Annotated in this window: 117 protein-coding genes, 3 rRNA genes and 3 pseudogenes (2 of these 123 cut by a window edge); 10 read left to right on the top strand and 113 right to left on the bottom strand. The window is 29.1% G+C overall.

The genetic code is table 11. From position 1 onward, the window contains the following. The 14 genes from AXY43_RS23815 to AXY43_RS23750 all read right to left on the bottom strand — a co-directional run. Positions 1-130: the beginning of an ABC transporter substrate-binding protein gene (locus tag AXY43_RS23815; RefSeq protein WP_011969091.1), read on the bottom strand. The gene continues 1,034 nt to the left of window position 1, outside the view; only the first 130 of its 1,164 coding nucleotides appear in the window; it begins with the start codon at positions 128-130; the stop codon falls past the left edge of the window. Positions 131-411: 281 nt separating this feature from the next. Next, positions 412-1,125, bottom strand: coding sequence for an ABC transporter ATP-binding protein (locus AXY43_RS23810; protein ID WP_011969090.1), 714 nt, complete (start codon positions 1,123-1,125; stop codon positions 412-414). Beyond that, a complete protein-coding gene (locus tag AXY43_RS23805; protein WP_017212967.1) occupies positions 1,118-1,888 on the bottom strand; it encodes an ABC transporter ATP-binding protein in 771 nt (256 codons plus the stop codon). Before AXY43_RS23805 ends, AXY43_RS23810 begins: the two co-directional genes overlap by 8 nt. Further along, positions 1,888-2,946 (bottom strand): branched-chain amino acid ABC transporter permease, encoded by a 1,059-nt coding sequence (locus tag AXY43_RS23800; protein ID WP_011969088.1) that lies wholly within the window; start codon positions 2,944-2,946, stop codon positions 1,888-1,890. The genes AXY43_RS23805 and AXY43_RS23800 overlap by 1 nt, the downstream gene beginning before the upstream one ends. 2 nt (positions 2,947-2,948) lie before the next feature. Further along, positions 2,949-3,851, bottom strand: coding sequence for a branched-chain amino acid ABC transporter permease (locus tag AXY43_RS23795; protein WP_011969087.1), 903 nt, complete (start codon positions 3,849-3,851; stop codon positions 2,949-2,951). A gap of 14 nt (positions 3,852-3,865) precedes the next feature. Beyond that, positions 3,866-5,032 carry an ABC transporter substrate-binding protein gene (locus AXY43_RS23790; RefSeq protein ID WP_039768388.1) on the bottom strand — a complete coding sequence of 389 codons (1,167 nt, stop codon included), beginning with the start codon at positions 5,030-5,032 and terminating at the stop codon, positions 3,866-3,868. A 586-nt stretch (positions 5,033-5,618) separates the two neighbouring features. After that, on the bottom strand, positions 5,619-6,236 hold the full coding sequence (locus AXY43_RS23785) for a tetratricopeptide repeat protein (protein ID WP_243099104.1): 618 nt from the start codon (positions 6,234-6,236) through the stop codon (positions 5,619-5,621). Positions 6,237-6,955: 719 nt separating this feature from the next. Continuing rightward, positions 6,956-8,356, bottom strand: a complete 1,401-nt coding sequence (locus AXY43_RS23780; RefSeq protein ID WP_011969084.1) for an MATE family efflux transporter — start codon at positions 8,354-8,356, stop codon at positions 6,956-6,958. Between the two features lie 312 nt (positions 8,357-8,668). Beyond that, positions 8,669-9,367, bottom strand: a complete 699-nt coding sequence (gpmA, locus tag AXY43_RS23775) for a 2,3-diphosphoglycerate-dependent phosphoglycerate mutase (protein ID WP_077870052.1) — start codon at positions 9,365-9,367, stop codon at positions 8,669-8,671. A 315-nt stretch (positions 9,368-9,682) separates the two neighbouring features. Then, a 5S ribosomal RNA gene (rrf, locus tag AXY43_RS23770) occupies positions 9,683-9,799 on the bottom strand. Between the two features lie 251 nt (positions 9,800-10,050). Continuing rightward, positions 10,051-12,964, bottom strand: a 23S ribosomal RNA gene (locus AXY43_RS23765). A 508-nt stretch (positions 12,965-13,472) separates the two neighbouring features. Then, positions 13,473-14,984 (bottom strand): 16S ribosomal RNA (locus AXY43_RS23760). Together the 16S, 23S and 5S rRNA genes form the textbook arrangement of a ribosomal RNA operon. Before the next feature lie 724 nt (positions 14,985-15,708). Next, complete coding sequence (locus tag AXY43_RS23755) at positions 15,709-16,128, bottom strand: hypothetical protein (protein ID WP_105412284.1); 420 nt, start codon at positions 16,126-16,128, stop codon at positions 15,709-15,711. Positions 16,129-16,243: 115 nt separating this feature from the next. After that, the gene (locus tag AXY43_RS23750; RefSeq protein WP_039771999.1) at positions 16,244-16,543 is read right to left on the bottom strand and encodes a hypothetical protein; all 300 of its coding nucleotides are present in this window, start codon (positions 16,541-16,543) and stop codon (positions 16,244-16,246) included. Positions 16,544-16,833: 290 nt separating this feature from the next. Here AXY43_RS23750 and AXY43_RS23745 point away from each other — a divergent pair, with 290 nt between their 5' ends. After that, the gene (locus tag AXY43_RS23745) at positions 16,834-17,247 is read left to right on the top strand and encodes a DUF1284 domain-containing protein (protein ID WP_105412283.1); all 414 of its coding nucleotides are present in this window, start codon (positions 16,834-16,836) and stop codon (positions 17,245-17,247) included. Between the two features lie 152 nt (positions 17,248-17,399). On the opposite strand, the gene trpA is transcribed toward AXY43_RS23745, so the two are convergent. The 7 genes from trpA to trpE all read right to left on the bottom strand — a co-directional run bounded on the left by trpA (position 17,400) and on the right by trpE (position 24,007). After that, entirely contained in the window at positions 17,400-18,176 is a 777-nt protein-coding gene (trpA, locus tag AXY43_RS23740) for a tryptophan synthase subunit alpha (protein ID WP_039770482.1), read from the bottom strand. After that, on the bottom strand, positions 18,176-19,351 hold the full coding sequence (gene trpB, locus AXY43_RS23735; RefSeq protein WP_017208946.1) for a tryptophan synthase subunit beta: 1,176 nt from the start codon (positions 19,349-19,351) through the stop codon (positions 18,176-18,178). Before trpB ends, trpA begins: the two co-directional genes overlap by 1 nt. Before the next feature lie 21 nt (positions 19,352-19,372). After that, on the bottom strand, positions 19,373-20,062 hold the full coding sequence (locus tag AXY43_RS23730; protein WP_105412282.1) for a phosphoribosylanthranilate isomerase: 690 nt from the start codon (positions 20,060-20,062) through the stop codon (positions 19,373-19,375). 42 nt (positions 20,063-20,104) lie between these two features. After that, complete coding sequence (trpC, locus tag AXY43_RS23725) at positions 20,105-20,908, bottom strand: indole-3-glycerol phosphate synthase TrpC (protein WP_105412281.1); 804 nt, start codon at positions 20,906-20,908, stop codon at positions 20,105-20,107. 24 nt (positions 20,909-20,932) lie between these two features. Continuing rightward, the gene (gene trpD, locus AXY43_RS23720) at positions 20,933-21,949 is read right to left on the bottom strand and encodes an anthranilate phosphoribosyltransferase (RefSeq protein ID WP_206608165.1); all 1,017 of its coding nucleotides are present in this window, start codon (positions 21,947-21,949) and stop codon (positions 20,933-20,935) included. 82 nt (positions 21,950-22,031) lie between these two features. Next, positions 22,032-22,619 carry an anthranilate synthase component II gene (locus tag AXY43_RS23715; protein WP_105412279.1) on the bottom strand — a complete coding sequence of 196 codons (588 nt, stop codon included), beginning with the start codon at positions 22,617-22,619 and terminating at the stop codon, positions 22,032-22,034. Continuing rightward, positions 22,616-24,007 carry an anthranilate synthase component I gene (gene trpE, locus AXY43_RS23710; RefSeq protein WP_105412278.1) on the bottom strand — a complete coding sequence of 464 codons (1,392 nt, stop codon included), beginning with the start codon at positions 24,005-24,007 and terminating at the stop codon, positions 22,616-22,618. Before trpE ends, AXY43_RS23715 begins: the two co-directional genes overlap by 4 nt. A gap of 739 nt (positions 24,008-24,746) precedes the next feature. Here trpE and AXY43_RS23705 point away from each other — a divergent pair. After that, entirely contained in the window at positions 24,747-24,932 is a 186-nt protein-coding gene (locus AXY43_RS23705; protein WP_017208941.1) for a hypothetical protein, read from the top strand. Between the two features lie 74 nt (positions 24,933-25,006). Here AXY43_RS23705 and AXY43_RS23700 read toward each other — a convergent pair whose 3' ends face one another. Beyond that, positions 25,007-25,435 (bottom strand): RrF2 family transcriptional regulator, encoded by a 429-nt coding sequence (locus AXY43_RS23700; protein WP_026015636.1) that lies wholly within the window; start codon positions 25,433-25,435, stop codon positions 25,007-25,009. 323 nt (positions 25,436-25,758) lie between these two features. On the opposite strand from AXY43_RS23700, the gene AXY43_RS23695 reads away from it, so the two are divergent. Beyond that, positions 25,759-26,868 (top strand): DEAD/DEAH box helicase, encoded by a 1,110-nt coding sequence (locus AXY43_RS23695; RefSeq protein ID WP_039770495.1) that lies wholly within the window; start codon positions 25,759-25,761, stop codon positions 26,866-26,868. 214 nt (positions 26,869-27,082) lie between these two features. Here AXY43_RS23695 and AXY43_RS23690 read toward each other — a convergent pair whose 3' ends face one another. Beyond that, complete coding sequence (locus AXY43_RS23690; protein WP_039770497.1) at positions 27,083-27,775, bottom strand: cyclic nucleotide-binding domain-containing protein; 693 nt, start codon at positions 27,773-27,775, stop codon at positions 27,083-27,085. A 172-nt stretch (positions 27,776-27,947) separates the two neighbouring features. Here AXY43_RS23690 and AXY43_RS23685 point away from each other — a divergent pair, with 172 nt between their 5' ends. Both AXY43_RS23685 and AXY43_RS23680 read left to right on the top strand, forming a co-directional pair. Further along, complete coding sequence (locus AXY43_RS23685; RefSeq protein WP_105412277.1) at positions 27,948-28,370, top strand: DMT family transporter; 423 nt, start codon at positions 27,948-27,950, stop codon at positions 28,368-28,370. Positions 28,371-28,391: 21 nt separating this feature from the next. After that, positions 28,392-28,853, top strand: a complete 462-nt coding sequence (locus tag AXY43_RS23680; RefSeq protein WP_011969068.1) for a DMT family transporter — start codon at positions 28,392-28,394, stop codon at positions 28,851-28,853. Between the two features lie 93 nt (positions 28,854-28,946). Here the strand turns inward: AXY43_RS23680 and AXY43_RS23675 are convergent, their stop codons facing one another. The 7 genes from AXY43_RS23675 to AXY43_RS23650 all read right to left on the bottom strand — a co-directional run bounded on the left by AXY43_RS23675 (position 28,947) and on the right by AXY43_RS23650 (position 36,066). Continuing rightward, positions 28,947-29,726: a M48 family metallopeptidase gene (locus tag AXY43_RS23675; RefSeq protein WP_105412276.1), complete on the bottom strand. Its 780-nt coding sequence runs from the start codon at positions 29,724-29,726 to the stop codon at positions 28,947-28,949. 81 nt (positions 29,727-29,807) lie between these two features. Continuing rightward, positions 29,808-31,844: a GTP-binding protein gene (locus tag AXY43_RS23670; protein ID WP_105412275.1), complete on the bottom strand. Its 2,037-nt coding sequence runs from the start codon at positions 31,842-31,844 to the stop codon at positions 29,808-29,810. Between the two features lie 282 nt (positions 31,845-32,126). After that, positions 32,127-32,828, bottom strand: coding sequence for a lysophospholipid acyltransferase family protein (locus AXY43_RS23665; RefSeq protein WP_011969065.1), 702 nt, complete (start codon positions 32,826-32,828; stop codon positions 32,127-32,129). 266 nt (positions 32,829-33,094) lie between these two features. Continuing rightward, positions 33,095-34,021 (bottom strand): ribonuclease Z, encoded by a 927-nt coding sequence (locus AXY43_RS23660; protein WP_105412274.1) that lies wholly within the window; start codon positions 34,019-34,021, stop codon positions 33,095-33,097. 69 nt (positions 34,022-34,090) lie between these two features. Continuing rightward, complete coding sequence (gene yaaA / locus AXY43_RS23655) at positions 34,091-34,873, bottom strand: peroxide stress protein YaaA (protein WP_023974684.1); 783 nt, start codon at positions 34,871-34,873, stop codon at positions 34,091-34,093. 133 nt (positions 34,874-35,006) lie between these two features. Continuing rightward, the gene (locus tag AXY43_RS28195) at positions 35,007-35,162 is read right to left on the bottom strand and encodes a hypothetical protein (RefSeq protein WP_011969062.1); all 156 of its coding nucleotides are present in this window, start codon (positions 35,160-35,162) and stop codon (positions 35,007-35,009) included. A gap of 307 nt (positions 35,163-35,469) precedes the next feature. Continuing rightward, the gene (locus AXY43_RS23650) at positions 35,470-36,066 is read right to left on the bottom strand and encodes an FMN-dependent NADH-azoreductase (RefSeq protein ID WP_077830667.1); all 597 of its coding nucleotides are present in this window, start codon (positions 36,064-36,066) and stop codon (positions 35,470-35,472) included. Between the two features lie 363 nt (positions 36,067-36,429). On the opposite strand from AXY43_RS23650, the gene AXY43_RS23645 reads away from it, so the two are divergent. Next, positions 36,430-36,918, top strand: a complete 489-nt coding sequence (locus tag AXY43_RS23645; RefSeq protein WP_011969060.1) for an RNA polymerase sigma factor — start codon at positions 36,430-36,432, stop codon at positions 36,916-36,918. Then, positions 36,911-38,314, top strand: coding sequence for a hypothetical protein (locus AXY43_RS23640; RefSeq protein WP_105412273.1), 1,404 nt, complete (start codon positions 36,911-36,913; stop codon positions 38,312-38,314). Before AXY43_RS23645 ends, AXY43_RS23640 begins: the two co-directional genes overlap by 8 nt. Before the next feature lie 103 nt (positions 38,315-38,417). Here the strand turns inward: AXY43_RS23640 and AXY43_RS28190 are convergent, their stop codons facing one another. Together AXY43_RS28190 and AXY43_RS28185 are read right to left on the bottom strand one after the other, a co-directional pair. After that, positions 38,418-39,044: a hypothetical protein gene (locus tag AXY43_RS28190; RefSeq protein WP_243099103.1), complete on the bottom strand. Its 627-nt coding sequence runs from the start codon at positions 39,042-39,044 to the stop codon at positions 38,418-38,420. Then, positions 38,993-39,649, bottom strand: coding sequence for a hypothetical protein (locus tag AXY43_RS28185; protein ID WP_243099102.1), 657 nt, complete (start codon positions 39,647-39,649; stop codon positions 38,993-38,995). The genes AXY43_RS28190 and AXY43_RS28185 overlap by 52 nt, the downstream gene beginning before the upstream one ends. A gap of 491 nt (positions 39,650-40,140) precedes the next feature. On the opposite strand from AXY43_RS28185, the gene AXY43_RS23630 reads away from it, so the two are divergent. Then, entirely contained in the window at positions 40,141-40,443 is a 303-nt protein-coding gene (locus AXY43_RS23630) for a hypothetical protein (protein WP_017208926.1), read from the top strand. A 174-nt stretch (positions 40,444-40,617) separates the two neighbouring features. Here AXY43_RS23630 and AXY43_RS23625 read toward each other — a convergent pair whose 3' ends face one another. From AXY43_RS23625 to AXY43_RS28170, 28 genes and pseudogenes are all read right to left on the bottom strand, one after another. Beyond that, the gene (locus tag AXY43_RS23625; RefSeq protein ID WP_077868100.1) at positions 40,618-42,132 is read right to left on the bottom strand and encodes a sensor histidine kinase; all 1,515 of its coding nucleotides are present in this window, start codon (positions 42,130-42,132) and stop codon (positions 40,618-40,620) included. Positions 42,133-42,134: 2 nt separating this feature from the next. Further along, positions 42,135-42,812 carry a response regulator gene (locus tag AXY43_RS23620; protein WP_017208924.1) on the bottom strand — a complete coding sequence of 226 codons (678 nt, stop codon included), beginning with the start codon at positions 42,810-42,812 and terminating at the stop codon, positions 42,135-42,137. A 148-nt stretch (positions 42,813-42,960) separates the two neighbouring features. Next, positions 42,961-43,467 carry an NUDIX hydrolase gene (locus AXY43_RS23615; protein ID WP_041895770.1) on the bottom strand — a complete coding sequence of 169 codons (507 nt, stop codon included), beginning with the start codon at positions 43,465-43,467 and terminating at the stop codon, positions 42,961-42,963. 255 nt (positions 43,468-43,722) lie between these two features. Then, entirely contained in the window at positions 43,723-44,946 is a 1,224-nt protein-coding gene (locus AXY43_RS23610; protein ID WP_105412272.1) for a macrolide family glycosyltransferase, read from the bottom strand. A gap of 158 nt (positions 44,947-45,104) precedes the next feature. Continuing rightward, positions 45,105-45,557, bottom strand: a complete 453-nt coding sequence (locus tag AXY43_RS23605; protein ID WP_105412271.1) for a hypothetical protein — start codon at positions 45,555-45,557, stop codon at positions 45,105-45,107. Positions 45,558-45,738: 181 nt separating this feature from the next. Continuing rightward, a complete protein-coding gene (gene galU, locus AXY43_RS23600) occupies positions 45,739-46,629 on the bottom strand; it encodes a UTP--glucose-1-phosphate uridylyltransferase GalU (RefSeq protein ID WP_039770524.1) in 891 nt (296 codons plus the stop codon). Further along, positions 46,626-48,377, bottom strand: coding sequence for a glycosyltransferase family 39 protein (locus tag AXY43_RS23595; RefSeq protein ID WP_105412270.1), 1,752 nt, complete (start codon positions 48,375-48,377; stop codon positions 46,626-46,628). Before AXY43_RS23595 ends, galU begins: the two co-directional genes overlap by 4 nt. Before the next feature lie 294 nt (positions 48,378-48,671). Continuing rightward, positions 48,672-50,891 carry a glycosyltransferase family 39 protein gene (locus AXY43_RS23590; RefSeq protein ID WP_105412269.1) on the bottom strand — a complete coding sequence of 740 codons (2,220 nt, stop codon included), beginning with the start codon at positions 50,889-50,891 and terminating at the stop codon, positions 48,672-48,674. Between the two features lie 13 nt (positions 50,892-50,904). Beyond that, positions 50,905-51,891, bottom strand: coding sequence for a glycosyltransferase family 2 protein (locus AXY43_RS23585; protein WP_105412268.1), 987 nt, complete (start codon positions 51,889-51,891; stop codon positions 50,905-50,907). Positions 51,892-52,196: 305 nt separating this feature from the next. Continuing rightward, positions 52,197-52,589 (bottom strand): annotated as a pseudogene (locus AXY43_RS28180) (methyl-accepting chemotaxis protein); the annotation flags it as partial. Between the two features lie 32 nt (positions 52,590-52,621). Then, positions 52,622-53,446, bottom strand: a complete 825-nt coding sequence (locus AXY43_RS23580; RefSeq protein ID WP_242986102.1) for an MCP four helix bundle domain-containing protein — start codon at positions 53,444-53,446, stop codon at positions 52,622-52,624. Positions 53,447-53,868: 422 nt separating this feature from the next. Continuing rightward, entirely contained in the window at positions 53,869-55,035 is a 1,167-nt protein-coding gene (locus AXY43_RS23575) for an iron-containing alcohol dehydrogenase (RefSeq protein ID WP_023974698.1), read from the bottom strand. Between the two features lie 475 nt (positions 55,036-55,510). Next, positions 55,511-56,458 carry a metallophosphoesterase gene (locus AXY43_RS23570; RefSeq protein ID WP_242986104.1) on the bottom strand — a complete coding sequence of 316 codons (948 nt, stop codon included), beginning with the start codon at positions 56,456-56,458 and terminating at the stop codon, positions 55,511-55,513. Positions 56,459-56,846: 388 nt separating this feature from the next. Next, positions 56,847-57,458, bottom strand: a complete 612-nt coding sequence (locus AXY43_RS23565; RefSeq protein WP_105412267.1) for a histidine phosphatase family protein — start codon at positions 57,456-57,458, stop codon at positions 56,847-56,849. Positions 57,459-57,483: 25 nt separating this feature from the next. Then, complete coding sequence (locus tag AXY43_RS23560; RefSeq protein ID WP_105412266.1) at positions 57,484-58,494, bottom strand: type II toxin-antitoxin system antitoxin SocA domain-containing protein; 1,011 nt, start codon at positions 58,492-58,494, stop codon at positions 57,484-57,486. 38 nt (positions 58,495-58,532) lie between these two features. After that, a complete protein-coding gene (locus AXY43_RS23555) occupies positions 58,533-58,934 on the bottom strand; it encodes a hypothetical protein (protein ID WP_023974700.1) in 402 nt (133 codons plus the stop codon). A 183-nt stretch (positions 58,935-59,117) separates the two neighbouring features. Next, positions 59,118-59,726, bottom strand: a complete 609-nt coding sequence (locus AXY43_RS23550; RefSeq protein ID WP_026015633.1) for a thioester domain-containing protein — start codon at positions 59,724-59,726, stop codon at positions 59,118-59,120. A 212-nt stretch (positions 59,727-59,938) separates the two neighbouring features. Continuing rightward, positions 59,939-61,231: a uracil permease gene (gene uraA / locus AXY43_RS23545; protein ID WP_173709560.1), complete on the bottom strand. Its 1,293-nt coding sequence runs from the start codon at positions 61,229-61,231 to the stop codon at positions 59,939-59,941. A 353-nt stretch (positions 61,232-61,584) separates the two neighbouring features. Then, positions 61,585-61,812 carry a hypothetical protein gene (locus tag AXY43_RS23540; protein WP_011969038.1) on the bottom strand — a complete coding sequence of 76 codons (228 nt, stop codon included), beginning with the start codon at positions 61,810-61,812 and terminating at the stop codon, positions 61,585-61,587. Positions 61,813-62,220: 408 nt separating this feature from the next. Further along, positions 62,221-62,628: a bacteriohemerythrin gene (locus tag AXY43_RS23535; RefSeq protein WP_011969037.1), complete on the bottom strand. Its 408-nt coding sequence runs from the start codon at positions 62,626-62,628 to the stop codon at positions 62,221-62,223. A gap of 884 nt (positions 62,629-63,512) precedes the next feature. Beyond that, positions 63,513-63,629: pseudogene (locus tag AXY43_RS23530) on the bottom strand (sporulation initiation factor Spo0A C-terminal domain-containing protein); the annotation flags it as partial. 202 nt (positions 63,630-63,831) lie between these two features. Continuing rightward, the gene (locus AXY43_RS28175) at positions 63,832-64,230 is read right to left on the bottom strand and encodes a hypothetical protein (protein ID WP_242986106.1); all 399 of its coding nucleotides are present in this window, start codon (positions 64,228-64,230) and stop codon (positions 63,832-63,834) included. Between the two features lie 103 nt (positions 64,231-64,333). Further along, the gene (locus AXY43_RS23520) at positions 64,334-65,080 is read right to left on the bottom strand and encodes an N-acetylmuramoyl-L-alanine amidase (RefSeq protein WP_105412265.1); all 747 of its coding nucleotides are present in this window, start codon (positions 65,078-65,080) and stop codon (positions 64,334-64,336) included. Positions 65,081-65,091: 11 nt separating this feature from the next. Further along, positions 65,092-65,346, bottom strand: a complete 255-nt coding sequence (locus AXY43_RS23515) for a phage holin family protein (protein WP_105412264.1) — start codon at positions 65,344-65,346, stop codon at positions 65,092-65,094. Position 65,347: 1 nt separating this feature from the next. Next, a complete protein-coding gene (locus tag AXY43_RS23510) occupies positions 65,348-65,668 on the bottom strand; it encodes a hypothetical protein (RefSeq protein WP_105412263.1) in 321 nt (106 codons plus the stop codon). Positions 65,669-65,862: 194 nt separating this feature from the next. After that, positions 65,863-66,102, bottom strand: coding sequence for a hypothetical protein (locus AXY43_RS23505; protein ID WP_105412262.1), 240 nt, complete (start codon positions 66,100-66,102; stop codon positions 65,863-65,865). A gap of 40 nt (positions 66,103-66,142) precedes the next feature. Next, complete coding sequence (locus tag AXY43_RS23500) at positions 66,143-66,988, bottom strand: DUF6236 family protein (RefSeq protein ID WP_105412261.1); 846 nt, start codon at positions 66,986-66,988, stop codon at positions 66,143-66,145. Between the two features lie 101 nt (positions 66,989-67,089). Next, positions 67,090-67,257, bottom strand: a complete 168-nt coding sequence (locus AXY43_RS28170) for a hypothetical protein (protein WP_181246055.1) — start codon at positions 67,255-67,257, stop codon at positions 67,090-67,092. A gap of 59 nt (positions 67,258-67,316) precedes the next feature. On the opposite strand from AXY43_RS28170, the gene AXY43_RS28165 reads away from it, so the two are divergent. Next, on the top strand, positions 67,317-67,799 hold the full coding sequence (locus AXY43_RS28165) for a hypothetical protein (RefSeq protein ID WP_242986107.1): 483 nt from the start codon (positions 67,317-67,319) through the stop codon (positions 67,797-67,799). On the opposite strand, the gene AXY43_RS28160 is transcribed toward AXY43_RS28165, so the two are convergent. The 38 genes from AXY43_RS28160 to AXY43_RS23330 form a co-directional block, all read right to left on the bottom strand. Further along, positions 67,766-67,915 (bottom strand): hypothetical protein, encoded by a 150-nt coding sequence (locus AXY43_RS28160; protein ID WP_181246056.1) that lies wholly within the window; start codon positions 67,913-67,915, stop codon positions 67,766-67,768. The genes AXY43_RS28165 and AXY43_RS28160 overlap by 34 nt on opposite strands. Positions 67,916-68,031: 116 nt before the next feature. Then, on the bottom strand, positions 68,032-68,976 hold the full coding sequence (locus tag AXY43_RS23490; RefSeq protein ID WP_105412259.1) for a hypothetical protein: 945 nt from the start codon (positions 68,974-68,976) through the stop codon (positions 68,032-68,034). A 66-nt stretch (positions 68,977-69,042) separates the two neighbouring features. Beyond that, positions 69,043-69,210, bottom strand: coding sequence for a hypothetical protein (locus AXY43_RS28155; RefSeq protein WP_181246057.1), 168 nt, complete (start codon positions 69,208-69,210; stop codon positions 69,043-69,045). 177 nt (positions 69,211-69,387) lie between these two features. Beyond that, positions 69,388-69,741 carry a hypothetical protein gene (locus AXY43_RS23485; protein ID WP_105412258.1) on the bottom strand — a complete coding sequence of 118 codons (354 nt, stop codon included), beginning with the start codon at positions 69,739-69,741 and terminating at the stop codon, positions 69,388-69,390. Positions 69,742-69,783: 42 nt separating this feature from the next. Further along, the gene (locus tag AXY43_RS23480) at positions 69,784-71,760 is read right to left on the bottom strand and encodes a hypothetical protein (protein ID WP_105412257.1); all 1,977 of its coding nucleotides are present in this window, start codon (positions 71,758-71,760) and stop codon (positions 69,784-69,786) included. Between the two features lie 77 nt (positions 71,761-71,837). Continuing rightward, positions 71,838-72,083 carry a hypothetical protein gene (locus AXY43_RS23475; RefSeq protein WP_105412256.1) on the bottom strand — a complete coding sequence of 82 codons (246 nt, stop codon included), beginning with the start codon at positions 72,081-72,083 and terminating at the stop codon, positions 71,838-71,840. A 14-nt stretch (positions 72,084-72,097) separates the two neighbouring features. Continuing rightward, the gene (locus AXY43_RS23470; protein ID WP_105412255.1) at positions 72,098-73,810 is read right to left on the bottom strand and encodes a phage tail spike protein; all 1,713 of its coding nucleotides are present in this window, start codon (positions 73,808-73,810) and stop codon (positions 72,098-72,100) included. Further along, positions 73,811-74,512, bottom strand: coding sequence for a phage tail family protein (locus tag AXY43_RS23465; protein ID WP_105412254.1), 702 nt, complete (start codon positions 74,510-74,512; stop codon positions 73,811-73,813). 1 nt (position 74,513) lies between these two features. Further along, the gene (locus AXY43_RS23460; protein ID WP_105412253.1) at positions 74,514-77,780 is read right to left on the bottom strand and encodes a phage tail tape measure protein; all 3,267 of its coding nucleotides are present in this window, start codon (positions 77,778-77,780) and stop codon (positions 74,514-74,516) included. Between the two features lie 17 nt (positions 77,781-77,797). Then, complete coding sequence (locus tag AXY43_RS23455) at positions 77,798-78,001, bottom strand: hypothetical protein (RefSeq protein WP_105412252.1); 204 nt, start codon at positions 77,999-78,001, stop codon at positions 77,798-77,800. 26 nt (positions 78,002-78,027) lie between these two features. Further along, entirely contained in the window at positions 78,028-78,372 is a 345-nt protein-coding gene (locus AXY43_RS23450; protein WP_105412251.1) for an RNA polymerase subunit sigma, read from the bottom strand. A 68-nt stretch (positions 78,373-78,440) separates the two neighbouring features. Further along, positions 78,441-79,019 carry a major tail protein gene (locus tag AXY43_RS23445; RefSeq protein WP_105412250.1) on the bottom strand — a complete coding sequence of 193 codons (579 nt, stop codon included), beginning with the start codon at positions 79,017-79,019 and terminating at the stop codon, positions 78,441-78,443. A 24-nt stretch (positions 79,020-79,043) separates the two neighbouring features. After that, positions 79,044-79,400 (bottom strand): prohead protease, encoded by a 357-nt coding sequence (locus tag AXY43_RS23440; protein WP_105412249.1) that lies wholly within the window; start codon positions 79,398-79,400, stop codon positions 79,044-79,046. 10 nt (positions 79,401-79,410) lie between these two features. Continuing rightward, positions 79,411-79,764, bottom strand: a complete 354-nt coding sequence (locus AXY43_RS23435) for an HK97-gp10 family putative phage morphogenesis protein (RefSeq protein ID WP_105412248.1) — start codon at positions 79,762-79,764, stop codon at positions 79,411-79,413. A 4-nt stretch (positions 79,765-79,768) separates the two neighbouring features. Further along, on the bottom strand, positions 79,769-80,101 hold the full coding sequence (locus AXY43_RS23430) for a phage head closure protein (protein WP_242986109.1): 333 nt from the start codon (positions 80,099-80,101) through the stop codon (positions 79,769-79,771). 17 nt (positions 80,102-80,118) lie between these two features. Continuing rightward, the gene (locus AXY43_RS23425) at positions 80,119-80,406 is read right to left on the bottom strand and encodes a head-tail connector protein (protein WP_105412246.1); all 288 of its coding nucleotides are present in this window, start codon (positions 80,404-80,406) and stop codon (positions 80,119-80,121) included. A gap of 50 nt (positions 80,407-80,456) precedes the next feature. Then, positions 80,457-81,617, bottom strand: a complete 1,161-nt coding sequence (locus AXY43_RS23420) for a phage major capsid protein (RefSeq protein WP_105412245.1) — start codon at positions 81,615-81,617, stop codon at positions 80,457-80,459. Positions 81,618-81,646: 29 nt separating this feature from the next. Continuing rightward, positions 81,647-82,231 carry an HK97 family phage prohead protease gene (locus AXY43_RS23415; protein ID WP_105412244.1) on the bottom strand — a complete coding sequence of 195 codons (585 nt, stop codon included), beginning with the start codon at positions 82,229-82,231 and terminating at the stop codon, positions 81,647-81,649. A 217-nt stretch (positions 82,232-82,448) separates the two neighbouring features. Continuing rightward, positions 82,449-83,720 (bottom strand): phage portal protein, encoded by a 1,272-nt coding sequence (locus AXY43_RS23410; protein WP_105412243.1) that lies wholly within the window; start codon positions 83,718-83,720, stop codon positions 82,449-82,451. Between the two features lie 23 nt (positions 83,721-83,743). Continuing rightward, positions 83,744-85,432: a terminase TerL endonuclease subunit gene (locus AXY43_RS23405; protein WP_181246059.1), complete on the bottom strand. Its 1,689-nt coding sequence runs from the start codon at positions 85,430-85,432 to the stop codon at positions 83,744-83,746. Continuing rightward, positions 85,429-85,890 (bottom strand): phage terminase small subunit P27 family, encoded by a 462-nt coding sequence (locus AXY43_RS23400; protein WP_105412242.1) that lies wholly within the window; start codon positions 85,888-85,890, stop codon positions 85,429-85,431. The genes AXY43_RS23405 and AXY43_RS23400 overlap by 4 nt, the downstream gene beginning before the upstream one ends. Positions 85,891-86,048: 158 nt before the next feature. Continuing rightward, on the bottom strand, positions 86,049-86,516 hold the full coding sequence (locus AXY43_RS23395) for a hypothetical protein (RefSeq protein ID WP_105412241.1): 468 nt from the start codon (positions 86,514-86,516) through the stop codon (positions 86,049-86,051). A 51-nt stretch (positions 86,517-86,567) separates the two neighbouring features. Then, the gene (locus tag AXY43_RS23390) at positions 86,568-87,191 is read right to left on the bottom strand and encodes a hypothetical protein (RefSeq protein ID WP_105412240.1); all 624 of its coding nucleotides are present in this window, start codon (positions 87,189-87,191) and stop codon (positions 86,568-86,570) included. Between the two features lie 85 nt (positions 87,192-87,276). Beyond that, positions 87,277-87,936: a hypothetical protein gene (locus tag AXY43_RS23385; RefSeq protein WP_105412239.1), complete on the bottom strand. Its 660-nt coding sequence runs from the start codon at positions 87,934-87,936 to the stop codon at positions 87,277-87,279. Positions 87,937-88,042: 106 nt separating this feature from the next. Further along, a complete protein-coding gene (locus tag AXY43_RS28150) occupies positions 88,043-88,219 on the bottom strand; it encodes a hypothetical protein (RefSeq protein WP_181246060.1) in 177 nt (58 codons plus the stop codon). 77 nt (positions 88,220-88,296) lie between these two features. Next, positions 88,297-88,656, bottom strand: coding sequence for a GIY-YIG nuclease family protein (locus AXY43_RS23380; protein WP_181246061.1), 360 nt, complete (start codon positions 88,654-88,656; stop codon positions 88,297-88,299). Beyond that, on the bottom strand, positions 88,649-88,816 hold the full coding sequence (locus AXY43_RS28145; RefSeq protein ID WP_181246062.1) for a hypothetical protein: 168 nt from the start codon (positions 88,814-88,816) through the stop codon (positions 88,649-88,651). Before AXY43_RS28145 ends, AXY43_RS23380 begins: the two co-directional genes overlap by 8 nt. Continuing rightward, positions 88,809-89,096 carry a hypothetical protein gene (locus AXY43_RS23375; protein WP_105412237.1) on the bottom strand — a complete coding sequence of 96 codons (288 nt, stop codon included), beginning with the start codon at positions 89,094-89,096 and terminating at the stop codon, positions 88,809-88,811. The genes AXY43_RS28145 and AXY43_RS23375 overlap by 8 nt, the downstream gene beginning before the upstream one ends. Continuing rightward, positions 89,096-89,671: a GIY-YIG nuclease family protein gene (locus AXY43_RS23370; RefSeq protein WP_105412236.1), complete on the bottom strand. Its 576-nt coding sequence runs from the start codon at positions 89,669-89,671 to the stop codon at positions 89,096-89,098. The genes AXY43_RS23375 and AXY43_RS23370 overlap by 1 nt, the downstream gene beginning before the upstream one ends. Positions 89,672-89,994: 323 nt before the next feature. After that, positions 89,995-90,531 carry a hypothetical protein gene (locus tag AXY43_RS23365; protein WP_105412235.1) on the bottom strand — a complete coding sequence of 179 codons (537 nt, stop codon included), beginning with the start codon at positions 90,529-90,531 and terminating at the stop codon, positions 89,995-89,997. A gap of 22 nt (positions 90,532-90,553) precedes the next feature. Beyond that, the gene (locus tag AXY43_RS23360; RefSeq protein ID WP_105412234.1) at positions 90,554-90,832 is read right to left on the bottom strand and encodes a hypothetical protein; all 279 of its coding nucleotides are present in this window, start codon (positions 90,830-90,832) and stop codon (positions 90,554-90,556) included. Between the two features lie 458 nt (positions 90,833-91,290). Beyond that, positions 91,291-94,269 carry a hypothetical protein gene (locus AXY43_RS23355; RefSeq protein WP_105412233.1) on the bottom strand — a complete coding sequence of 993 codons (2,979 nt, stop codon included), beginning with the start codon at positions 94,267-94,269 and terminating at the stop codon, positions 91,291-91,293. A 340-nt stretch (positions 94,270-94,609) separates the two neighbouring features. Then, on the bottom strand, positions 94,610-95,728 hold the full coding sequence (locus AXY43_RS23350) for a hypothetical protein (protein ID WP_105412232.1): 1,119 nt from the start codon (positions 95,726-95,728) through the stop codon (positions 94,610-94,612). Between the two features lie 127 nt (positions 95,729-95,855). Continuing rightward, a complete protein-coding gene (locus tag AXY43_RS28140) occupies positions 95,856-96,029 on the bottom strand; it encodes a hypothetical protein (RefSeq protein ID WP_181246063.1) in 174 nt (57 codons plus the stop codon). A 21-nt stretch (positions 96,030-96,050) separates the two neighbouring features. Continuing rightward, positions 96,051-97,238, bottom strand: a complete 1,188-nt coding sequence (locus AXY43_RS23345) for a DUF3102 domain-containing protein (RefSeq protein WP_105412231.1) — start codon at positions 97,236-97,238, stop codon at positions 96,051-96,053. A 96-nt stretch (positions 97,239-97,334) separates the two neighbouring features. Further along, entirely contained in the window at positions 97,335-98,003 is a 669-nt protein-coding gene (locus AXY43_RS23340; RefSeq protein WP_105412230.1) for a hypothetical protein, read from the bottom strand. Between the two features lie 420 nt (positions 98,004-98,423). After that, a complete protein-coding gene (locus tag AXY43_RS23335) occupies positions 98,424-99,221 on the bottom strand; it encodes a helix-turn-helix domain-containing protein (protein ID WP_105412229.1) in 798 nt (265 codons plus the stop codon). Positions 99,222-99,352: 131 nt separating this feature from the next. Beyond that, on the bottom strand, positions 99,353-99,760 hold the full coding sequence (locus AXY43_RS23330) for a hypothetical protein (RefSeq protein WP_105412228.1): 408 nt from the start codon (positions 99,758-99,760) through the stop codon (positions 99,353-99,355). A 181-nt stretch (positions 99,761-99,941) separates the two neighbouring features. On the opposite strand from AXY43_RS23330, the gene AXY43_RS23325 reads away from it, so the two are divergent. Continuing rightward, a complete protein-coding gene (locus tag AXY43_RS23325) occupies positions 99,942-100,097 on the top strand; it encodes a toxin-antitoxin system protein (RefSeq protein WP_206608164.1) in 156 nt (51 codons plus the stop codon). Positions 100,098-100,151: 54 nt separating this feature from the next. Here the strand turns inward: AXY43_RS23325 and AXY43_RS23320 are convergent, their stop codons facing one another. The 15 genes and pseudogenes from AXY43_RS23320 to xseA all read right to left on the bottom strand — a co-directional run. Continuing rightward, positions 100,152-100,346, bottom strand: coding sequence for a hypothetical protein (locus tag AXY43_RS23320; RefSeq protein WP_105412227.1), 195 nt, complete (start codon positions 100,344-100,346; stop codon positions 100,152-100,154). Between the two features lie 125 nt (positions 100,347-100,471). Further along, positions 100,472-101,137 carry a hypothetical protein gene (locus AXY43_RS23315; RefSeq protein WP_105412226.1) on the bottom strand — a complete coding sequence of 222 codons (666 nt, stop codon included), beginning with the start codon at positions 101,135-101,137 and terminating at the stop codon, positions 100,472-100,474. 223 nt (positions 101,138-101,360) lie between these two features. Next, entirely contained in the window at positions 101,361-101,711 is a 351-nt protein-coding gene (locus tag AXY43_RS23310) for a DUF3102 domain-containing protein (RefSeq protein WP_278337351.1), read from the bottom strand. Between the two features lie 1,357 nt (positions 101,712-103,068). Next, positions 103,069-103,305 carry a hypothetical protein gene (locus AXY43_RS23305; protein ID WP_105412224.1) on the bottom strand — a complete coding sequence of 79 codons (237 nt, stop codon included), beginning with the start codon at positions 103,303-103,305 and terminating at the stop codon, positions 103,069-103,071. 15 nt (positions 103,306-103,320) lie between these two features. Next, positions 103,321-104,337: a tyrosine-type recombinase/integrase gene (locus tag AXY43_RS23300; protein WP_105412223.1), complete on the bottom strand. Its 1,017-nt coding sequence runs from the start codon at positions 104,335-104,337 to the stop codon at positions 103,321-103,323. 173 nt (positions 104,338-104,510) lie between these two features. Beyond that, a pseudogene (spo0A, locus tag AXY43_RS23295) lies at positions 104,511-105,331 on the bottom strand (sporulation transcription factor Spo0A). A 607-nt stretch (positions 105,332-105,938) separates the two neighbouring features. Then, the gene (gene spoIVB, locus AXY43_RS23290) at positions 105,939-107,129 is read right to left on the bottom strand and encodes a SpoIVB peptidase (RefSeq protein ID WP_017208905.1); all 1,191 of its coding nucleotides are present in this window, start codon (positions 107,127-107,129) and stop codon (positions 105,939-105,941) included. A 228-nt stretch (positions 107,130-107,357) separates the two neighbouring features. Beyond that, complete coding sequence (recN, locus tag AXY43_RS23285) at positions 107,358-109,046, bottom strand: DNA repair protein RecN (protein ID WP_105412222.1); 1,689 nt, start codon at positions 109,044-109,046, stop codon at positions 107,358-107,360. A 19-nt stretch (positions 109,047-109,065) separates the two neighbouring features. Next, positions 109,066-109,518 (bottom strand): arginine repressor, encoded by a 453-nt coding sequence (locus AXY43_RS23280; protein WP_011969033.1) that lies wholly within the window; start codon positions 109,516-109,518, stop codon positions 109,066-109,068. Beyond that, entirely contained in the window at positions 109,515-110,369 is an 855-nt protein-coding gene (locus tag AXY43_RS23275; protein WP_011969032.1) for an NAD(+)/NADH kinase, read from the bottom strand. Before AXY43_RS23275 ends, AXY43_RS23280 begins: the two co-directional genes overlap by 4 nt. Positions 110,370-110,385: 16 nt before the next feature. Beyond that, complete coding sequence (locus AXY43_RS23270; RefSeq protein WP_023974707.1) at positions 110,386-111,195, bottom strand: TlyA family RNA methyltransferase; 810 nt, start codon at positions 111,193-111,195, stop codon at positions 110,386-110,388. A 12-nt stretch (positions 111,196-111,207) separates the two neighbouring features. Beyond that, positions 111,208-113,064: a 1-deoxy-D-xylulose-5-phosphate synthase gene (gene dxs / locus AXY43_RS23265; RefSeq protein WP_039770546.1), complete on the bottom strand. Its 1,857-nt coding sequence runs from the start codon at positions 113,062-113,064 to the stop codon at positions 111,208-111,210. A 17-nt stretch (positions 113,065-113,081) separates the two neighbouring features. Next, positions 113,082-113,951 (bottom strand): polyprenyl synthetase family protein, encoded by an 870-nt coding sequence (locus tag AXY43_RS23260; protein WP_077868090.1) that lies wholly within the window; start codon positions 113,949-113,951, stop codon positions 113,082-113,084. After that, positions 113,938-114,162: an exodeoxyribonuclease VII small subunit gene (locus AXY43_RS23255; protein ID WP_011969028.1), complete on the bottom strand. Its 225-nt coding sequence runs from the start codon at positions 114,160-114,162 to the stop codon at positions 113,938-113,940. The genes AXY43_RS23260 and AXY43_RS23255 overlap by 14 nt, the downstream gene beginning before the upstream one ends. Positions 114,163-114,174: 12 nt before the next feature. Further along, on the bottom strand, positions 114,175-115,343 hold the 3' portion of the coding sequence (xseA, locus tag AXY43_RS23250; RefSeq protein ID WP_105412221.1) for an exodeoxyribonuclease VII large subunit. It continues 31 nt past the right edge of the window; 1,169 of the gene's 1,200 nt are visible here — the last part of the coding sequence; its start codon lies beyond the right edge, outside the window; it ends in the stop codon at positions 114,175-114,177.

Raw genomic sequence — 115,343 nt, 5'->3', positions numbered from 1 at the left:
GTTCAAACACACCTATTTTTATTACATCACTATCCTCATTGGCTTTTGTGCCTGATTTTGAATTACAACCTCCTAAAGTAAAAGAAGTCATCATAGCTATAACCAAAAGCAATGAAATTTTTCTTTTCATATATATATCCCCCTAATATCTAAGTATTAATTTAATCTTATTGACGTATAAAATAAGAGCAACAAAATAGTAACTCAAAAAATTCTAATATCCCAGCATTTATTTCTTATAATATACATCTCTTAGTTCAATTAAAATTATCTTTTTCTAAAAACTTATATTTTAATTTAATGTATTGTAATAATAAAGGCAAAATAAATTCCTTAAATAAAAAAATAACAAGTCAGTATTTTTCTATTTTCTGACTTGCTATTTCTCCTCTAAATACGAAAATTCTCATATTACAAAGCTTCACCAAGATAAGCTTTTTTAATTTCATCATTAGAAAGTAATTCTTGCCCTGAGCCACTTAGTGTTATTCTTCCAGTTTCCATAATATAGCCAATATCAGCTATTTTTAAAGCTGCATTTGCATTTTGCTCAATTAGTAGAACTGTCATGCCTTCTTCATTAATTTTCTTTATAATTCCAAATAATTCTTTTACGATTATTGGTGCAAGTCCTAAAGAAGGCTCATCCATCATTATTAACTTTGGTCTTGACATAAGTGCTCTTCCTATTGCAAGCATTTGTTGCTCACCTCCTGAAAGAGTTCCCGATAATTGCCAAGTTCTCTCCTTAAGTCTTGGAAAAAGTGAATATACCTTTTCCAAGTCTTCTTGAATACCTGATTTATCCTTTCTTGTATAAGCACCTATTTTTAAATTTTCCAGTACTGTAAGATCTGAAAAGACTTTTCTTCCTTCTGGAACTAATGCTATTCCTTTTTTCACCATAAGTTCTGTATTAAGCTTAGTTAAATCAGTTCCATCATCCAAATTTATAGTTCCACTCTTTGGTTTAACAAGACCTACTATAGATTTTAATGTAGTACTTTTTCCTGCTCCGTTAGCACCAACTAAAGTTACGATCTTCCCCTCTGGTACCTCTAAGCTTATTCCCTTTAACGCTTCAATTCCACCATAGGCGACTACTAAATTATCAATTTTAATCATCTTCAGCTACCCCCAAATATGCATCTATAACCTTTTTATCGTTTTGTATTTCAGAAGGTGTACCTTCAGCTATAGTAATTCCATATTCAAAAACCTGTATTCTATCTGATAACCCCATAACCATATTCATATGATGCTCTATCATAAATATAGTTAAATCAAATTTATCCTTAATTTCTCTAACAAAATCTGTAAGTTCATCAGTTTCTGTAGGATTCATTCCTGCTGCTGGTTCATCAAGAAGAAGAAGCTTCGGATTAGTAGCAAGCGCTCTTGCTATTTCAAGTTTTCTCTGCATACCGTATGGAAGAGAACTTGCTTTCTCATTTTTTAACTTTTCAAGACCTACTTCTTTTAAAAGCTCTAAAGATTTCTCAACCATTTCTTTTTCTTCTCTTTTATATCTAGGAAGCTTTAACATCGCTTCAATGCAGTTTGACTTAATATGAACATGATTTCCTATTAAAACATTGTCAAGTACACTCAAATCTTTAAAAAGTCTTATGTTTTGAAATGTTCTTGCTATACCAGTTTGAGTTATTTTATCTTGTCTCATTCCAGTAATATTAGTATCATTAAAGATTATTTTTCCCCTTGTAGGAGTATACACATTAGTGATCATATTAAAGGCTGTAGTTTTACCAGCCCCATTAGGTCCAATTAAGGAAATTATTTCTCCTTGATTAATTTGAAGGTTAAAGTCTTTTACAGCCGTAAGTCCTCCAAACTGCATAGTCGCATTTTGTACGTTTAATAATGCCATTACTTGTCCCCTCCTTCTTCTAGAGGTTTGTTATTAGAATATTTAAATATTGATTTCCACGAAAATTCTTTTGTACCCATTATTCCATGTCTAAAGAATAATACTATTATCATAAGCAAAATTGAGAAAATAACCATTCTAAGTCCTGGTATCCCTGAAAAACTAAAGATTCCTAAATCAAATTGCTTTTCCATATCCAAAAATCTTAAAGCTTCTCCAAGTATTGTTACGATGAAAGCTGATATAACTGTTCCTGTAACGCTTCCCATTCCTCCAATAACTATTATAAGGAGTATATTGAACGTAAGGCTGAACTTAAACATATTAGGATCAATTGTTCCCATTAAGTTCCCAAGTAATCCACCTCCAACTCCGGCAAAAAAAGCACCAATAGCGAATCCTATTACTTTGTGTTTGAATAAACTTATCCCCATACTTTCAGCTGCAATCTCATCTTCTCTAATTGATTTTAGAGCTCTTCCATATGAACTATTTATAAGCGACAGCAATATTATTATTGTCACAATTGCTACTCCAAAGCTCCAATATAGGTTTGTCATATGAGGAATACCACGAAGACCCAAAGCTCCATTGGTTAGACCTTGTATATTAGTAATAACTATTCTTATAATTTCTGCAAATCCTAAAGTAACAATAGCCAAATAGTCACCCTTAAGCCTTAAAGCCGGAGCACCTATTAAAACTGCTATAAATGCGGATAAAAGACCAGCTATTAACAATGCTACAATAAACGGTACCGATATATGATTAAAAGGCGCCATTAATGGTTCCATAAAGAAATTTTGATTTTTAACTTTTTCACTCATTGTAAGCAATGCAGTTGTATAAGCACCTACTGCTACAAAGCCTGCATGTCCTAATGAAAACAATCCTGTAAATCCATTTATTAGATTTAAGCTTAATCCAAGAACTGTATATATTGCACATAAATTTAAAATTCTAATTTTATAAGAGTCTAAGCTATTATTTGCAACAAATAAGAGTAAAAATACAATTGCAATAAGAGCTATATTTAAAAATTTATTTTTATTGTTCATTTTTACACCTTCTCTGTTAAATTTTTGCCCATTATTCCTGTAGGCTTAAATAGCAATATTACGATTAATAGTATAAATGCTAAAGCATCCCTATACCCTGTAAGTCCAGGGAAAAATCCAATTAACATAATTTCAGCTAGTCCAAGTATAAAACCACCAATAACTGCTCCCTTAATATCTCCTATACCACCAATTACAGCGGCTATAAAACATTTAAGACCTGGCATCATTCCCATAAGTGCAACTATTTGTGGATATTTCACACACCACATCATAGAACCTACTGCAGCTAATCCCGATCCAATAGCGAAAGTAAATGATATTGTCTTATTTACATTTATCCCCATAAGTCTTGCAGTTTCAACATCTTTTGAAGCTGCTCTCATTGCCATACCAATATTCGTATTATTAACTAAGTGTAATAAAACAAATAGTATTACTATTGTAACAACTGGAATTATAAAAGTAAGTCTTTGAATTGAAATTCCACCTATAACTATTACATCTGTAAATAGCTTCACATCTGGAAATGCTTTAGGTCTTCCTCCAAATAAAACAACCGCTAAATTTTCAAGTAAGAAGGATACACCAATAGCTGAAATCAAAGCTGAAATCTTAGGTGCATTTCTTAACGGTCTATAAGCAGTGAATTCAATTCCCATTCCAAGGAATGCTGTTATAACCACTGCGATTATAAAAGCAAAGTACCAAGGTAGTCCAAATGTTGCAACTCCGAAAAATCCGAAATATGCAGCCATCATAAATATATCTCCATGCGCAAAATTTATAAGTTTTAATATTCCATAGACCATAGTATATCCTATGGCTATAAGTGCGTATAAACTTCCTAGTGAGATACCATTTGCTAAATTTTGCATAAATGTGCTTAAATTCATTAAAGTCATATTTTCACCCCTAATTAATTTTCTTCAGGTTTTATTGTATCAAGATAAGTAAATTTACCATCTTTAACTATCTTTAAAACTGCATCTTTTACTGCATTGTTATTTTGATCTATAGTTATTACTCCTGCAGCACCAGGAAAATTCTTGGTTTTTGCAATTTCATCTCTAATCTTTACTGGATCTATCGAATTAGCTCTCTTAATTGCATCTAAAATTACTAGATATGCATCATATGATAAAGCTGAAACCGCTGCTGGTTCTTTATTATATTCTTTTCTATATTCATCAAGAAAGACTTTTGATTCGTTAGTTATAGGAGTCTCACTTGCAAAAAAAGTAGAAAATACTGTTCCATCAACATCTTCTTTACCTATATCTAAAAATTCTGGAGTTTCCCAAGTATCTCCTCCAATTATTGGAGTAGTTATTCCAAGCTGTCTTGCTTGTTTTATTATCATAGCTCCTTCTGTAAAATTACCTGGAGCAAAAATCACATCTGGATTACTGCTCTTTATATTTGTTAGTTGAGCTGTAAAATCCTGATCACCTGTATTATAGTTAGCTTTAGCTATAATTGCATCTTTATCTCCTGTAATCTTTATAAATTCATCAGTAAAGAACTTACAAATTCCAACTGAGTAATCACTTGAAACCTCTTGAAGTAAAGCTACTTTTTTAGCTTGCAATTTATTTGCTGCATATTTTGCCATAACAGTTCCTTGAAAAGGATCTATAAAACAAACTCTAAAGTAATAATCATTACCAGCTGTTACAAGAGGATTTGTAGCTGAGGCTGCAACTGCTGGAACCTTGGCATCTTGTACAACATCTCCTGCCGCCATAGAATTTCCACTTCCCCAGCTTCCTATAATTGCATTAACTTGTTCCTGCTCCACAAGATTAGATGCTGCACTAGCCGCTTCAACTTTGTCTGATTTATTATCTGCAAAAACCAGTTCAACTTTTTTACCATTAACTGTTGGATAGAGCTTGTTCGCAAGTTTTACGCCTTCTACTTCTAGCTGTCCCCCAGCTGCGTTAGCACCAGTCATTGGCTCAAATACACCAATTTTTATAACATCGCTGTCTATATTTGCTTTAGTATTTGATTTTGAACATCCCGCCAGCGTAAATGTAGTTGTCATAGCCAGCGCCAAAATCAAAGAAATTTTTTTCTTCATAAAATAAGCCCCCTAGTATTAGTTTTATTTTCTCAAGGTGTACTCTGCAAAAAAATAATAATTTGATAATAAGATTTACAAAAAACATAGAAAATAATTAACCAGCTATTCATTGTTTAAATATTACTATTCTTTTTAATATTTCTATTGAAATTGTTTATATAAAGTAATCCTTAAAGTATAAATTTATTAATTTATTAATTTATTCCGACGATTATTAACAAATTATATATTATCCTATATCCGCCCATCTGTCAACCCACGAAAGACATTTGTATTCTCTACAAATATAAATATTAGAACTATATTATCAAAAAACGTTCGTTGTGTAGAAATGTTATGATAGTTTTTACAAGTTAATTTATAAATTTATATATATCAGTTATGTATTTCCTAGTCTCTATCTCTTTTAATTAATTCTAGAAAGATATTTTCACTTTACTTTTCAGAATATGCTTAATTGATTTATATACAGTATTTTAACGTTGTTTACCTTTGGCTTATTAAACCTTATAAAAATACAAAAAAGCTTAATGTTACTAAAATATAACATTAAGCTTTTTTATCTATACAATTTTCTTATAGACTAAAATCCTGCCGGCTCTGATTTAGCACCAGCTTCATGCATTTCTTTGATTGCTTCTACATACATGCTTTTATCTTCTACAATCTTAGCAGCTTGCTCATAGCAATATAATGCTTTATTTAAATCTTCAAGATGATAATAACATGCAGCTAATCTATTGATTAAATCAGGATTTTTCCTGTTTATTTTTAGTGCCATTTTATAATATCTTACCGCACTTTTATAGTTCATACTATATTTATCTCTCTCATTAAATTCTACTATATTTTCTTTACTTAAATATATATTTCCTATACACTCATAAGTTGCACAGATTAATAATTTATGATCTTCCTTTTCATTTTTTGAGATGTTCTTTTCGCCTTTTCTAAGATGATCTAATGCATTTTCTATGTTTCCTAATTCTGCATACGAAAGTCCCATATATATGTGGGTTAATGAATCATCAGAGTCTTTACAATATACATTAAATGCTTCAATCGCATCTTCATTTTTCCCTAACTTTCTACATACTAGACCTTTTATAAAATATGAATAATAATTTTCTTTATTAAATTCAGCTGCTTTTTCTGTGAAATATAATGCCTTATCTAGCTTTCCTTTTTTAAAATCTCCCATTGCAAGATCATTTAAAACAAGTGATAATTGCTTTTCACTTGTTATAGTTCCACCTTTAACATTTATCCTATTCTCTTCTAAAAAACTTTTTATTTTGTCTGTATATTTTGATTATCTTCCATTTTGTTCCTCACTTTTTATCTTTATTTTAATAACAAATGCCAAAAATGTTAATATTAATTCTAGCATTTTTATTTTCATATATATTTATATATTATTTTTCATTTTATTACAATAAATACTTTATTAAATTTTTAATTTATATCCACTTTATAAAAATGTATGTTTATCTTAATATAATTATCAAAATATATTAAGTATTTTTAATTCATTGTAACTAAAGTCCTCCACTTTCCCCCATAATTATTACGATTATATCCTTATGCCACTTTATCACTGATTCTCCATCCATAATCTCACTCCCGATCTTCTAATTATATCATTTATATAAAACTCATTTTATATTCTCAGTATATATATTACAAATTTTATATATTCAGTATTTTACATTCAAATATTTGTAAAATTCTTTCAACAATATTATATAAATTCAATATTCAATTTCAAATTACTCTATTAGATGTATCGATTTAAACACAATTAAAATAATCAAAAAATGTAATAAGGAATGAACTAAGATTATTGGTGTTAAATAATCCTATTTCATTCCTTATCACATAAATCATACGACAATACAAAGTTACTATATAAACTAACTTTTACTTACTTATATAATTGCATGCATCTATATCTGATTCATACAAACAGCTTTTCTTTTTTGAGTATTCTATATCTATTCTCCTGATGCTAATATAGTATGCACTTATAAGTGGAATACATGCTCCAAGCCATGCTAATGGATTAGCCATACACACGCCTAAAAAACCTAACGGTCGTGATAATATAATTGCAGCGAACGTCCTCATCAACAATTCCATAATTCCTGCTACTGTTGGAATAAAACTTTGCCCTAATCCTTGAAGCGTATATCTATATATAAACAGTAGTGAAAGTAAAAAATAATTTAATCCGTTTGAAGTTAAATATATTTGTGACAACCTAATAACTTCTTTTTGATCATATCCAACAAAAATTCCTGTAAGAAAATAACCTGCAAAAGTATTTATAAGGCCCACTATAATACTAAATGCTACTGATATAAAAACGCATTTCTTTACGCCTTCTTTAATTCTATCAATTTTTTCCGCACCAAAATTTTGTGCTGTGTATGTGGCCATTGTTATACCAAATGACATCATCGGTTGAGTAGCGAGAGTATCTATTTTCTGAGCGGCAGTATATGCAGCTACAGAAGTAGCCCCAAGGCTATTTAATGCAAATTGTAATATAATAGCACCAATTGCTATTATAGATGCCTGAAATCCCATTGGTAGAGAAATTTTAATGTGTTCTAAAAAAGTTTCTTTGGATAACTTTAAGTCACTCTTCTTTAACTTAAGTATGGGCAAATTTCTCTTTATGTACCACATACACAATAACGCCGATACTCCCTGTGCTATAACAGTTGCACAAGCTGCTCCAGTTACTCCCATCTTGAATATTAATATAAATGCAAATTCTAAAATTATATTTAAAATACACGCTACCACTAAGTATATTAATGGCGTTTTGCTATCTCCCAAGGCTCTAATAATATTTGAAAAAAAATTAAAAAACATCGATGCTATTATTCCAATAAATATTACTACTACAAAATTATATGCATCATCAATAATTTCTACAGGTGTATTCATTAGTTCTAATATAGGTCTAGCTAGAATCGTACTTATAGTTGTAAGAATTATAGTTATTATCATGCTAATAACTATGCCTGTGAAGTAACTTTTCTTAACCCCTTCCTTATCATCTGCACCAAATTTTTGCGCAGTAATGATTGAAAGTCCCGATGTTAAACCTTGAGCAAACCCTAAAATTAAAAACATTATGCTTCCTGTACATCCTACCGCTGCTAAAGCATTTACGCCTATTGTACGGCCAACAATAAATGTATCTGCTATATTGTAAAATTGTTGAAATATATTTCCTATTAATAAAGGAATAGTAAACAGCAATATCAATTTTGCCGGATTTCCTTTTGTTAAATTTCTAGTTATTATCATTTAATGTCTCCCCCTTAAAGATATTAGTAAAAATTAATTTATATTAGTCAAACATTTAATACGATATCACAAAAATATCCTATTTCAATTCTGAACTCCACAACTATGTAATTATACGCTTTATATTAATAGAAATATATAAACAAAAAATACAAAATTTTATATTTAATTTGAATAAAATCACAAAAACAGTAAATCTATATAATTTAAAATTTTAAAAGATTTACTGTTTTTGCAATAAATTATATTTCTTTGTTATAATTATTGTAATTTTTTCTTAAATTCAGATTTTACACCAACTTATCCTATCACTTATTCCTTATCTGATAGGTAATAATGAGTAATTGGCTTTAACTTTTCATCCAATTCATATACTAAAGGTATTCCTGTTGGAATATTCAAATTAGCTACATTATCAGCTGGAATGTCGTCTAAATATTTAACTAAAGCTCTTAATGTATTTCCATGAGCAGATATTATCACTCTTTTACCTTCTTTCAAATCTTCAGCTATATTTCCTCTCCATTCCTCTAACACACGTCTTTCAGTATCAGCAAGGTTTTCTGTTAAAGGTATTTGTTCTTCATTTAAATCCTTGTACTTATATTCATTCCCAGGGTATCTGGTATCCTCTTTAGTCAATTCTGGAGGTTTTACATTTACAAATCTTCTCCATTTATGAACTTGCTCTCCTCCATATTTTTTAGCAGTTTCTGCTTTATTTAATCCTTGTAAAGCTCCATAATGTCTCTCGTTTAGTCTCCATGATTTAAAAACAGGAATCCATGCCAAATCCATCTCATATAATATTATCCATAATGTTCTTATCGCTCTTTTTAGAACTGATGTATAAGCTACATCAAATACAAAACCATTTTTCTTAAGTATTTTTCCTGCTCTTCTTGCTTCCTTTAATCCATTCTCTGACAAATCCACATCTGTCCATCCCGTAAATCTATTTTCTAAGTTCCAAAGACTTTCTCCATGCCTTACTAGTACTAATTTAATCATAATCTCACCTTCTAAAGTAATTTATCACAATCACAATTTAATGATAATTAGAAAATTCTTAAACAGTCTCAGATAATGAAATCTAAATATAAAAAATTGTGCATAGAAATAAATTTCAATATATATGCTTATCTCTATTAATACCAGTATAGTCGTGTCCCAAAAATTAGTTACACGTTGTATAAGTAGTTATTGCAAATCCTTAAATCTGAATTTTTATATTTAAGGATTCTTTAATTATTATTTTAAATCAAAAAACTTTATAATAAAAAATATGCTCAGATGATAAGTTATCATCTGAGCATATTTTTTATTACCTCGCAATGTCCTACTCTGCCACACAGTCTCCCATGCAGTACCATCGGCGCTATAGACCTTAACTTTCCTGTTCGGAATGGGAAGGAGTGTTACCTCTATGCCATCATCACGAGATTAAGTGAGTTCCCAAATCTATAATTTGGTTTAACGAACTTATGCAAATCGCTTTTGGGATTTGTATTCCTTATTTGTGTAAATTAGCACTCAGCAAACGAATATGAGTCGAGTTTCCTTTGAAAAAAGACTCTTAATTTACGCTTATACTACATTTACATAAATCTACTACTGTAATTATTCCTTTGAAAAAACCTTGCTCTTTCAAAATTGCACATAGTTTCTTTAATATATATTACAACTTGATTATATTGGTCAAGCCCTCGACCTATTAGTATCAGTCAGCTAAATATGTTACCATACTTACACCTCTGACCTATCAACCTTGTAGTCTTCAAGGGGTCTTACTAGCTTATGCTATGGGAAATCTCATCTTGAGGTGGGCTTCACACTTAGATGCTTTCAGCGTTTATCCCTTCCCGACTTAGCTACCCAGCTATGCTTCTGGCGAAACAACTGGTACACCATAGGTCAGTCCATCCCGGTCCTCTCGTACTAAGGACAGCTCCTCTCAAATTTCCTACGCCCGCGACGGATAGGGACCGAACTGTCTCACGACGTTCTGAACCCAGCTCGCGTGCCGCTTTAATGGGCGAACAGCCCAACCCTTGGGACCTACTTCAGCCCCAGGATGCGACGAGCCGACATCGAGGTGCCAAACCTCCCCGTCGATGTGAACTCTTGGGGGAGATCAGCCTGTTATCCCCGAGGTAGCTTTTATCCGTTGAGCGATGGCCCTCCCACGAGGTACCACCGGATCACTAAGCCCGACTTTCGTCCCTGCTCCACTTGTAGGTGTCGCAGTCAGGCTCCCTTCTGCCTTTACACTCTTCGAACGATTTCCGACCGTTCTGAGGGAACCTTTGGGCGCCTCCGTTACATTTTAGGAGGCGACCGCCCCAGTCAAACTGCCCACCTAACAATGTCCTGTCACCAGTTTCATGGCATCCAGTTAGAACTTCAATACTATCAGGGTGGTATCCCAACAACGACTCCACCAAGGCTGACGCCCTAGTTTCCCAGTCTCCCACCTATCCTGTACAGACAATACCGAAATTCAATGCTAAGCTACAGTAAAGCTCTACGGGGTCTTTCCGTCCAATCGCGGGTAGCGAGCATCTTCACTCGCACTACAACTTCGCCGGATTTGCAGTTGAGACAGTGCACAAGTCATTACGCCATTCGTGCGGGTCAGAACTTACCTGACAAGGAATTTCGCTACCTTAGGACCGTTATAGTTACGGCCGCCGTTTACTGGGGCTTAAGTTCACACCTTCGCGATATTTCACTAAGTGTTCCCCTTAACCTTCCAGCACCGGGCAGGCGTCAGCCCCTATACATCAGCTTTCGCTTTAGCAGAGACCTGTGTTTTTGTTAAACAGTTGCTTGTGCCTATTCTCTGCGGCCTGATTTCTCAGGCACCCCTTCTCCCGAAGTTACGGGGTCAATTTGCCTAGTTCCTTAACTGCAATTCTTCCGTCGGCCTTAGGATTCTCTCCTCATCTACCTGTGTCGGTTTGCGGTACGGGCACTACTTCTCTTTCTAGATGCTTTTCTTGGAAGCATGGAATCAGATACTTCGGTTCCGTAGAACCTTCCCCATCACGCCTCAGAATTGTTGGAACGGATTTGCCAATCCCAACTCCCTAAACGCTTAGACTAGCATCCAATAGCTAGCACATCCTATCCTTCTCCGTCACACCATCGATAATAACGATTATAGTGGTATTGGAATATCAACCAATTGTCCATCGACTACGCCTTTCGGCCTCGCCTTAGGTCCCGACTAACCCTGAGAAGACAAACTTTACTCAGGAAACCTTAGATATTCGGCCTGTAGGATTCTCGCCTACATCTCGCTACTAATGCCAACATTCTCACTCGTAATCAGTCCACCGCTCCTTACGGTACGACTTCAGCCCGATTACGACGCTCCTCTACCGCTCACGTTATACACGTGAACCCGTAGCTTCGGTGGTAAGTTTGAGCCCCGGACATTTTCGGCGCAGGATCTCTTGACTAGTGAGCTATTACGCACTCTTTTAATGAGTGGCTGCTTCTAAGCCAACATCCTAGTTGTCTTAGAAATCCCACATCCTTTTCCACTTAACTTACACTTTGGGACCTTAGCTGACGATCTGGGCTGTTTCCCTTTTGACCATGGAACTTATCTTTCATAGTCTGACTGCCGGACTGATAGTATGTGGCATTCGGAGTTTGATAAGGTTCGGTAAGCGCTATGCCCCCTAGCCTATTCAGTGCTCTACCTCCACTACTCACATTTTCCGACGCTAGCCCTAAAGCTATTTCGAGGAGAACCAGCTATATCCGAGTTCGATTGGAATTTCTCCGCTATCCACAGCTCATCCCATGCTTTTTCAACAGCAACGTGGTTCGGTCCTCCACGAGGTTTTACCCTCGCTTCAACCTGGCCATGGATAGGTCACCCGGTTTCGGGTCTACAGCATGCAACTAGTCGCCCTATTAAGACTCGGTTTCCCTTCGGCTCCGTACCTTAAGTACTTAACCTCGCTACATACCGTAACTCGTTGGCTCGTTCTACAAAAAGCACATCATCACACACATAAGGTGCTCTGATCGGTTGTAGGCACATGGTTTCAGGTTCTATTTCACTCCCCTCCCGGGGTTCTTTTCACCTTTCCCTCACGGTACTGCTTCACTATCGGTCATCAGGTAGTATTTAGCCTTGGGAGGTGGTCCTCCCTGCTTCCCACAAGGTTTCACGTGTCTCGTGGTACTCTGGTGCAGAACTGATTATCATAGTTTTCACTTACGGGACTATTACCCACTGTGGTCCAACTTTCCAGTTGTGTTCAATTAACTATGATTTCTCGTTATGTTCTGTCCGCAACCCCAGAGATAAATCTCTGGTTTGGGCTCTTTCCTTTTCGCTCGCCGCTACTAAGAAAATCGATTTTTCTTTCTCTTCCTCTCAGGTACTTAGATGTTTCAGTTCCCTGGGTATACCTTCATAAAGCTATGTATTCACTTTATGATACATGGGGTTTCCCATGTGAGTTTCCTCATTCGGAAATCTTCGGATCTCTGACTATGTGCGTCTACCCGAAGCTTATCGCAGCTTATCGCGTCCTTCATCGGCTCCTGATGCCAAGGCATTCACCATGCGCCCTTTGTAGCTTGACCTTTGGTTCGCTCGCTTATTAGCACCAATAACTTCGTCAGCTGCGTCTTTTACTCACTCACGTACATGAAGTACGCTCGCTTCCTAAAACTCTAGCCTCCTCGTTCTTGTCACTACTAAGCTTCGCTTTTGGTAAATTAATATATTTTATTCAAATATTTTTAATTTACTTAATCATTTCACAAAGAATATTTATTCTTGGCTTTGTTGTATTTTATATACATTAAATCTATGTGCAATTTTCAAAGAACATCTTGCTTGCTTATTATCGTCAATTGCTTCGTCAGCTACAAATTTTACTCGTTTACGTACGTGAAGTACGCTTCATTTCATAAAATTTTCGCTTCCTCGCACTTATCGCTACTAAGCTACGCTTTTTTGAAAGACTTAGTCTTTCAAAATTGAACAGAACAAATACTTAAGTAACTTTTGAGCAAGTATTTTATATTTTGATACATAATAATGTATCTGTACTAGCCAAACATCATGTTGGTCTAGATTTCTCCATAGAAAGGAGGTGATCCAGCCGCAGGTTCTCCTACGGCTACCTTGTTACGACTTCACCCCAATCGCTGACCCTACCTTAGGTCGCTGCCCCGCTTGCGCGTTAGCTCACGAACTTTGGGTATTGCCAACTCTCATGGTGTGACGGGCGGTGTGTACAAGGCCCGGGAACGTATTCACCGCGACATTCTGATTCGCGATTACTAGCAACTCCAGCTTCATGTAGGCGAGTTTCAGCCTACAATCCGAACTGAGACTGGTTTTAAAGTTTGGCTCCACCTCACGGTTTAGCATCTCTCTGTACCAGCCATTGTAGCACGTGTGTAGCCCTAGACATAAGGGGCATGATGATTTGACGTCATCCCCACCTTCCTCCCGGTTAACCCGGGCAGTCTCGCTAGAGTGCTCAACTAAATGGTAGCAACTAACAATAAGGGTTGCGCTCGTTGCGGGACTTAACCCAACATCTCACGACACGAGCTGACGACAACCATGCACCACCTGTCTTCCTGCCCCGAAGGGCTTCCCCGATTAAGGGTAATTCAGGAGATGTCAAGTCTAGGTAAGGTTCTTCGCGTTGCTTCGAATTAAACCACATGCTCCGCTGCTTGTGCGGGCCCCCGTCAATTCCTTTGAGTTTTAATCTTGCGACCGTACTCCCCAGGCGGAATACTTAATGCGTTAGCGGCGGCACAGAGGTCATGACAACCCCTACACCTAGTATTCATCGTTTACGGCGTGGACTACCAGGGTATCTAATCCTGTTTGCTCCCCACGCTTTCGAGCCTCAGTGTCAGTTACAGTCCAGAAAGTCGCCTTCGCCACTGGTATTCTTCCTAATCTCTACGCATTTCACCGCTACACTAGGAATTCTACTTTCCTCTCCTGCACTCTAGATATCCAGTTTGGAATGCAGCACCCAGGTTAAGCCCGAGTATTTCACATCCCACTTAAATATCCACCTACGCTCCCTTTACGCCCAGTAAATCCGGACAACGCTTGCCACCTACGTATTACCGCGGCTGCTGGCACGTAGTTAGCCGTGGCTTCCTCCTCAGGTACCGTCATTATCGTCCCTGAAGACAGAGCTTTACAATCCGAAGACCGTCATCACTCACGCGGCGTTGCTGCATCAGGGTTTCCCCCATTGTGCAATATTCCCCACTGCTGCCTCCCGTAGGAGTCTGGGCCGTGTCTCAGTCCCAATGTGGCCGATCACCCTCTCAGGTCGGCTACGCATCGTCGCCTTGGTGAGCCGTTACCTCACCAACTAGCTAATGCGACGCGGGTCCATCTCATAGCGGATTACTCCTTTAATTGCTATGCCATGCGGCACTACAATCTTATGCGGTATTAATCTTCCTTTCGAAAGGCTATTCCCCTCTATGAGGCAGGTTACCCACGTGTTACTCACCCGTCCGCCGCTAATCCACTCCCGAAGGAGCTTCATCGCTCGACTTGCATGTGTTAAGCACGCCGCCAGCGTTCGTCCTGAGCCAGGATCAAACTCTCAATAAAAAGTTTAATCTTAGCTTACTCAAATAAAGAATTGCTGGTTTACTTAAATGTATTTATGTTATTCTGTTCAATTTTCAAAGACCAATTTTCTTTCCAAAGCCTGTTGTTACAAGGCTTTACAAGTTTCTGTCGTTTCTGACAGCTTACTCAGTATATCATCGCTTTCAGACTTTGTCAACAACCTTTTTTAAAACTTTTCAAACATTTTTTCAAACACTTTATCAGCTTTAAGTTATTGAATTTCGTGCTTTCAGCGACGAATTACATCATACCATTACTATTTATTCTCGTCAATAACTTTTCCATCTTTTTCATCTTAAATTTATGATAGTTTTGTAAGATATAGTTGTTTTTAATAACTTTATCTTTTACTACATATTTTCTCTTTACACTATTACTATAACCATTGGCTTTAAATTTATACTATAAAATTAAATTATTTTTATAATTCTTAAAAATTCTATATTTATCTGATTATAGTACTTAGTTATGCATTAGTATCAGTCGCTTTGCATAATAATGACTTTTCTTTAACTTTGCATTATAAATTTCTCGTATATCTTAGTAATCCAAACTTATTGTATACAATAACCTAAAAATAGAATACTCTACAGATTACCTCTAATTGTATTCTATTTTTTATTAACACATAAAAGATAATAAAAATTATAGAAAAAATAAGTTTCCATGAAATATGAAAACCTACTTGTTCTTAAAAAATATTTTAATTATTATTCCTTGGTATAAATCCTTTTATAATTAATGTTGACCAATCACTATTAGGATTTTCAATCCACTCACATTGGATATCAAGAAACTTAAGCCACGCATTAAGTCCATGACTTTTTTTACTGACATTTGGTGACTTTCTTCCGTGTATTTCTTTTATATCTTCTAATAATTTAACTTGTTCATCTTTTCCTAATTCTTTATTAAACAATTGCTTTAATATTTCTAAACTCTCACTATAAGCTACAGCATCACCTATATACAATTCATCCGCATATACTTGTCTTTCCTTATTTAATAAATCACTTATTTCATTAATTTCATCTTTATTTGATAAATATTGTTTAACCCTTCTTAAGGCTTCAATATCATTATCTAATTTGTTTATGGTTTTTTCTAAACTTTCAAATCTCATTTATTCTTCTCGCTTTACATTTTATATTTTAATCATCAATTACTTAATGAAAATTAATTTATTATAACATTAATATTTATATTTTATCTATATAATTTAAATAATCTCTAATAATTTATAATTTCAAATTAATTTTATCATAAAGATTAACTAAGTATTCAACATTCACACTGTTATCAATTAGTTTATCAATTCTATTTCTAGCAATTCCTAATGTATCCCTTGCCTCTCTTAAATCTTTATCCTTTACGCAATTATTTGCATATGTTAATAGATAATCTATTTTTAGAACATCTTCAGCTAAATCTTCCCTATCAGCATTTACTAGTTCCACTAATAAGGAATAAACTTTAGGAGATGTTGTATTTTTAGTATCTTTTAATATATCTGTATTTCTGCTAGTCTTTTTTGTCATAAACTTAAACACCTCATTTCCTCAAAATTATAACATTATTAATTACAATTTACTATTTATATTCAATACACCTTAATAAAACTATTTTTTAACTGATGTATTATTATATTTTGCTCCTATAAAAAAATCATATCCAGATATTTTATAGACTTCTTTATCATAAACTTTATTTTCAACATAAACTATTTCATAAATCAATCATGCGAATAGTCAACCTTACAATTCCATAAGGTTGACAAACTATTTTTATATGCTATATACTGGAAGAAAAATTAGATGGAGTTATAAAAATGTTATTACTTAGACCACATCATATAAATTGCTTATTTTTTTATCAAGGATTAGGATATAGTAAGAATTTTACAATAGGCATGGATAAATTGGTAACTTTAATTAAGGAAAATCCTTATTCTAAAGTTATGTTCATTGTAGGATGTGATATCCTATGTAATAATTGTCCTAATAGACAAGTTAATAATTGCTGCATCACTCAAAATAAAGTTAATGAATTAGATTATAATACTTTACGAGCATACAATATCAAAGAAAATAAATTATATACGTTTCATGAAATTATAGATACTATTTACAAAAATTTTAGTGAAGCTAAATTTAATAAAATATGTAGCTCATGTAACTGGTACAAAAAAGGAATATGTACGCAAAGTATAATTAGCTGTCAAATTGAAAAATGGGACTTATAAAGCAAATATCCTATTTATACTTTTCACTACTTCAGCCAGTTTAACATAAAAATATGAAATCCACTTTATCTTTACGATAAGGTGGATTTAACTGAAAATATCATAATAATAAATATGATATTTTTTATAGCTCATATTAAATATAATTTATATTATTTAAGACCATCACTTAAATCTTTCACGAAGTTTATTACTGCTTCTTTGCCTTCTGCCATTCTCTTCACTATTGCACTACCTACAATTACCCCATCACAATAGTCTTTAACTTCTTTTACTACTTCTTTTGACGAAATTCCAAAACCGATGCACATTGGTATATCTACGTTCTTTCTAACTTCTTCTAAATATTCATGAGTGCCAGAATCCAAAGTTTTTCTTTCCCCTGTAGTTCCATTTGTAGATACGCAATATACAAAACCTTTTGCCCCTTTTGTTATTGCTGCTATTCTATCTTTTGAAGTTCTAGCCACTAGAGGAATTAAGTATATGCCATTATCTTCACAAATTTTATCAAGATCTCCCCTCTCCTCTAGAGGGACGTCTGGAACTATAAGCCCATCTACACCGCTTTTTGCCGCTATTTTTAGGAAATTTTCTACTCCAGTAAAGTATACAACATTGAAATACACCATTAATACAATCGGAACTTCTGATTTTCCCCTTATTAATTCTACACATCTAAATACGTCTTTTACTTTTGTTCCATTTTGAAGCGCTTTAGTATATGCATTTTGTATTACTGGGCCATCAGCAAGAGGATCTCTAAAAGGCACTCCAATTTCAACTATAGTTGCTCCTTCTTTTTCTAAAGACACTATCAAATCAGCTGTTTCTTCAACCGTGAAATCTGCCCCACATGTTACAAAAGGTATTAAGGCTTTTCTATTTTCTTCTTTTACTTTATTAAATGATAAATCTATTCTATTCATTATTTTTCACCTAGATATGCAAGCACAGCATCCATATCTTTATCTCCTCTCCCTGAAATATTTACAATTATGATTTTATCGCTGCTAAGTGTTTGTGCTAATTTTTTAGCATATGCTACAGCATGAGATGATTCAAGGGCTGGTACTATCCCTTCTATTCTTGTTAAATACATAAATCCATCTCTTACAGCTTCTTCATCTGTTATGCTTTCATATTCAGCTCTATTAGTTTCAGCTAAATATGCATGTTCAGGTCCAACTCCTGGATAATCAAGACCAGCTGATATTGAATATGCTTCAAGCACTCCACCATCATTATCCTGAAGTACATAACTCAACATTCCATGTAAGATTCCTTTTTCCTTCTTTGTAATGGTTGCTGCATGTTCTCCAGTTTCAATACCTTTACCTGCAGCTTCAACTCCAATAAGATTAACTTCCTTGTCGTGAATAAATGGATAAAATATTCCTATTGCATTGCTTCCTCCACCAACTGGAGCTAAGATATAATCCGGTAGCCTTCCTTCAAGCTCTAATATTTGCTTTCTAGCTTCATCACCTATTACTCTTTGGAAATTTCTAACCATAGTTGGATATGGGTGAGGACCAGCAGCTGTTCCTAAAACGTAGTATGTATCTTCTACATTTGAGGCCCAATATCTAATTGCTTCAGTTACTGCATCATTTAATGTTCTTACTCCATTTAATACTGGAACAACTTCAGCACCCAAAAGTTCCATCTTCTTAACATTCATAGCTTGTCTCTTTATGTCTTCTTCTCCCATAAATATCTTACATTCCAAGCCAAACTTTGCTGCTACTGTAGCTGTTGCAACACCATGTTGTCCAGCACCTGTTTCTGCTATAACTTTCTTCTTTCCCATTCTTTTAGCTAAGAGTACTTGTCCTAAAGCATTATTAATTTTATGAGCACCAGTATGATTTAAATCTTCTCTCTTTAAATAAATTTTTGCCCCACCTAGATCTTTTGTCATATTTTCAGCATAATAAAGTGGACTTGGTCTTCCTGTATAATAGTTTAAATAATACATGTACTCATCCATAAATTCTTTATCATCTATCACCTTATTGTAAGCATCTTCAAGTTCGATAAGTGCATTCATTACAGTTTCAGGAACATATTGCCCCCCAAATTCGTTAAATCTACCTTTCATTACTTTTCCGCCTTTCTTGATTCAATTAATATTAATTGCTCTCACTTCTTCAATTAAACTTCTCATCTTTTCAAAAGATTTTGTTCTAGTTCCATCTTCATTTGTTATTTCTACCCCTGATGAAACATCAATTCCATAAGGACTTACTTTCACTATTCTTTCAGCTACATTTTCTGGTGTTATACCACCTGCCAAAAAGAAACTGCAGGTATTGTTAGTTAGATTACAATTATTTTCCTTGTTAGAATCTACTTTTAATAATTCGCATATATCTTCTAATGGAAAAGTTTCTCCACTACCTGGTTTATCCCCATCAATAAGGATATTATCAATTAAATCTCTATACTTATGATTTGCATATTTTCTTATATTTTCAGCATCGCTTATTGATAATGCTTTCCATATACTTACTGATTTCTCCACTCTTGCCTTTAACGATGATATAAAGTTTTCATCTTCTTTTCCATGAAGCTGAATAATATTTAAAGGTAGTATGTTAATTACATCTAGAATTTCATCTATAGAATTATCTTTAAATACTCCAACGATTTTTATTTGTTTATCTAAATTATTAGATAACTGTTTAGCTTCTCTTGCTGTTACCTGTCTTTTACTTTTTGTAAAAACAAATCCCATATATTCTGGCTTTAATATATTTAAATATTTAATCTCATTCTTATTAGTTATCCCACAAATTTTAACTTGTATCATATCAAATCCTCACATAATCTAATATTATTTTAGATTTATAAATTAATTATTATTTCTAAATTCTTTATATTTAGCTTTAAATTCAGAATCATTTATTTTTCTCATAAATAATTCTCCAATTAAAACTCCATCTACTCCATATTCCTTAATTACATTCAAATCTTCTATACTCATGATTCCACTTTCAGCTATTATTATCTTCTCTTTTGGAATACACCGAATTAATTCTTTAGTTATATCTAACGAAACATTGAAATTTTTTAAATCTCTATTATTAACTCCAATAATTTCGCAATCATATTTAAGTGCTAAATCTAGTTCTGCCTCATTATGAATTTCTACTAATGGTTCTAAATTAAATCTCTTTGCTTCTTTGTAAAATTCCCCCAACCTTTCACCTAAAACACTAGCAATAAGCAAGATTCCATTCGCGCCCAAAACTTTCGACTCATAAATCTGGTAGAAGTCAATTATAAAATCTTTACGCAATATTGGAGTATGCGAAATTTTTCTAATTTCTTTTAAATAATCATCACATCCTAAAAAGAAATCTTCTTCAGTTAGAATCGAAAATACATCTATTCCAATATACGTATAATAGTTTAATATTTCTTTTATATTAAAGTCCTCTACAATAACGCCTTTAGATGGTGATGCCTTTTTAAATTCTCCTATTACTGATAACCCATCTTTTCTTAATGCCTTTATAAAAGGGTTTCTAAAACTTGCTTCTACTTCATTTTCAACTCTACATAATGCTTGTTTTTCTAATTCTTTCATAGGAATTTCTTTTTTTCTCTTATCTACCCTTATTTTTTTCATTTCAATAATATCATCCAAAATCAAAAACATTGCCCCCTTTATTATTATTTAAACTATCACTTGCAAACTAGAAAGTTCCTCATACTTTTTATAAGCTGCTCTCGAATCAATGAGCTCTGATGCTTTTTTAATACCATCTTCTAGGGAATCAACTAAGTTCGCTACGTATAACGCTGCCCCCGAGTTCAAAACTACAATATCTCTTTTAGGACCTCTTTCCCCCTTAAGAATTTTAATTATTATTTCTGCGTTTTCTTTTGCTTCTCCACCCTTAATATCATCTAAAGTAGCTTTCTTAAAACCTAGCTTTTCTGGATCTAGTTTGTAATTTTTAATTTTTCCATCTTTAACTTCACATATACTTGTTGATGTAGTAATCGTAATTTCATCTAACCCATCATCACCATGAACAATCATTGCTCTCTTTAATCCCAGATTTAGCAATACTTCCCCAATATCCTTTAGTAAGGCTCCATCATATACTCCCATTAGTTGCCCAGTAATTGGTGCTGGATTTGCTAATGGCCCTAGTAAATTAAAAATTGTTCTTATTCCAAGTTCCTTTCTTTCTTTTGATACATTCTTCATAGCACCATTGTATTTTGGTGCAAATAGAAATGCCATTCCATTTTCCTCAATGATTTTTTTACTTTGAATTTCATCAAAATCAATATTTATTCCAAGTTCAACTAGTACATCTGCACAACCACTTTTACTCGAAACTGCGCGATTCCCATGTTTTGCAACCTTAGCACCACCACTTGCCGCAACTATTGCTACTGCTGTAGATATATTAAAAGTTTTTGAACCATCTCCTCCTGTACCGCAGGTATCAATCAAATGTTCTGTGTTTTCTATTTCAACTTTTACCCCATTATCTCTAATTGCTTTAACTGCGCCCAATATTTGCCTTGGAGTTTCCCCATTTACTCTAAGTCCAACTAAGAAACCTCCAATTTGTGCCGAAGTTGCTTCCCCTTTCATAATCTGATTAATTACACCTCTTACTTCATCTTCAGTTAATTCTTTCCTTAAAGCCAACTTCTTGATTGCATCATTTATGATCATTTTAATGCCCCCTTAAAATTTATAAAATTGCTTATTTCAGCGCTTTCACATTTAATATTACATTCTTTAATATTTAATTTTAATCACCTAATGTGTCCCCACAAATATTAATCACAAAATTTCCAATAATATGTTTACCTTTTGCTGTATATATTGATTCCGGGTGGAATTGAAGTCCAAAAACTTTGTATTCCTTATGCTTAAGTGCCATTATATAGTTGCCTTCAACAGTTAAAGCTAGTACTTCAAGACAGCTCGGAAGTGAACTATTCTCAACTATAAGCGAATGATATCTCATAACCTCTAATTTTCTTGGTATTCCTTCAAATATATCCTTTCCTTTTACTTGAACTTTTGATGTTTTGCCATGAAAAATTTCGCTTGCTCTAATTACTTTTCCTCCATAAGCTTCTGCAATGCTTTGATGTCCAAGACATATACCCAAGATAGGAATCTTATTTCCTAATTCTTTTACAACATCTATCGATATACCTGCATTCTCTGGAATGCCTGGCCCTGGGGATATTACTATACCTTTTGGATTTAGTTTTCTCAACTTCTCTACAGTTATTTCATCATTTCTAAAAACCACTGTTTCTGCAAATTCACTTAAGTATTGATATAAGTTAAATGTAAATGAATCATAATTATCTATTAAAGCAATCATCTTAAAGCCTCCTTTAAAGCCATTAGTTTACTTTGAACTTCTTCAAATTCTTTTTCTGGAACTGAATCATATACTATTCCAGCTCCTGCCTGAAGATAAGCTGTTTTATCTTTTAATATTAACGTCCTTATAGAAATTGCTGTATCCATATTTCCTCCATAAGAAAAATATCCAACGGCCCCTGAATAAATTCCTCTTTTAAAATCTTCAAGATCTTCTATGATCTCCATTGCTCTGATTTTAGGAGCACCGGATACTGTTCCTGCTGGAAGGCATGCTGCTAATGCATCAAATCCATCCAAATCATCTTTTATATTCCCAACAACCTTAGTAGTAATATGCATAACATGCGAAAATCTCTCAATTTTCATAAAATCGCTCACATTAACTGTTCCTATCTTGCTTACTTTACCTATATCATTTCTTCCTAGATCAACAAGCATAATATGTTCTGCAAGCTCTTTTTTATCTTCAATCAACTCTTTCTCAAGTGCATTATCAATTTCTGGAGTTTCGCCTCTTTTTCTAGTTCCAGCTATAGGATTTGTGATAACTTTACCTCCTCTCACCGATACTAAACTTTCTGGTGATGATCCTATAACTTGATAGCTATCATAATCTATTAGGTACATATACGGTGAAGGGTTCTCTTCTCTAAGCTTTCTATATATCTCAAAATGGCTTTTTTCAGTTTCACAAGTCATTCTCTGTGATAATACAACTTGGAATATATCGCCTGCCAATATATGTTCTTTTGCTTTTCTAACTTTTTCTTCAAAATCTTCTTTGGATGTATGAAATCTGAAAGAAACATCTTTCTTTCCTTTCGATGGCTCTGTTAGTATCGGCTTATAAAGCAGACTATTTATATATTCATATTGTGATTCGATTATTTCATCATACTCTCGAGCATCGTTTTTTAATATGTTGTCTATAATATAAACTTTATGAGTAAAATGATCGTAGCAAATATACCTGTTATAAAAATTAAATCTTATTATAGGAAGCTTTAAATCATCTTTGTTATTAAAATTAAGTTTTTTCTCATAAAACTGTATGGAATCATATCCCATATATCCTATAGCCCCGCCTTTAAATGAAAAAATATTGGTGCTATTATCAAACTTTAATCTACTTTCTTTTTTGAGTTCATCTATTTCTTCTTTTCCATCCCCGCAAATTTCTTTATAAGGATTTTCTCCCAAAAATGAATACCTACCGAAATAATTTTCTTTACTTCCACTTTCGAAAATAAATTTTCTTTTACCTTTGAATCCACCAAAAATTTTAATAGGAGTAATTTCATCTCCTCTAAATTCACTTATTAATGAAAATATATATTCATCCTTCTTTTTTTGATTAAAAGTTTCCTTTGAAATATTAATCATGATTCTCCCCCCAATTTTCGTTAAATTATATAAAAAAAGCCACTTCATCCCGAATATTGGGACGAAGTGACTCGTTATGCCACCCAAAATCAAATACAATTTAAACGGTATTTCTCATAGCCACTTTAATCTTTAAATAATAGTTAAATTTAATATGGCAAATAGTAAATACTTTTACTTCTAACTCTATATTTAATAGAATTAAAAGTATTTTATAAGAACAAATAACATATTAAACTTATTAAACTTATTAAAAATAAAAAAACATCCCGTCCTAAATAGGACGAAATGTATAAATTTCGCTATGCCACCTAATGTATATATGCTATCAGATACTATTATGAAATTCAGTCAAACGCAAAATTTCCTAATTATATCCTGTCATTTTAACGGCTGACTCCCCGTACATTCCTACTCTTAAAATTTCAAAATGTCACCTCAAAGACCCATTCAATAATATCTTCAGTACTCGACTCTCACCAAACATCGAACTCTCTTTACACTAAGTTTTATTATCTACTATTCTTATCAAAGGTTTTAATTTATTGAAATTATAATAACATAGTCTTAAGAATAATACAAGCCCTTTTAACATAGATAATTTATCTATAATATTAACTAAAAACATTATAGAAATATATAATTCACAATAAATATTTAAATTGAATATACTACCTTAGTAATTAATTATCCATTACTATTTCTAAATTATTTATATTTCAATGAAAGGAGTTTTCATATGGAAACAGCATATGATTTATTTAAAAAATTACTTGTAGTTATGGCCGATATAGATAGAATTTTAGATGAAAAATCTAAGGTAATTGACTCTAAACGTATAGAAATCTTAGATAAAAAAATAGATTCTTTGGAATTAGAAATGTTTGAATTAAAAAACAAATTAAAAAGCATTAAGCTAAAATAAAATAAGCCTACAGTAATGGTAGGCAGTACATATTTAGTAGCAGTAAATATATATTTACTGCTACTAAATCATGATTAAATATAATACATATCTTCTCTATTGTATTTTTTATAATCGTTAACCAAATCCTCTAAAGTTATAGAATTGAAAAAATTAATTATTTTATTATTTATAACATTCCACAAATTTTCGCTCATAAAATTTTCTATTTCATTTTCATCATTCTCTATATCAATTAGAAGTAAATCACCTTCTAGAACATTTAATATATCTCCAATTGTAAATTCTCTAGAACTTTTAGCCAAAAAGTAGCCTCCTTGAGCTCCTTTCTTAGCATTTATAATGCCTCCTTTTCTTAAAGAAGAAAATATTTGTTCCAAATATCTCTCAGATATTCCTTGTCTTTCAGAAATACTTTTTACAGTAACCATCTCTGAAACCGAGAATATACAAATATCAATTAATGCTCTTAATCCATATCTACCTTTTGTTGAAATCTTCATAAAATCACCGTATCTTGCCTTTCTTCTATATTTAATTATATTAAGACACATTTAGAAAATCAACTATTAAAAGTTTTGTTTTACATACGATTTTCTTCAAATCTTTCTTTATAAATATATAAAATACTATCTTTTTCCCATAATTGTAAATACATTTTATTCTTCCTATTATAATTTAACACATTTTATTATTTTGTAAAACTCTTTTATATAGTAGATTGACTTTTAATGCTAGATAATTATATTATAAAGAATAGTGTCTAACATAAAAAGAAATACTTAAATTGATACTTTATTTGTAAATTATGAAAGGTATGAAAATAATGAATTTTAAACAATTAGGTCTTAGTGACGATTTAATCAAAATACTAAATAAATCAGGGATTGCTGATCCCACACCAATACAGAAGCAAAGTATCCCCAAAATAAGAGATGGTAAAGACGTCATTGCAGAAGCAGCTACAGGAACTGGGAAAACCCTTGCATTTTTACTTCCTCTTTTAGAAAATATAAATTCAAAATCTAATGAAATTCAGGCTCTCATATTGACTCCAACTCGAGAGCTTGCAATACAAATAACTAATGAAGCTAACAAACTCAAAGAATTTAATGATATCAATATATTACCTGTTTACGGAGGTAAAGATATTGCTTCGCAGTTAAAAAAACTAAATAATAATATTCACTTAATTATTGCAACTCCAGGCAGACTATTAGATCATCTAGAAAGAAAAACTATCGACTTAAGTAAGTTAAAAACTTTTATCTTAGATGAAGCAGATCAAATGTTACTAATGGGATTTAAAAACGAAGTTGAATCGATTATAAGTAAGATGCCTAGAAAAAAACAACTTCTTTGCTTTTCAGCTACAATTGACTCTTCTGTAAAAAAACTAGCTTATAGATATATGAAAGATCCTATTGAGGTATTCATAAAACAAGATGATATAGCTCTAGATGCTATAGAACAAGATATTGTTGAAACTACTGATAGAAAAAAACGAGATGCTTTATGCAAAGTTCTAGATGAAGATAATCCATTTATGGCTATTATATTTTGTAGAACAAAAAGAAGAGTTGATGAACTTGAAGTAGTCCTGCATACTCGTAAATATAATTGCGAAAAATTACATAGTGACATCCCCCAAAATAAAAGAGAGAGGATAATGAAATCTTTTAGAAATGCAGAAATTCAATACTTAATTGCTACCGATGTTGCCGCAAGAGGATTGGATATAAATGGAATAACACATATTTATAATTACGATATTCCTGAAAGCGTGGAAAGTTATATACATCGTATTGGTAGAACTGGAAGAGCTGGTGAAAGCGGCTATACATGCATGTTTATAGATCCAAAGAACATAAAAGACGTCAACGAAATTGAGGATGCAATTGGATTTAAAATAAGAAGACGAAATGTAGAAATATAAAATTCAGACCACTAGCAGTTTTGAAAATACTAAATCAAAATTCTGTATGAATAAAAGTCCTCTACTAAAAATAATTTTAAACTTAGTGGAGGACATTTTTTAATACCATTCTTAAATATATAATTCAATTCATATTTATCTAAATAAGCCTTTGCATCAATCTATGCTAATTATATATCTGGTGGATCCTAAAATAAGTAAATACAACAATCTGTTATTTATATAAATCTCCTGCTAAATACAATAATTTATCATAATCCTGAATAAAATATTCCTTATTATCTCTTTTCAAAATCCCTTCTAAGCAAAGCTTATTCAATGTTCTACTTAAATGCCTATAACTTGTTCCTAGCAATTCTGCTATTTCAATATAATTTTCTCTAAATACAATTTTTCTAGTATTTGAATTTTCAATTTCAGAGAATGCTATTATATAACTAGCAAGCCTATTTTCAAGTGGATATAATAAGTTTATTGAAGTATTAGTACTGCTATTTGTTAATTTCTCACTCAAATAGCTACATAAATTCACCAAAAACTTACAATCATTTATTAGAATTTTTCTTACAATATCAAATCTAATTCCTATACAGTAAGTGTCCTTAATTGCTTGAACACTGCAATCTGTTGGATTATTTCTCACAAATTCAGCATCTCCAATTATTGTAATCGGACTATAAAATGATATTAATAATGATTTACCATTTTCTAGATGCTTAGATACTTTAGCTTTTCCCTCAACTAAAAAATACATATTTTCTAAAATCTCTTCTTCCCTACAGATATATTCATTTTTATTAAACATATATAGTTCCATATATCTTCCCATATCTTCTGAAAATAGGTTTTCTAATTTATTTTTATTTATATATTCTGAAATCCTAATATTATCTTCTATCTTTATCAATGAAGTCAACTCCTAATAAATATTGAATAAAAAAATTAATTTTAAACATGACATTTGTCCTATATAAATCTCATTATAGTAATTTACAATATAAAGAGCAACTTTCCTATCAAAATAACTCTTAAAACTATTTATAAACAAAATAATAAATTTATTTAAGGAGATAGCACTTATGTATAATATTTTATCATTACTAATAGGCGTACTTATAACTATTATGATTGCTTTCAACGCTAAATTATCTGACGGACTTGGCAACTATTCTTCTTTAATTGTAATTCACTTTGTAGGATTAATAATTGTTATAGGAATAGTCATCTTTAAAAAGATTAAAATTACTTTTAAGAATAATTTACCATTATGTCTTTATATTGCTGGGGCTATTAGTGTTTTCACCGTTATGTTTAATAACTTAAGCTATGCAGCTCTTGGAGTTTCTCTTCCTGTTGCATTAGGACTTCTAGGCCAACTATTAACTTCATTAGCTTTTGATCACTATGGATTCTTAGATGTGCCAAAGTCTAATTTTAATAAGAAAAAATTTATAGGCCTCTTAGTTATAACAGCTGGAATCTTTATCATGTCATTTTTTTAAAAGAAAGGAGCAATTATTAATATGTTTTTTGTTTTAATTTCGATAGCAGCTGGCGCTATTGTAGTAATTTCAAGAATTCTAAATACTAGACTTTCTGAGAAGGTAGGGTTAGTACAATCAAGCTTTTTTAATTATATTACTGGTTTAGTTGCATCAATATTATTATTTATTATTATAAAAGATAAATTTTTACTTGAACAATTTCGCACTCTTCCACTTTATGCTTATTTAGGTGGTCTATTAGGAGTAATTGTTGTCATCTTATCTAGTGTTATAACGCCAAAGATGACCTCATTTTATGCCACTTTATTAATATTTATTGGACAACTTTTTACTGGAATCATTTTGGATTGTGTGATACAAAATACTATTCCATTAGCCAAAATCATCGGGGGACTTTTAGTTGTCTTAGGTTTAGCGTACAATTTGCATATAGATGCATCTACACAAGAACTTACAGAATTAGATGAAAATATTATATAGGCTAATCTACAAATATGTAATTATAAAAAGAGGTAACATACAAAAACAAAGTGTTACCTCAAAATCCACATATTATATTTTACAGTGTTTATCCTATAAATACATATTTAATCCATTTAATTTAAGCCATTCATGTTTTTCTTTATAATCCGGCATTATTTCATGAACTCTATTCCAGAAATCCTTTGAATGATTCCTGTGGTCCATATGGCACATTTCGTGTACAACAATATAATCCAAAACATCAGGTCTTGCCATACTACATCTCCAATTAAATAGAATAACATTTTTCCATGTGCAGCTTGCCCATCTTCTTTTTTGTTCCTTAACTCTTATACCTGTAACCTTGTCTCTAAAATTCTTTGAATAATAACCTATTCTTTGTGTAACAATCTCCAAAGTTTCTTTTCTATACCACTTTTCAAATGCTGCCCTTAATTTTTCTATTTCCATTGTATTTGTGTGTATTATAAAACATTTCTCCTCATTACTGATATCTATATCTCCTAATAGCTCTTTACCATTTCTATATACATTATTAAAATTTCCACTAAGTTGAATAGATATGTTCTTTATTTTTTCATCAAAAATTAATTTAAAAGAATACTCTTTTCCTAAATATATAAATGTGCTTTTTGATGTAAAATCTCTCTTAGTCTTTTTTGAATTTCTTTGAATCATTTCTTTCTGCTTTTCAAAAATCCAATCTGACCTTTTTCTCACAACTAACATAATATAATCTTTGCTAGTTTTTAAAGGAGCACTAACAACAACTTTTCCACTTTCTTCAATTTTAATACATATAGTTTTTCTTTTCCTCCGAATTAACTCAAATTCTATAATCTTCTTTTCAAACTCCAATTTATATTTCATTTTATCTCCAAATTATTAAATTTGCATTATAATTATTAAAATGAGTAATTACCTAAATGCAAATTTACTATAGTAACTTATTTATGCATCAAATTCAATATGCATTTCCTCATCAGCTCTATCCCATGTGACCAAATAGCCTTGACCATGCGAACAAAATACTGATGTTGACGTATATTCAATATCAGCGTTTTTATTGTATGCTTTAGTTTCTATTACTTCTTCACTATTATGGCATAAATCATATCCATCATATATTAAGTTTATGCTGCCTTTCCCTCTTGTAAAAGCTATAACTTCCATACTGTAATCCATAAATGTTGATACTGGTCCCCTCCCATTTATTATCACTTTATTTTCTAGCATTTCTATAGGTTCAAAAGTTCCACTTAGTTTTTGAATATCTGCTAAAATTCTTCCAACATGTTCATTAGAGGCTTCTATTACAAATTTATAATATGGTTCCAATAGTATATTATAAGCTTTCTCTAATCCTTGCCTTAATGCCCTAAATGTTGCCTCCCTAAAATCTCCCCCACAAGTATGCTTATTATGTGCTCTTCCAGTTAATAGTGTTAACTTTATATCTGTTATAGACGATCCTGTTAATATACCATGATGCTCTCTCTCAAAAATATGCGTTCTAATTAAATTCTGATTTCCTTGAGTCAAATCATCGTCATGACATTTATTTTCAAAAACAATTCCACTATTCCTTGGCAATGGTTCAAGTTTAAGATGCACTTCTGCGTAGTGTCTTAATGGTTCAAAGTGTCCACGACCTATAGATGCTTCTGCTATAGTCTCCTTATAAATAATTTGACACTTACCGAAATCAACTATTAAACTAAACCTTTCTTTAACTAACTCCTTCAATACCTCTAGCTGAATTTTCCCCATTACATGCACATGGATTTCTTGAAGAATTTCATTCCATGTAACATTTAGTGATGGGTCTTCTGATTCTAGCACCTTGAAATACCTTAAAACTTCACGAGCATTGCAATTTTTATCAAAAATCACTTTAGACATTAAGGTTGGAGTCATTTCGTATTGTGTTTTTTCTTTTAGATCCCCAATACCATCTCCTGCTACTGCCTTTGAAATACCTGTCACAGCAAATAAATCTCCAGCTTCTACAACATCTACTGCTTTAAATTTTTTCCCATTATATATTCTTATACTGCTTATTTTTTCAGTAATTTCGTTAGAATTATTTTGTACATGATCTAATTCTTTTACGAATTGACCACCATAGCTTACTTCCTCTCTAACCTTTAACTTTCCTTTTAAAGCTTTAATAAAAGTTACACGATTTCCATTTTCATCATGACGAATTTTATATACACGCCCAGAAAATTTTTCATTACTTTTATACTCTGTATATGTTAATTTATCAATAATATTTAGAAATTCTATTATTCCATCATCTTGAAGTGCAGATCCCCCAAAACATGGAAATACTTTGTTTTCTTTTATGAGTGATATAAACGTTTTTATCCAAAGATCATAATCATAGTTTCCTTCAATATATTTTTCTAAAAGTCCATCATTATGCTCACTTATAAATTCTATTAAATACTCATTTAAATTGAACTCATCAAATTTGTTTATATCATCTATTTCTTTTTTGCTGTCATAAATAAAATTATTATCTATATAACACGCATCACTCGATAAATCTCTTTTTATTTCTCTTATAACTCTATCTTTATCTGCTCCAGTTCTGTCTAATTTATTAATGAAAAATATAGTCGGAATCTTATATTTTCTTAATAAATTCCACACTGTCTTTGTATGACCCTGTACTCCTTCAACTCCGCTTATAATGATTATCGCATAATCCATAATTTCTATAGACCTTTCCATCTCTGCACTAAAATCAATATGTCCTGGAGTGTCAATTAAGTAATACGTAGAACCATTAAGTTCAAAAGTCCCTTGATCAGAAAATACAGTTATTCCTCTTTCTTTTTCTATATTATGACTATCTAAAAATGAGTCTTTATGATCTACTCTTCCTCTATTTGCTATACTTTTGGTATGATAAAGCACTTGTTCTGAAAATGTGGTCTTCCCTGCATCAACATGTGCTAAAATCCCTATTGTCTTTTTCATCAAATCATCCTTATAGTTTATTTATAAAATAATTATTTATCTTTAATCTTCTACTAGTATTTACTTAAAGTATATCACATAAATTATTTGGAAGTAATATAAAACAAATGCACAATATTCAACTAAGTAATCTCAAAGAAAAAACATAATTTAAATTTTATCTATAATTATCATAATAATTATTATATAAAATAAATTTCTTCTTCCCGTAAAATTATTTACTGAAAATTGTGCATTAGTATTAATACAAATAATTTAGTTCTAAAAATTATTAACTATTCTTTATTTTAAGTTATCTATAATTGTATTTCTTATATTCTCTGCTAAATTATACTCTTCTTCTTTAGATAAATTTTTAGTATCAATAGTTTTCCCAAATACCACTTTTATTTTTGTAGGTTTAAATTTCCTAGTATCTTCAAATGCTCTAGAAGCCCTATCTATACTTACTGGCACTATCATAGCTTGAGATTTAGTTGCTAATTTCAAACTTCCTTTTTTGAATTGCCCTACTTTTCCTTCTTTATTTCTAGTTCCCTCTGGAAATATAACCATTGAACTTCCATTCTTAATATTTTCAATTGCTTCATTTATTGATGCAATGGCAGCTCTTGTATTACTTCTGTCTAAAGGTACACATTTACTCTTTTTCAACCAGTAACCTAATATTGGAGTTTTTAGCAATTCCCTTTTAGCAATAAATCCCATCTTCTTATTCACAGTATAAAGCAATATTATTATATCTAATATACTTGAATGATTACCTACAAACACGCATTGCTCTTCAGGTATATTTTCCGTGCCCGTCACATCTAATTCTATTCCTATTATTTTTAAAGTGAATTTACTCCAAAGATATGCAGTTTTTCTTACATACTCCTCAGCAGATTCATCACCCTGAGTTCTCAAAATAAATGTATGCTTAACTCCTTTTATCCTTACCCACAGCATATAAAAAACATAACATATTTTTTTTAAAAACATTTCTTGATTTCTCCTTTTTCTTTCGTCTCCAATTATTATATAATTTCTACCATATTATACTCTTTTTTTATTACATTGGCTATTTATATATGTAAAAATTATATAATTTCATTTTTTAAATTCACAACTAACTCAAATTCATGTTAATCTTCTTACTATCAAGTATAACATCAAAACCATATACACATTTAGATTAATGTACTCAAATACTAAAAGTAAAAAAACATAAAACTAATATTCATAATCGGTTTTATGTTTCTCCTGGATTAATCTTCATTAAAATTTAAAGTTGTTTTATACCTATCAAAGCCAATTATAGTTTTATCGAAAACTTCATTTGCATTATTTAAGTATTCTTCCGGCTCGTTCATGGCCGTTCCAAAATGAGTTAATAAAAGTTTTTTAACATTGCCTTTTAGTGCTAAATCAGCTGCTTCTCTAAAAGTCATATGTTTATTTTTAATAGCTTTAGGTAAATCTTTATCATCTCCATAAGTACCCTCACAAATGAAATAATCACTATCATTAATAAATTCTATTATATTTTTAATTGGTCTTGTATCTGTAATTATACTGACTTTTATTCCTTTCCTCTCTTCTCCCGTTACCATATCATTAGTATATAAAGCACCATCTAGCACAATATTTTCTTCATTTCTTTGCAACCTATTCCACAGAATTTTAGGAACTTTATTTTTTTCAGCTTTCTCTACATCAAATTTTGGATGCCGTTTAAAATAAAAACAATAACCTATACATGGTGAAGAATGATCTAACTCTAGAACTGATATATCTACATCTAAATTTATATTACCATCAAATAATTTAAAGGTATCTTTAGGATTTTCTATTATATTAATTTCATAAGGCAACCAATTTGCTATTACTCTTAATTTTTCTACTGTTTCTCTTATTCCTTCTGGTCCTATAATTGTTATGGGTTCAGTTCTTCCACTATTACCTATCGTTCCAAGAAGTCCTGGAAGTCCTACAATATGATCGCCGTGGATATGAGTAATGCAAATAACATCTATAGACTTAAATCCTGTATTTAATATTCTCATTGATACTTGAGTTCCTTCACCACAGTCAACCAGAATTTTCCTTCCTCTATAGTTTATTAGTGTAGCTGATAGAAATCTATTGGGCATAGGCATTCCACCTCCGCAACCTAATAAAAGTATATCAATCATCTAATTTCACCTCCTTTATGTAAAATACATTAAATTAGCTTGTCTAAAAGCAAGTAAATCCAAAATTATCTAGTGACTATTATGTATATCTCTAGTAAATACCAAGTCCGCTTCATTAGATAACTCTTCATTAAATTCATAACCATCGTGATTGAATTCTTTTAATTCTTCTAAATCTTCTATTTTATTTCTTATAATAAAAGAGGTCATCAGCCCTCTTGCTCTTTTCGCCATTATAGTTATTATTTTATATTCTCCATCTCTATATTCCTTAAATATTGGTGTTATAACCCTTATGTCTCCTATTGTTTTAATATCTTCTATTGCTTTAAAATATTCATAAGAAGCTAAATTAACAATGGCATTATTTTCACGTCTTTCTATATCTTTCATAATATTACCTATTAATTTATTCCCCCAATAATCATATAAATTTTTAAACCCACCAATACCTAGCCTTGTTGCCATTTCTAACCTATAAAGATTTATTCCATCAAAAGGCTTTAAAACTCCATAAAGTCCTGATAAGATTCTTAGATTATCATTGGCATAAAAATAATCTTCCATCGTATAACTCCCTACATCAATTCCCTTAAAAACCTCACCTTTAAATGCAACTAGACACTGTCTCGCAGATTCTAAAGACTCTGACCAATTTTGAAATCTTTGGGTATTTAATTTAGCTAGCTTAGGACTTATTTTCATAAGCTTTTCCAAAGAGAAATTATCATATTTTTTCAACTCCTCAACTAATTCTCTAGCCTCATTTAAGAAATATGGCTTAGTCATTGGTAATGTCTCATTAAACTTAGAAAAATCTAAAGTTTTAGCTGGGGAAATTATTATCATCATTAAGTTTCTCCGCCTTTCATTTATAATATACTTCTTCTAGTTAATATAAATTTAGTATTAAATACTTACTTTGTGCTGTTCAAGTTACTTTTGAAAGTTTTATTCGTAATGAATTTATTATTTTATGGCCTTATTACTTATCAAATAAACCTCCACCGTTACCCACTTTTACACCTTTAGAATGTTTTCCTATAACTTTTTTTGCCCTTTGATTATTTTTACTGTTATTATTTTTTTGCTTCTTTTCCTCAATTATTTTTTTCATAATTTCTATGCTTTTATCGTTCATGTAAAATTCCTCCGTCGTATAACATATTTCTCTCTGCATTTAATCTTAATAGAATAATTTGCAGCTTATTAGATCTTTAAATATAGATTTATTATTGTAACATATATAATTTAGTTTAATAGTTACCAAATTATTTTACAATATAGAAAATGCATTAAAATTCATGATTACTACATAAAAAGATTTGTTTATAATTTATGAAAATTTTCTAACATTTACATATAAAAATAACCGGATAAATAAAATTAATCATTATTAACTAGTTAATTTAATAGCTAATAATGATTAATAAATAATATTATTAAATTTAGAAATTCTTGGCAGTTTCCTTTGCTTTATCTATAGCTTCTTCTAGTATTTTATCAACATTTTCTCCTTGTACATCTAATTTCTCAGCTGAAATAGTTGTAATGTCTTTTATTCCAAAAAAGCCTAGTATACTTCTTAAATAGATACCATCAAGCTCATATGGTGTTTCAGCATATGAGCCACCTCTTGCCGCAATATATACAGCCTTTTTATTTTCTAAAAGTCCTACAGCTCCTTCTTGTGTGTATTTAAACGCAATTCCTACTACACTTATATAATCAACATATGCCTTTAATATCGCCGGAACACTTAAATTCCACATTGGTGCTGCTATCACATATTTATCAGCTTCTGCAAATTGATATGCATACTTAAGTGTTGGATGATTTTTACTTTCCTCATTTTTAGGTCCAAATACTGTATCTAAATCCTTACTTCTTAAGAAATCTATATCTTCTTTATACAAATCTAATGTAATAATTTCATCATCAGGATTATTTTTTTTATATTCATCTATAAATACATCCGAAATTTTAAAAGTTCTTGATTTTCCTTCTGGTTTTGCATTTGCTTTAATATATAATACTTTGTTCATGTATCTATCTCCCTTACTATATTATTCATATATAAGTTTGCACAGCTTTTTTATTTCTATTACTAAAAACTGATAGTTTTCTTTTACATTGATTTCTCCCTATCAGTTGCTAGACTATATTTCAGAAAAAGTGCTTTTATATTATATGTTATTTAGTTTAATGACAGACATATATGAAAATATTATTTTTCGAATTTTGATTGATTAAATTATTAATATCTTTTAAAGTATTCTATATACAATTATTACTCTTATATACTTATTCTAATAGATTGAAATTCATCATAAACTAAGAAAATTATTGTCGTTTGCAAAATTTTGTTGTTATAAATCGTATTAAGTATTGGAGGGGGTAAAAATCAAATGGATGAGTTGGACAATAACAAAGGTTACATTCATTACTTAATAGAAACGTATTCCGATATGCTGATTCGAATTTCGTATTCATATATGAAAAATTTAAGTGATGCCGAAGACATAACCCAAGAGGTTTTTATAAAACTACTTGAAAAACGACCAGATTTTAAGAACGGAACACATGAGAAATCCTGGTTAATTAGAGTTGCTATAAACTTAAGTAAAGATAAATTAAAGTCTTCTTATTTTAAAAATACTACATCATTAGAAGATGATTTTGTTGATACAACTCAGGAGGATACTGATGTAATCCAAGCAGTACTTAGCCTGCCAGTAAAATATAGAAGTATCGTTTTTTTATATTATTATGAGAATTATAGTATTTCTGAAATTTCTAATATTTTAAACATAAAGGAATCTACTGTAGGTTCACAACTTAGCAGAGGACGAAAATTGCTAAAATCTATACTAAAGGAGGATTTTGAATATGAATAAAATTAAGAGCTCTTTTTCCAAAATAAAAGCAAGTGAAGAATTTAAAGACAAGCTAAAAATGGAATTGCTAAATAATACTTCACAATTAGGGAAAAAAACAACTGTAAATTATTATCCATTTGGATTAAAAGTTGCTGCTGTATTATTAATATTTTTAGGCACTGCTAGTTTTAAGCTAATTATAAACAATACATATAAACCAGAAAATATAGATGCAGGAAATACGACGTATGTCTCAAAAGATGAAGTAGATAAATTCACTAATGATAATTCAATTTCTTCTCCTGTTTCTAACAAAAATGATAACCATGCTATTGATAATAGTAAATCAAATGTAAAAGCTGAAAACTCTGCTGGTATAAAAAATAGTTCAAATTCTCATGATAATTCGCCAAGTACTAACAATAAGTATAACAATAATAATAATAGTAGTAATAATAAAGTTAAATATTCTAAAGAGACACCTTCAGGAAATACTAACACTAATAAAAATATAGCATCAGTTTCACAAAATTCTGATGATAATAATTTAACACCTTCAAACGATATAAATTCATCACAATATGCAACGACTTCAAACACTACTAATGATAATTCTAACAAGAACGGGGCTTTGTCCCTTAATTCAACCTTGAGAAGTTTTAGTTCGAATGCAGTATACATTCCAAAATTCCAAATACCAAATATTCAAGAAAAAACCAAATCCACAAAAATGGTTCCGTTAATTATTTACAATGGAAATGTATATCTCAAATCCCCTATATCGATAGATTCAAAAAGCTCAAAAAATATTTTAGGAAGAAAAATCGGTACTACAATGGGTGCATTAAATGAGATTAATCCTATGAATACCTATTCTAAAAATATCATTTCTAATATAGGCACTACTGATGTATATGCTGTAAACGGATATGATGAGGATTTTAGAATAATGACTAATGTAACTTTAAGTGATGGGACAAATTCCCCCGAAATTTATGAGTGCCTTAATGGAATTACAATAACTACTGGCAATGACTTTTTCGGAAAACTTAATCTCCCGGGAAATATCGTGAATGCCAGAGTTCAAATTCAAACATTTAGTAATTCGAATAGTGAAAAAGAGAACTTTTATACAGCTAGTGATCTTAGTTTTCTTAATTCTTTTGTTCGAGAACTAGACAATTCAACTCCATATCTACCAGAAAATATAGAGAATTCTTTAGATGATTATAAAAATAATGATAAATGTAAAAAGATATTTTTGGATTTAAAAGATGGTAGTAAAAATATTCCTTTTACGATATTAAGGAATGGTTATATATACTATGGAGAATATCCTACAATCTACTTTAAAATTAGCACTAACTTTATAAATAAAATTTGGGGTACTCCCTCTATAATTGACGCTAATTAATCTGTGAATAAAAAAATAGTAGGGTCTGTCTGTTATATTCCCTACTATTTTTATAAAAGTCTTCTTAACATAATATATTTATCAATATTCTATTTAAATAACTCTATTCTAGTGCCTTTGAATTCATAAATTCTTTAACAATTCCATCACAATTTTCAATATTCACAAAAAATATTACACTATAATATATGTTATTTTCTTTCCAGATATAATTAACCTGAGGCACGATACCTTCTTGTGAACGTTTAAATACTTGATTATTTTCAATTCTTAATTCTTCAACTTTCTTCTCTACGTTTCTTTCTTCATTAATTTTAATATACTTATTTCTCATTATTTCATCATAAACTGATGAATTCACAGACTGACTAAATGTTATCGAACCATTTTTGTTTGAATAAAGATTATTTATTTCATAGCATGTTTTTTCTTTGTTATTATTCAAATCTCCAACTAACCTAGCAGTGGAGTTAGTTATACTTATATCATTACTAATTCTAATTGGAAATTTAGGATCAAATCCGAGAGCATTTTTTGCTTCTTCTATATCTTCTCTATCATAAATGTTCATTTCTATATTTCCATCATTAAGATTCTTTATACAATAATTTGAATCTTTTGTGTCCTCAGGATATTTTAACGATTTCACTATATTTTTTATATCATCACTTGAAAGTTCTAATGAGTTATTACTACTCTTTTCGCTTTTAGACTCCGATTTATATTCCACACTATACCATAATCCATCATCTTTCCATGAAAAATAATTATTAACAGCTTTATTTCACTTAATTGGTTTTCCATAGCTTTTTTTACCGGAAATGTGGTTGTTAAAATAACACTTAATCCGTTTATATCTCCTACTTTCATTGGTTGCTTGGAGATTTCCACCTGAGAATTTTCTAATGCCTTAGATTTCCCATTTTCTATCACTTTTAATGATTCTGAAGGATCTTGTTCCGATATTTGTAACGAATATATTCCATCTTTATTTCCGTAAACTATTTCTAAAACGTTATCTTTATCAGAAATCCTTTTTAATTGAAGCTCTTGAACTTTGTAGCCATCTGGAAAAAAATCTGGAATTTTAAATCTAAAGTCCGATACCTGCTCCACTCTTTCTATGTCATTATAAAATTTTATAGGTGCATCAATAATAAATTTATGTTGTTCCTTCATCTTATCCATGTTATTTGAACCTATTTCATAAAGACTATTTTCTTGCGTAGCTTTAGCAACTATAAAATTTGTAAAAAATACTGCTGTTATTGCAATGCAACTTAGAATAAATCTTGTTAATTTATTATTATATCTATTTCCCAACACCTTCCCCATTGTATTCCTCCTTTTATTCATTATTGTTTTCCTTTTAGCTATGCATATTTTAAATCATTCCAATATTCTAAGAGTATGGAACCAGACACTTCTTAATCGTAAATAATTTATAGAAATTATTTATAAAGAAATTGAGTTGTCCTTTAGCTTCTTATGATATAATTATTGTAATAATTTTACAATAATTATATCATAACTTTTGGTTTATTAAATTTGTTTTTTTAAAACATTTTTCCTTATTTTATAAACATTTAAGCTCAATTTTCACTTATTTCTTTATCATTATTGTCTCTCAGCGTATAAGTAAATATTAAGGATAATAACTATTCTCTAGTAGAATACACTTATAAAAGAATATAATTACTCTAATGTAATAAAGAACTATTTGTCTATTTATTTCTCCCATATTATAATTAGGTATAAAAATATCTATTATTAGAGCTTAAATACCTAAATAACTAAATTATTTTCGTGGAGGATGATAAAATAATATGATAGATTTACTTTATAAATTATTGCCTATGGTATTCTTACTAATACTGAGTCAAGCTATCTATTTAAAGTTCGATGAAAAATACAAATTTACAGATATAATAAATTCAAAAATTAAAGTTCAACAAAAATGGAAACAATCTATTTGTATACTCTTTTTAGCGATTTCTTTATTATTTATTGCCGCTATTGGTATTTATGTGATTGAAATTCCTACAATTGTTTACTCTATGTTATGTGGTGTTTTAACTGGTACAAGCATTGGTATTTCGAACAAAATAAAAATTAAAAATAGTTTATAATATGTATTTTCTAAAAAATTTAGTTCATTGAAACTTATCTTAGGCTATTAATCTATATAAACTAAATAATTTTATAATGAATAAATTATCTTATTGAAAACTTATATATAAATTAGGGAGCTGCCGCTAACAGATTTTAATCTGATATCCACAACTCCCTTTGTATTTTTATTTTTAATTTTCTGCCGAATTTAAATCTATCTTATCAATTTCAAACCAAAAGTTAACTCCACCTTCAGTGTTTTCCACTCCATAAGCATTACTATGAAGATCTGCTATTGCCTTTACTATAGATAAGCCTAAGCCATAACCCCCATAAGATCTTGTCCTAGCTTTATCTACTTTATAAAAACTATTCCATATCTTATCCAAATATTCATCTGGTATATGCTTTCCTGTATTAAATACATTTATTCTTATTTTATCTTTAACACTAATCTTAGTTATCCCAATAATCTTATTATTGTCTACATGATTAATTGCATTATTAATGTAGTTTGTAAGTATTTGCTCTATACGAGTCATATCTCCATATACAATCACGCTTTCTCCGGGTTCAAATCTGATTTCTATGCTTTTTTCTTCGAAAGTTGATTTATATCTATTAAGTACATATTCTATTAGTGATACTAAATTAAATTCTGTTTTTTCTATATGAAAATAACCAGATTCAATTTGTGATAAGTTTAATAAATCTCTTACTAATTTGTTCATTTTATCAGTTTCATTCATAATAACATCACAGTAAAATTTCCTATCTTCATCGCTTTCTGTAACATTGCTTACAAGACCTTCCGCATAGCCTTGTATTACTGATAGCGGAGTTCTTAACTCATGAGAAACACTTGAGATAAATTCTTTTCTCATTTCATCTATTTTTCTTTCCTTCTCTATATCTTCTTCTAATTTCTTATTCTTTATATTCAATTCCGTAATTGCCCGACTTAGCTCTCCAGATAGATAATTAACGCTTTGTCCAAGCTGCCCGATTTCATCTTTTCCATTTATGCTGCATTTTTTACTAAAATTGAATTTAGACATATTCTGCGCTATGCTGTTTAATTCTAGTATTGGTTTTGTAAATCTTTTTGAAAACCAAAATGCCCATAAGCTCCCTAAAAGTATAATTACTCCTCCAATAATTAATATAAATCTATTTGCAATATCAACACTTTCACTTATTGAGACTAATGGAACTCTTATAGCAAGGATGTCACCATTACTTATTTTGGTTACAAGAGTTAGAAAGTCTATTTTAAGTTGAACATCTCTTCTATTTTCAAATGTATACTTGCCCTCACTATATGTATTGTTAATCTTATCATTTTGAACATCAGAATCTGGTGGTGGCTCCATATTAGGTTTAAATTTATTTCCCATATTATCAACTATATTTTTTTCATTTGGCAGTCGTCTTGAAGATTTATATATTAGCTTACCATCTTTATCTCTAATATCAATACTACCACCTACTATATTAGCGGTCCTATCCAATTCATCTTGAATGTCATTTGGATCTCCGGTGTACATATCAACTAAATGCTTTGCATTATTTTCAAGCATATTTTCTTTATTCTTAATATAGTATTGCTGAAGATATAAGTTATTTAATACCCATAAAGCAGAGATAAAAAAAACTAGCAATAAAGTTATAGATAAAAAAAGTTTTGATCTTACTGACTTACTCATACCTATTCCTCAAATCTATAGCCGTAACCACGTACTGTTTGTATATAATCACTTTTTCTATCTAACTTTATTCTTAATCTATTTATATGTGTATCCACTGTCCTTAAATCTCCATAATAATCGTATCCCCATACCTTATCTAATATTTGTTCTCTACTTAATGCTTTTCCATAATTTTCAGAAAGATAAATCAATAGTTCATATTCCTTAGGACTTAAATCAACAACTTCTCCATCTATAACTACTTGATGAGCACTATGGTCTATTGTCAATCCATTAAAATCTTTGAGTTCTTTACCTTTATCTTCTGAATTTGCCCTTCTCAGAACAGCATTAACTCTCGCGATTAGTATATTAGGACTAAAAGGTTTTGATATATATTCATCAGCTCCAATATCTAATCCAAAAACTTCATCAAATTCCTCACCTCTTGCAGTTAGCATAATAATCGGAACTTTAGATTTCTTTCTTATCTCTCTGCATACAGTAAACCCATCATATTCTGGCAGCATTACATCAAGAATTATTAAATCTATATTTTCCTCACTAGAAAACAAATTCATAGCTTTCTTTCCATCATCAGCCTCAATTGTTACATATCCTTGTTTTTTTAAAAAATCTGTTACGAGTTTTCTTATTAATGGTTCATCATCAACAACTAATATCCTTTTCCCCTTCATTATATCCCTCCACAAAAATATCAATCATTCTTATTGTAGCTAATTTTTGTTACAAACATGTCACAGATCATTCTTATATCTTAAAATAAACAAATATTAAGATATGCATTATAAATTTTCTTGTCTTATTTAATATAACTAACTGTCTCTAATATTCACTAACTTTATCCTTAACTAGCGATAGCATATCATAAATTTCTGGATATTCAAATAATTCTCCAGATAAAAGCATATTATTAAATTCTTCTATAGATACAAATTTCACGTTACTAACCTCTTCCTTTTGAAGGATTAATTTCGATAATTCAACATTCTTATATACAAAATATATATCCCAAATAGAATTTTCGCGAAATATTCTACGAATAAAATTTAATTCATCTTTTTCAATAGATAATCCAATCTCTTCCTTAACTTCTCTTAAAGCCCCTTCCGCTGTGTTCTCTCCACTAACCATACATCCTGTAGTTAGCCCCCACATATTAGGAAGTACATCCTTGTTACTTGACCTTTGTTGAATTAATATTTTGCTGCTGTTATTAATTATCCACACTTCAGTTGCTAAATAATATTCACCATCTTCTAACTTTTCGGACCGTTCTTTTCTTACTCCAGTTTTATATCCTTTATTATTGTATATATCTCTTAATTCCATATTGCATCTCCTATTTAATTAATATAAAGTTGATAATCAATTATATATAGCTTTATTTCTTTTTGAAATATTATAATAAATATACTATCATAAATTATAATATTATATTTCATTTAATGCGAATTTCTTCCATATAAATTATAAATTTTTAAAATAAATATCGCATAATTCAAATGAATTTGCGATATTCTAGCATCTTATGTTTATATACAATAAATCTAAACTAATTAAATTTGATTTATCAATAGCTAAATCCTATTTCATAGAATTTTTTAGCTTTATTATTTCATCAACTCCAACTTTATATCCTCCTGATTCCCTTAAGGATTCACCTATCTTCTCACTGTTAATCTTAAAGTTATCGTCTGATAGTATCTCAGCTACACATTTATTTAGTGCTTCCGGCGTAATTCTATTTTTTTCTATCACAATTCCTGCGCCAAGTTCAGCCACCCTATTAGCCACAAAGGGTTGATCAACCGATTGAGGTATTAAAATTAACGGTATGTTAAAGTATAAGCCTTCATTTGTACTATTCATACCACCATGAGTGATAAATACATCTGCATATTTTAATACTTCTAATTGTGGTACATAGTTACGAACTATAAAGTTGGATGGAATATTTTTAAACATACTTATATCAATTTTCCTGCCTACAGACATAATAACTTTTACATTCATATTGCAAAAAGCTTTAAAGCAACACTCATAGAATTCAATAGAATTATTGAATATAGTTCCTAGAGATATATAAATTACCTTCTTATCCTCATCATTTGATAAATCAAAGTCAATACTTTCTTTTCTATCTATTACTGATGACCCAATAAATTTATAACTTTCATCAAAACTTTCGCTATATGGTTGAAAGTACTTAGATGTATATACAATATTAAGCATTCCTTTCTTTTCAGATCTATCTACCATGCTAGGAAACTTTATATTATACTTCTCTTGTAATTGATTGACAAAGTCCACATAATTATGACTGCTTAGAATTTCTTTAATCTTTGGCTTAGCTCCTTCCATCTTTAACTTAAATTCTTGTGAGATTGGTAGATCTAACAAACTTTTTATTATTTTTTCATTTATTGCAAAAATGCTACTAGAAGAAATTGTTGGTATATTTAATACTCTTCCCACTTCTCCACCTAATACAAACGAAGAATCGTAAATAATATAATCAAATTTTTCATCTAATTTGAAGATCTCTTCGATTATTTCTTTAAAAGTATTAAGGGCATTCAATAGTTTTTCATTAGTTTCTAAATTTAAACTACTGGTAATTAAACTAGATAAATCAAATAAATTTTTATGCCCAATAAACTTAGCACCTGTTTTTTCTATTTTATCTCTAAACTCTTCTCCTGCTATATATGTAACATCTTCTCCCCTATTTATGAGCTCCCTAACTATTCCTATAGTTGGATTAACATGTCCGTGACCTAACATATTTACAAATAAAGCTTTTGACATTTTTTTCACTCCTTTGCCCTTATATATTTATATTGATGATTCGCAAATATTTGTTTTTTGCAAGACTTTAAATATTAATTTTATATTATCTAATGTTTATTTAAAAAATCCACGTATTACTAAAAAGTAATCCATGGATTTTTATTTTTAAGAAAGATTTAAAACCGCTTATTTGGTTGGATTTGATATGCTGCCATGCTTATATTTTGGCAATACTCCGCATCAAAGTCTGGTACATCCCAATCTATTTCAGATTTATGGAACACGCCTTCATTGTGACTACCTTTTTCTATATATACTTCTCCATCCTGTATTATTGTAACTGGCATCAAGCTTCCAAACCTTACAGCTACTGGACCTTGTATAGTTTCATCGCTCATTTGCATAAATTTTCTATCCTTAGGAATAAAAATCCCGTCACATTGCCAATCACTAGGAATAGTTTCTCCTGAGTGGAGAACATACCACGAATTATCATGGTTTCCTCCATCTGTTTCTCTTCTTGGTCCATATACAATAATAGTTTCAGATGTTGAATTCGTTATTATAGCATTCTGATCCTTATGTTCTAACTTTTTTTTAGTCGCAATAGTCATAGTTGAACTACTCATATTTCTCCTACTTTTATTACTTTTTATCTTACGTTACTAATATACCCAACATTAATTAACTATACTCATACTATAAATTTGTTTTTCCTAACTATTGATATATTCATTTATTTATAAAATGCTTTTATACAAACGGAGAAAATTATATAAAGTTTGCATCATATAGACAATGTATTACGTTTTAATGAATCAAATCTAGATTAGCACTTCTGTCTCTTAAATCTGACAAGTAAGTTATAAAATCATCCCTTAAATCATCGCGTTTTAAAGTAAATTCTATATTAGCTTGAAGGTATCCTAACTTATCACCAACATCATACCTTTTTCCTTCAAAACAATAAGCATATACTGCTTCTTGTCTTGTTAATTCTTTTAGCGCATCTGTCAATTGAATTTCTCCTGATTTTCCTGGTTTGGTACTCTCAAGTATATCAAATATATCTGGCGTTATTATATATCTACCTAAAATAGCTATGTTAGATGGTGCCTCTTCAATTTTAGGCTTTTCCACCATATCACTAACCTTATAAAGTCCTTCATCAATCTCTATCCCTTTTATTATTCCATATTTCGTTATATTACATTCTGAGATTTCTTGAACTCCTAATACTGAAGTCTTATATTTATCGTAGCAATTTATCAATTGTTTTAAGCATGGAACTTCATTATCAACTATATCATCACCAAGCATTACTGCAAAAGGTTCGTTTCCAACAAAATTTTTAGCATGACTTATTGCATCGCCAAGTCCTTTGGGCTCTTTTTGACGTGTATAGTAAATATCTACCATATTAGATATACTTTGTACCATCTTAAGCAACTCGTCTTTTTTACTGTTCTCAAGCTCATCTTCAAGCTCTACAGATTTATCAAAATGATCTTCTATAGCCCGTTTATTTCTCCCTGTTATTATAAGTATTTCCTCAATGCCAGATTCAACGGCTTCTTCTACTATATATTGGATAGTAGGTTTATCTACTATAGGTAACATTTCTTTTGGTTGGGCTTTAGTTGCTGGCAAAAACCTAGTTCCAAGGCCAGCTGCAGGTATTACAGCTTTTCTTACGTTCATAACAATTCACTCTCCTTATTATCAATTTTTAAAGAAAATTTTTTAACAGTGTTATCTATAATAACTTTTACTAAATATAAAACTAATATTACATTAAATAATGAAGTTACTTTCAATAAAACCTCAAAAACTGATGTGTTTGTTTTGAAGAAAACCGTAGAGATGTTAATATAGCTAGTAATACTAAACCCAATAGCTATTATAAAAAATCTCCTGTCTTTTGAATATATAAATGCTAAAATTGATAATGCTACCGCCGGAAATAAATATCTTTCGTGCATTCCAACCGAAAACGTAAATACTCCTGCAATTTGAAGTAAAGATACTGCCGAAATATACTTTCTGTCATTCCCTTTTATATATAAAATCCATCCAATTAAAGTTGTTAGAATTATAAACATAATTCCAATTGTATGATAGCTAAATATAAAAAATGTAGTATTACCATTTTTATAATTTGCTCCCACTAAACCAAAAAAATTGAACGCATTTACAGAAGCATATGGATATTCTGATATCGTCCTTAAGTAAAGATTAAAAATCCAAATTGGACTTTGTTCGTTTATTGAAAAAGGAATTATAATTGCAATTATGGTTGCTACCGCTGAAACCGCAGCATATATAAAATTTCTAATTTTTCTTTGTCTAACTAATTCAAAGAAAAGTACTGGAAGAAATATAATTCCTTGTGGTTTCATAAGTACAGATAATGCAAACATTACTGATGAAAATACATATTTTTTTTCATATAACAGATATATCGAAATAACAATAAGTAATGTAAATAAAGAATCAACTTGTCCCCAAAATGTGGAATCTATAAAAATTGCTGGATTAAAGGTATAAAATGTAGCTAAAAAAATACTAGTTACTGTATTTAAAAACCTTTTCCCAATTCTATATATGAAATAAGCTGTCGCAACATCTGCTATTATAGATGGAATTTTAAGTAATAATATATAATACGAATTAAACACTTGTATATTTGCAATTCTTCCTATGCAACCTAATATGTATATATATACAGGTGGATAATCGGCTTGTCTAGCATTAGCATAAAATTGTGAAAAACCATTTGCCGCAGTTTCTGCCCAATTTTTAAATAAATTAATATCATTATGTCCATTTACAAGTGTAGAAGCTGAGATTCTCAGAAAAATTCCTGTAAATATTAATATAATTATCATGAATTTTTCATCTTTATAATTAAATTTTATATTTTTTCGTTTAATTAAACAGTAAGCGCTACATGATCCAATTAAAAATAATACTGAATATATAGTGATACTTAAAAGATATCTATCATCCACTCCCCCTCTTTGAATATTGCCATTTACCTCCCCTTGCTTAGCATTTTTATTGTTTCCTCTTTGTTTACTATTAGATCCAAATTTAGTATCACGACCTCCACTTATTCCTACACTTCCATCTTGCTGTGATTTATCATTCATTCCTTTCTCAATAGAATTAGCATTTCGTGAAACTATTCCATTCGGATCATATTGGCTATTATCACTTTTGATCTCATTATTTTCTAAATTGGATCTACTATTGTTTAATGAAGGTATATTATCTGGTAAATTTTCTCCATCTCTTATATTTAATATTTTTTTTAATCCACCACCTTGTTCCATAACATTAATACTTTTATAGTTTCTTACCGCATAAATACTAGAAAACATTGATACTAATAATATAAAAATCAAACCTATTCTAAATATATACTTCTTAAAGTTTACTTCATTCATCACTATTGTTTCCTTTCACAATATATAAATATATGTTGCAATTAAGTTTCTATATTCTATCATTAATCGATTATTTGGCTTGCGAGAATTTTAAATTTAGATTTATTATTGGAATATATATTAATCATTTTCTTTAAAATTTCAAGAATTTATTCTATTAAAAAAGGGCTTGTTCTTGCAAATATTAAAATATAAGAATTAGTTCTAAAACTACTAAATAGTTAAACTCTTTAGTCTTTATATAGCTAAATCTTAATAACTTGCACTAATACATGCCCTTTTATTGTAAAAAACTTATTTTAAAATATTTGCTTCATCCTTTAAATCATATAATTGTTCCGAGTTATTTCCTCCTGGCCCCCCCATATTCTGCCTTACTGAATTTGCATTCTGATTATCATCTTTTGACTTATTTTTTATATCGTTACTGTCTTTAATATTAGGTTCATCATCTGATACAACATCCTTATATTGACTTTCTGGAACTAATGTTCCATTTTCAGCAACCCATTTTAGAATTTCACTACTTTCGCCTCTGCCCATGCCACCAGTGAGTACATATCGTACTTCTCCATTCTTGACCATCTCTTTAAATTCATCTAAAGAAAGAATCTTATCAGATCCTGAAAATCCACCAAGTGCCATAACTGGTTCACCAGTTTGGATTATTATACTATCAGCGCTTTGTGATGATGGTACGACAAGTGAATATTTTTCAGTTGTTATATTACTTTTTAAGAAATCAAGTAACTTCGAATTTTTACCATTGTCACTTCTTTCCTTGCCAAAACTTGCTCCGCCTCTTTCACTGTTTGAAAGAAGTTCCAATCCAGCAGTAGGAATAGTACTATTTACACTATGAGTAATTGCTGCACTCGATCCAATAAATGGTACAGTTAAAATACTAACTATAGAAATTCCTAGCAATATCTTTTTCAAATGTATTTCCTTATTATCACTTAAATTAGTATTATTTTTTCTTCTAATAAAGCTCAATAAATTTAATATTGCTAATATTGCTGAAGTTAAAAAACATAATAACAAGGCTATTAAAATTATTTTTCTTATACTATCTGATAGATTATTTGAAAAATAAGATAACATCATCATATTAACAAAACCTTCTATAATTAATGATATTGGTAATAACCATGACGCCCATTTTTTTTCATTATATAGTTTCCACATTGTTACTATTCCTATTCCAGCTAATGCTGCAGCCGGAGGTGCCATCATTGTTAAATAATATGGATGGAATAAACCTGTTGTGTAACTGAAATATATGAATTCAGGTACCAACCATAAAATCCATAATGCTAGTGATATTTTTCTTTTATTATCCAACTTTAATCTTAGTTTTTCTTTTATAGCGCCAGCTACAAAACCTAACAACGCAAGTGGTAAAAACCAAATTATTTGATCAGATAAACTATTTTTAGAAAATAATCTTGCTATTCCTGCTTTTGTCTGTCCTCCAAAGGTACCTTGAAGTCCACCTTGTCCTCCTGGGCCTCCACCTGGCATTCCTTCATTAGGTGCTTTCTGCAGACTTCCGTTACCTTGTCCATCTCTGTTTTCTACTCCACTTACCATTCTATTAGTGCTTCCATTGTAATTTTCTTTATTCATTTGTTGATTCTGATCATTACTTACTTCAGTATTATTTTGAATTTGTCTATCATCTTTTTTATTATTGCTAGCATTAAATCCTTTATTTGATTTACTGCCAATTCCAAGTCTTTCTAATCCATTGTGACCAACTATAAGTTCCATAACACTATTATCTGTACTACTACCAATATAAGGTCTATTTTGTGCTGGAACTAAATCTACAATTAAAGCCCAAGATAATGATACTGACAGAAGAACAAATGTGCCTATAACAATATGAACTATTCTCTTTTTTAATGTTATAGATGAAGATAGAAGATATGTTATATAAATTGCTGGTCCAATCATATATGCTTCCAACATTTTTATATTAAAACCAATTCCGACAAGTATTAAACTTAGATAAAGATATTTAGCTTTTCCTTTTTCAGCGGCTAGTGTAAGAGCTAAACAGGCAAAAAGCAGTGTTAAAACAAGCAAGTTATCTATTGTATTGTTTCTACTTGCTGCTACAAAAACTGGAGTTACTGAGAGACATAATCCTGAAATAAGTCCAGCGACACTTCCAAAAGATCTTTTCACTATAAAATATATAAGATAAACTGAAATTACTCCAGCTAATGCTTGTGGTAACAATATACTCCATCCGTTAAATCCAAGTATCTTAGCAAATAAGGCCTGTATCCAAAATCCCATTGGCGGTTTATCAATTGTAACAAAACTCCCTGGATCGAAGGATACAAAAAAGAAATTTTTAAGATTCAAAGTCATGCTCTTTACTCCAGCAGCATAATAACTATTGCCATATCCTTCAATTCCTATATTAGCAAAATTCAATACCGCAGATAATATTAAAATTAAAGATATACTTATATTCTCTTTAGTTAATTTTAGTTTCTTCAAATTTGTTCCCCCTCTATAAAGTCTTTTTCTCTAGATTAATAATATTATATTTTTTACTTGATCTATTATAATTTGTTGTACTAGAAATTACATAAATCGGCCTACCTTTACTTTCATCAAATATTCTTCCAATATACTGACCCATTATCCCAATACAACCTAAAACTACTCCAAACATCATCATGTTAATTCCTATCATCATAGTAAAATTCAACACACTGCTTTTATTAATTATAGCTTTCGTAATATCAACAAACATTAAAATAATTCCAACCAGCAAAGCTAGAATCCCAAAATATCCTGCAATAATAAGTGGTTTATACGATAGTGCTGTTATACCATCACATGCCAGCTTAAACATCTTTTTTAGAGGATATTTAGTTTCTCCTGCAAATCTTTCCTGTCTTATAAATTCAACATAGGTTTGCTTATAACCAACCCAACTCACGAGTCCTCGTACATATCTATTCCTTTCAGGCAGAGCTATTAATGTATTACACACCTTCCTATCTATAAGTCTGAAATCCCCTGCATCTACTGGAACGTCAACTGTTGTCATACTTCTTAATAATCTATAATAAACTCTTGCCGTAAATTTTTTAAAAAAGGTTTCCCCTTCTCTCTTTACCCTCTTTCCATAGACAACTTCATAACCTTCTTTCCATTTTTCAATCATTTTAAGCATTACTTCTGGTGGATCTTGGAGATCAGCATCTATTACAATAATTGCATCTCCTAATGCTAAATCCATACCTGCCGTTATAGCCGCTTGGTGACCAAAATTTCTTGAAAAATTAATGAGTTTTATATTCTCATCTCTGCTACATATTTCTTCTGCTATTTCTCTTGTTCTATCTTTACTTCCATCATTCACAAATACAATTTCGTAACTTTCATTTGTAGAATCCATAACTTCTTTAAGTCTTTTATAACTTTGATTTATAACAAGTTCCTCATTATATAAAGGTACTATAACAGAATAAACTGTTTTATCATTCATATTTATCACCTCAAATATCTTTTATAAATTAAATGTTGAGTTATAAACTCTTTTAAATCTATATTTACATTCTAGAAAATAATTGTCACAGTTTTGTTACATTCCAATCACAAATTATATACATTTTAAATAAATATTATTATTAGAGATTTACCTATGAACTTATACCAATATATTTATGCGAGGAAGATTTCCCATTAAATGAAAAATAATTCACAAAAAAAGATAGCACCTCATCTTGAAAATGCTATCTTTTTTTTCTTTAAATACTATAATTTTAAAGAGATCTACTTATATATAATTACTTATATCTTAAATTTGTTCACCACTTCATTTAACTTTTCTGCTAGCAGAGCCTGCTGCTCTATCTCAATTGTTGTTTCGCTTACACTATCTTTTATTGTTTCAGCGTTTTCAGATGATTTCTGTGCAATTTCAGCTGTATTTTGTACTGCATTAGTTATTTCATGAATTGTTGCTGTAAGTTCCTCTGACATAGAAGCTATTTCCTCTGACATATTTGCTACAAATTCTGCATCATCATAATATTGATTCCCCATATTCTTCATATCCTCAAATTTAGAATTTACATCTTCTTTTATAAAATCTAATACTTCTACGTTATTATCAGAAAGATTTCTAAACGCAGCTTGTACTTTTACTATTGTATCTTTTATAATAGTAACAGCCTGAGATGCCTCTTCCGCTAACTTCCTAACTTCTTCTGCTACTACCGCAAAACCTTTTCCATTATCTCCTTTACTAAAATACTAATATCATTTTTCATTAAAAATATTGAATTAGCTAGATCTCCAATTTCATCTTTTCGTTTTAAAAGCAGTTCAGGAACTGATACTGTAAAATCTCTCTTAGCTAAAACTCTAATGCACTCTACTGATAATTTCAATGGGTTAGCAATTGTTTTAGATATAATAACTGATAAAGTAGCTGCTATCACTACTGACAAAAAACCTAGTATTATAAAAATCTTTCTAGAATAACTAAAACTATTGTTATTTTGAACATTTATTTCTTGTGCTTTATCAGCATTATATATCGCCAAAGCCTTTAAGTTTTTTTGAAATTCATCTACTTTCCCTGTTATTGATTTATATTTTTCTAAAGCCTCTTCTTGCTTCCCATCCATGGCTAACTTTATAATTTCATCTCTTGCTGCTCTATATTCTTTAAGATCATTCTCAACTAAAGGTATAATTTCTAATTCGAATTGATCAACCTCATTCCCTTTATAAGCCTGCCAGTTATTATCATATGCCTTTACTCTATCTTTAATATCATTTAATTTCTTATTTTGTTCTTCAGTATCTTTTACATTCAAAATAATATTATATGTATCTGCCTCTACTGCCCTTGATTGGTTTCTATTATCATTTAACCACTGTACAGGAAGCAATCTATCTTTATACATAGATGTTACATTATAATTTGATTGTAAATTATAATAATATCCAATTCCCCCCATAAAAATAATCAGTAAAATCATTATCCCCGAAAATAAGAAAATTTTCTGTTTAACTTTTAAATTATTAATCATATTTAGTCCCCCTTTAAGCATTAAAAACTAATTTAATCATTTAATCTTTAGCTGTTTAATATTTAATCTATTAAAATATAATAATAGACCAATTGAAACTATCAAGTTTGAACCGGTCTTTTGTAATGTTAACTGCAAACTACTATAATATTTACTAAAAACAGTTAATCACACTCTTTTATTTATTACACCAAATTACATTATGTGACTTTCATTCATCTCATAGCAATTGTTATTTTCTTAATATTAAAGTAATTTTATCATTTAAATAAAAAATAACAATAAATATTATAATTTCCCCATAATTTTTTCATAATAAAAAAAGCCCTCAAAAGAGAGCTTTTTATTATGAAAATCAAAAACATTGATTTATACAATTATATTATTTTATTCTTATGTTATTAAATTTATACATCTAAGTACTATAGTTCAACCTTTGTCCCATAATATGTGCATTCAAATAATTTTTCCATTGTAGCATCATCTATTTCTCTAGGATTTGATCCTGTACATGCATCTAACACTGCATTATGAGCAATAAATGAAAGATTTGCCTTAAAATCATCCTCTGTAACCCCATATTCTTTCATTGAATGAGGAATATTTAAATCACTATTCATTTTATTAATCATTCCAATTAATGAATCAGTTAATTCTGAATCTGTACTTCCTTCTAATTTTAATGCTCTAGCAATATCAGCATATCTATCTTCGCATTTTGTTCTATTATATTGAATTACATATGGTAAGAATATAGCATTCGCACATCCATGAGGAATATGGAATACAGCACCAACCTTGTGAGCCATTGAATGAACTATTCCAAGTAATGCATTAGAAAATGCCATTCCTGCTAAACATTGAGCTTCATGCATTAAGTTTCTAGCTTCCTTGTCTCCTTCAAAAGACTTGAGTAAATTTTCTTGTACCATCTGCAATGCTTTAATTGCTAAAGGATCAGAAAAGTTTGATCTAAGCGATGCAGTATATGCTTCTATAGCATGAGTTAGTGCATCCATTCCAGTATGAGCTGTTAATGTTTTTGGCATGGTTTGAGCTAATACTGGATCAACTATTGCTATATCTGGAGTTATGTTAAAGTCAGCTAAAGGATATTTAATCTTTTCTGTGTAATTTGTTATAACTGAGAATGCTGTAACTTCTGTAGCTGTACCACTTGTTGATGGAATAGCTACAAATTTAGCTTTTTGTCTAAGCTCTGGCAAACCAAATGGAACAACCGCTTGTTCAAAAGTAAATTCTGGGTATTCATAGAATATCCACATAGCTTTTGCAGCATCTATTGGCGATCCTCCACCCATAGCAACTATCCAATCAGGTTCGAAGTTTCTCATTGCTTCGGCACCCTTCATTACTGTTTCTACTGATGGATCTGGTTCTACTCCTTCAAATAGCTCTACTTCCATTCCTGCTTCTGTTAAATAATCTTCAACTTGTTTAAGAAAACCAAATCTTTTCATTGATCCTCCACCAACAACTACAAAAGCTTTTTTGCCTTTTAAAGTTTTAAGTACTTCAAGCGCCCCTTCTCCATGATATAAGTCCCTAGGTAAAGTAAAACGTGCCATAAATTTATACCTCCTAAAATTCATCTGTCATATTTATTTGCTTTTAACCACATTAATTATGTAAAGCAATATTTATGCCAAATGTTATTATTTTATCAATTTATTATATAGGTTTATGTAATATTCTGGTATAATTTATCGCATAATTTTTATTTCATACTAATACAAATAAGGATATATTTCCCTGTAAATACAAGGTTCTAATTCATCAATCTACGTGAATTTTTCAAAATATATTAGTAGACTTATTTCTCCATTTATTGAAATTTTATAATCTAATTATTAACAATGTAGTTTTTCTAACACAAATTTACTGTATCAAAAAAATACAATTTATAAATAAAATGTTCAATTTTATTACACTGTATATTTTTAGGACATATATTCCATTCATTTTTTTATGTTTATATATTGTTCATTTTTGATTCATGATAGTTTATCTATTTAATTGCTTGTAGACACTAAAAATAATCCTTTACTTAAATGTTACATTTATATTTACTATCTCACATTTACTCCCAATCCTTATAGGCGGTCCCCACGTTCTTGTGCCACATGAAACTATTATTTGAAATTTATCCATTTTTAGATATCCATAATCAATTTTAAATACTCTTTTCGTTATTAAATTAAAAGGAAAAAACTGTCCTTTATGTGTGTGACCAGATAATTGTAAATCAATTCCTTCACTCACAGGTTCATTTAGGTTATTGGGCTGATGATCAAGCACTATTATAGGTAATTCTCCACTAATTTCATTTACAGTTTCTGATAGTTTTTTTCTTCTTATCCCGCTTATTCTTTCATAAGAGATATCTTCACGCCCTATAACATAAAAACTATCATCAATTTTTACATAACTATCTCGTAATATATTAACTCCTACTTTTTTGAAATTATTTATTCTATTTGATGAATCACCTTTATGATCATAGTCATGATTCCCCAAACATGCATAAATCCCATATTTACTTTTTATTTTTTTAAAATTACTTTGCATCTTAGAAAAATCATAATTTATCATATCTCTATTAGAATCAATTATATCTCCTGCAATTAAAACAATATCTGGTTGTATAGAATTAATTTTATCTATTAGTTTATCTATTCTTTTATCCATTAAATTACCAAGATGAATATCTGATAAAAGCGCTATTTGCAATTTACTTATCTTTCCTGCCTTTCTAGGTAAATCTATATTATATGGTGTAATTGTTGCGTTTTTAGCATTTATCGTTCCGTATAGAATTATAATCATTACAGTAAAAAGAATTATCAAAGCAATATAAAATAAAACATTTGCATTAAGTTTAATATTAATAGGTATAAACTGTAAAATATTACCTAAAACAAAAAAGCACTCAATTATACCAATAAATATTGCAAAGTATACTATAAAAACAAGCCAATACGATGCTATCAAGTAAATTCCATCCTGGAGAAACTTAGGTATATGGCGATTCCATATAACTCCAACTAAGCTTATTATAAATATAATAAAAAAGAAGCTAAAGTATATTTCACTATTAAAAAAAGGGATCATACTGCATAAATTTTTTCAAAACCATATGCTAATGTAATAATTTATTCCAGAATATAAAATCAATATAATACTTATCATCATGTATATCATTCTTTTTTACTCCTTATGAATCATCGTAAAATACATTTACGATAATTTTATAAACTTCATTGGTAAAATAAATCTTATCTATTTATTTAGAATAATTATTTTATGTTTAACATTTAGTATATTTTGATACCTTTTATAGAATTGCATTTTTTTAATTAATTCATATAACTTTCGTAATTTAATCTAAATGAGTTGTATCATTTAAACTAACTAACATTGGCATTAAATCATCATTGAAAGTTATTTTATTAATACAAGTATTGCCAAGTGCTACTTTATGATACATTGTCATATCCCAGTCAAATATTCCTATAAGTCCAGCTTTTATTATTCCTCCATGAGCAACAATTACTATCTTCTCACCTTTATGTTTAGATACTATTTCTAGAATACACTTCTTAGCTCTACCTACCGCATTACGTATACTAGAATCTCCACCGCAAATATAACTTTCTTTTTTATCAGTTCTCCAAGCTTTAAAAACATCAGGATATTTTTCACTAATTTGCTTAACAGTTAATCCTTCCCATTCACCAAAATTAATTTCTCTTATCTCAGGCTCTATTATAACTTCTTTATTCGTAATTGATGCTAATATATTTGCTGTTTTAAAAGCTCTACTTAACGGACTAGCATATATCCAATCAAATTCTCCATTAAGTCTATTTTTTAATATTTGCGCTTGCTTTATTCCTTCCTCTGATAACTCTATATCTGTACACCCTTGAAATTTTCCTAAAGCATTCCATTCTGTTTCGCCATGTCTAATAAGTAATAATGTAGTTTTCATAATTTACCTCTTTCCTAACTTCATATTAAATAGATATCTTATCGAATAAATCTCTACTATAATTTTGTATATCTAATAAACTACTAATATTATATTTTTCCTTAATACTATCAAAATACTCTTGGATCAAACTTTTTTCAATCACAGTATTAAATTTACCATATTTGATACTCTTTCCATTAATAGAATTAGTTCTTGTTAATATCCAAGGAGCTTCGCTTTTAGTCATCTCCTTTAATATTTTTCCACTATAACAACCATAAAATTTTATTATACTTTCTACAATATTCCGTTCAAAATTCTCCAACCTTAACTTATCATTAGCCATTATATCTTTATTAATTTTTTCATATCCAAATTGTTCATATCTTTCATATAAACTTGGATAAAACGGACCATCCTTCCAAGCTTCGCAATCTTCTTCAAACATAAAATTACCAGTAAAGACATAATGAAATGTTTGTACATAATATAGAAGTTTTTGGATTGATAAAGCTGTGAAATCTTCACATCTTATCAACAAATATTTTATTACTGCGTCGATTTTTTCTTCTGTCTCATCTTGATCTAAAATATATCTAATAGCTTGTCTACTTTTATTGTAATCTGCTGGATTTATTCTTTCCTTATTATTTTGCAATATGATAGAATAATAACTGGTATTTTCATATACTTTTCTTAATAAATCACTATTGGAGACTCCAATCATATCCCCATCTAAATATCGTTCTATAGTCTTACTATTCCATCCTAATATTAGTGAAAGTGCTTCTGAATTAATTGAATACTTTATTTTAACTTTTTCTATTTCATCCGTACTAATAATATTATAATTCCTTCTATATTCTTTATATAAGTTCATCAAATTATACTCACATATGTCTGACACAAAAATCTCATTACCACAAACGTTACAAACAGCTTCTTTAGCCTTGTAGCTTACCTCTTCTTCTTTTAGTATAGATGTTCTTCTTACTTTATATACTTGATATTCTCTTTCGCTAAAACAATATTCACAAAATGCTGATTTCTTCATGAGTTTATCCCTCCTTTTAGAAATGAAGACAATTCTTTTTATCTAAAAAGATATGTAATAGGCTTGTTTCTTTTATGTAGAGAGACTAATACTCTACTACTATTCACTTCATTACATATTACATTAAATTTCAAATAAATATCTACTATTTCTCTCTTATCCTCAACATTATACAATTCTTTTTGTAAACAAAATACATAAAGATCATTTTGCTCAACTCCATTTTTTACGTTTTGGAGGCCATAACAAAAATCTTTGTAGTCTATATCGCATAGTATACTTATTCTCTTCTTTTCATTTATATTGTATTCTTCTATAAATTGAATATTTTCTGCCTTATTTTCTTCTAAAGATATAGTATACATATCTTCACGGACACAATCTTTAATAATTTCAACTAAATTCCTAATTTGTTCCTTACTATAATCCTTTAGCAGCAATCTTCTTCACCACCTTACTACTTCTAATAATCTAACAAAAGGTTATCATTTTATAGAATTGGTGTCAATCATAGCCAAGATTTCCTTCTAATTAACTATTAATGCTGTTACAAGGTAAATTCTTTAGACTAATCATAAAACATTCATTATGTAACAGCATTAACATGTAATCTGTAATTTTATTTATCCTTCTTGTGGTGCATATTCTGTTTGAATTGATTCTCCTTTTTCTTCCGATACTAAATCATCAGTATATACAACTATTATTTCCTGTATAGATTCATCACTTGTTTTATATACTTTACTTCTTATTTTACTTGAATATTTCCCATTTACCCCATCATTATATATGCTCTTTATCGCATCTACTATTTTAGAGTTATTTCCTTTTATTTTATTAACATCATATCCTTCCATTGAACTCCATATTGCTATCTGAGTAGCGAAATACGCTTCGTTTTCATTGTCTAAATTTAATTCAGCTACAGATCTATTGGGATATCCGGCAGCAATAACATTACGAACTGATTCACTTAGATTACTATTTGACGAAAAATTTTGCCCAGATGGATATTTTTCATTTATCTCTAAGCAATATGCAACATTGTTGCTTCCAGCAACTCTTATTCTTCTCGCTGTAAGATCATAGCCATCGTACTCAACTGTATATAATGGTTCCTTATCAGTCGTTATTTTCACAGTATTAGCATCAGCGCCAACGAAAGCCAAACTCATAAGTACGTTAAAAATAATAAAATAACTTAATACTTTTATGTATTTTTTTAATTTCATTTGTATTCCTCCTATACATTTATCTTCATACATAGTTTCTCTTTTAATACTCTTATATATTCATAAATTAACTATAAAAATATAAATAGTTAAATATATCTACTTTCTTTAATTTTATACTTCTTTTCTTTAAAATAAAAAAATGCCATTAGTATTTTCATTAATACTAACAGCATTCTTATAATTAATTTCCTTGTTTATAAACTTTTATCTTATTCCGCTTCGTTCATTATACCCAATTTATCAAATATCATAAAACTTATACTTAACACCATAGCAACTACTGTTGCTAGTCCCATTCCTTTAAGTTCAATAGTCCCTAAAGTTAATTTTATGCCACTTAATCCTACTATAAATACTACCGAAGTTAATATTAAATTTCTTGATTTAGAAAAATCAACTTTTTCTTCAATAAAAGTTCTTAATCCTGAAGTTGCAATAGTTCCAAATAATAAGAAGCTTATTCCTCCAATAACAGGCGTTGGAATTGTGCTGATAAGTGCTGACATTTTCCCAGAAAACCCTAGCAAAATTGATACTAAGCCGGCCCCACATATTACATATACACTATACACTTTAGTTAGAGCTAAAACTCCTATATTTTCACCATAAGTTGTTGTTGGTACAGAACCAAACATTCCCGAAATTATAGTTGATAGCCCGTCTCCAAGTAAAGATCTATGAAGCCCAGGATCTTTTGATAAATCTCTTCCAACAATGCTACTAGTAACTTTTAAATGACCAACATGCTCTGCAATCACTACGAATGTTGCAGGTAGTATAGTTAAAATTGCATTTAAATTGAAATGTGCAACCTTTATATTAGGTAAAACAAAATAATTTGCATTATTTATAGTACTAAAATCTACTAATCCCATAAAGAATGCTGTTATGTATCCAACTACTACCCCTATTAATATAGGTATAACTTTCAAGAATCCTTTTAATAAGATATTACATAAAATCACTGTAGCTAAAGTAACCATCGAAACAATTACCCATGTTATGTTTAAAGTTGGAGAATTACTTAATCCAACCGGAAAACCTGCTTGATCTGCTGCATTACTGGCTAATTCTAAACCTATAATTGTTATTATTGATCCCATAGCAGCTGGTGGAAATAATTTATTTATCCATCCCATACCTGTATATCCAACAATAATCGCTATTATTGAAAATGATATACCTACAAATACAAAACCGCCTTGTATAGTCTGAAAATCATATCCTTGACTATATAAAAGTAATACTGGTGATATAAAGGCAAAACTTGATCCTAAATAAGCTGGAATACTTTTTTTAGTAATAAAGGCATAAAGTAATGTACCAATACCATTAAAAAATAGCACTGTTGTTGGATCAATTTTAAAAATAAGTGGTACTAAGACTGAAGCTCCAAACATTGCAAACAAATGTTGGATACTTAATGGAATTGCTCTCTTTAAAGAAACTTTCTCTTTTACATCTATAAAATTTTTTTCGCTTTTTAATGATTTATTATTCATCATATGTTCCCCCTTCTTAGCTTCTCTGAACTAAATTAAAAGTATGCTTTTACAAAAATATCATATATTCATGAGTTTTGTCAACAATTCTGTGCAATTTTTTTAAATATTATTGTTGAAATTTTAATATTAGTTTTTTTATTGTTGTCATAATATTGCCACAATATATATTTATACTATTACTTGAAACAAGATAAAACATTATTTTACTCCTATTAAAAATACTATGACCCATATAAGAATAGTTCATTTCACCCTAGTGAACTATTCTTTTTTGTTATGTGAAATATTTTTTATGCTGCACTAATTATACTTTAATGACACTATATTTATTCTAATTATTTAGATTAGTTTCATATTCCTTCCCATAAAACACCTTTATCAAGCTTACATTGTGTTATAAATTCTATTGCTGCCACACTATGTTCAAGATCACCGTATAATTTTTGTTTCTCTAGGCCTGATATATTATTATTGCTTATTAGCAACATCTTGTAGTTTTCTACTATTGTTGTTATTGCGCTTTTTAATGCTTCTTTTTGTTGATCCTTTGTTAGCTTTTCATCTTTTACTTCTCCCATACCCTCACCCCTTTTCTATAACTAAAAATATTCTATAAATTATATAAAATCCCTTTTTCAAATCTGCAGTATTTATGTTATTCTGTATAAGATTTTTATTTATAAAACTGTGTTATCGATATTTTCTAATATAAAACAATTTTTTCATAAACTTAAAATTCAATAAGAATTAATTTATATACTAGCCTTGTCATAATCCTGTAACAATCTTAAGTTATAATATCAATATAAACAATTTTCATTATTTTTTTACCTCAAAAAAATATCGTCAACCAATTTTAAGATAGCTTATATTTCTAAATAAGCTATCCTTTTCATTGATTTTTCTTAATAATTTACCAAATTCAAATGATTAGATTTTTTATCTTGTAGTATAATTCGATTCCATCATACCTTCAGTAAACAGTACTATTTAGAACTTTCTATTAAGAATCCTCCTAGATCTCGATCCAATTCTCTAATATGCTTTCTCCACCAACTGGACATCTTCTGTTGTACATTTATAACAAATAATGCTGAGACACCAGCTTTTTCAAAAACTTTTCTTAATTCTCTAAGCTCCTCTTTGAATTCTTCATGTTGCTTATGTTGAATATCGTATTTAGGATAATTACTCTTTCTTTGCATCTCTTCTTCATCATTAAAATGCTTAATAACGTACTCTTCTAGAAAGCTTAAAGTCTCTATAACCTCATCTTTTCCTTTTCCCTCTCTCATCGCACTTACTAACTTATTAATTCTATCAAACAATTCTTTGTGTTGATGATCTATTTTATCAATACCCACTGACCATTTCTTATCCCAATTAAATTCCATAAAAAACCACCCTTCATTAATGCATAAATTATTCTTAAGTTGATTCTCTTTTTTATAATACCTCCATAATATAATTTTAGTTAAATTGACTCGATATACTTATCACGATCGAATCTCTTTTACCTAATCATATATTTCTACATTCTTATACAAATACCTTCTTTCTGTAATCTTTATTTTAACTTTTATTTCCACATTTTTCAGCATTAAAAGCATCATTTTCTCTTTTTTATACATGATGTATTGTAAATTTATAACATTGTATAAACTTTTGTGTCGTTAATAATTTACTATCGCAATATATTTCTTAATAGAAATATACTTATTCACTTTTTATTAACGCTTGTATACCATAGAATTATATTTTCACATACTATAATCTACTTTTGAAATATCATGACCTTCTTGTTAATTAATTTATTTTTTTACATAAAAAAAGACCAAAGAATAATTATATCTCCTTAGTCTAAAATATCATATCTATTTATATACTATTATTCCAGTTATATAACCCAATATTCCCGAAATAGTTATCGCTAATATTTTTAATACTGGAATATTAATTTTTATTTCCATACACTTTAATCCTCTGTCTTTCTATATCTTAAATTCTAACACTTTAATTATAACATGTCCGCTTTAAATTTTCCACTTAAAAAGGATGGTTAATTTATGTTGCTTTCCTCTATAATCTTTTGTTTTTATTTTTGGCATAAAAATAACCTCCTATTAGTTAGATTGTTACACCCAACTAATAAAAGGTATTAGTCTTACATAAATTTAGAGTATTAATTGATATGAAAAACTATTAGTTGCTATTAAAATATAGATGAAAGATATTCTCCATTACCTTCAACGTAGCTTTTCACATTACTTCAAGCCAATTAGCTAACTTTATTTTTAAGTCTTAATTTATCAGCTATTATAGCTATAAATTCACTATTTGTTGGCTTACCTTTATCATTATGCACTGTATATCCAAATAACCTGTTAATCGCCTCAAACGTTCATATAACTAACCTTACATGATATTATCAATATAAATTTCCAACCCAATAAATTAGTAGTTTATAGCCCTAATATATTGGCTTAATATATAAAATATTTATTGGTATAATAATATAACATTTTCCACATGATTACAATACATATTTTAAATTAATTATTTATATAAAGGAAATTTCCTACATTAATATATGTATTTTATTCATCACCTAATCTCTCCCTTAACTGTCTCCAAGTTTTCTTAGGTAATTTACCTTGTCTTATTAATTGCATTTCTTTTAAACTTTGTTCTAAGGATTCTGCTACTGTACAATATCTTTCTTCGCTATCATCTCTTTTTAATAGCTCATAAACATCTCCATCTGATAATTCTAGAGCTTCTTTAAATTCTTTACCAGCTTTTATCATTTCATCAAAAGTATCTTTATTCTTCTTAAATTCTCTCGATATTCTCTCACTTATCTCTTCAACTTCTTCATTGTTCAATCCTTTTCTTTTAATAGCATTAGCAAATATATCTGTCATTTGCTCCCAATTATTAATTTTCTCTGATTGTAACTTTATTTCTTCTAGTAATTCATATACCTTTTTATTCATACCATTACTCTCCTCGTCAAATTCAACTATTATATTATACCAAAATGAAAGCGAAAAAAATAAGGATAATAAACAATATTTCTACTGCTTATTACCCTAAAATTTAATATTTGATTTCATAAAACCAGCTACCCAGTGTATTTTTCAATTCATTGCACTTATCTATTGATAAATATTGAGTTTCAATCCATACGCCCTTGTCATTTCCTCTGGCATAACATGTTACATCACCAAAATAAGATAATATATACTTTAAGTCTATACCTTCAAATGTTTCATCACCATTACTTCCATTTGGAAGATAATTAGTAATTACATATCCCTTATTTGGTTGCACTGTTTGACCAGTTAATCCACTTACGATTGCATTAGCTATAGCTTCAGCTCCTATTGAATTATATTTATCTACATCACTTTGAGTATCTGTAAAACAAACTTCTATTAACATAGCTGTAGCACTTGCATTTTTAACTACATATAAATTAGCTCCATCTTTTATACCTCTATTAGTAAATCCTAAAGATACAATATTATTTAATACTGATCTAGCTTTTGGCACTTCTTTGGCACTATATGTATAAACCTCTGTTCCTACTCCACCACCTGCATTTGCATGAATTGACACATATAAATCAACATTATTTGAATTAGCTTTATTAACTCTTTGTGCTAATGAATCACCAACACTTGTAGCTGAGGTTGGTCTAACTTCAACAACTGTATTTCCTAATGCTTGTAATTTACTAACTACCAAAGAACCCACAGAATTAATTATAGTTTCTTCTGCAATAAAACCTACTGCCCCTCTATCTTGTCCAACTCCATGACCAAAATCTATTGCTATTTTCATTTATAACACCTCTATTCATTTTTTTGAATTTGTTTTATTAATTGATTTGAATATACTGCTACACCAGTTACAAGTATCCCTTGAATAGCTGAATCTATACTTAAACCATTCATACCTATTGAACCAGCAATACCAAAAATCAATAGAATTATTGGTATGTATTTATCTGCAATATTTCCCAATTCTTTAAGTATCATGCCAATTATGTACAAAGCAGGTACTAAAATTAAAGCATATTCTTTTATATAACTTAATAAATCATTCATATTATCTACCACCTTCTATTTTATCTAGTCTTTCATGTGCAAATTGCACACCTTCTTCAACTTTTACAAGTCTGCTATCTTGGTTCTTTATGTCATTTTTTAAATCTTTAACATCAAAAGTAAGATTACTTACATTATTATTAATGTTATCTAACTTAATTGATATAGTAGTCATTACCTCAGTATTCTTTTTTTCTTCTTCTATTTTTTTATCTATATCTGCTTTAGAATCCCTTTTCATTGTTAATCTAGCAACAAATACTCCAGTTAAACAACTTCCAATTGCCACTAATATTTGTATTACATTATTTGTTAAGTACATTTTTTACCCCCGTTCTTTAGTTTAAATTAGGCAATAAAAAAAGCACCTATATTTGGTACTCAATTTATTGCCTTTAATTTATTGTTAAATTTTGTAATCCTACAGTTATTTTTCCTATATTATGTAGGAACTACTCTTAATAATTATTATTTCTATACAATAATTTCCTTTTATAAAGAAGAGACTAGAATTAACTAATCTCTATAACTCGAATTTTCTTTTTTTCCTTCATTTTCTACTTGTTTTAATTTCTTTCTTAATAATGCTTGAAATATTAAAAATCCTATAAAAAGCATCCATGTTATTATGTCGTAATTATACTTTGAACTTATTAGTGTTGTGATGATGCACACAAGTGAAATAAAATCATAAACTGTCCATGATCTAAGTACTATTGAAACTCTATTTGAAATATCAATTTTCTTATAATACAATTCAATTCCTCCTAACCTTAATTAGGGAAACATAATATATCTATACTAACTCTCTGTGCGCATAATATAAATAAGCATAATCCTTTAATCCTTCTGGTAATTCTTTAGGCTTCAAAGATTTCTCTAAAGATACTTTTATACAGGATGATGCTAAACCTAAAAATGTTCCAGCTGTTGGAAAATTTAATTTACTTCCTAAAAAACAACCATATAATGCTCCCATTCCTAAATTTGAAACTTGCGGAATATCAACTTCCACCTTTACACTTCCTAACATTCTTTTAAATTTTGATTCTGCCATTACTCTATTAAGTTCTATAATTTTAGTTTGTAATCTATTCGCACACATATCTTTTGATAATTGAATATCTCCAGAATTTATAATTGATAAATACATCTCATCCATTAATATTCTAAATTCCATCAATTCATCATATCTATGTTCTTTAAAATTTAATATATCTTCGAGTGAAATATTTGCAGATGGAATCGGAATACAATCATAAAGCTCCACCTGAATATTTCTTGTGTTTACACTGTCATTTGAAGGTAATATTATATCTTTAGTTGGTTGGGCTATAGACCATGTTTCATCCATATTTTTGCTATTCTCTTTTAAAGCGTTCATTTGACTTTGAATAAATATTTCTGGATTAACGGAAACTTTCCCATTAAGTATGTTATGAGTTCTTTTTAAAAGATTAGCTTTTTGTAGATATTCTTCATCTGGTGTTAGTTCGTTGAATATTATGTTGTTTGTTGGATAATCAATTCTATCCCAATATAATATATATTCTCTTAATTTAGTAGGATTTATCCCACCACCACATACTGTTAAGTTGTCTTTATCCCCTGAATATTCACTTGTTACAATTATTCCTCTCATGTCATCACTCCCTAATTAATATACTAAGTAAGAAGTTCTACATAAAATTTATATTTCCTTTTTTATACACTACTAAATGGGTTACACTTCATCCTATATTCCTATTGTGCATTATTTAATGCCTTATTAAATCTTTCAATGTACTTATTTTTTCTTTCTTCTAATTCCTCATATTCTGAAACATCTCCTCTATCATTAATACTTACTTCTTCGACATTTTCCCATTCTTCTAAAAGTTCTAAAAAAATATTTAATAATTCTTCTTTCAAAATACATTCCTCCATAAAAGTGGTATAATCTCCCTAGAAAAGGGGGGGGGGTATTTAAAATGGACTATCTAAACGATGCAAAAGTATGTCTTTCAGTTTCTAGTTCTATGTTAAAAGAAATTGAAAAAATTTATAACGACTCACTATTACAAGATTCTACACCGTCGACTCTTAAAGTTACTATAAAAAACTTTTTAGAAAATATACGTTCTTCATTAGAATATATCACTAATTATGTTTTTTATACTTACTGTGCTAAAAATTATACTGAAACAGAATTAAAACGCAAAAAAGTTTATTTTCCAATAAGAAAAGATAAAAATTACTTTGATAAATGTATAAATAAAGATTTTCGTGGATTACATGAATCAAATCCAGAAATTTATCAAATCTTAGAGAATTGCCAAGCTTTTAATGTCCAATCAACTATCATTCCGACTGCTACAGCTACACCGTACAATAATTTTTTGATAATGCCCCACATACCAGTTTTACTATTTATTTCTCCTCAGTTTTTAGCATCTAAAATACCTGTAGAGTAATCTATAATCATTACTACTGTTAACATTATTAATATTGGCAATAATATTCCTAATTTAACGCTTAAATAAGCTCCTATGCTTGCTATAAATGCTCTTATATAATTTGTTTTTTCCATTATTAATTCCCTCTTTCTTATCTTTTTTTTGTTTAAAAATGAGCAACAAAAAAGCACCTAAAATTAATTAGGTACTATTATATTGCATTTCTTTAATTATTAAATTACATATATTTTTAGAAATATGGAGGATAAAAAATCCAAGGTGCTTGACTATTACATTGAATATTCCATGATACATTTTCTTTTATTTTTGGTAAGTTTTGATTATATTCATTTTCGATAGAATGAAGAAATATTATTATAGCTATATTTAATATTGTCCCACCTATAGTAGAATAACTTGTTTCTCCATGTAAAGAAGAATTTCTCCAATTATAAATTATTCTACATGGTTCATTTGGATTTTCTTCATTTAATCCCTTAATGTGTTCTAATATACTATTTAAATTTTTAACAAGTGTTTCTTTCCCAACTTTTTGAATAATAAGTAATAATAAATCTTCAATACTATTAATAGAGTCCCCTGTTATATATTTTTTTGTATAACCAGTACCTCTTTTAACATCGAAATCTTTTATTACTTTACCAGACAACAAAACATACTCATGACAATGTTTTTTTAATACACTTTCTAATAATGGAAAAGATAAATATGCTAATATAAGATGACTATTTGTATAGAGTTCATTAAGATTGTGTTCAATTGGATGTTCTTTTCTATACTTAAATCTTCGTAAAGCCACCTCTTTACTAGATGGCGGTTTTTCTATTCCAGCAAGCGTTGAACGAATGCATGTACAAAATAGCTCTTTAATCGGATATTCATTTAAATCATTTAGATAATTAATATGTCTATTATTTATTATTTCTCCTATCCATGACCAAAACCATTGATGATCTTCACTAATTATTGTATTCATACCTTTTAATAAAAGAATTCTAGTTAGTTCAATACAACAAATTTGCAATTCATTGGAATTTAAATCATGCATTCTTATACCATTATTAATGAGTCTAAACTGTTCTGATTTTCCTATACTAATGCCTCCATTTTCACCTAAAGCTTCTCTTTTCCAATCCTCGCATAATTTTCTAATTAATTCTATATTCTCAGACATAATTTCACCTCACTCATGGCATATTATACCATGAATTTAGTTAGAAAAATTTACATTTTTTATAAATTACTCACAAATTACCTCTATTTCTTCAATCTCATAAATTAGATAAGGATTATTATTCATACTATTCTTTACTTTTTCTGCTGTTTCTTTATGCAAAAAATAATTAATAGTATTGAATTCGTCATATCTACTATCCTTTTCTCGTTGTACTAAATGATATATTTTCATTTTTTCTCCTCCTAAAAAATACATCTGTATTTAATTCTATATCTTTATAAATTATTATATTAATATTTTGTATATTTAAGCAATAAAAAAGAACTATTACAGTCCCAATTATTACTAAATATACAAAATTATTTCTTCACTTAGCTTCTATTATATATATTACTATTACACAGAAAGTTAAACGGTTTGTCCTTCATCTAATAAATCTACTACATCTTTATATTCTTCTAAAGTTTTAAGATATTCATATCCTTGTTGTATGAAATTCTTTGAAGTACTAGATACATCTGGAATAAATGAATAACATTCTTGTTTCAATAATGTCCCATCTTTTTTATCATAAATTCCTACATTTAATACTAAATTATTTTTATCTCCATTTTGATTAAGTATTTTAATATAAGCAGAATTTACTGTCACTATTTTTGTTATAACACTAATAACGCTACTATCAATTTTAGTTAGTACGTTTATATTATCATCATATGAATTATAATATATATTTACATCTACATTTTTGCTTAAAGCCACAATATCATCTCCCTTTAACTTTTTGCTAATATTTTATTTTAGCTATATTTCATATGCAGTACCAGAGCGTATTACAAAAGATATACTAGAATTTGCTGAAATAGTTTTTGTTGTAGAACCATCTTTAAAATAAATATTACCTTCTGTACTTAATGTAATTGAACTTCCAGCTATAACATGTATCACCTGTCCTTCATAAACATGAGATATATTTTTTATAGTTGAACTACTAGAAACCAAAAATTCACTGCCACCAAATTTTGAATATAAAACTGATCCTGATGTTACATTTATAACATTATTAGGAGTAATTGCTAATTTATTATTATTAAAATATAAATTACCATTAGCGCTTTGAGTGAATGTTGTTGTGAGCCAACTATTAGGCAATGATATATTCAATAATTTTATTTTTATATCATTATTATTAGATTCGGCTAATAGTTTTATAATAGGAGTATCGGTTATTATATTATCGTCATAAAATAAGTTAACATCAATATGATTTAGAATACCTTGTATATTTAAAATTCTATTTCCAACTATACCTTCTAATATACAGTCAACCATTGATACTTTGTTTACTATGTCGAAACCATAGATATCTCCTGCGCATCCATTAAATTTACAGTCAGTGAAATTTGTATTACTACCATAAAACCATTTTGTACGCCCATAAACAGGTGGCGTTGCAAAATCACAATTAACAAAACTAATAGTCTGTATGTGAGAAGTTATTGAAGAACTAACATATATAAATGCTTTACCACTATCATATAATTCTGATGTTGTTGGAAAATATTTGTCTGAATGATTAACAAATAAGCAATTAGTAAATCGTACTTCATCGTTATTGTTAAAATAAAATGTATTAATAGCATTATTATTTGTATAAGATTTTTCGAATTTGCAATTTGTAAAATAAAGATGTCTGCAAGCATAATCTGTTGCACAATATATAAAATTTGTTGCATTTTCAAAATGGCAATTAACATATTTATGTGCATTACATACATCATTACCTTGTCGATATATAAACATTGAAGCAATTTGGCTTGATGTTGATTTTCCACAATGTTGAACTGTTAAATTTGTATAATTCGAATCCATGACATCTGTAAAATCAAACGCTGAATAATAAAAACCATAGACATATAAATTTTCAAAATTAAAGGTTTGTACATAATCTAATACAAAACAAGAATTGTATAAATCATCAGATGCAATAAAACTTAAATTTTTAAACGAAAAGCCTCTTAGTAAAAGTGAATTCGCATAAGAACCACTAATATTAACACAACAATCGTTAATTGGATTGTGAATAATCGTTTTTATTCCATCGCCTATAAATTCTATACCTGTAAAATTTGGTAATGAATTTAAATCATTAGCTGTATAGTCAACATTAAATCTACAGTTTATTGAGAATATATAATCTCCTGACGGTATATATATTTTTGAATATCCATTAGCCATTGCATATTTAATTAATACAGTCATTTCATTCGTATGATCAATACCATCTGCTAATACACCGAATTTAGTACAATTTAACCATAGTAATTCATGTTTCGCAGTTTCTGACAATTGCGTATTAACACTTGCTAACTTATTAGAAATATCTGAAACATCAGCATGTTGATTTTCAAAACTTTCTAGAGAATTTAATAGAGTTTGTCCAGTTTGATTCACAGTATTTAAATCATTTTTCGTATTATCAGCACTAGTTTTTAAATCATCTAAAACATTTTTTGTATTAGTTGCATTAGTATTGCTAGTATCTAATGCTATTTTACTTGCATCGGCTGTAGTAATACTACCATTTAAATTAGTTTTAGCAGTCTCGCTATCGGCGATAGTATCTTTTAATTCATTATTTGCATTTATAGCATTATCTATATTTTCAAAGAAATCACTAGCTTGATCTAACTTATTTTCTAACTCTTCTAATAGAGTATATGTACTTTTTGAAATTGTGGCATTCACATCTAATACACTCGGTACAACTATTAAAACCAAGTTAAAAGTAGCTTTCTTCTTTCCTGTAGTCTTATTTATAAACTGTAACTCTACAAGGGTTTTACCTGATGTAGTTGTTAATTGTTCATCTGCCCAATATTTACAATATTACTATTTATAGTTATTCCAATATGTTGCTGTATGAGTGGTACTTTATCAGCCTTCAAAGCTTTTAATCTAACATCATAATTAGTTAAATCTGCCTGTATACTATTATCATATATATTAAATTCTAAAATTAAATCATCAAATTGTTTGCATGTTGTATATATGTTTAAATTCTGTTTAAGATCTAAACTTGCTGTTAAATCTTGTATTGCCATTTAATCATCCCCTTCTAACTGTTATCTGTCATTTCTGACACTATATCTCTTATATAAGATCTCAAACTATCCCCATTAATACTTAGACTTCCACTTACATCTAAATTTCCATCTATATCAACATTTGCATAGAATCGAGAATAAGCTCTAAATCTAGCTGTATCAACAACATTTAATGTGTTAGTTACTTCAAAATCATCATCAGCGACTAAAGTAGTCTTATCACTTGCTACATAAATTTTACTTGTATAACCATTTTCATTAGTCATGCTCAGACCATTTCTATCTAATTTGTAAGTTGAATCTCCATCATCTACAACAAATCCTCCATCAGCAGTGCATCTTCCATTTGTATTAACATAAAATACTAGATTAGAATTTTTATAAAGTCTAAACTTACCATCGTGCACTTCTAGTCCATTTCCATCTATTACTACATAAGCATTACTAGCACCTACACATGCTACTTTAAATGCATTCTTGCTAAGTTCCCAACCCATTCCAGTTCCATCCTGTTCAACTACTGCATCAATTTTTTCTTCCTGTATATCTAGTCTTGCGTTTATTTTCTTTTCAGAATTTGAGACTTGTAAAATTATCTCTTGCTTAGTAAACTGTATTTGCTTTACTGTATCGCTTATAATATCTGTTATGTTTTTTCTAGCAAATCCAATTTCAACTTTATCTATTGTTGTATTTCCTTCTGAATCTACTGTATAGCTAATTTTATTAACTCTGCCTTGTAAATCTAGATTTAACTTCTTATGTTTGATATAAACCGTATCCCCTAAATTTACATTCTCTAAAGCTTTATAATTTTTATATTCTTCTGTTTTACTTAATTCTATAAAATCTATAACATAGTTAAATGTTATTTGATCTACTTTATCCTCATTAAACATCTTATTGCAAGTATCTCTCATAATCTTATATGCTTCTTCAACTGTGATTTGTTTTTCATCTTTTGTATTAGTTCCATCCCAAATATTTAGATTTAATTCAACATCTCGATAATATTTCTTTTCATATGCTCCAGCATTAGAACTTACAATCTGATATTCTGGCAATCTATAGTCTCCTGACTTTGGTATAAGAACAGTTGCCAAATCAGTTAAATCTATAGTTTCTTTTATTGAAGATATATTTTTACCATATTCAATAACAACACCATTGTCTTCCCCTCTTTGATTAACTATATCTATAGTGTCATTGCTCACTATAAATTCTCCACCATATTCAGATAAAACACTATTCTCTGAACCTATAATGGCACTTAGTAAATTTCCTTCTTTAACTTCTAATATCACATTAGTGTTAGTGTTTGTATCTAAGTCACCAACTTTATAATTATGGGCATCTAAAGCATTATCCAATATAATTTGTATAGCTTCTTTTCTAGTCTTTCCTACAATAGTAATAGCTCTAATTCTGTTTTCCTTCAAATCTGCCAATAACTTAGATTGACTTTGAACTGTAATGGAATTGGAGTTATTTTCCTTCTGAATTATTCTAAATTGCTGATTATCTCTACTATCAATTGTTGGAGCAGAAATTATTGAAGCAGCTACTAAATTACTAGAAATATTTTTAGTGTCTTCCAATGGATATTCAAGTTCCATCGTATAATCTTCATTTATCTCTTCAGTAACCTTACAAGAAATTACTTCACTTAACACAGTTTCATTATGAGAAAAGTCTGTTTCATTATTTTTAAATAATCTAATCAATTAATAACACCTCCATCTTGGAGTAATCTCTAATTTACTTACATTTCCACTCCATGAAATTGTATTTTTTCCAATAAAAAAGACCGGATAATCTCCAGTCATATTTCTTCCAAAATTAATATTATTTTTGTAGCATTCTTTTATTTCTGAATCTATCGTCACATAATCAGTTACATTTTTTATTGTGAAACTTGAAGTATTAATACTCACAGTTATGTTTCCACTTCCATAAATCTTTATCAATGACCTTGATTCATATGTACCAAAATTATTTAATACCATTCCACTAGTTGTAATAATTTGAGCCTTTAATCCACTAGTCATATATTTTAGTCCATTACAAATAAAAGTTGCAGTAAAACGTCTTATAATTCTACTACTAGTTTTAGTTTCACTTATCTTAATCTGTTTAACTTTATATGTTTTACTCTCGTCTGCACTATAAAAAAGTTCTTTAGACTTTGTATTTAATAACCAATTATCAATCATAGTTTTCTTCATAAAATATTCATCTTCATCTGCTTTGTACCAAAAGTCAAAACTTAATGATATATCACTAAATCCTTTAATCTTTGTAAGATTTTCTCCACCATCAATTTCTATCGTTTCATATTCAATATTACAGGCCGGTATAACTGGAATATTTTCTATTATTAAGTCTAATTCTCTACTATCTACATTGTTATAAAATATATAAGACATCCTACCACCCCTTTCTACTTGAACTAAATGCTAAGTTACTACTTATATATGGTGTTGCTACTCTAGCAAATTCTTTTCCATCTAAAATTACAGGAACTTCAATTTTGATTTGCTGAGGACTTCCACCACCATAAGAGTTCTGTGCAATATTACTGGCCACTTTATTAGCTACTTCTAAAGCAGTTTGTTTAACTAAATCCTCACTTGAATCATGATTATAAATTCTAGTACCTGAAGGCAAGTCATATAATTCATATCCTTTTTCATGTAAGGTTGTATATCCTCCCGCGAAACTATCACTACCAGTCCAATTACTCCCAATTGTTAATTGATCTGCATCAGCTGCATCTACACCTGAAGCATTTCCACTTACATCATAGGAGAATGTTTTGCTTGATGGAATCCAACTACTCCACCAATTTTTCAATTTATCCCACCATGTTAATATCTTACCTGTACTTGTATCTACACTATTTTCAAGATCACTATTCATTCCTTTTATTTTTTCAACTGCTCCATCACGAGTTTCTTGTGCCTTTTGAATAGTATCATCTCTTTGCTTGGTTGCATCTGCTATCATTTTATCAGCTTGCTCTGATGTTATAGAACCTACCTCATCACGTTGCTTAATTATTGTTGCAACAGTTTGATCATATTCATCATTAGCCGCTTTAATAGCTCCATCTCTACTTTCATTTAATTTTTGAATATGTTCTGATGCCTGTTCAGCAGTAATTCTTCCATCATAATCCTTCATTCTTTGTAAGATAACCTGTGCTTCAACCTCATTATCAGAAAGTGATTTTACTGCATTTTCTTTCATTTGATTTTGTAATTGTCCTATATCAGTTACCTCTTGACCCGTTAAAGTTCTATGCTCATTACTTGCATTCTGAATTATTTGATTAATTTGATCTTCATATTGCTGTGTTTGAGTTTGCTTATTAGTATAGAATTCTGTTGTCTTTTGCATTATTTCAGTTTGCTCTGTACTGGTAATAGTATTTTGTTGTGTAAATAATTCTTGTAACTTAGCTACACTATCATTCTTTTGCTTTTCATATCCTTGTATAACGCTCTGAGTCATACCATCGAATTTAGCTTTAGTGTCAGTTGCAATTTCACCTGTGATTGTTTGGCTATTTATGTACAAATCTTGTATACTACTCTTTGCACCTTCATCCATATCTAAATATGATTTTACTGCTTCTTTAGTAGCATCACTTATTTTTACAGTATTAGTAGCAACATTTTGAGTCATTGCTCCATACTCAGTTTGAACTGTCTGTGATGTGTATTCCACTTTATCTGCAAATAAATCAACACTTGGTACAACTTCTTGAGTTAATCCTTTATAAATTCCATACCCAGCTAAAGCAACTGCACCAGCTACTGCAATATATGGTGTCGCCGCTACTACTGCACCGCCTAAACCTGTTGCTAAAGCACCAAGTCCACCAGTACCTCCTGCTACAACACCTGCTTCTGCTACACCTTCAGTTGCTACTGTTGCAGTTCCTAAAACACCAGATAATTTAGATGCTACATTAATTACTGTTCCTACACCATTAGCTACTCCACCAACTACTTTAAGAATTCCACCAAGTGCAGTACTGAACATTACAACATCTGCAATAGTTTTTATTTGTTCTTTATCCATACCTTCTAAAGTTGATGTTAGCCCACCGATAACATTGGTTATTTCCCCCATCACTGGTGCTAATGCATCTCCTAATTGAATGCTTGCATTTTTCAACTCATTGAAATTTTTACGCATTTTATTACCAGCAGTATCATCTACCTTATTAAAAGCTTCATCTAGAGCAGTTGTATTACCGGTCATTTGTTCCATACTTTGACTGTACAAATCCATACCTTGGTCACTTGTCATAGTAAGCACTGTATTAACAGCTTCAACAGATCCAAATAGTTGATATAACTCTTCTGTATTACCATTAGTTTTTTGCTTTACTTCTTCTAAGAACTTTCCCCAGCCAACACTTTGTAAATGAGCAGTATTGAATTCTATACCTAGCTTTTGTGCCATTTTAGCCGCTTCATCCGAAGGTTTTGCTATATTAGAATAAGCCGCTTTTAAGCCTGTTATAGCCTCACTAGTTTTAATACCATTAGCAGTTAATACAGCAAGTGAACTAAATAATTCTTTTGTACTAACTTTCAATGCACTAGATGTTGCCGCAACTTGTCCTATACTAGATGACATCTCCCCGAAAGTCGTCTTACCTAGATTTTGAGCAATAAACATCTGATTAGCTATATCAGTTACTTCTTCAGTCTTCAATCCGTATGAGTTAAGAACTGTTGTTAATCCATCAACTGATGTTGCAGTATCTGTAAATCCACCTTTCGCCGCTTTAACTGCTGTAGTAAGAAACTCTACAGATTTTCCAGCATCTACTCCTGATGAAATGGTATCATACATACCATCCTGAATAGTTTCAAAGCTTTCTCCAGACATATTGCTCAAATCAATAACACCTTTTCCAAGGTCATCTAATGAAATATTAGTTGTATCTGCTACTGTGCTAATTTTAGCCATACCATCACTAAAATCCATACTGAATTTAGCTCCTGCTATTCCTGCGGCAGTCAAAGGTGCTGTTAATTTTAATATACCATTACCAACATTATTGGCTTTGTCTCCGAAATATTTTAACTTATCGCTACTCTCTTTTAAGCCTTTACTAGCATTAATCCATTTATTGTTACTTTTATCTAATTCATCATTTATCTTCTTAAGCTCTCCCTGAGTTTTAACCATTTCAGTTTCGGCTTTATTCATATTGGTTTGATAGTTTTGAATTTGCTTAGCATTAGATTCTATAGCTTTTTCTTTTTTCTTATATTCTTCTGTTAGTTCATCAATAGATTTTTTAGCACTCTTAGCTTGTTCGCTTTCTTTTCCATAGAGTTGAATTGCTTCTTGATATTTTGCATTGGCACCTTCTAAGCTAGACTTTAACTTATCTCTTTCAGAAATATTATTATTCATCTTTTGACTAGCCTTTTCCATTGCCTGTCTATATGTATCAACCTTTTTGGACTGTAAATCAAATTGTTTAGATAGTGCATCCTGCGCTGATTTCAACTTATCACTGGTGGCTCCAAATGTTTTTAATCCTTCACTAGCTAATTTAAATTCAGATTGAACTTCTTTTAAGCTACTATTGATTCCTTTAATACTTGAATTATAGCCAGTGTCATCTAAGACCACCTTAGCTTTTATTAGCTTCTCTAAATCACTCAATTACTTTTACCCCCTTCCTATAAAAATGCTATTTCGTCTATATAAACCCTACGTTCCTTATTAGATTTGTTTTCATCATCTTTATCTTCTATTTTCCATCCATTAAATTTCACATGATTCATCCAAATTTTATATATTTCAGCATGTGTACTCTCCATAAATTCATCTTTTGTAAAATTCAAATGTACTTTACAAATATAAAAAAGCCAGTCAAAATTCATCTCATAAGGATTTTTTGACTGGTCACCTAGTTTTTTTCCGTTTTAGATTTCTTGGTTTCTTTATTATCTTTTGTATCATTAATCCCTATATAATCAAAATATAAGTTGGTTACAAACGTTGCTATTTCACCATTATTAAGTTGACGAGGTGTTAATAGGTCTGTTAATTCTTCATATCCAAACTCTTTTTCTAAGCAACAGCAACTTAATAATTTTAAAGCATTTGTTATAAATTCTTTTCCTTCCATGATCCCTTGCAATACAGTTCCATAATTTCCATACTTAGCATCTATTTTTAATATTGTTCTATTGGTCATTTTAAATGTGTACTCATTCTCACCAATCATTAATTTTTTAGTTTTATCTAACATATTTACATTACTCCTCTTCATATTTTTTAATAAAAAAGCCCTCATAATAATTGAGAGCTTTAATTTAACTAAGGTGTAGCAACTTTCTTAGTTGGAACTATTACACCTTCAAAGAATTTAGTTTCAATATCTGCTGGGCAATTTGGATCATCCTCATCTACGTTGTATTTCCACATTCCATTATTTTGTAATGGTTGGAATGTTGACTTCATCTCTGGTGTCTGATAATCAACTTTCCCTTCTTGGCCTTTACTAGAATCATCAGGTAATTCCATTTTTCCCTTATAAAGAATTCCGTATCTCTTTTTGCCATTAGATTTATTTGCAACATAAAGTAAAGCTATGTATGGAGCTATATCATCAGATGAGGCAAATGTTCCACCTTCTGTTGCCACTGTTTGTCCTAATAAATCAGCAGATTGTGCATTAGTTAAATCTGCTACATTTACAGTAACTTCAATGTCTTCTAATGTTGTTGCTTGCTCCCAAACCTTATTTTCAGCATAAAGTTTTTCTGTATTACTCTTTGGTGCAATTTTAATTTCTTTCACTCCTGGTAAATAAATAGGAGTATCAAATGTTAATCCTGTAGAATCATCTTTCGTAATTTTTGCATAATATAATTTTTCTAAACCAATTATAGCCATATAATAATCACTCTCTTTCTATTTTTAATTATTGTTTAATGTAATAAAAAAACGCATGGCTTTATGGAATAGTTGTGTATCATTTTCATATAAATCAGCACACATACTCCTATTAAAGCCAGCGTTAATCATAATTTCTTTAATTTTATTTTCTAAATCTGTATAATCTTTTTTGCTAAATATATCTACTTGCACATAATAATTAGTTGCTATCTCTTTATTCTCTGCCCATTCTTCACCATTCTCATCAAAGATTTCATACTCAATATATGGTGTTTCTGGATTATCTGCATGTAAAAAATATACTTTTTTATCTGCCGTTAAGTTTAATATATCAGTATTTGATAATGTATCTTTCATTAACTTCTTAATATTAACCATCACACCACCTCTACTTTAATAATCCTTTTGCTAATACTTCTAAAGCTTCATTTTGAGAACTATTTACAGAACGCTCAAAGAATCCGACATGATGTTTTTGTTGACTTGTTCCAAATTCCTCGAAACCCGTATACCAAGCCCCCATAATAACTGCCCCTGTTATAGAAAAATCATCTTTACTAACTTTTTCTTTAATCTTTTCTTTCATATTTCCAGTCTCGCCAACAGGCGTATTACTTTCAACTGCCTTGTAAATTACATCCATACCAGCTTTCATTGCTTTCTTTTCATCAGTTTCTGTTAAGGTCATATCCTGTAGCAATTCTTCTAATTCCTCAAAACCTTCTAATTCTATACTACTCATATACTCACCCCTTAACCTCTGCCTTTATATCTATCCATTGGTGTAAATTATTATAATCAGAGCAGAATAATATATCATAATCATTTTCTTTATAGATTACTTTATATTTTTGGGTTGCCCCTACTTCTAATAAAGGCTTTGTCTTATTGCAATATCGCACTGTAAATGTAACTATATTCTCAGAATTATTAGCTTTGGCAGAAATGAATTCTTTACCACTAATTTGTTTAAATGAAGACCAGCATGAATAATATGTATCATCCCAAGTTGGTTCATCAAAACCATTATCATTCTGCACTTCTCCAATGTATTCTGATATTATTATCCTTTCATTCATTTTAAAGCTACCCATGATTACACCAAATTTTTAGAGTATAACCCTAATATACTTTCTATAATTGCATTTGGTTTAGGAATATTGTTCCCACTGCTAGTAAATTCTCTTTTATCATACATATCATTTATTAGAGCTAAATAAACAATTGTTAAATCCTCTTTTGCATCAAGCACATCATCATCTAAATTCAGGTATTTTTTTATATAAGATTTAGATGATATCATAAACATATTCAGCAAAGGTTCATCATAATCAATTCTTAAATACTGTTTTAATATATCTTCTGTAACTTCACTTATTTTCATAAAATCACCCTTTCCATAAAATTGAGAAAGGGTTTTTAAACCCTCTCTAATTAAGCTACTTTTTTAGTAAATTTAACAATCTTTTGTGGTTCAATTATTGCACTATCAGCTTCTAAATAACCTACAACACCTATTGCATGTTGAGTAGCATACTTTTCAAGTAATACTTGAATTTCAACGGTTTGTGCAAATTTAACATATAAACCGCTCATGTCTCCATAATAAACTGCATCTGCATTTTCTGATATGTATACAATCTTACCTAATAGTGTATATCCAAAACCTTGTACATAATCCTTAGTTAATAAATAATTTCCTTCACCATCTTTTAATTTTCTTATAGCAGCAAAGTCTGTTTTATTCATAATCCATACGCATTTTGATTGGAAAACTTCTGGAACAGTTAATTGTACATCTATTAAATCATCAGCACCTATTTTAGCTACAACTGAAGAAACAACTGTATTAGTTGAAGTTGTTAATCCTTTCATTTTTACAGAACCTGTAATTAATTCTTTTTCTAAGAACTCTGCTAATGCTTGTGCAATTTTATTTATAGCAAATCCAGCAACATCTATATTAGTTCTATTTGCTAAAGACTTAGAAATTTTAGCTAAAGAACCTACTATAAAGTTTTGTAAAGATACAACAGTAAATTTACCTGTTTGTTCTGTTAACTCCTGCATATCATCAACATATGTAGCTTCAATATTTGTTGTATCATCATAAACTGGGAATTTAAGATTTCCACCTTCATTAAATATTGTTGTCATACTTACAATTGGAGATAATTCTTTGACCTTTTCAATAATTCTGTTTGCAATTGTTTCTGGAATAATTGCACCATTATTAGCTACATCTAAAGCTCTCTTTCCATTTATCATTTCAACAAATATTTTTTCATCTTCCATTGCTCTTACTTCTAGTACATTATCCTTAGTTTCTAATTCTCTCTTTTCCATTTTTTCATCATCCTTCCCTACTTCGATTTCTTTGTTTAATTCTTCTTTTATTTCCTCTTTAACTAGTTCTCTAGTTTCCTCAATTGTTTTTAATGTTGCATCAATATTAGCTACTTCTGTTTTAATTTCATTCATTCTATTAGTTTCGGTTTCGTCAAAACTTCTAACTTCTTCAGTAGCCTTATTTATCAATCCTTCCATTTCTCCAATTAAATTATTTCTTTTTTCTATAAATGCTTTTTTGTTCATTAATAATCACCTTTCCTTTTCAATTTTTGTTATATTTGTTTATTTTTTAATATAAATAACTCTGCAATATATACATCAAAATTTGGTATATCTTCGCTATTCATATAGTCATCTAATTCTCTTATTTCTAATGTAAAACTTTCATTATCTAAACTTCTTAACTCAACACTACACCCACTATAAGCAGGATTTTTCTTATCACTAAGGATACTAACTTCTTTTAAATCCAATTCATTAATATTCCTAGTTTCCAATACTCCAGTAGTCTTTGTACCTTTTGCTTTATTGAATCCAAAACTGCATCCAACCAACCTATTATTTTTAGCTAATTCTATAGTTTCAGCATCTTTAATAGTTGCTCTATAGTGAAGTCCTATTGAATCTTCTGAAAGTTCAACATTATCTCCTATTTTCCCAATTTGCTTATCAAAATTATGATCTAACAACATTACAATATTAGGATTACTGTCTAATGCCCTTTTAAAAGTTCCTTGTTTTATAATTTCAACAAACTTTTTACCATCAGATTTATCAGTCATAATTTTAGATTTTCTTTCGGTAACATTTATATAACCCTCTAGTTCAATGGAATCCTCTAACATCCTAATTTCCACATATATCACTCCTCTCTACTCTCTAATTTTGCTTTTAGATTTAACTATTAAAATACATCTAATTACACACACTAATGTAAAAAGTGGTAATGTGTATATTAATCCAAACTTAATTAATATAAATAAAAAAGAAGTTACAACAGCTCCTAAGAACCATGCATCTTCTTCATTCTTACTAAAATATTTAATTATTTTATATTTTTTATTATTAAGATTACTATTTATCTTCTGTTTCTTGTTCTTTAGGAGTATTTTGTTGTGTCGAATTGTTTTGTTTATCCACCCTTTTATCAATTCTATTCTTTGCATCAATATTCTCATTATCTCCACCCCCAGTAACTCCTAAGTTTGGTATAATCCACGTTCCATCTGTAGTATTAAACAACGCCTGTCCAATGGTCATCTTATGTAAATCAAGACCATTAATTGGTTCTAAATTCTCTTTTAACCTTATTTCATTTATACTTTCAATACCTGAATCTAAAGATAACTTATAAGCTTCAAATCTTTCACGAATATCTGCCTCAGTTAATTCATCCAAATCTAGTTTAAAGCAATAATTTTCTTCTTTTTCTGTTTCAAGCAATAGAGTTTTATCTATTGCGCATTCTATTGCATTAACTAAAGTATTTAATTTAGTTTTTACAAAAGTTTTAAAATCTTCTTCTGTTAAATCCTCTTTTAGCCCAAATAGTTGTAATAATTGCTTATTTATTAAATTAAAATTTTCTATTAATTGCATATCTCTATTAGTATTTGTAAGCGGACTATACTTCATAAAACTATTTAAAACAATTGGTTCATCTGTTTCCTGTATATCCTTTACATCTTGTTTAAGGTCTATAAATTCACCTGCCCCAAGTTTCTTTTCACTCTGCCAAACACCCTTACGTCCTCCACCTGCTTTAAGATTTTTATTTAAATAGCCTTGTAATCTTAATGCAGTTTCAAGTAATTCTTTGTTTTGTGCTACAATTCCATTTCCCTTTAATCCATCTTTAACAGAATAACAAGCAACTATAAATTCATGAATATCAACTTCATTACCTCTTATACTAAGAATTATATCTTTATGTATAGCTTCATTATCTTGTAAGCAACTGACTTCTTTACTATCAACATAGTATAATCCCATTACATCATTTAGAGTCTTATCTACATTAATATAAGATATTCCATCTAATAACATATCTTTTACCATGTTTTTCTTTAATAAATTTGCATTAGTAAAATAATTAGCTTCTTTATTCAATAAAAACAATCTCTTATCATTATCAATTTCTTCTAATTTTAACTTATCTATCTTTTTATATAGTTTAAAATCTAGACTAGCAATTAAAGATGTAATTAATTCTACACTGCTTGCTATTGCACTTAAATTAAGAATAGTATCTTTGTTTACAGTTATTTCATTTGTATTTGTTCCACTTATCGTATTATTTAGATCATCTATAGTTTCTATTTCTCTTTTCTCTAAAAGAAATCCCATTATATAACTCTCCCTTCATAAAATTATCTTTGCGAAACCCAACTTTCACCTTCAAATAATTCCTGTTGCAACAGATATAAAGCATTTATAGTTGCGAATACCATATCTACTTTACCAGCGGTTTTTACAGAAATTTTCTTATTTATATATTTATTTAAATTTGTGTCTTCTGTTTGTCTACAATTAGCAAAGTTTTGTTCATATATTTTATTATTGTAATAAGCAAATTTCTTTTGTAGTATTAACTCTTTTAACCATTTAATTGTTGGATGTAAAAGTGAACTATGTTGTTTTACTTCAACAGTTTCATAACCAAAATCTCTTTCCCATCTCTGTGCTGAATTTCTTAAATTACGTATATCAAACCCAATTTGTACTATATTTACGCCATATTTGTCTTCAAATTTTTCCTTAATATAATCTTCATATTGTTTATAATCAAGAACATCTTCTCCACAAATAATAACATTTTCTTCTTGTTCTTCTGCTCTGTAATTAAAGTTTTCTTTTTTAGATTTAATATCTATGTTATTTTCCTGAACAAAACATACAGCTTTACTATGTACAATTCCAGTTTCTTCATCATATCCAATCATAACATGACTAGAATTATCAAAGCTTTCTGCTCCATCACTTCCGATATAAACATCTCTACCTTTCCAATCCCATTCTTTATCCTGTCTACATTCTCTGATTTGTTCTAAACTCACATATCCATCAACACCGACACCTATATATTGAATATTATTATGTTTACAAAGATAATTTTCTCTTTTACTTTCATACAAGATTGCCATTGTTCTTTTCTTTATAATTGCATTAAATATACTTTGATTATCAACTGCTACTGGATTACTCTGATATATAACTAAATCATTATTTTGCCATTCCTTAATAAGTTCCATGTCTGGTTCATATAATAATGCGAAATATGTTTTATCCTCTATAACGTTATCAAGTACCTTTTTAGCCATATCTATTTCAGTAATCATAACGTTGTTTTGATTTGGATATTGTGTACTAATTATAATACCCAATTTTTCTTTAAGTGTTATTTGTGAAGACCTCATTGCTTCAATCGGGTAATCATCCATAGCTCCTGCTTCATCGCCAAGAAATACATTAGCAAGTTTACCATCCATTTTATCATTTGAGTATGCAAGTGGTGTATACTCGCTTTCAGTTAGCTTGCATTCTGTCATATCTCTTTTTATCTTAAAATACTTTTCTAATGCAGGACTACTTTTAATTATCTTTTTCATAGCCATTTTTAACTCACATGATAATTTATAATCAGGCGCAACACTAAAGAATCTACTAAATTTAGGTTCTATCAACATTTCTAATATAAATATTATTGCACTTGTGAATGTCTTAAAATTTTTTCTACTGATTTCTAACAGTCCAGTTTCATATAATCTTTTATCATTATCTTTCCGATATGTACAAAGAATTGCAATTATAAAAAACCATTGATAATTTTCTAGTCCCTCATAGCACGTAACTCTTAAATCTGGATGAATTATTATTTTTAACAAGTCACATATTTTTTCAAACATTCCATCATTAATATATGCATACTCTGTTTTATCATCTGCAATATCTATCCATCTTTTAGCTTGCTTTTTTACATACTTACCTACAAATGAATTATCCTTTAGCAAGCACCATTCGCAATATTTATAAGCCTTGCTATCTTTTATATCCATCATTTATTACCACCACCTAAAATATTAAGTAATGGGTCATTTTGATTTTGTTGTGTTTGTAAATTTATATTCCCTAATTTTGCTCTTGAAGCTGGAGTCATAGATAATTCACTCATACATCTAAATAAATCAGATTGGTAATCCTTCCTGCTTCCCATCAATTTTCTATCATTCAATTTTTCAATATTTTCATTTATTAATTTTTCAATTTCTTGCAATCTATCTATGCAAATAGCTGTTGTAGATAAAACATAAATATCTAGATTTCCTAATATATCTGAGTTAACCAATTCATCAACTATATATTTAAAAATCCTCTTTTGTTTTGCTGAAAGGTGCTTAGGTGGCTTTATATTGTCACTGCTCCCTTTCAATTTTTGTTCTGTTTCAATCTTATTTTTTCTCTCCTCTTCAGTTAAATGCTTACTTGTAACAGTTGCACTCATTGATGGTCTTGCCACTTTTATCACATCCTTTCTACTTGATAGTTATTATTATTTAATGCTAGATATTGAAAACTGTCATTTAGGGAACTTTTTGTGTAAAAAAGAGCGCATGTCACTTTTGGACTTACTATTCTAAAACTAAAAAAGGTACGGGGGTATAAAACTTCCAGCACCTAACAATCTTTTGTAATATTTTCCCATCTTTCTTTATAGCTTCCTAAATCTCTTCTATCATTACTCCAATCACTTATCATATCTCTTAACATATTTTGTATATCATTCTTTATCTCATTACTTTTATTGCTATAGTTATGTATAATACTTCTATGTACATTATGTTCTAAAGGTATTATGTTATCTGCGTCAAAAGCTAAGTCTATATTATCTATTAACCACACAATATGATGTAGTTCATTTGCTTGAATTATCTTGCTGAAAACATAGTAACTAAACAAGCAGATATAATTATAATCCTCTAATATATTTATTCTTAATTGTCTCCATCTGTTGCTAATGTATATCTTACTATCTTCTCTATCCCTATTCTTTGCCACCTTATCTAACTTGGCTTTCTTCTTAGCATCGCAGATATAATTGCGTTCATGTATCCTACCACATGCAACACAAGACACCTTACTCATTTAATCACCGCCTATTTTTCTGCATAATAAAAGAGTACATTTCTGCACTCTCTAAATTATTGATTCTATAGTCTTATTTATTTCCTTTTCTAATTCATCTAACATACCACCTATGCTTAAAATAAACTTATCCATTATATTAATAAACTTTGCTCCATCTTTTTCTAATATGTATTCTTTAAGTACTTCTGGAACTAATTCATCAGGATAACAATAATTAAAATATATTGAATGACTCAAACATAGCATCATTTTGTCTATTTTATCATAATCAATATTAAAGTCAGTAATTAAGCATTTGTTAGCATTCAATTTCACTTTAATTTTTCTGCATTCCTCTTCCACTTCAACTAATTTTTCAGCTAAAACTTTTATATCTATTTTTTGCCTAAAATATTTATGAATCTCTATATCTAATATTGCAAGTTGTCTTGAATAGTCAACCATAGATGATCTAATTTCAGATAAAGCCTTCACTTTAAGTTCTTTCTTTAATGCTATTTGCTGTTGCTTTAATTGAAATTCCTGTTGTTTTTTATTTATCATTAATGTTATAAATGATGTCAATATTAGTACACTTAATGGAATTATAATATTAGATATAACTTCTAACAATGTGTTACTTTTCAACTCTTTTATAGCATCTATTAGTTGATTCATTTGAGTTTCATTCATATAATCACCTCATTGGTAATTATACTATAATTCTACATAATTGGCATAATAAAAGAACAGCATATTTCAACTGTTCCTAAATAATTTAATACCTTATTGTTACATTATCTTTAATTTTTATTCCATCTTTAATTGTTATGCCATCTTCCATTTTTAATTCAACCTTTTGAGCTTTTTCCCAGCTTCCAGCTTTAATTTCATTTATTCTTTCATCAATCATTATAACAAATGTCTCACATTCTGATGCTTTTGCACTTATTCCCTCTATGGCTATTAGATAAATTATCAATATCCCACAAGCTAAGATTGCTGCTGATTTTAATAGCACAACAATCCCCTTTGAGTCATCATTTATGCTATCAATAGCTATATTTCCTTCATTTTTAATCAATTTTTCGATATCATATTTCAAAGTTTCCTTCTGATTATCATTCATCTTATCAATATCAATCTTCATATTACCTATTACAATATCATCTGTTCTTTTAACTGCATCAATACTTTTACTTTTAATATTATTATTAACTGTATACGCAATAGTTATAAAGCTTACCAAAATAGTGAAAATTAATGTAATCGCATTAGTTATGATTAATTGATCTCTTCTTTTCTTGGCTATCAGTATATAATTATGTTTTCTTTTCTTAAGTATTTCCAGATCATTGGATTTCGATAAGTACTCATATTCTTTTTCTATTATTTTTTTATTATTTTTCAAAAAAGGTATATAATCTTTTATATTCATATTTTTCTCCCCCTAATACAATTTATTGTACAATAATACCATTTTTTATGATATTCTACAATAATTGTATCAAAAAAGAACCCTAAATTAATAGAGTTCTTAATGTTTATTCTTCATATAAAACTGTTATAATTAAAGAGTATTTTGTTCCAATCTGATGAACAACACTATTTTGTAGAATATTTATTACTTTCTTACCTTTTATAAAATTATTAACCTTGCTCTCTAAGCTATCAGGATTTTGAGATGTTTCATAAGATTCCTTAAATATTTGTATTTTCATAAATCTCACCTTCTTTCCATAAAATACAATATTCTAGAAAAAGTGGTAAGTTCCTGCCTATTAATTCAAATAATAACTTAATAATACTTTTTGCATGTATCTATCATATCTTTTATAAATTCCTCATTATTGCTTCTAGCTAAAGCAACACTTGAACCTCTAAATCCACTTATAATTATTTTATTAAATGGATGTAATAAATCGTTGTAAAATGACTCCATCATATTTATAACTAAAGAACAAGTCGTTTCTAAAGTGCAAAGGATCTCAAAATCGAGATCCTCAACATTATATGTATTAAGTTGTTTTATTTTATGTTTCTGTGCTTTAATCTTCTTGAAGTGTTCAGACTTCCTTAGGTTAGGGTCTCTTGTTGTTGAGCCAACATATAAATATTTCAATGTATTTTTATCTATAATTGCATAAATACTACTCATTCCTAACACCTGCAACATCTATAACAATATCATTAAATATACTAGATATAAATCCAATGCATACTGAATCTACAATAGAAAAATTAAAACATTTTGCTATAATTGAAGCGATTATTAGTGTTGCAAATGTTATAATAAATCTTGCTAGAAATTTATTCATTTTTCTCACCTTTTTCTTCGATAATTTTCTTATATTCTTCGCATTGTCTTGTAAACTCCTCGCATTCCTTAGAAAACAATTCTGCATTTATTTTATATCTCTCATCATTCCTTGCTAATTCAACTCTCATTTTCATTTCAAATTCATACCATTTTTTAGTTTCTTCGATTCTATCTCTAAGGACTTTATTTTTTTGCTTTAACTCATCAATTTTATAGCTTTCAGAAATTGCAATCATGGCTAAAATATATATTACTAAAATTACTATTATGTATATCATTATTTAGCCACCTCCTCAGAATACCAAGATGGTCTAGTTTGAATACTATTCATCCATCTGTCCTTTTTAATTCTACTAACCAAATTGGGGCTACACCCATACAATTCAGCTATATCTTTATATTTCATATTGGTATTTAATTTCAACCAAAGTATTTCATTCGCTTTTGCTTGATTTAAAGTAGTACAGTTAGGATTATTTTCCCCAGACATTATATTAGAAAAATTTTCTTTGTGTCTTTTAGCTCTAAGACCTGTTTTAATATCTTTTACAGTTTTACATACTCTATTAGAATTATAAAAAGCTACATCATCATATATTTCTTCTAAATAATATCTTTCTCTAATAAAAAGATCATGTACTTTGCATTCCTCTAAAATTATAAATTCAAATGATTGTTCACCATAGTTGACAAAGTCTTCTAACATCAATTTATTTACTCTATCATCTCTTCCATTTCTTAAGTTAGCTAAATAGTTGGATTTTCTACGCATACAATCCTTACTACTGCCTATTCTAACTCTCTTTGTAACATTGTTTTTAAATAAATAAATCCCTACTATTTTTTTACACATAATTAATTATCCTTCCGCTTTTAGGTTTAAAGCTTAACCAAATATTTTTTTAATTTATTTTAATATTTCTATTGATTTTTATTTGCTATTCCTATATAATTAAGTTATAAAGGAATATTATACTTATTTTTAATACAAAAAAATTATAATTGAAAAAAGCGCCCCATCCGACCAAGATTAAGCGCTTTGTTCATTAATTATTTAAGTACATAATTTTTATGCTTATCTAAAACATAAAAAAAGGATATAGTTACCAGCCTATACCCACAAGGAGGCGATTTAACACATATATAATAAAGCAGTCACATGAAGTGACTACAATGTTAGCAATTACATAAAATTTCCTTAACAACTTTCTCTACTGATATCAACTCATCACATCTTAGTTTTATAGACTTGTATAAGTATTTTAATGATTTTCTAGCCTGTTCTTTGGTAGCTTCATCATCACCATTTTCAATGTATAATTCCAAACAATCTCTAGTATTTAAAAGACCTTCTAATGTATTACCTTCTTTAAGATCACTTACAATCTGTTCATCACTTCTATTATCTAAAGCTCTTTTCAATTGTTCTTCTGGATACCCTTCTTCACTCATAGCCATTTCAATAACTTCTTTTGTAGTAGCTTCATATAATACAATACTATCAAGTATCATATCTTCGCCATCTTCAACGGTTAATACAAATTTCTTACCATCTATGTACTCACAAGCAAACAAATCTTGAAATAAATATTTATTAAGAAAATCATTTATATTTTTCTTATAATCATTATCTATTTCTTTATCTACAAAAGTATTTGCTAGGTAATTTTCTACTCTTAAACTTGTTAAAAATTCCATCTTCTTTTCTGACATAATCAATTCCCTCTTTCTTTAATTAATTAAAACATATTCCATCTATAATATTATTTTCTTTATCAATTATTAAATCTCCACACCAGTAATACCAATCTACACTTGGTATCTCTCGATCTGCTGTAACTACATATAGACCTTTATTTCTATATTCATCATAATATTCAGCATAATCTGTGCTACTTGTGTATTCATTGTCTAATTCCATCTTGTCATTTAGTAATCTATAATCCTTTATATTTTTACTAAATTCCGTTGAATGATTATGGTTATCCATCTCAAAAAATTCTTTAATTGTCATAAAATCTTCCCCTTCTATACTTTATTTTAGATAAACCGTACGAAGAGATACTGCACATCATCATGCAGACTGCAAATAAACCTATGGATAGACAGACTACAATAGTAATCCATCCACCAAAATAAATTAATAAAAGAAGGAATTTGGCAGATATACTGCCTATCTATAAATTTATTTACACATTTTTAAATTATTTTCTTAAAAAGTATTGTATTTATCAATTTTATATGATAAAATTTACTTGATTAAGAAATATTTTTTAATAAAAATAAAAAAATATATAGCATATATCGTAAAAGTGACCCTTTTACAAGCCACCCCTACTTGATATACACATACTATAGTTTGTTATATCCTTGAAGGGTTATTACTACTCTTTACCCCTCCATTAAGGGTGTCAACTGTATATTATCAACACCCACTAACCTTAGCAAATAAGCCATTCTTGATGTATATTTTTATAAAGTGCTTTCTTCTATATTTTCCGATGTTTCTTTATTAACTTCAACTATGAAATCTGTATTATATAATCTTATAATTTCCTTATCTTTAGTATCTGTATTCTTATTAACTACTGTTAATTTTTCTACATCATCAAATTCGTTAAATAACTTCATATACTCGTCTTTATGACTAGCAAACAATACTGTTGATAAAAACCTTCCTATTTTATATACATTATATTTACTCATATCAATTTCTATTGTATTATCTTTTTTCTTTTTATTCCTTAATTCAATGACTTCTTTTGTCTCTTTTGATAAGTCAACTAATAACTTTTTAATATCATAATCTTTTATTGTTTTTTGTTGTAACACCTCTATACATTTTTCTTTTCTTTCTTTACTATCTAAGTATTTTTGAGAATTAAATTCTTTAATCTCTTGCTCAGATAAATCTTCACTTGGTGCTTTACTCCAGATTTCAGCAATATCATTTTTAGCTTCTTTACAAATATCAATTATAGTTTTTCTGATTTTTGTTTGACTATCGCTTGTCTTAATTTTTTTATTCTTATCAAACAAATCTGATATAACAACTTTTTCACTATTTCTTTTTGCTTTAATCTTCTTGAATTCCTTAGAGACTATATCTTCTAAATAACACATAGTGCTATTATAATGTAGAAAATCTATTTTTTCATTGGCTTGTTCAATGAATTTTTTCTTTTTCTTACCACCTGTAAATTCCATAAAATTTGGTTTTACTGTCTTGTGATGATATCCTACAATATCATTATCAATCATAAACGCTTCTCTATCATCAACTCTAAAAGGAAATATATCTAAGTATTCTAAATATTTATCAATCATTTCTTCTTTTGTAACTAATTCATTTTCGGCATTATATACATTTATAATCTTATATTTTTTATTTAATTCTCTTAGTTCCAATACATTGTCTACAGAAAATTCCTTTTTGGCTTTATCAATCTCGATACAACTCATAACATCTAATTGACTTATATCTGCATATAAATCTTGTATTTCTTTACTATCTATATCTATACTTTGACTTATTTTATTAGCTAAATAAGTATTCAATATTTGGCTCAAATTGATTATTTCACCGATTTTGTTTACACTAGTTTTAACATCTAGGTCACATTTATCTTTTGCAGTGTTTTCTCTAGGAACTTTTTTTGCTTCCACTAATGAAGTAGGAACTAAAAATTTATTATAATTTTCTTTGACTTTGGCAATTAACTGTTCTGAACTGCTAAGAAGTAGCTGATCACTATCAAAATCACAAGAACTAAGTCTTTCAAGCAAATTTTCTCCTATTGAATTAACACATAATATTTGTCTGCTAAGATTAAAATATGTATCCAATGCCTTGCATTCAACATTCTTAGCTATTAATAAATTCCCAAAAGTCACATGAGGTGATCTACAACCGAGCAAATCGATTCCGTATTTAAAATTGTTAGAATGAATTTCACCAGCATTTAAAATACTTTTACCAGTGAAATAATAAGGATTACTTGTATCTTTAATAGTAGCCTTAAGCATTTCCATACCATTACCAAACAATACACTGTAATTTCCTTCGACTAAAACATGTCCTTTTTTCAGATTCTTTATAAAACTATCTTTTACATCATCTCTAAAATCCCTATACATTTGAGTTTTTGCAAATTCATCAGTTAATCCTAACATTGTCATTATCATTTCATCAGTTGCATTTATATCATCTATTTCTATATCTTCTTTGCTGACCTTCATTTTTAAATGATTTCTCATAACCCTAGTATCATTAATCACTTTATTTAGATAGTCCATCGTAGGCTCTAAAAATTTTAATGTTTCTTTTCTATCAAATAAAACTGTCTGTAGTAACTGATAATGTGTACTTACATATCTACCCATGATGTGATGTGTTGGCTTATCATATTTTACAATTCCCCATCTATCCTCTAATGCATTTAACCAGTTTTTCATATTTCCAAACCTATCATATTTAATACATGATTTTGTACAAATTAATTTAATGTCTTTTATATCTTTAGCCAATGTAATCCCATTTAATTCTTCTATTTTTGTTACACCTGCATCTTCAAAGAATTGTTGAATTCTAGTATTAAAACAAGCCCCTTTAAAGAACCTATTACGAATCAATAGCATACCTTTATCTGAATAGTTATATGTAACATCTTCATTATTAACTTTTTTAATTCTCTCTTTATTAAATATATCTTCACATAGTAAAGCCTGTCCATCCCAAATGTCATTATATATTGTTATATCCTTAGCTTCAGTCTTCAGCCTATCTTTTCCTTTATCATCAACATATATTTCTGTTGCCATAGCTTTTTCCTTAACTTCACTTTTAAATTCATCAATTATTAATATATTTTCTTTCTTTATATCATCCATAGTATCAATAATACTAGATGTAGTGAGAGCAATATAGGCTTCAATAGACGCTAAGTCAATAGGAATACCAAAATCATGACAAATATCAATATATGACCATATCATCATAGGTTCATATAAACCTTCTCTTATGAATAGACACTTGCCGACTCTACTCGAACCGGAAGATCGTTTAAATCTTACAAAATGAACTTTTTCTATTATTCCATCTTTATTAATAAAATCTATATCAAATCCATTCTCATATAAATCTTCTCTTAATGTCTTTGTTTTCTTTATTGTTTTTCCCTTTTCATTTTTGACACTATATTTAAATTTAACAGAAATAACACTATTGGAATACTGTTTATCACTAACTTGATAAAATGCTTTTTTATCTAATTCATCAATTTTTATAGCATCTAAAGAATAATCTAATGAACCTTTATATCTTTTAAAATTACCTTCTTTAATTTCTATTCCAGCAACTATATCCTTTGCTTCTATCTGCATAATATTTGTATTTACTTGTTTTAACATTAAAATCATCCTTCCTATATATAATTTATTTTTATAATTCATTAAGTTAATTTCCCCTTGAGGGGAACGAACACGCCAGTGTGAGTTAGGGGTGAGAATACCTTCTGTAAGAACACAATCTATATAGTCTTATGTATAGACAAGAAATAGTCATAACTCGCTTCTCAGCTTCGTTATTCCTTTTCTTTAGCTATACACGCTTGTTATCCGCCACCGTGGCGTCTAAATAATTATCTTTGCTTAGATTTTATTTCCCAATATCATTTCCCATGTCAATGCTTATAAATGGCTATATTACTATGTTTATGAAAATTTAACACCATAGCAGGTAGTATGATAGATCAACACTAAATCATATAGGGATTTAGGTGTTAATTTTTTATTATCCAAATAATGCATCCCATTCTGCTGTATTCACTCCAAGTAACTCATATTCTTTTTGTGTATCAGTTAATGTTGATTCATGATATGTATATTTCTTATCTTCAATATCTTTAATAGCTTCCCATAAATCTATTGGATCAATTGCATCTATACAAATTCTTATTACTCTTTTAGTATCATCAATATAATCTTTTGAAAATCTATTTTTTTCCTTATCATAGTAAGGTATACCGAAATACTTTCTTCTACCAGTTAATGTTTCAGATGGTCTATATTGTTCATAGATTTTTGTATGTCTGTTTTCAGCACTTTTAATCGCACTCGACTGAATATCCCAATTTAATTCCCATTCAATGGATTCCTTTTCTTGCTCCTCAAGTAACATTGTTCTAAAAGACTTAGTAGTTACAATATGGTAAACATCAAAATCAAATTGTAAGTTCATCATTTCTCTTAACATCTTTGATTTTTCTTTCATGAATTTATTCCATTTGCCACTTGTAAAAACGTCTTTCTTAGATTTTAGATAAAGATTTTTTAATATTTCTTGTTCTATTTCCTTTATCCCCTCAAGTTCAGCATCTGTAGCATTTCTATAATCTCCATCAACAGTGCAAACTTTTCTAACTAAGTACCAATCAATAAGACATTTGTTTTTTAATCTATTTAGTCCTGACTCTGTTATATCCTTATTTTTCTTGTGTGTACTGTTAAAGAAATCATATAGAGTTTCTATTGGAATTTCTAAATATCTACTGAATTTATCAATATTATTTCTACCAATTCTATAATTTCTATTAATCATATGAAGTTTAACTAGCATTCCATTAGTTGATAATTCTATGTATTTATATTTACTATCATATAATTCACTACACATATGTACTAATAATTTGTCCACGTTCTCAGCATATATAGAATTTCTCTTATTATCTTCTTTAGGTAATGGCTCTGAAAATATTTCATCAATTATAATTTTTTGTCCCTGTTTATGATAATTACAAAATCTCTCCAAATCTTTAAACTGTAGTGGTCGTCCTTTTCCTGTTGTTGGTACCCAATCCATAGCAGCACAAATTTCTTTGTAATTCTTATAAGCCTTTAATTCTAAATTCATCTTATAAATAACACTCCTTCGCAATTTTTATTTAGTATATAGGCACGAAAAATAACTAACGAATATATAAATATAAATTCCTTAGATAATCCATGCCTGTTATTTAGTTTTAATTCTTTTTTAGTCTTTAGATACTTTCATGCTTCATCATTAATTCATCTATTTCATCATCCAATTCCATGAATTTGTTATATCTATCTTCATCATCTAATCCTAGGTCATAAAGTTTCTGTTTAGCCTGTTCAAGCTCAATTATTTTCCTCTCAATAGCGTTTTCTTTGCATATTTTATTCATATCCATTTTTATAGACCTCCTTCGGTTTTAATTCAATAAATTTTGTTGTTGTAAGAACATATCCTTTAGAACTCCAACTGCTTTAAACTTATCTTCTGCTTCAGCATCTCCTTGATTGCAATCTGGATGATATTTCTTAGCCAATGCTTTATAACCAGCAATTATAAATTCTTTTTTAAGATCTTGTACTTCTTGGGGTTCTTGTTGTTTTTTAGATATTTTTTCATTAATTTTTTTATACATTTCTTCTTCCCAAGTACTCATATTCTTTATTTCTTCATTACGTTTTATCGCTTTTTCCTTAAATCTTAGACATTCACCAATTATAAAATCTTTTTCTTCTTGCAATAAATTTCTATTTACTCTTAAATTTGAACTTATAATATCCCTCTCTCCATCTACTTCAAATCCAATTATCCAGTCGGCATATAAATCCTCTAATACAATTTCCTTAGAGCAACCTCTAATTAAATAAACATTATAATGAAGCTCTTTACTATAAAAAATCCCATCTTTTAATACTTCTTCAAATTCAACTTTTAAATCTAATGATTTTTTATTCTTCAATATACTTTCTTTGGTTTCCTTAGCTTGTCTTTGTTTTATCTTCAATTGTTGTTCCAATTCTTGCTGCTCTTTTATTATTTTAGATAATTTTTGTTCTTCAGTTAGTGTTGATTCTTCCTGTTGGCTCTCCTTAAAATCAACATCAACTACTTTTTCAGTTTCATTTACGCAAACATCTGCGTTTTTATTCTGTTTAGATTTCTTCTTGGATTTTTTATTTTCCTTGATTACTTCTTTTAATTCCCTCACACTCATTTCATCAACTGTCTTCTCAGTACCATCAACACTATGAGTACTTGTGATAAATCCTTCTATATCATCCTTTTTAATAGTTGCTATTTCTACAAGCTTACTTGAACCTAATTTACCTAAAGTTGAATCTAGTTCTTCAGGTAAATCCATCATGATCTTATAAGTTTTAATATATGTTTGAGCACTTCTGACACTGAAATCCACCTTTTCGGCTAACCATGATTCCCACTCTCCATGTGGCACTAATTGTTTTGCTACATATAATTTATTACCTATTTCTAATATATTCTTAGCTATATCTTCTTTAGCTGTAACTATATCACTAATCAATGATGCCATTGTTTTTTCATCTTCTGATAATTGGTTATATTCTTTTTTCGTTAATACCTTAGTCATTAACTCAATCCTTCCTTCTAATAATTTATTTTGTATCCCAATAAAATTGGCTTTTTATATGGTGTGGAGTAGGATAGTTTGTCCTACTCTGGGACACTAGAAAGGCATATCATCTGGTTCTAATGGTGTTACATCTTCAACTATATAGCTATATTCTTCATATGCTTGTCTAGCCTCTGCCAAATAATTAATCTTATTTTTGTTATATACATTGTATATCCTAACTTGAGTTCCATTATGTTCACCTGATGTAATTTCATTATCTCCAGCTATTTGAACATAACTCATATTACCTGTTTCATTGTTCATTAATAAAGCAATTCCATAACAATTCACATTGTCATATGATTTGCAAGCTTCCATAATAATTTGTCTAAATTCTTTTATCTTGTTATCTTTCATATGAGGTTTAATTATTTCTTCAAATATCTTCTTATCCTTGGCCTCTTCAGTTTTATCAAACCACTTTGATTCTGAATAAATTCCTTGAGAATATGAAACATTTTCAACTATATATTTATCTTTTTGTTTACAATAATAAACTGACACTCCACCATTTTTACTATCTGCATAGTACTGATCTGCTATTTGTTCTAGTTGTAAATCTGATTCTAATATTTCTACCGCAAGTCTATTCCCATCTTTCCATTCATCTTGAATTATATAATTTTCTTTGTTATCATCAAATTTCACTTTTGAAGTTTCTACCAATTGAATGATTTCTCCTAATATACTTAAAAACTTTACTAAGTCATATTTCTTCATAATTCTTGTTCCCTCTTTCATTTATATATTTATTTAAACTTTGCACTAAAATACTTTTATAAGTGGTATTAAATACCTTACCGAATTATATAAAATGTATTGACACAATATACGTCATAAGGTATAATCTTAATTGTAAAAGATAAATTTTATACACTTTGTATCAAAACTTCGTAAAGTAATTTATAAATCTATATGCGATTTTCAAAGATCGTTATGTCGATTAATTATTATCTGGGAAATAATGATTAATACGTTACTAAAATGTCTATAATAAAGCTAAGCCTATAAAAATATATGGTTATGGCTTGTTTTTGTCGTCTCATTGTTTATTTTACAACTTTAAGAAATTCATGTCAAGTATTACCTTGAGATTATTTTACAATCAATTTCCATCATCCCTTTCAGTTGATTTAATTTTTAACCTTCATTTTTCTTCAATAAGTATTCTTCATATTGTTCCAATAGTTCATAATCATATTCTTCAAATAATTGTCTCTTATATTCTTCCAATCCTATTTTATCTATATTTTCTCTTTCTTCTTTTGCTTCTATTTCTCTATCCTCTATTTCTTTGTTTTCTCTTTTCTCCTCTTTTAATAAAGAATCTCTTATCTCATATATAAATTTCACTTCAGCACTATTATATCCACGAATTAGTTCTGTTGAATCCTTACCTTTGAATATTTCATAAGCAAGTAACACTTTGAGTAAGATTCCATCATTAATAGTTTGTTGTTCATTAATGATATCTATGAATTTTTGTATTAAATATATATAATATTCTTTAATTAATACTTGTGTTAAATAAACACCTGAATTATATTCATTAGTTCCTAGCCCTATATCAAGATTTTTTTTTATACTATCTATTAACATCTGTCGTTTTGTATTATATTGATATATCTTTTTCTTAGACATTTCTTCGACTTTAGAAAAATAATCATCATCTGGATCGTTGTTATATCCTAGTGCAGCCTCGTCTGTACCATATATTTTTATCAATTGTATTTTCTCTTTATCTTGATAATCTAATTCTTTTTGAAAATATTTTTCTGGAATATTAAATATTTCAACCAATTTAGATAGATGTTTCTTAGGTATATTTCTTTTCCCTCTAATCCACGAATCAATATTTTGTCTTTTTATTTCTAGCTTATCTGCAAGATCTTGTTGTGTCATTTCAAATAATTTCAATACGTATTCTAACCCTATCATTTAATATTTTCTCCCTTTGTTTGCACTTAGCAATCATGATTACAATATTAATATACTACTTTTGTTTGCTGAGTGCAAGCAAAATTTTATAAAAAAAATTAAAATACCTTTAAACCATTGATATTCTTCTCTTACAACCCACCATCAATTATGAATCCTTGTTGTATTCCACCAATATTTAACTTAATAAACCTTAAATATTGGTCTTCTTCGTATCCTTCCAACTCCTCTAGACAAACAAAATTCTTTGCAAATTCATTTGGAGTCATATTAAATGCCTTTTTATAAAAATCTTGTCCAGCTTCAACTCTATTGATTTTCATCTCATATTCTTCATCATCTGTGCAGTGAAATTCATTCCAATTTTCATATGTAATAACATTCATGCCTTCGTCCAATTCATCACGCTCTAGTAGATATCCTATAAAGTCTAAATAATCAATATCTGTTCTCATTTGATTAATATTTAACTTATCTAGATTTAGAAACCCAATTCCTTTACCTTTGTAAAACTCTTCATTCATTAATGCATTTCCCATAATAACACTCTCCTCAATTTTTATTTTTATAAGGTTGTTTGTTGATTTGTTTTACCTTATATTTATAATACATCTAAGTGAATCACTTGTCAATCACTTTTGAATAAAAAGCATTCACTTTTCATCATTTATGTTGTATAATGATTTAGAAATGATAATTGTATTATAGGAGGTGATATATTTGGCAATTGGAGGAGATAAAACTAGAATTATTGTAACAGTTGATAAAGAATTAAAAAACAACTTAGAAAAATTAGCACAGAAAGATAATAGAAATCTTAGCAATTATCTTAATAATGTTTTGATAAAACATTGGGAAGATAACAAAAAAGAATAATTCATTACACTAAAAAAGGACTTCTCTGCAATATGAGTTGTCCTTTTAATTTTTCTATTTAATTTTATTAAGTTTGTTTTCATAAAAACTATATAATTGTTCAAAAGTTATTCCAGTTCTATTTGTATCCAATCCTTGGATAATATATATAGGTTCATTAGCATTATTTACAGAATTATATTCTACTTTTACAGAATTATTACTTATTGTAGCCATAATTAGGTCTAATACATCTTTATTATATCCCATCCTTCTCACCTCCTCATAAAAATATTAGCCAGCTTATTTACTAGTTATCTCTATATTTCTACAAAAAGTAAATAATTCCTTTAAATTGCATAAGTTTGTCGGGATGTTCTTTAAAGCAAATTTAGTTATTCTATTTTATTTTTATCATTTAATTTATCAGGAGTATACAACCAATGGCCCTGATATTTTTGGAAAATATTACACTCCTCTTCCTCATCGCTTAGAAAATCTTTTATATACCAATGCACTTGATCTTTATAAGTTAAAATCTCAAAACCCAATTGCCTTATTACTATTTTAAATCTTGTGAATTTTATATTATATTTATCTTTTAGAGTATTTCCTATAAATTTTCTTTGCTTTTTATCTATTCTTTTATTTAACCAGTATTTTTTGATATATTTTCTGGCATTTTTCACATCATCAGTATATTCAAATAGTTTTATCCATTGAGTAGGTTCTTCTTCTTTAAGTTTACCACCTCCTATATTTATACAATATCCTTCTTCATAAACATTATATTTTTCACTATAATACCTTTCTCTATCAAGTAATTTTTTGTTAGTATAATTTTCACCTGATTCTAAAATTACAAATCTAAAATTTTTACTTTTAAACAATTCAACTAATTTTTTATTACAATGTCTATTTTTTTGATAATCTTGAATATGTCTTCCAGTTCTTGTGGCAAAATTTGCTTTAGTGCTTCCAATATATACTATTTTATTTATATTACAATCTTCAATGCCATATATACCTTTCTTTAAAAAATTGTTATCCAAATATTCCATAATATAGCCTCCATTAAATTTAATTTCAACTATAATATTATCCAAATATAGGTGTATTTATTCATATCAATTAATATTAGCTTATTTTTAATGATTAAATCTTTAATTCTAGCTATATATATTGTTTACTTCACTTTTCTTTATATTTCAATACAATTATATATATTTTGTTTACATTAATTATTAATTTTTATATACTTTTAACCCGCATTCCTGTGTTTTACTAGCTTTTAATATTGCTAAATATATAAATAAAATATATACAATTAAAAAATTTAATAATCTTCTGTAATTCCCTTGAAGTCATATCCTCAACAGTTTTAGTTTGTCCATTTACTTCATGTGGTTTAGATATAAAATCTTCACGTTCTTCTTGTGGTATAGTTAGTAACTTAAACAATTTATCAGTTCCTAAATTGTGCGTCGCCACAAAATTTGCATCATACTCATTATAACATTTCATAAATCTTGTTGCAGTCGACTGTGTAAACTCAACTTTTTCTTCAAGCCACTTACCCCATTCTCCATGAGATACTTGTTCTTTTGCTTCTATCAATCTTTTTCCTATTTCTATTATTCCTATTGCTGTTTGTTGTTTATAGAAATTTACCCCTATTAAATATATATAACACAGTATTCAGGATAATTTGTTGCACCCTAGCAGATTATCCTTTTTTTTATTTTTTATTACTAATTTATTTACAATAACTTCATAATTAGTAAAGAATCATTTAATATTTATCGTTTATAATAGTAATTGTAAAATAATTAAAGCATTATTATTTTACCCCCGTATCGGTAAATGTATTTTACCTTTATAAGTTCAACCTGCTCCCCTAAGCAGGTTGTTTTTATTTCTTTAAATATTCACAAAACATTCACCAAACCTTAATTTTATTTAAGAAAATATTTATATTAAATTAACATATATTACATAATTTTATAATGATTATTTGTTATAATAATATTGTAAGATAATTTCTTATTAATTATCCTTCTACTTAAAAATATAATAATCGTTTAAAGGATAACTTATTGTAACAGATAGGTTATCCTTTTTATTTTTATAATTGTCTACTCATTATTTCATTCACTATCTTAAATAAAATAATTTATACAAAGTTAATTAATTTGACATAATGTTGTCATAATTACCTCTTATAATTATAATTATAATTGTTAAGCTTATTAAATTATTACTGCAACTATAATTTAATATTGTCCAAACTCAGTACTATTTTCAAATGACTTATTACACCACAATAAGTCATTTTTTATTTTCTTACCAAAGACTGATTTACTAAATAATTTTAAAGTTAAGCTTGACTTTGAATAATGCCAAGAGAATAATGTTTTAGATTGAAAGGTTTGAGCAAAAAAAAATTAATTTACCTATAAGCTACCAAAAAATTAAGTTCTTGATAGCTCATAAGTAAATTAACTCTAAAGCTAATGTTTTGAGTTGAATCGGAATCGCTTTAAATCTTTGTTATTAATTACATCTCTGTATAAATAGTTTTACCATATCATACTTGTCCAATATGTTGAATTACTACTCTTTACCTGCCTTTAGACACCAAGTAACCACCGAAGCTGTTATTTATAAAGGTATTGGTCGCCACGCACCTACGTCATACAAACACTTTCCTAGCATTTATAACAAAGATAATTAATACTAGCCTTATATGACGTGGTTATTTTCTGCATCCGCTAACCAAACGACTAGGATATTTTATACTTGTCCAAGTGCATAGCAAGTAAACTATACCTATTTTTAAGTATAGTTAATAAAACCCTCTTGACCTTATTTTTTAAAAGAGTTAAACTATTATTAGCGTAATGGTTTAATTCCTTTTCAAAAGGGAATTATAAAGCAATATTTAATTATTGTTTAGATAGTAGAGTGTTGGTAGCACCCTACTATTTTTTGTTTAATTTTTTAAAGTTTCAATAATCTTTTTTAATCTTTCTATTTTTTCTTCTGTTTTTGGTATTAATTCTTTCAACTTTTCAAAATCACTATTTTTATAGTCTTCTAATCTAATTTCTAAAGTTTGTAATCTATCTTCTAAACTTAATGAAATCTCATTAAATTCATACATATCTACTAGAATTGTTCTTTCAGCAAATCCATTAGTTGTTTTATTGTGATTGATGTTTACTTGCATATTGACACCTACTTTCTAATAAATATCTTTATCCATATTAGCTAAAGGACTATATGCTTGATATTTCTTTCTTAAGTCCTCATCCATTATGTCAAGATAAGCCTGTTCAGTCACTTTTGACGAGCTGTGCCCTAAGATCTTAGACAATACAACTAATGACCCATTATTCAATAAAAATCTCCTAGCAAATTGATTACGTAAGCCATGTGGCGTAACATATTTCTTTATCCCAGCCTTTTTCAAATATCCTCTAAAATTCCTCTCGAAATTAGGATTTGAAATAAATGTATTAGTTCTTTGAGTTGGAAATAAAATTTCTGTTTCCGTCATAGTATCTTTGAATCTCAGCCATCTTTGTAAGAGCTTGGCCATTTGTGGACTATAAAAAACAACTCTGTCTTTTCTACCTTTTGTCAAATCTGCTGGAATTAATATTGTTCTTCTTAATAGATCAATATCATTTGTTGTTAGATGAAGTGTTTCTGAAAGTCGCATTCCTGTGTCAAAAATCAGATTAATCACTGTGAGATCACGAAATTGATGATATTGAGTACAATCTAATGCTTTTACTAATTGATTAAATTCAGCATCAGTTAATTGTTCTTTTGCCCTTCTTTCTGTCCTAATGAATTTACATTCATGTATTTTTGTATTTTTAGATATATTATTGTCTTCTAAGTAAGTAGCAAATGCTTTTATATTCCTCAGATAGTTATTAAGGGTCGAATCTGATACTTCTTTCCCTATATCACTTCTTTTCTCTATATTAGCCTTAATAGCGCCTTCCTCTGATGACACAAAGGCATATTTACCTCTTTCTTTAGTAAAGCTTATATATTCCTCTACAATGTTTTTATTTATTTTGCTGATATCTGTTATTTGTTTTTCTTCTTCTAAATATTTTGAAAATAGCATAAGAGTTTGATGATATGATTTTATAGTCTTAAGACTTAAATTTTTATAATTACAATATTCCAGATAATTAACTATAATATCATCTATTGATTTTAATTTTTTAGAAATTCTGGGCAAGAAAAAAACACCTCCAACATATTGATTTTTTAACCAATATATTAAAGATGCTTTATTCTACATATTTATAGGCTTGAAATTTATAATCTCATGTTTTTTCATATTTCTATACCAATAAACTCACCACTTTATTGGTATGGGTTTCAACAAACTTTGGCTTAACCGTGCGCTTACTAAGATACTTTATTTTTAAGTCTTAATTTATCAGCTATTATAGCTATAAATTCACTATTTGTTGGCTTACCTTTATCATTATGCACTGTATATCCAAATAACTGTTAATCGCTTCTATTTGACCTCTTCCCCATGCTACTTCTATTGCATGTCTTATTGCTCTTTCAACTCTTGAAGCTGTTGTATTGTACTTCTTAGCTATTGAAGGATATAACTCTTTAGTTACTGCCGATAATAATTCCATATCGTTAACAACCATTGTTATAGCTTCTCTCAAATACATGTAACCTTTAATATGAGCTGGTACTCCAACTTCATGTATTATATTAGTTATTTCCGTTTCTAAATCAATAGGCGCCTTTGCTTTATTTTCACTTGGAGTAGATATCATTGATGATGCATACGAATTTCTCATATTTGTTTCTTGAACTGCTGCAGAGCTATTAAACATTTCTCTGATTCTCTTTGTAAATACTTCCATATCAAAAGGTTTTACAGTATAATAATCTGCACCAAGAGTTATTGCCTGTTGAGTAATCTTATCTTGGCCTACTGCTGATAATATTATTATTCTTGGAACCTTTTCCAATTGCATTGTATTTAATTTTTCTAAAACACCTAATCCATCTAAATGTGGCATAATTATATCAAGAATAACTAAATCAGGCTTTCTTTCTACTATTAACTCTAAAGCCTCTCTACCATCTTTTGCAATTCCTGTGACAACTATATCTTTTTGATTAAGTAGATAATCATTTAATATACTGCAAAATTCTTTGTTATCATCAGCAATTAGTACAGATATTTTTGAATCTTCCATATTTTTTCTCTCCTTTTGTCCATTCTTTTATTATGTTTGTATTTTAATATATTATTTAACCCCTATAACCATATCTTATTAAATAGTTCCATCATTGTACAATATAACACAATATATTACTTCTACAAATTATTGTAAGATCCTTGACATTAATAGGGTATGTACGTCTACATTTGCAATAGTAATTTTTCTATTAATATATTCCCTTTTACATAAATATCTCTTAAGTCCGATTAATATTACTTTATCATCTTCCACTATTTGTAAATTATACACTTTTTTTCTCAGAAAGTAAATAGGTTCTGACAAAATACTTTTAAAGTATTTTTTTAAGTAAAAATGTAACTATATATTTCCTAAATTCTCAATTATTAAGCGAATACATATTTATTATATAATTATATTTCTTTTTCTACAATCTATATCGAAATTATATATTAATAATTATTTTAAAATTATGTACTTTTATATAATATAACACTATAAATTAATACTATATTTTCCTATGTTTATTTTATATTCCATAAATTCAAATTATTTTATATCAGACTCAAAACAAAAGCAAATATAGGTAGCGATTTTTAAATACGCTACCTATCATTTGTTTTTATTTTATTATTCCTGCTTCTTGAAGCATCCACTCTATATAAATACCATATCCGGTATCAGGTTTATTTATTAGTACATGAGTGACCGCTCCAACTATTTTATCGTTTTGAATTATAGGACTTCCACTCATTCCCTGAACAATTCCACCTGTTTTTTGTAATAGCCTTGGATCAGTAATTTTTATTACCATGCTTTTCGATCCTGGAATAGATTGATTTAAAGTCTTTTCAATCTCAATGTCGAATTCTTGTGGACCACTCTCATCTACTGTTGTAATTATTTTAGCTTTTCCTACAGATATCTCATCCCTAAACCCAACTTTAAGAGGTTTAATTTTATTATTTAATACTTGAGTATTTTTGATTTCACCAAAAATTCCACTTTGCGTATTTTTTTCAATGTTTCCAGTTGGTGTCTCTTCGTTTAAAAAAATTCCTTTTAATTCACCTGGTGATCCTTTTTCTCCTTTTCTAACACTTATTATAGATGACTCTAATAAGTCTCCTTTCTTTACTAGAAATGGTTCATTTGTGTCTGCATCTGTTATCGGATGTCCTAATGCTCCGAACTTTTTAGTAGTTGGATCAAAAAAAGTCATTGTTCCCACTCCTGCAGTTGAGTCTCTTATCCATAATCCTATTTTATAATCTTTATTATTTTCTTTTTTTAGATGTATTGTTTTTGTGAGATTCTCACCATTTCTTAAAATATCAACCTTTATACTTTCATTATCGCATTCTTTAATTGTTTTTAATAAATCCATGGAATTCTCCATATTTTCACCATTTACTCTTAGTATTACATCACCAATTTCAAGTCCAGCAGCCTTACCAGGACTTTCTTCTTTCTTATTATTGATTTCAATTTCAGAATATCCAACAATAATCACGCCTTCACTATTCACTCTAACTCCGACTGGATTTCCGCCTGGACATATCTCTAAATCTTTAATTTTTTGTACTTCGACAGCTTTCAGAGGAATCATTCCTAAAAATTTTATCTCATACTCATTATCGTTATTACCAATCTTACTTATGGTGTTTCCTATGGGTGCAATTGATTGTACTGTCTTTTCATCTCTTGTATAAATCTTACTTGGTAATTTCCTTATGCTCATCGTGGTAAATAAAATTAGAATAAGGATTGGAGTCATAATTAAACTAGTAGCACATAAAATTTTTCTCTTCATATTTCTCTCCTCCTTTACTTACTAAATTTAATTTTCCCACTGCACTCAAGTCTTATCCTATAAGAACTTTGTTATTGTAGTCAAAAAATTTAGCTTATACTAAATTTTAAAAGTATATAACTTTATTTCTTTTACTTTATATATAAATTTCCAAAATTATAAAAATAAAAAAATAAAACCATGCAATTACATGGTTTTATTTTTACCAATTTTATTTTCTATATGTATTTATTTTTGAATTTCTAGCTTTTTTAGTTCACTTAATTTTATCATTTCCTTAACATTATTTAATGTAGCTTCTGTTACATCGTCTCCTGCTAACATTTTACTTATCTCAAGTTCTTTTTCTTCCTTTTTTAAAACCTTTATCTTTGTAAATGTTTTGTTATCTTTAACTTTTTTCATAACAAAATAATGATGATCAGATAATACAGCAATCTGCGGCAAATGAGTTATGCATAAAACTTGATGCGTATCTGATAATTGATACATCTTTTCTCCAACTCTTTGTGCAACTGCTCCACTTATTCCTGTATCTATTTCGTCAAAAATTAATGTTGGTATTTCATCCTTCTCAGCAAAAACACATTTTAAAGCTAACATTATTCTTGACAGTTCTCCACCTGATAATACTTTTTCAAGCGGCATAAGTGGTTCTCCTGGATTTGTAGATATTAAAAAACTAACATCATCAAATCCCTTTTCATTAAACTCTTCTTGACGAACTATACTTATTTCCATTCTTGATTTTTCAAGACCAACAAACGTAAGTTCTCTTAATATTTTTTCTTCTAAGAATTTACTTTTTCTTACTCTTAGTTCATGAAGAATTAACGCTTCTTTTTCCATTTTAGATAGAATTTCTTTCCCTTTTTCCTTAAGACTTTCTATTATTTGTTCAGAATTTAATATTTCATTATATTCTTTTTTTATTTTTTCATAATAATCTAAGATCTCTGGAATTGTTGGCGCATATTTCTTCTTGTAAATATTTATTTCATAAATTCTAGCATTTACTTTCTCCAACGCATCTTGATCAAAAACAATCTCTTCTGCCATGTCACGGATCTCACGACTAGCTTCTTCTAAAGTATAAAATGCTTCTTCAATTAATTGCTTATTCTTCTTAATCTTTTCAAAATGATTTTCTACATTAGATAGTTCGTGCATTATCTTTGATATGGAATCAATCACATTTAACTCTTCGTTTCCACTAAGCATTCCATATGAGATAGATAAACTATTATTAATTTTTTCAGCATTTGCTAAAATATTATATTCTTCTTTTAAAGTTTCTTCTTCATCCTTTTTTAATTTAGCTTTCTCAATATCTTCAATTTGAAATTTAAGATAGTCTAGCAATTTTTCTCTATCTTGATTGCCACAAATCCTATTAATTTCTTCTCTTATTTTTATTAAATCTGCCCTTAAATCGCTAAATCTACCTATAGGATGTATCATCTCATCTCCTATAAATCCATCTAAATATGATATATGAGTATTTCTTTGTAGAAGTTCTTGATTAGCATGTTGTCCATGAATATCTAAAAGTTTTGCTCTAATTTTTCTAAGTTGTGAAGTAATTAAGCTTTTCCCATTTACCTTTATCAAGTTTTTCCCACTCGCATGACTTTCTCTCGAAATTATTAAGACATCTTCATACTCAATATCTAATTCTTCCAATACCTCAGAAACTTTTGATTTTTCTAATGAAAATAATGCCTCTACATATGTTCTATCTTCACCAGTTCTTATTAAATTTTTCGAGAACTTTCCACCAAGAACAAAGTCGATTGCATCTATCATGATGGACTTTCCTGCTCCAGTTTCTCCTGAAAGTATATTAAACCCTTCACTAAAATTTATCGTCATGTCTTCTATCAACGCAAAATTTTTGATATTTAATTGAATTAGCATTTCATCCCACCCTTAATATTTATGATGACATTCTTTTTCTTATTTTATCAACCAAATCTTCAGCACTTTCCAAACTTCTAACTAAAATGAAAATAGTATTATCTCCTGCTACTGTTCCTGCAATATCCGCACTTTCCAAATTATCAATAGCTTCAGCTGTAATTGGTGCCGACCCTGTTATAGTTTTTATTACAACCATTTTATCTACATTTTCTACTGAAAGCACTGTATTAGCTAAAATATTGCTTAATCTATCAATGATATTTTTTTGTTCTCCTGTAGACACAGCATATTTAGATTTACCATTAGTCGATTGCATTTTTATTAACTTTAAATTCTTTATATCTCTAGATACAGTCGCTTGTGTGACATCAAATCCTTCTTTTTTTAATGCATCTGCCAACTCTTCTTGTGTCTCTATTTCTCTTGAGCCTATGATTTCTAATATTTTAGTATGCCTTTTTGATTTCAAAGTTTCTCACCATCACATTCTTTAGAATTATTCAAAATCTTACTTCTCAAGACTTTAAAATAATCATAATCATCAAATACAAGTAATTTTACACTTTTTTTATTTTTACTTACCTTTACCGAAGTTTCATGATTAATTTTAATAGCCTTTTGACCATCTACAGTCAAATAAATTTTTTCTTCTTCATGGTCCGCATATATATCTATAACACTGTCTCCTTTTAATACGATAGTTTGCATACTTTTAGTATGAGGACATATAGGAGTTATTGTTATAAGTTCTAAATCCGGATATATAAATGGTCCTCCTGCTGAAAATGAGTATGCTGTAGATCCAGTAGGTGTTGCTATAATAAGTCCATCACCTTTGAATGTAGAATATATCTTTCCATCTACAAATATCGTAAATTTCACCATTCTTGAAAGAGTTCCTCTAGCCAGTACCACATCATTTAAAGCCTTAAGTTCTTCTTTATTTTCATCTGATTCAACTTTACAATTTAACATCATTCTGTCAACAAATTTATATTTCCCGTCTTTTAATTTTTCAAGAGCAATATCAATATCTGATATATCTACACTTGACAAAAATCCTAAATTGCCTATATTAATCCCTAAGATAGGTGAATTAAAACTATCATTTAAAGATCTAGCTATTCCAAGGAGTGTACCATCTCCACCCAATACGATAAGTAAATCAATATCTGCTAAATTCTGCTCTTCTATATCGAATGAATTAAAAACTTCAATATTTTTCAAGTTAAACTTTTCCTTAAATTTTTTTACAACCATATTCAATATTCTATTATCTACATCTTTTGATGGATTAATTGCAATCCCAATATTATTCATAGCCCCTCCAAGGAAGTTAAATTTCTATGTGTGAATTTTCAACAACTTCATCTATATCATCTTTTCCAAAATCACTCTTTTTATTTTTATCCTTTGTAAAATACACTAAATATTCTCTATTTCCTTCTGGCCCTTTAATAGGAGAAAAACTCACACCTAAAACATTTAAGTTTTGCTGTAATAAAAAGTCTACAATATCATGCACTACTTCTTTATGTGTGCTTATCTCTCTTACAACGCCTTTTTTTCCTACTTTCTCGCGTCCAGCTTCAAATTGAGGCTTTATAAGTGCAACAACTTCTCCATCATCTTTTAGCAAATTTATTGTCGCAGGCATTATTTTTTTTAATGATATAAAAGATACATCTATAGATGCAAAGTCCAAAGGTTCTCCTATATCTTCTAGAGTAACATATCTTATATTTGTTCTTTCCATACAAACTACTCTTTCGTCAGTTCTAAGTTTCCATGCAAACTGTCCATACCCAACATCTACAGAAAACACTTTAGAAGCACCGTTTTGAAGCATGCAATCAGTGAATCCGCCTGTGGATGCCCCTATATCCATACACACTTTATTCTCTAATGATATGCTATAAGTTTTCATTGCTTTTTCTAATTTAAGTCCACCTCTGCTAACATACTTAAGTGTTTCTCCTCGATATTCAATATTAGCATTAGAACTTACTTTCTCACCAGCCTTATCTACTTTCTGGCCATCAACATAAACTTTACCTTCCATTATACAAGCTTTTGCTTTTTCTCTAGAATTAATTATGCCCTTTTCTACTAAAAGTAAATCAAGTCTTTCTTTTTTTTCCGCCATTTGTTTCTCCTTTTAATCATAAAGCTTCATAACAATCTTGCTTATATTCTCGTAATCTAATTTATATGTTTTGTACAAGATTTCTACATTTCCCTGAGGAATAAATTCATCATCATATCCAAGTGATCTAATAGTTCCTTTATAATCTATTTCACTTAAATAATCTTTTACAGCTGAACCTAACCCGCCTTTTAAAATGTTATCCTCTATTGTTAAAATATTATATCCTTCTTTTTTTATATTTTCTAGTAATTTTTTATCAATTGGCTTAACAAATGTTGCATTAATAACCGTTGGATTTAATCCTTTCTCATATAGGAATTCTTTTGCAAGCATTGCATGTTGAACCATCCTGCCAGTTGCAATAATACAAACCTTAGAACCTCTATTTACTATTTCCCATTGTCCTTCTACCACCTCTTTAATTGGTGAAAGAGTATCAATTATGTTTCCACCCTTTGGATATCTTATTGCAACTGGCGCATTTTTGTTAATTGCCCACTTTAATAAAACATCAACTTCTTCTAGACATTTTGGTACAACTATATGTATATTAGGGATCATAGATAAATAGGATAAATCATTAATGCCTTGATGAGTTTCACCGTCTTCTCCAACTATTCCCGCTCTATCTATCGCAAATACTACTGGAAGATTTTGAATGCAAACATCATGCAATACCTGGTCAAACGCCCTTTGTAGAAATGTTGAATAAACTGCGAAAACAGGTTTTAAACCGTTACTCGCCATCCCAGCTGCAAGAGTAACTGCATGTTCTTCTGCTATTCCCACATCAAAGAATCTATCTCTAAATTTCTGTGAAAAGCACTTAAGTCCTGTACCTTCTGGCATAGCTGCTGTAATTGCAACTATTTTTTCATCTTGAGCTCCAAGATTTACTAGTGCCTTTCCAAATGCCTTTGAATAGCTATTCTTTGGTGATGCATTTGATTCACCGCTTTCTAAATTAAATGCTCCTACCGCATGGTACTTACTTGGACTTTCTTCTGCTAGCGCATAACCTTTTCCTTTTTGAGTTAAAATATGTATTATTACTGGTTCGTTTATTTCTTTTGCTTTTATAAACACCTCTGTCATTGCATCGATATCATGCCCATCAATTGGTCCAATATATTTTACCCCCATGTTTTCAAAAAACATAGATGGAACTATTAATTGCTTTATGCTATCTTTAACTTTAGATATTTTTCCCGCTATATTTTTACCTAGATTTGAGTTATCTAAAGATGCATGAATATCAGTCTTTAACTTATTGTATACTGGAGCTATTCTAAGTTTATTTAAATATCGTGATAATCCTCCGACATTTGTTGAAATTGACATCTGGTTATCATTTAATATAATTATTAATTTTGTTTTTCTAAACCCAACATCATTTAGAGCCTCGATTGCCATTCCACCTGTTAGCGCACCATCACCTATAACAGAGATAACATTATATTTTTCTTTCTTTAAATCTCTTGCCCTTGCAATTCCAAGAGCTGCTGATATTGAAGTACTACTATGGCCTGTGTCAAAATAATCATATTTACTTTCATTTCTCTTAGGAAATCCACTTATTCCATCGTATTTCCTAAGCTTTTTAAACCCTTCTTTTCTTCCAGTCAAAATTTTGTAAATATAACTCTGATGTCCTACATCCCATACTATTTTATCTTTATCAAAACTAAAGGCTTTAAATAAACTTAATGTTAATTCAACAACCCCTAAATTAGATGCTAAATGGCCACCAGTTTTAGAGACACTATCTATTAAAAATTTTCTAATCTCACTACTTAAAACTTTATAATCTTCTTCATTAAGCTTTTTTAAATCTTCTGGAAAATTTAATTTATCCAGTAAGTTCATAATAATCATTCCCTCTATTAATTTTCTCTATTTAAAAGAGTATATGTAAGTTCAACTAAGCAATCTGAATTAACACTCAAACTGTTAAGAATAGATATGCATTCTTTAGTTAAAGTTTCGCATAATTCTTTGCACTTATCTAATCCAAAGACCGATATAAAATTTGTTTTATTATGTTCTTCATCTGCATGTATATTTTTACCTAATATATTACTATCTCCAATAACATCTAATATATCATCTTTTATTTGAAAAACAAGCCCTAGCTTTTCACCATATTCCCTTAATAATCTCAAATCATCTTCAGGCGCTTCAGCTAAAATTGCTCCTGAAACTATTGCCGCTCTAATAAGTGCACCTGTTTTTTTAGCATGCATATATTCTAGCTCATCTTTTGATATCTTCTTTCCTTCTGAAATAATATCTACTACTTGACCGCCTATCATACCTTCTGCGCCTGCCGCAACTGCTATCTCATGTGCTGCTCTTAAAGCATTGTTTTCACTTTTTATCGCATAATCCATCATTATTATCATAGCTTCATTTAATAAAGCATCTCCTGCAAGAACTGCTATATTTTCCTGAAATTTAATATGATTTGTTGGTTTTCCTCTTCTTAAATCGTCATTATCCATACAAGGAAGGTCATCGTGAATTAATGAATATGTATGAATCATTTCCATAGCAGCGGCCATTGGTATAACTTTCCTATAATCTTCTTTGTATATATAATAAGTTAGCGAAAGCAATATTGGTCGTATTCTTTTTCCACCTATATTCAAACTATAGCTACATGAATCATATATAATTCTATTAAAACTTCCTTTTTCACTGAAGTAATTTTCCAAATATTCATTAATATCTTTTTTTAAATTATTTATCTCCATAATCTTCACTAAACTCCAATTCTTTATCATCTTTAATTATAGAAATTTTAGCTTCATAGGAATCTAAAATCTTATAAATCTTATTTACAAGTTTAACACCTTCTTCATAAGATTTCATAGATTCCTCAAGATTCAAGTCATCTGTTTCTAAATTGCTTAATATATCTTGAAGTTTAGTTAACATTTCTTCATAACTCTCTTTTTTAGCCATATCTCAAACTCCTCATTTTGATGGTATGAATTTTCCTTCTATATTGCCATCTTTAAGAATAACTTCTATATTTTTATCTTCATTTAGCTGTTCTTTCGATGTAATAATATTATTTTCATTATCTTTTATTATAGCATATCCTTTTGAAATTACCTTAATTGGATTATGAGCAAAAAGCAAATTATTTAAATTTTCTACTTTGTTCTTTTCTCCTTTAATTTTCGTTCTCATTGCAAAATTCAACCTATCTTGTAATCTATCCACTTCTAAATATGAATTAGATATTTTAGCCATCGGAGAATGAACCTTTAAAATTCTTTGAGCTCCTGATAAATTATTTCTACAAGTATCTAATCTATCACTTATATACTTATCTAAATTCTTTGAAATATCTAGTAATCTATCTTTTATATTATCACTAAGTGGAACAGCAATCTCAGCTCCTTGAGAAGGTGTTGCTGCCCTGACATCTGCTACAAAATCACAAATCGTAAAATCTATCTCATGCCCTACTGCTGAAATTATGGGTATTTTAGATTTGAAAATCGCCTTAGCCAACTCCTCTTCATTAAAATTCCATAATTCCTCTATGGAACCTCCGCCTCTGCCTACTATAATTATATCTACTGATTTCTTTCTATTAAAATAACTAATTCCAGAAATGATATCCTTGTAGGCACCTGCACCTTGTACTTTTGCCGGATATAGCACTACATCCACAAGACTGCTTCTTCTAGTTGAAACATTTATAATATCTCTTATTGCCGCTCCTGTTGGCGATGTAACTATTCCTATTCTCTGAGGATACTTTGGTAATTCCTTTTTATATGCTTCATCAAAATATCCTTCTTTAGATAGTTTTTCTTTAAGTTTCTCAAATTTAATGAATAAATCTCCTAAGCCTTCTTTTCTTATCTCATCACAATAAAGTTGGAAGCTTCCAGTGGCAGGGTATATTGATGCCCTACCTTTAATAATAACTTCCATTCCTTCTTCTAATGGAAAATCTAATAATACTGCATTACTTTTAAACATAACGCAATTTATCCTGCCACTACTATCTTTAAGTGTAAAGTAAATATGACCACTACTATGATACTTCAAATTAGAAATCTCCCCTTTTACAGAGAGATTACTTAAGATAAAGTCATTGTCTAACATTCTTTTTATATAATTTGTGA

The organism is Clostridium sp. MF28 (assembly GCF_002969175.1).
GTDB lineage: Bacteria > Bacillota > Clostridia > Clostridiales > Clostridiaceae > Clostridium > Clostridium beijerinckii.
The sequence above is the reverse complement of the archived record's forward strand: the minus strand, read 5'-3'. Positions and strand labels throughout refer to the sequence as shown.

Bases quoted from the DNA above. Each gene is read 5' to 3' on its own strand.
- AXY43_RS23810 (WP_011969090.1), bottom strand. From the start codon at position 1,125: ATGATTAAAATTGATAATTTAGTAGTCGCCTATGGTGGAATTGAAGCG.
- AXY43_RS23805 (WP_017212967.1), bottom strand. From the start codon at position 1,888: ATGGCATTATTAAACGTACAAAATGCGACTATGCAGTTTGGAGGACTT.
- AXY43_RS23800 (WP_011969088.1), bottom strand. From the start codon at position 2,946: ATGAACAATAAAAATAAATTTTTAAATATAGCTCTTATTGCAATTGTA.
- AXY43_RS23795 (WP_011969087.1), bottom strand. From the start codon at position 3,851: ATGACTTTAATGAATTTAAGCACATTTATGCAAAATTTAGCAAATGGT.
- AXY43_RS23790 (WP_039768388.1), bottom strand. From the start codon at position 5,032: ATGAAGAAAAAAATTTCTTTGATTTTGGCGCTGGCTATGACAACTACA.
- AXY43_RS23785 (WP_243099104.1), bottom strand. From the start codon at position 6,236: ATGGGAGATTTTAAAAAAGGAAAGCTAGATAAGGCATTATATTTCACA.
- AXY43_RS23780 (WP_011969084.1), bottom strand. From the start codon at position 8,356: ATGATAATAACTAGAAATTTAACAAAAGGAAATCCGGCAAAATTGATA.
- gpmA (WP_077870052.1), bottom strand. From the start codon at position 9,367: ATGATTAAATTAGTACTAGTAAGGCATGGAGAAAGTCTTTGGAACTTA.
- AXY43_RS23755 (WP_105412284.1), bottom strand. From the start codon at position 16,128: ATGAGATTTGAAAGTTTAGAAAAAACCATAAACAAATTAGATAATGAT.
- AXY43_RS23750 (WP_039771999.1), bottom strand. From the start codon at position 16,543: ATGACAAAAAAGACTAGCAGAAATACAGATATATTAAAAGATACTAAA.
- AXY43_RS23745 (WP_105412283.1), top strand. From the start codon at position 16,834: ATGTTATTACTTAGACCACATCATATAAATTGCTTATTTTTTTATCAA.
- trpA (WP_039770482.1), bottom strand. From the start codon at position 18,176: ATGAATAGAATAGATTTATCATTTAATAAAGTAAAAGAAGAAAATAGA.
- trpB (WP_017208946.1), bottom strand. From the start codon at position 19,351: ATGAAAGGTAGATTTAACGAATTTGGGGGGCAATATGTTCCTGAAACT.
- AXY43_RS23730 (WP_105412282.1), bottom strand. From the start codon at position 20,062: ATGATACAAGTTAAAATTTGTGGGATAACTAATAAGAATGAGATTAAA.
- AXY43_RS23715 (WP_105412279.1), bottom strand. From the start codon at position 22,619: ATGATTGCTTTAATAGATAATTATGATTCATTTACATTTAACTTATAT.
- trpE (WP_105412278.1), bottom strand. From the start codon at position 24,007: ATGATTAATATTTCAAAGGAAACTTTTAATCAAAAAAAGAAGGATGAA.
- AXY43_RS23705 (WP_017208941.1), top strand. From the start codon at position 24,747: ATGGAAACAGCATATGATTTATTTAAAAAATTACTTGTAGTTATGGCC.
- AXY43_RS23700 (WP_026015636.1), bottom strand. From the start codon at position 25,435: ATGAAGATTTCAACAAAAGGTAGATATGGATTAAGAGCATTAATTGAT.
- AXY43_RS23695 (WP_039770495.1), top strand. From the start codon at position 25,759: ATGAATTTTAAACAATTAGGTCTTAGTGACGATTTAATCAAAATACTA.
- AXY43_RS23685 (WP_105412277.1), top strand. From the start codon at position 27,948: ATGTATAATATTTTATCATTACTAATAGGCGTACTTATAACTATTATG.
- AXY43_RS23680 (WP_011969068.1), top strand. From the start codon at position 28,392: ATGTTTTTTGTTTTAATTTCGATAGCAGCTGGCGCTATTGTAGTAATT.
- AXY43_RS23675 (WP_105412276.1), bottom strand. From the start codon at position 29,726: ATGAAATATAAATTGGAGTTTGAAAAGAAGATTATAGAATTTGAGTTA.
- AXY43_RS23670 (WP_105412275.1), bottom strand. From the start codon at position 31,844: ATGAAAAAGACAATAGGGATTTTAGCACATGTTGATGCAGGGAAGACC.
- AXY43_RS23665 (WP_011969065.1), bottom strand. From the start codon at position 32,828: ATGTTTTTAAAAAAAATATGTTATGTTTTTTATATGCTGTGGGTAAGG.
- AXY43_RS23660 (WP_105412274.1), bottom strand. From the start codon at position 34,021: ATGATTGATATACTTTTATTAGGTTGCGGAGGTGGAATGCCTATGCCC.
- yaaA (WP_023974684.1), bottom strand. From the start codon at position 34,873: ATGATGATAATAATTTCCCCAGCTAAAACTTTAGATTTTTCTAAGTTT.
- AXY43_RS28195 (WP_011969062.1), bottom strand. From the start codon at position 35,162: ATGAACGATAAAAGCATAGAAATTATGAAAAAAATAATTGAGGAAAAG.
- AXY43_RS23650 (WP_077830667.1), bottom strand. From the start codon at position 36,066: ATGAACAAAGTATTATATATTAAAGCAAATGCAAAACCAGAAGGAAAA.
- AXY43_RS23645 (WP_011969060.1), top strand. From the start codon at position 36,430: ATGGATGAGTTGGACAATAACAAAGGTTACATTCATTACTTAATAGAA.
- AXY43_RS23640 (WP_105412273.1), top strand. From the start codon at position 36,911: ATGAATAAAATTAAGAGCTCTTTTTCCAAAATAAAAGCAAGTGAAGAA.
- AXY43_RS28185 (WP_243099102.1), bottom strand. From the start codon at position 39,649: ATGGGGAAGGTGTTGGGAAATAGATATAATAATAAATTAACAAGATTT.
- AXY43_RS23630 (WP_017208926.1), top strand. From the start codon at position 40,141: ATGATAGATTTACTTTATAAATTATTGCCTATGGTATTCTTACTAATA.
- AXY43_RS23625 (WP_077868100.1), bottom strand. From the start codon at position 42,132: ATGAGTAAGTCAGTAAGATCAAAACTTTTTTTATCTATAACTTTATTG.
- AXY43_RS23620 (WP_017208924.1), bottom strand. From the start codon at position 42,812: ATGAAGGGGAAAAGGATATTAGTTGTTGATGATGAACCATTAATAAGA.
- AXY43_RS23615 (WP_041895770.1), bottom strand. From the start codon at position 43,467: ATGGAATTAAGAGATATATACAATAATAAAGGATATAAAACTGGAGTA.
- AXY43_RS23610 (WP_105412272.1), bottom strand. From the start codon at position 44,946: ATGTCAAAAGCTTTATTTGTAAATATGTTAGGTCACGGACATGTTAAT.
- AXY43_RS23605 (WP_105412271.1), bottom strand. From the start codon at position 45,557: ATGAGTAGTTCAACTATGACTATTGCGACTAAAAAAAAGTTAGAACAT.
- galU (WP_039770524.1), bottom strand. From the start codon at position 46,629: ATGAACGTAAGAAAAGCTGTAATACCTGCAGCTGGCCTTGGAACTAGG.
- AXY43_RS23595 (WP_105412270.1), bottom strand. From the start codon at position 48,377: ATGAATGAAGTAAACTTTAAGAAGTATATATTTAGAATAGGTTTGATT.
- AXY43_RS23585 (WP_105412268.1), bottom strand. From the start codon at position 51,891: ATGAATGATAAAACAGTTTATTCTGTTATAGTACCTTTATATAATGAG.
- AXY43_RS23580 (WP_242986102.1), bottom strand. From the start codon at position 53,446: ATGATTAATAATTTAAAAGTTAAACAGAAAATTTTCTTATTTTCGGGG.
- AXY43_RS23575 (WP_023974698.1), bottom strand. From the start codon at position 55,035: ATGGCACGTTTTACTTTACCTAGGGACTTATATCATGGAGAAGGGGCG.
- AXY43_RS23565 (WP_105412267.1), bottom strand. From the start codon at position 57,458: ATGAAAACTACATTATTACTTATTAGACATGGCGAAACAGAATGGAAT.
- AXY43_RS23560 (WP_105412266.1), bottom strand. From the start codon at position 58,494: ATGAAGAAATCAGCATTTTGTGAATATTGTTTTAGCGAAAGAGAATAT.
- AXY43_RS23550 (WP_026015633.1), bottom strand. From the start codon at position 59,726: ATGAAATTAAAAAAATACATAAAAGTATTAAGTTATTTTATTATTTTT.
- uraA (WP_173709560.1), bottom strand. From the start codon at position 61,231: ATGAATAATAAATCATTAAAAAGCGAAAAAAATTTTATAGATGTAAAA.
- AXY43_RS23540 (WP_011969038.1), bottom strand. From the start codon at position 61,812: ATGGGAGAAGTAAAAGATGAAAAGCTAACAAAGGATCAACAAAAAGAA.
- AXY43_RS23535 (WP_011969037.1), bottom strand. From the start codon at position 62,628: ATGGAATTTAATTGGGATAAGAAATGGTCAGTGGGTATTGATAAAATA.
- AXY43_RS28175 (WP_242986106.1), bottom strand. From the start codon at position 64,230: ATGAATAAAAAGGTATATGAATTACTAGAAGAAATAAAGTTACAATCA.
- AXY43_RS23520 (WP_105412265.1), bottom strand. From the start codon at position 65,080: ATGAAAATAGCAATAGATTTTGGTCATGGAGTTGGACAAGATAGAGGG.
- AXY43_RS23515 (WP_105412264.1), bottom strand. From the start codon at position 65,346: ATGAATGATTTATTAAGTTATATAAAAGAATATGCTTTAATTTTAGTA.
- AXY43_RS23510 (WP_105412263.1), bottom strand. From the start codon at position 65,668: ATGTACTTAACAAATAATGTAATACAAATATTAGTGGCAATTGGAAGT.
- AXY43_RS23500 (WP_105412261.1), bottom strand. From the start codon at position 66,988: ATGAGAGGAATAATTGTAACAAGTGAATATTCAGGGGATAAAGACAAC.
- AXY43_RS28165 (WP_242986107.1), top strand. From the start codon at position 67,317: ATGGACTATCTAAACGATGCAAAAGTATGTCTTTCAGTTTCTAGTTCT.
- AXY43_RS28160 (WP_181246056.1), bottom strand. From the start codon at position 67,915: ATGGAAAAAACAAATTATATAAGAGCATTTATAGCAAGCATAGGAGCT.
- AXY43_RS23490 (WP_105412259.1), bottom strand. From the start codon at position 68,976: ATGTCTGAGAATATAGAATTAATTAGAAAATTATGCGAGGATTGGAAA.
- AXY43_RS28155 (WP_181246057.1), bottom strand. From the start codon at position 69,210: ATGAAAATATATCATTTAGTACAACGAGAAAAGGATAGTAGATATGAC.
- AXY43_RS23475 (WP_105412256.1), bottom strand. From the start codon at position 72,083: ATGGCAATACAAGATTTAACAGCAAGTTTAGATCTTAAACAGAATTTA.
- AXY43_RS23465 (WP_105412254.1), bottom strand. From the start codon at position 74,512: ATGTCTTATATATTTTATAACAATGTAGATAGTAGAGAATTAGACTTA.
- AXY43_RS23455 (WP_105412252.1), bottom strand. From the start codon at position 78,001: ATGAATTTTGACTGGCTTTTTTATATTTGTAAAGTACATTTGAATTTT.
- AXY43_RS23450 (WP_105412251.1), bottom strand. From the start codon at position 78,372: ATGTTAGATAAAACTAAAAAATTAATGATTGGTGAGAATGAGTACACA.
- AXY43_RS23445 (WP_105412250.1), bottom strand. From the start codon at position 79,019: ATGGCTATAATTGGTTTAGAAAAATTATATTATGCAAAAATTACGAAA.
- AXY43_RS23440 (WP_105412249.1), bottom strand. From the start codon at position 79,400: ATGGTTAATATTAAGAAGTTAATGAAAGATACATTATCAAATACTGAT.
- AXY43_RS23435 (WP_105412248.1), bottom strand. From the start codon at position 79,764: ATGAGTAGTATAGAATTAGAAGGTTTTGAGGAATTAGAAGAATTGCTA.
- AXY43_RS23430 (WP_242986109.1), bottom strand. From the start codon at position 80,101: ATGAATGAAAGGATAATAATATCAGAATACATTGGAGAAGTGCAGAAT.
- AXY43_RS23425 (WP_105412246.1), bottom strand. From the start codon at position 80,406: ATGAAAATAAGTGAAGTTACAGAAGATATATTAAAACAGTATTTAAGA.
- AXY43_RS23420 (WP_105412245.1), bottom strand. From the start codon at position 81,617: ATGAACAAAAAAGCATTTATAGAAAAAAGAAATAATTTAATTGGAGAA.
- AXY43_RS23410 (WP_105412243.1), bottom strand. From the start codon at position 83,720: ATGGGATTTCTTTTAGAGAAAAGAGAAATAGAAACTATAGATGATCTA.
- AXY43_RS23405 (WP_181246059.1), bottom strand. From the start codon at position 85,432: ATGATGGATATAAAAGATAGCAAGGCTTATAAATATTGCGAATGGTGC.
- AXY43_RS23395 (WP_105412241.1), bottom strand. From the start codon at position 86,516: ATGAGTAAGGTGTCTTGTGTTGCATGTGGTAGGATACATGAACGCAAT.
- AXY43_RS23390 (WP_105412240.1), bottom strand. From the start codon at position 87,191: ATGAATGAAACTCAAATGAATCAACTAATAGATGCTATAAAAGAGTTG.
- AXY43_RS23385 (WP_105412239.1), bottom strand. From the start codon at position 87,936: ATGAATATAAAAGATTATATACCTTTTTTGAAAAATAATAAAAAAATA.
- AXY43_RS28150 (WP_181246060.1), bottom strand. From the start codon at position 88,219: ATGAAAATACAAATATTTAAGGAATCTTATGAAACATCTCAAAATCCT.
- AXY43_RS23380 (WP_181246061.1), bottom strand. From the start codon at position 88,656: ATGAGTAGTATTTATGCAATTATAGATAAAAATACATTGAAATATTTA.
- AXY43_RS28145 (WP_181246062.1), bottom strand. From the start codon at position 88,816: ATGAATAAATTTCTAGCAAGATTTATTATAACATTTGCAACACTAATA.
- AXY43_RS23375 (WP_105412237.1), bottom strand. From the start codon at position 89,096: ATGATATACATAATAGTAATTTTAGTAATATATATTTTAGCCATGATT.
- AXY43_RS23370 (WP_105412236.1), bottom strand. From the start codon at position 89,671: ATGTGTAAAAAAATAGTAGGGATTTATTTATTTAAAAACAATGTTACA.
- AXY43_RS23365 (WP_105412235.1), bottom strand. From the start codon at position 90,531: ATGTCAGAAAAGAAGATGGAATTTTTAACAAGTTTAAGAGTAGAAAAT.
- AXY43_RS23360 (WP_105412234.1), bottom strand. From the start codon at position 90,832: ATGACAATTAAAGAATTTTTTGAGATGGATAACCATAATCATTCAACG.
- AXY43_RS23355 (WP_105412233.1), bottom strand. From the start codon at position 94,269: ATGAATTATAAAAATAAATTATATATAGGAAGGATGATTTTAATGTTA.
- AXY43_RS23350 (WP_105412232.1), bottom strand. From the start codon at position 95,728: ATGAATTTAGAATTAAAGGCTTATAAGAATTACAAAGAAATTTGTGCT.
- AXY43_RS28140 (WP_181246063.1), bottom strand. From the start codon at position 96,029: ATGGATATGAATAAAATATGCAAAGAAAACGCTATTGAGAGGAAAATA.
- AXY43_RS23345 (WP_105412231.1), bottom strand. From the start codon at position 97,238: ATGACTAAGGTATTAACGAAAAAAGAATATAACCAATTATCAGAAGAT.
- AXY43_RS23340 (WP_105412230.1), bottom strand. From the start codon at position 98,003: ATGAAGAAATATGACTTAGTAAAGTTTTTAAGTATATTAGGAGAAATC.
- AXY43_RS23335 (WP_105412229.1), bottom strand. From the start codon at position 99,221: ATGATAGGGTTAGAATACGTATTGAAATTATTTGAAATGACACAACAA.
- AXY43_RS23330 (WP_105412228.1), bottom strand. From the start codon at position 99,760: ATGGGAAATGCATTAATGAATGAAGAGTTTTACAAAGGTAAAGGAATT.
- AXY43_RS23320 (WP_105412227.1), bottom strand. From the start codon at position 100,346: ATGGGATATAATAAAGATGTATTAGACCTAATTATGGCTACAATAAGT.
- AXY43_RS23315 (WP_105412226.1), bottom strand. From the start codon at position 101,137: ATGGAATATTTGGATAACAATTTTTTAAAGAAAGGTATATATGGCATT.
- AXY43_RS23305 (WP_105412224.1), bottom strand. From the start codon at position 103,305: ATGCAAGTAAACATCAATCACAATAAAACAACTAATGGATTTGCTGAA.
- spoIVB (WP_017208905.1), bottom strand. From the start codon at position 107,129: ATGAAGAGAAAAATTTTATGTGCTACTAGTTTAATTATGACTCCAATC.
- recN (WP_105412222.1), bottom strand. From the start codon at position 109,046: ATGCTAATTCAATTAAATATCAAAAATTTTGCGTTGATAGAAGACATG.
- AXY43_RS23275 (WP_011969032.1), bottom strand. From the start codon at position 110,369: ATGAATAATATTGGGATTGCAATTAATCCATCAAAAGATGTAGATAAT.
- AXY43_RS23270 (WP_023974707.1), bottom strand. From the start codon at position 111,195: ATGGCGGAAAAAAAAGAAAGACTTGATTTACTTTTAGTAGAAAAGGGC.
- dxs (WP_039770546.1), bottom strand. From the start codon at position 113,064: ATGAACTTACTGGATAAATTAAATTTTCCAGAAGATTTAAAAAAGCTT.
- AXY43_RS23260 (WP_077868090.1), bottom strand. From the start codon at position 113,951: ATGGAGATAAATAATTTAAAAAAAGATATTAATGAATATTTGGAAAAT.
- AXY43_RS23255 (WP_011969028.1), bottom strand. From the start codon at position 114,162: ATGGCTAAAAAAGAGAGTTATGAAGAAATGTTAACTAAACTTCAAGAT.